Consider the following 109304-nt stretch of genomic DNA (forward strand, 5'->3'; position numbering starts at 1 on the left):
TCTTCCACGGCGGCGGGCTGCAGGACATCGCGGGCGCGCTGATCGTGGGCGCGTCCGTGGTGCTGGTCGAGTCCTTCGACACCAGCACGTTCTGGGACGTCATCGAGCGCACCGGCGCCACCTGCTGCACGCTTCTCGGCGTCATGGCGACCTTCCTGCTCAAGCAGCCACCCAGGCCGGGCGAGCGCGACACTACGCTCCGGCTGGTCTACCTGGTCCCGCTCACGGACAACGCGGGGGAGTTCGGCCGCCGCTTCGGCTGCGACATCCTCACGGTGTTCAACATGACCGAGGTGAGCGTGCCGCTCGTCTCCGAGCTCAACCCGGCCACGCCGGGCAGTTGCGGCAGGCCGCGGCCGGGCGTCCAGGTACGCGTGGTCGACGCCCACGACCAGGAGGTCCCGCAGGGGGAGATCGGCGAGCTCGTCATCCGCACCGACCTGCCCTGGGCGATGACCAGCGGCTACCTCGGCGCCCCCGAGGCGACGGCGGCGGCCTGGCGCAACGGCTGGTTTCACACCGGCGACGCCTTCCGCACGGACGAGCACGGCGACTACTTCTTCGTCGACCGGATCAAGGACGCGATCAGGCGGCGCGGGGAGAACATCTCCTCCAGCGAGGTCGAGGCGGAGATCCTGCGCCATCCGGCGGTCCGGGAGGCCGCGGCCGTCGCGGTGCCGAGCGGCGACGGCGAGGACGACGTGCTCGCGGCCGTGGCACCCGTCGACGGCGCGCGCCTCGACCCGCGCGACCTCCTGGAGTTTCTCCTGGAACGGCTCCCGCACTTCATGGTGCCCCGGTACGTGCGCGTGCTGGGCGAACTGCCCAAGACCCCCACCAGCAAGATCGAGAAGCGGCGCCTGCGCCGCGAGGGCGTCACGCCCGACACCTGGGACCGCGAGGCCGCCGGGCTGAAAGTCCGCCGCACCCGCCTCAAGCAAGTATGAACGATTATTCATGGAGACGCTTATGGATACCCCACTGCGCGACCGGGTCGCACTGATCACCGGCGGTGCCGGCGGGATCGGCGCCGCCACCGCGCGCAAGCTCGCCGGGCAGGGAGCCGCGGTCGTCGTCGCCGATCGGGACGCCGCGGGCGCGGATCGCGTGGCCGCCGACCTGCGCGGCGAAGGCCTCGACGTGCGCGCCGCCGCGATGGACCAGACCGACCCCGAGCAGGTCGAGCGGGTCTTCACCGAGACGGCGCGGGCTCACGGCAGGCTCGACATCTGCTTCGCCAACGCCGGATGGGGCCGCGTCGACGCCTTCCTCGATTTGCCGCTCGACACCTGGAACCGGCACGTCGCCGTCAACCTGACCGGCACCTTCCTGGTGTGCCAGACCGCCGCCCGGCACATGGTCGACGGCCGCCGCGGCGGATCGATCATCGTCAACTCCTCCAACGGCGCGGTCGCCCCCGCCGCCCTGTTCTCCGCCTACTGCGCCACCAAGGCCGCGCTCAACATGCTGGTCCAGGTCATGGCCGGCGAGCTCGGCGCCCACGGCGTGCGGGTCAACGCGGTGATGCCGGGGGTCACCTCCACCGCGATGACCAAGAACCTGCTGGATCAGGGCATGGACCGCATCATCGAGGCGCAGACGCCGCTCGGCCGGGTCGGCCGCCCGGAGGACGTGGCCGCCGCGGTGGCGTTCCTCGCCGGGGACGACAGCTCCTACGTCACCGGGACCGCTCAGCTCGTGGACGGCGGCGCCACCCACAACGTGCCGCGCTGGTTCAGCACCGACTACCGGCGCCGCGGGCGGACCGAATGGCGGCTGCGCCACCTGGAGACACCGATCACGGAAGGAGGCGGGGCATGACTCTGGCCGGCCGTACCGCATTGATCACGGGAGCGGCGCGCGGCATCGGCGCCGCCATCGCCACCCGGATGGCGGCGGACGGCGCGCACGTGGCGCTGTGCGACCTCGACGCCGAGGGCGCGCGGGCGACGCTCGCGCGGGTCGAGCGCGACGGCGGGAAGGGGATCGTCCAGGTGGCCGACGTCTCCGACGCCGACGCGGCCAGGGCCGTCGTCGCGCAGGCTGCCGAACGCCTCGGCGGCCTCGACATCCTGGTCAACAACGCCGCCACCGGCGCCCGCGCCAAGATCCGCGACTACACGCTGGAGGACTGGGACCGGGTGCTCGCGGTCAACCTGCGCGCCCCGTTCGTCCTCAGCCAGGCGGCGGTCGAGCACCTCGCGCGCTCGGGCGCGGGCGCGATCGTCAACATCTGCTCCGTGGCCGTGATCGGCTTCTTCGGGCAGATCGCCTACGACGCCTCGAAGGGCGGCCTGCTCTCGCTGACCAGGGCGCTCGCCGTCGAGCTGGGCCGCAGCGGCATCCGCGCCAACGCCGTCTGCCCCGGCTTCGTCGACACCGCGATGGCCGACCACGGCAACCTCAGGGAACTCGCGGCCAAACAGACGGCGACCCAGCCCATCGCCAGGTTGGGGCAGCCTGAGGAGATCGCGAACGCGGTCTGCTGGCTGGCCTCCGACGAGGCCCGCTACGTGACGGGCCAGGCCCTCTTTGTCGACGGCGGGTGGGTACGCGCCTAGTAGCGCGCCAGCACCATCCGGCAGGCCAGGTCGGCGTGGAGCCCGGCCAGTTCCTCGTCCTTGACCGCCGGAAACGGGCCGAAGAACTCGGTCGCCCGCAGGACCAGGTTGACGATCGCCGTGGCGGTGAGCTTCGTCGCGTCACCCCGCATGGCGGGCAGCTCGAAGACCCCCGAACGCACGCCGTGCTCCAGTGTGCGCTCTAGCCGGGTCCGCAGGCCGCGGCGGCGCTCGACGATGACCGCCCGCTGGGCCTCGGGCAGATGGACGTACTCGAACGTGGCGATCATGGCCGAGGCGCGGTGGCGGGCATGGAAGAGGGCCGAGGCGTACGCCAGCGCCCTCAGCTGGCTCTCCGGGTCGGCCGCCGCGGCGGCGACGGCGTCGTTGAGCATCCGCTCACCCTCGTCCGTGGCCCGGCTGACCAGTGTGAACAGGACTTCTTCCTTGGAGGGGAAGTGGTTGTAGAGCGCGGCGGGCGTCAGGCCGCTGGCCGCCGTGATGTCCCTGACGCTCGTGCCCTTGAAGCCCTGGGTGAAGAAAAGCTCCTCCGCGGCGGCCAGGATGCGCTCCGCCGGTGGGATCTTGGCGGGCTTCGCGACGGTGGCGCGCGAGCGAGGCGGCACGGACTCTCCTCGGATTCCTGGGTGACTTCTCCATCGTAGTGCATAAACGTTCATACAGGAGGCCTTCGCATGCCGACGCTACTCGTTCTGCTGGCCGGGGTACTGATCTACACGACGCTGGGCTCGGCCATCGTGCCCGGCCTCGTACGCTTCCAGGCCGATCTCGGCGCCTCGCCGTCCGCCGCCGCGTGGCTGTTCACCGGCTTCCTCCTCGCCGCCTCGATCGCGACCCCGGTCGCCGGGCGTCTGGGCGACATGTACGGCAAGCGGCGCGTGGTCACCTGGACCTTCGCCATCATGGCGGCCGGCGCCCTGGTGTCGGGACTGGCCCCCGGCCTGCCGTTGATGATCGCCGGTCAGCTCCTGCTGGGTGTGGGAGCCGGGATCTACCCGCTGGCGTACGGGCTGGCCCGCGAGGTTCTGCCGGCGCGCCCCGTCGGCGTCGCGATCGGCACGATCGGCGGCGTGGCCACCGCGGGCGGGCTCATCGGCTACCTGGTCGGCGGCGCCCTGGCCGACGCCTTCTCGCACCGCTGGCTGCTCGGCGCCGGGGCGGCGATGCTCGTCGCCACGGTGGCCGCACGGCTGGTCATCCCCGGCTCCGACCTCCGCCTCGGCGGCGCGCTCGACCTCGTCGGGGTCCTGTTGTTCGCCGCCTCGGTCGTGGCGCTGCTGCTGTCGGTCACCTACGCGGCCGACGACGGCTGGCTGTCCTGGCGCGTCACGCCGCTGCTCGTGTTCGCCGTGGCCGGAGCCGCCGGATGGATCCGGCACGAGTCCCGCCACCCGCGGCCGTTCGTCGACATGGCGCTGCTGCGCCGCCGGGTGGTGCTGGCGCCGTCGCTGATCGCCCTGGCGGTCGGCTTCTCCAGCGTGGTGGTCTTCGTCGTGGTTCCCCAGTTGGTGACGCTGCCCGTCGAGACGGGGTACGGCTTCGGCGGCACGACCGCCCAGGCCGGGCTGTACCTGCTGCCCACCGCGCTGGCCTTCCTTGTTGCCGGCCCGGCCGCCGGGGCGCTGGAGCGGGTCCTGCCGCCCCGGGCCGTGATCATCGCCGGCGCACTCGTGATGGCGCTGTCCGTCGCCGCGCTGGCCCTGTGGCACCGCGAGCCGTGGCAGCTCATGGCCATCAGCGCCGTCATGGGAGTCGGCTACGGCCTCGCGTTCACCGCCATGACCAGCCTGATCGTCCGGGCGGTCGCCCCGGGCGAGACCGGGGTGTCCACCGGCATCAGCACCCTGGCCAGGACGCTGGGAGAGACGCTGGGCAGCCAGGCCGGGCTGTCGATCCTGGCCGCCCGCCTCGACCCCGGGACCGGCGTGCCCGCCGAGGCGGGCTTCGGCCTGGCCTTCGTGCTCGGGGCCGGTGCGGCGGCGCTCGCTCTGGCCGGGGCGTTCGCCGTGCCCGGCCTGCCTGGAGGTCGCCCTCATCGCCGAGCACGGCGAGGCGGCCGCCCGCGCGGCCAGAGCCGGAACGCACCGATAGGCCACGGGACCACAGGCCGTCTGTGATCCCGTGTGTCAATAGCGAAGCCACCTGTTGCCCTGACGGCCGCGTGAGCCTGACCAGGAATGACGGGGAACACCCTGCCGGCCGCGAAGGGCCTGGCCAGCGACGACTTCGGCACCGGGGCACCGCTGTTGAACTGGGGAAGCGCTTATTGACACGGACAGCGCTCGAACACGACCCGGCTTCCTCACATCATCGGGCCGGGGGACGCAGGGCACGCGGTTGGCGAGCCGCCATCCCCGCCAAGCGCGTCCGGACGGGGGCTGAAGGTCGCCGCGGCCGCGCCCGCCCAGCGGCCGGAGCGTTTCGTAAAGGCCGTTGCCGGAGTCCGGTGGCTTGCGCTGGCATATGAAACGGCCGACGCCCAGATCGGTCTCGGCTCTGAGGGCTGCTCACCGCGCGACCACACATGAAACGGACCCAGGGACATTCGAAGGGACTCGCACCCGGCCACCATGGCGTGGCTCGGCACGAACGATCAGACTGGGAGAGCATGAGCACCGCCACGGGCCCCCAGCGCTTGTTCATGATCTAGCTAGCGCGCGGCAGTATCAGCCGGTCATGGGTCTCGGCCTGTACGCCCACCCCCACCTTCGAGATGGAGGATCCCCAAGGTGGCCACGTTGTATGAAGCGTCCCTCTATGCCGACGGCCGCTGGCAACATACGGCAGCTGAAGAGGAGCTCGACCAAGCCTGTGAGGCTCACCACGGCGACATAGGGGAATCTGCAGTTCAAGAAGTGGCTCACCATCGGCGAGTTCGACGACGCAGGCCCGCCGCCAATCTCTGTCACCGTCTACTGCCGCCACGCGACCGCACCCCACTTCTACCTGGACCTGGAAGGCTGCTGGACTGAGACGCTGCACGCGTTCGCCGAAGCACTGCCCGATGCCATGGATCTTCTCCCCCGTTGGGCTCCTATCGCCCAGGCCGCCTCCCTGACCGAACTGATCCGAGATCTGCGTGTCGGCAAGGTCAAAGGCCCAGACGATCTCCTGCAGCGGATCAAGCCGCCCCTCGACCGCTGACTTGCAGCTCTCTTCATGAGGTCCGGAACCATCAGACCGTCGCGACCCCATGCTGAGGTGTCTGACGGCAGGCGCGGTAGCCGTCAGACACCGGCACATCGGGTCTCTACCTGGGAAGGGGGACGGGCCAGGAGGAGCACGTTCTGGCGTCAGACGGGGCGCGGCCAGGAGGTCACGGAGGGCCAGGTGGCGACCGGGGGCGGGCTGGACATGTCCCCGGTCTTCCCGGATCGCCCCAGGATGTCAGGCCATCGCTTCCAATTCGGCCTCCAGTTGCACCGCGAGCCGGGTCCGCTCGCCTTCGTTCAGGACGCCGTCGCGCACGCGGCGCCGCGCCCATTTCGTCCAGCGCTGGCGCACCTCGACCGGCGCCATGTCGGCGGCCTCCGCCATGGCGGCCAGGCTCGCGCCAGCACCGGCGGCGGCGTGTACGGCGGCGCCGAACTCCCGGTTGCCGGCCCGGCCCAGCGCGGCCAGCAGCACCACGTCGCTCAGCGCGTCATCACCCAGGCGGGAGGCGGCCAGCTCACCGGCGTGCAGGTGCTCGACGTCGTCGGCGGCCGCCAGCCGCAGCACCCCGTCGTTCACGCCGGTGCTGGTGACGGGGCCGGTGATGGTGGCCAGGAAGGTGGCCAGCGCGTCCTGCAAGTCGGCGGCCGTGACGGCCAGCTGCCGGCGCTCGCCGTCGGCCAGATCGGCCTCGCCGAGTTGCGCGGTCAGCCGCCGTAGCTGGCTGGCGCAGCGAGTGCTGACGTCGAAGGCGGCGTCGACCAGGTCGCCGACCGCCGCATCCGCGTCGGCCACGGCGGTGTCGGGGTGATGCACGGTGGTCACAACCGTGAACGCTACGCCCGGCGCGGACTCCCCGCGGGGTGTTGGCGAGTCGGCGTGTCGCCGTACGGCAGCCACTCAAAGGGGTCGGCGCCGTGTCACTAGCGCTGCCGTACGCAGATCGGGCACGGACGTAGCGCTGACCTGCGGCGGAGGATGACACTGCGGCGCCGCCCGAGCCGTCGCCGGTGCCGAGTTCGCCATCGAAAGAAACGGGCTGACCTGCGATAGCGCTTATTGACGCGCAGGGGCCGTCCTCTTTGAGGATGACAGGTGCCGCTCACGCCCTACGCGGGGTCCTCGGGCAGCCAGTCCAAGCCGGGTAGCGGCAACGGGTCATCGGCGAGCAGGTCGGCCACGATCTCCACGGCGATCAGCTTTGGCTGCCTGTGGGCGTTGCCGTCAAGGCCCCTCTCACGTTTCGCCGTGGCCGTCGGGCTCGGCGCCGCGCCCGCCTCAGCGGCCGGAGCGTTTCGCAAGGCCGTTGCAGGAGTCCGGTGGCTTGCGCCGGCATATGAAACGGCCGACGCCCAGGTCGGCCTCGGCTCTGGCGGCTGTTCACAGTGCGACCACTCATGCAACACGCCCCCGGGCCGCCGGAACCCTGGCCGCGTTCTCATTTGTCCCGTCTCAAGCACCTTCTCTACGTGCTCACGGTTCAGGACAGGCCACCGTCCACGGCGATGCGCTGGCCGGTTACCCACCTTGCCGCATCGGACGCCAGAAAGGCGACGACGTCAGCGATGTCGTCCGGCTCCCCTACACGACCGAGCGGCGTCTGAGCTATGAGCGCTTCGACCTGATCCGGCGTCGCCGCGAAACCATCGGTGTCAGTCGGACCCGGCAGCACGCTGTTGACGGTGATGCCCCGTGGCCCGAGTTCGCGGGAGAAGGTGCGGACGAGGTGTTCGCCAGCCGCCTTGCTCGCTGCGTACAGAGCCTCACCGGGTGGGTTGAGGCGGGTGACAACTGAGGAGATGACCACGATGCGCCCGCCATCGCGCATTCGCCGCCCCGCTTCGCGCAGCGCGACGAAGGTGGCATGCGTATTCGGCGCGAAGACCCGCTGGTAGTCATCATCGGCGGCCTCGCTCAGCGGGCCGCGCGCGAACCCGCCGACGTTGTGCACCATCACGTCCAGCCTGCCGTACCGCTCGTCGGCCACATCGAACAGTGCCTGGAGCCGTTCCGGATCGGTCGCATCCGCCCGGACCATCGTGGCGTGCCCACCCTTTGCCTCGATCTCGGCAACGACCCGCCCTGCGGCCCTGCCGTCGTCTCGGTAACCCCCGACCACAGCCGTGCCGTCCGCGGCCAGCCGTAGCGCGACCGCCCGCCCGATCCCACGCGAGCTCCCAGTGACCACTGCCACACGCTTGACCACGATACTTCTCCTCACTAGTACATGCTCTTAACAGTTGAGGTAACGTACTAATAGTAGACTCTCGATCATGAGACTCGCACCTGAGGAACTCAGCCCCACCGAGGCGCTGCTCGAGCTGTGCTGCGTGGTCGAGGGAGTCCGGGCGAGGATCAGCCGCGCATTCGGCCTCACCCCCCAACAGGCCCAGCTCCTCACCGCGCTGGCCACCGGGCCGTTGTCCCACGGCGAGCTGGCCACTCGGATGCACTGTGACAAGGCCAATGTCACCGGCCTCGTCGACCGCCTGGAACGTCGCGAGCTCATTCGCCGCCGCCCCGATCCCAGCGACCGCCGCGTATCCCTGGTATCCCTCACCCACTGCGGGACGGAACTGGTCGAACGCTTCAAACAAGCCGTCGGTACGGCGATCGCCGTACCACTAACGTCGTTGACCCCCGCCGACCTCCACCACCTAGCCACCCTCGCCCAATCCACAGCCCAAACCCTGCGCCAGAGCTAGATGGTGTGTAGCCGGTCGGTGAACTACTGTCGCCCCGGCCCGTCTATGTCCGCGTCGGCGGCCGCCCGCTCCCACGCAGGATGAGAGGTGATCGCCGGTTCATCGCTGGCCGTGATGTTCCGCGGTTTGTGCACGTTGTCTCGTCTCACCGCGGGTGTGGCCCCCATGCGTGCTCTCGCGCGCGCGAGACGTGAGACATCGCGACACTGAGACGATCACCGGCCGTGACCAACGGCGGTGACGGCGCCAGCCCGGCGAACGTCACGACCTCCTGCGCAGGAGCTCCCTCAGGTGGGCGTGGCACCCACCCTGGCGTACCAGGAGGAGGTGTCCAACAGGGTCCGGCCCTGTTCCTCGCGGCGCCAGCCGGGCACCTGGCGGCCGGTCAGCCTGGTGACGGCGGCCGCCCGCTGGGCTTCAGTGGTGTCGCGGGCAGCGATCGTGCCGTGCCGCCCGTAACCGGGCACCCCGAGGGAGCTGTGCGGGCTCCGCCAGCCGTCCTCACGCAGCAGCTTCACGCGGGCATCGTCCCAGTCGCGGCCGAACGGCAAAGGGCTTCCGCCACAGGACCTGCGCGCCCACTGTCTTTCCATCTGCACGGCGTTGACACGCCACCACACCGGCGAGGACCAGGGAGCGGTCCCGGCGATCGCCGAGGAGTTCCCTGAGCTGCGCAAGGTGCTCTCCGACCTGCGCACTGACCATAACCAGCTGGACTGGCCTCGACGCTACGTCCTTGATCGCCTCGTGCTTCGGCGCGTGGTTCTCGCGGGACTCGCCCAGCAGCCGCAACGCGCGCTGGGCGAACCTCGGGCGGGAACTGACGTGGCATCGCTCCATCCTCCAGGAGAAGTCGGAACTCAATCCAGGACGGTTCACATGCACCGCCCCGTGAGGTGGTACGCGGACACAGGGTGCGGCGAGCGAATCCCGCGGTGTCGCCTGCGGTCAGCCGCGCCGGTGCCGAGGCAGCAGCATGCTGGCCACCGCGATGGCCAGGCCGAGCCCGGCCGCCATGAGGAAGACCAGGCCATACCCGGCGGCGAGGGCGTCGGCCGGGGAACTCCCGCCGGCCTCCGACGCGGCTCTGGCGCCGGCGGCCGTCGCGAGCACCGCCAGGCCGATCGACCCGCCCACCTGGCTGGCGGTTTGGGCCAAGCCGCCGATGATCCCCGCGTCGCCCTCAGGAACGTCGGCGGTCGCCGCGGCCATGAGAGTGGGGAAGGTCAGCCCGATGCCGACCGCGATGAGCAGCGTAGGCCCGAGCACGCTGGTGGCATAGCCGCTGCCGGCGTGAGCCAGGGAGAGCCAGCCGAAACCGCCCACGAAACAAGCACTGCCCGACAGCAACAGAGGCCGCACGCCGGTGCGCGGCAGCAGGGCGGCGGCCCACCGCGCGACCAGCATGAACATCACCGCCGCGGGTGTCTGCCCGAGCCCGGCTTGCAGCGCGCTGTAGCCGAGGACGTTCTGCAGGAAGAGCGAGGTGAAGTACCACATCGCGATGGCGATTCCGCCGAACAGCAGCAGCATGCCGCTGCCGACCGCCACCCCGCGGATCTTGAACAGCCGCAGTGGCACCATCGGCTGGGCGGCGAAGCGTGCCTCTACCACGATGAAGACGACGAGTAGGAGCAGGCCCGCCACGATCGGCCCGATGACCAGCCTGGACGACCAGCCGTGATCGGCGCTCTGCATGACCCCGTAGATCAGCGCGGCCAGCCCCGCCGTCCCGGTGAGGGCGCCCGTTAGGTCGAGCGATCCTCGCCGGCTGCCTCGCGTGCCGGCCAGCGACATCGTCGCCGCGACGATCAGCATCCCGCCGATGGGCGCGTTGATGAGGAAGACCCACCGCCATGACAGGCCGGTGGTGATGGCGCCGCCCGCGATCGCGCCGGCGAGCCCGCCCACACCGCCTGCGGCGGACCAGGCACCGAACGCCTTGGCGCGCGCGCCCGGCTCGGTGAAGGAGGTGTTGATCACGGCCAGTGTCGCCGGGGCCATCAGGGCGGCTCCGATGCCCTGCGCGAGGCGGGCGGCCACCAGGACCTCCGGAGCGGTTGCCAGGCCGCCGGCCAGGCTTGCGAGGGAGAACAGGCAGATCCCGGCGACCAGCATCCGGCGCGGACCGTACAGGTCGGCGGCACGGCCACCCAGCAGCATCAATCCGGCGAAGGTGAGCAGGTAGCCGTTCACCACCCAGGCCAGGCCGGTGGGTGTGAAGCCGAGGTCCTCGCGCACCGAGGGCAGGGCCACGTTCACGATGGACGAATCCAGGATCACCATGAACTGGCAGGCGCACGCCAGCGCCAGAACCAGCCAGGCGGGCCCGGTGCGCGGTCCGGCCCGCTGCGTCTCGATGTTGATTGTCTTTGACTTCCTCCCCGGCCAACCCGCCGCTCACGCGGGCCGGGAGGCCGTAGCGGCCAGGGCTTCGCGGGCGTTTCCGCCGTGCGCGCCGGCATCGCTGACGCGCCCGCTGCCCAGCAGCCGGATCGTGATCTGGGCCAGCCGCTGCCCCTGGTACCTGGCCGCTGCCAGCACCGCGGTGTCCGGGCCGTCGCCGGTCGGGCCGGTCACATGCGAGGTGCCATAAGGGTTGCCCCCGGCGGCGTACACGACCGGATCGGTGAACCCGGGCGGCACGATCAGGGCTCCCCAGTGGTAGAAGACGTTGCCCAGCGACAAGATCGTGGCCTCGCTGCCGCCGTGCCGGTTGAACGCCGAGGTGAAGGCCGTGACCGGCTTGTCGGCCAGTCCGCCTTCGTGCCACAAGCCGCCGGCCTGGTCGATGAACTGCTTGAGCTGCGCGGCAGGAGCGCCGAACCGCGTCGGCGTCCCGAACGCGAACGCATCGGCCCACGCCAGGTCATCGATCGAGGCCTCGGGGATCGACCCGGCGGCGTCGGCGTGCCGCCGCCACAGCGGGTTCTCATCGATCGCGCTGGCGGGCGCCAGTTCGGCGACCCGCCGCAGCCGCACCTCGGCCCCGGCCGAGGCGGCGCCCTCGGCGACGGCCTGCGCGAGCGCGTGCACGCTGCCTGTCGCGCTGTAGTAGATGACGGAGACCTTCACGGTCATGCCCGGCTCCTCAACGTCGAATAGGATTGATTATGCGCATAATAGTTATGCGCATAACTAATCCGTCAAGGGGAGCCCATGGACTTCGAGCACGCCGACGCCCTCAACCAAGCCATCCGCCTGTTGAGCCTGCGCCACCGGGCCAGGGCCGCATCACTGCTGGCCCCGCTCGGCCTGCACACCGGCCAGGAGGCGCTCCTGCTCGAACTCACCCGATCCGGTCCGATGATCGGCGCCCAGCTCAGCGATGCGCTTGGCATCGAACCGCCCAGCGTCACCCTCATGACCCGCAAACTCGAAGCCGGCGGCCACATCCGCCGCACCCCCGCCCCCTCCGACAAGCGCGCCAGCATCGTCGAACTCACCGACAGCGGCAAAGCTCTGGCCGAGCAGGTCAAGCAGCTGTGGTGCGCTCTGGCGGAGGAGACCGTGGCCGGCCTGCCCGCTGAAACGGTGGCCGGACTACCCGGCATCCTCAACACCTTGACCGACAACGTGGACACCAGGCGCCCCACCACCCACACGACCGCCGGCACGGTCTAGTCGCGCAATCGCGACCGGCCGGGCACGTCGATCGAGGCATGGCGTTGACCGGTGACTACGAACCGAGCGCGTCGGGATGGGTCCGCGAGCACGTCGAGCAGATCGTGCGCACCGGCACGACCGACGGCGTCACGATCAGTGGACTGCCCACCGTGCTGATGACCTACCGGGGTGCCAAAACCGGGAAGGTTCGCAAGACGCCGCTGATGCGTGTCGAGCACGCGGGGCGCTACGCGGCTGTCGCCTCCACGGGGGGCGAGCCGACCAACCCGCAGTGGTACGCCAGCCTGGTCGCCGAGCCGGTCATCGAGCTTCAGGACGGCGAGGTGGTCCGGGAGTACCGGGCGCGTGAGGTGTTCGGGGAAGAGAAGGCCCTCTGGTGGAGCCGGGCGGTGGACGCGTACCCGGACTACGCCGGCTACCAGCGCAAGACCGACCGCCAGATCCCGGTCTTCGTACTCGAACCGGTCCGCGGAGGCACACCAGCCGGTGACGGCACCGAGCGCTAGCGTTGCGAGCGTCGGCCGCATCCGCTTTGCCGGTGATCCGGTAGTGGCCGAACACGGTCCACTCGATGTCGTCGGTCAGGCACGAGAGGATCTGCTCGTGGTCGGAGGCGTTGAACCCGGCGATGTACCGCTCGACGACGCGCTTGTTCTCGGACATGGTCTCTCCTCGTGGTTCCCGGTCGTTCACGGAGGGGTCGGCGCCGGTCGGGGGTTCTCGACGTGCCCGCGCATCTTTCCGGTGAAAAGGGTCCGGGGGAGAAGCGCGGCGAGGGCGGCGGCCAGGAGGGGCAGGCCGGCGGCGACGGCCACGATCGCCGGCCAGGGTCTCGAACGCGACCCGCGCCGGGTCGTTCCACGAGGTGGACACGGACAACGGCCACACCAGCGACATCCCGGCGAGACCTCCGGCGAGCGCGCCGGTAACCGACGCCAGCGCCGCGCTCAGACCCGCGCGGAGGGCGCGGAACCACCGGAAGGCCGAGTCCTGCCGCAGGACCCGGGCGTGCCGCGCGTCCGCGGCCCTGCCGGAGCGGGCCCTCAGCGCGCAGACGAGGGCGGCGAGGAGCAACGCCCCGATGACCGGCGGCCAACCGGCCGGGGCCTGGAAGCCCCGCTCGACGTAGACCTCCGCGACCGCGTCGTCCAGCAGGTCGTCGAGGCGCTCGCGCTCCTGTTCCGTGACCCGGCGGACGGCGGGGTCGACGATCAGCGACTGCGGCTGGAGCCGGAAGCCGAGGTCCCGGACGATCTTCGAAGGGATGAAGATCGTCTGCGTGTTCGGGTCGGTGGTCCTGGCCGTGACCGCGGGGACGGTCTTGCCGGCGGACGGTTCGTCGGCGTCGCCGATCGTGTAGGACAGCAGCACCGAGTCCACCGGCACGCCGGCCGACGTGATCACCACGGCGGTGTTCTCGTCATAAGGCGTCGACTGATCACCCGTGAGATACCGCAGCAGCCTCGCGTCACCGACGATCTGCGGCCAGTGGTAACCCGTGTCTGGAATGCGGACGTCCGCGGCGTCCGCCGAGAAGTTCCAGAGCGTCTCCGGAGGGTGCACGATCTCGGCGATCGGCACCCCGGGCAACTCCCGCTGGACGGCTGCCCGAACGGCGCCCGCTTCGGTCTCCGACAAAGGCGGCCTGAACTCGGCGGCCGACCGGATCACGAGAGCGCCGGGGCGGGCCAGGGGGGCGTACGCGGCCCGGTCCTGCGTCGCCTCCCCGGCTGCCACGACCGTCAGCGCGACGCCGCAGGCCGTCGCCATCATCGCCAGCGTGATCGCGGGGGCCGAGCGGCCCCGGTGATGGGCCAGGTCGCGCACCGCCAGGCGGAAGGGCGGCGGCAGCCGTTCCCCATGGGGGCGGGAGAGCTGGAGCAGCCACGAGGGCAGCGGGCCGAGACCGGCGACGACCAGGCCCGCGCCCGCGAGGGTGAGCAGCAGCAGACCGAGGGACTCGATGGCGCCGCGACGCCCGTCGCCATGCGCCAGCCACGCGCCGAGCACCATCAACGCGGCCCCGGCCACCGACACGGACAGTCCCGCGACGACGAACCCCCACCTCATGGCCCCGTGGCGGCCGTCCGGAGCGGAGAGCGCGGCGGCGGACGCGGCGCAGGCCGCGGGGACCCCTGCGATCAGCACGAAGGTCAGGCCGACCAGCACGTTCGCCGCAAGATCGACAGACATGGCGAAAGGGTAGTGCCTCGGGCGTCCACCGTTACGATCTCCGGTGAAGCCACTCGGACACCCCCTGGAGTCAGGCATGTCACCCATCTCCCGGTTCGCCGCAATCTCTGCCGCCGTGCTCGGTCTGCTGTTCATCGCTCTGGAGACTTTCCGGCGTGGCCTCGCCGCCCTGGGGACGACGCCGGTCACCGTCCTGGAGGACTATGTCGCGGGCCTGCTGCTCATCGTCGCCGCGGCGGCGCTGTTCCGGTCCGCCCGCATGGGGTGGCCGTTGATGCTGGCGGCCGGCGCGTACGCCACCGGCATGATGACCTCCAGCCTGTGGGGACAGGTGGAGGCGCAGCTCAAGGGCGAGACGTGGGAGTCGCAGCAGGTCACGGTGATCGCCGTCAAGGCGTTCCTGTGGCTGCTGCCGCTGGTGCTGAGCCTGCTGTCGCTGCGGGAGCTGCGCGCTCCGGTCAGGTGAGGCGGGCCAGCCAGCGTCCGGCGACCGTCCAGCAGCGAGCGGAGGGGAAGCCCGCGCTCGCGGCCACCCGGGCGACGTCGGCGGCCGAGACCGTGGCCCAGGCGAACCATTCGCCGGTCAGCTCGCCGCGGCGCAGCCGTACCCGGTCGACGCGGCTCGGCTCCCGGGGCGGGGCGAGGTCGGCGAGGACCGCGCCGCCCGGCCGGACGAGCTCGCGGATGCGGCGCAGCAGGGCCTGGGGGTGGCCGCCGATGCCGATGTTGCCGTCGGCCAGCAGCGCGGTGGACCAGCGGCCGGTGCCGGGCAGGTCGTCGAAGACGTCGCGCAGCAGGGCGCGACCGCCCGCGCTGCGGGTCAGGCCGACGGCGCTCGGCGTGATGTCGATGCCGAGCGCGTAGCCGCCGCGCCTGGTCAGGGCCGCGGTCAGACGTCCCGGGCCGGAGCCGATGTCCAGGGTGGGGCCGCGGCACTGGCCGAGCAGCGCCTCGTCGGCGGCGTCCAGGCGGAACCACGGGCCGCTGTCGAGCGGGCGGGTCGTGCCGTCGAGGTGCTCGATGAGCGCGGGCGCGCCGGTGAGCGCCTCGGCGTACAGCTCTCCGATCATCGGCCCATCTCCCGCAGAAGCCCGGCGAAACGGGTGCGCGGCGCGTGGGCGGCGACGTGCGCGGCGTCGGCGGCGGTGTCGACGTCGGTGAGCTCCGGCAGATGATGTACGGCCAGGCCCGCCCGCTCCAGCCGGTCGAGCTGACGCTTGCCGGTCTCCGGATGGGACATGGGCACGCCCAGCAGCAGCGCGGGATCGGGCACGCGCAGGCCGAGCAGCCAGAAGCCGCCGTCGGCCGCCGGTCCGAAGACGGCGTCGTGGCAGGTCAGCGCCTCGCCCGCGGCGGCCAGCAGTTCCGGCGTGACCTGCGGCGTGTCCATGCCGATGAGCACGACCGGGTCGGGCCGCAGCCGGTGGGCGTCGGCGAAGGCCGCGGCCAGGCGTTCGTCGAGGCCGTCGCCGCGCTGCGCGATGATCGCGTACCCGGCGGGCAGCCAGCCGCCCGGCAGCCCGTCCAGCGCCAGCAGCCGCTGCGTGGCGGGGGCGGCGGCGACCGCGCGCAGGCTGTCGGCCAGCGCCGCCTCCGCCAGCGCCGCGGCCTGCCCGGGGCTGAACGGCGGCGTGAGCCTGGTCTTGACCCGGCCGGGCACGGGCTCCTTGGCGAGGACCACGATCTGGGCGCGTGGCTCCGCGGTACGGCTAAGCAGAACGATCAGTCCTTACGAGGAGGCGGCGGGCCGGCGCGACCAGCACGAGCGCAGCCAGCACGAGGGCGAGGTTGAGCGGGTAGTCCAGCGGCAGGATCGACGGGTTGTCGGGCCTGCGCCCGAGGGCGAGCACGGTCGGCAGCGTGGCCGCGGTCAGCAGGGCGGCCACGATGACGCTCGCCCGCCGGGCGGGCGGCCACCGGCCGACGACCGTTCCGGCCAGCAGCGCCGCGGGCATGAGCAGCGCGTCGTGCGCGAAGAGGATGGCGCCGAAGCACACGGCCCAGCCGATGACGATGCCGTCGCGGGTGAGCCCGGTGAGGCCGACGCCGATCAGCGCGACCCCCACCCCATAAGCCAGATATTTCATGACACGCGCACCTCGCTCACCCACTTCGTCTGCTGGACACCGGGACGGTTCGGCGCGATCAGGCGCACCGGGTAGCCGTGGTCGGGGTCGAGCGTGCGCGCGTTGAGCTTCAGGGCCAGCAGCGTCAGCGGGTCGTTCCAGTGCGGCGGGCGGACCTCGCTGCTGCGGTAGTAGCCCGCGCGCTCCAGCGACTCGACGGTGACGAGGGCGCCGGGTGCGGCCCCGGCGGCGGCCAGCAGGTCGCGCAGCCGTACGCCGGTCCACTCGCACTCGACGCTCCAGCCCTCCACGCACGCGATCGGCAGCCGGACGGTGTGCTGCGGCAGCCGCAGGAGGTCCGCGTAGCCGAGGAACAAAGGGGTGCGGACCGCCCCGGTGACGGTCAGCCGGTAGCCGCTCACGCGCTCGACGCCGGCCGCCGCGGCCGAGCGGTTGACCGGCACGCCCTGGGGTCCGGCGCGCGGGTCGCGGGGGGCCAGCACGGCCAGCCGTTCCAGCGGCGTGAGCGTCTCACCCGCGGTGACCAGGGCGGTCAGCCCGCAGGCGGCGGCCACCGTCCAGAGGAACCTGCGCCGGTCCTGGCTCTCCACCCGGGTCCAGGCGCCCTTGCGGATCTTCGCCCACTCGGTGGCCACGTGGATGACCAGCGCGCCGTAGACCAGGTAGGCGGTCCAGTAGTGCGCCTGAAGGAAGCCGAACGGCCACGGGTAGACGTAGGCGATGTTCAGCAGGCCGGTGACGAGCTGGAACAGCGCGCCGCCCACCAGGACCAGGACGAACAGCCGCTCGATGCCGTGCCCGGCCGAGCGCAGCGGCGGCCACTGCCACAGCTTCGGGTAGACCGCCCACAGCTTGGCCAGCAGCAGCGGCACCGTGGCGATGCCGCCGACGACGTGCAGCCCCTGGGTGACCCGGTAGAGGTTGACCGGGCGCGAGGGCCACAGCAGCCAGGCGGGCGGATGCTGCAGGAAGTGGCTGAACAGGCCGGTGGCGAAGGCCACGGTGAAGCTCACCCCGAGCCAGAGGCCGAGCTTGGCGGCCACCTGTTCCGAGCGCAGGGCACTGGTGAAGCGCGCGATCATCGCGCCACCTCCAGGTCACGGGATCGGCGGGCGGCGAGCACGGCCAGGGCGGCCGCGCCGTAGAAGAGCGTGGCGGGGACGGGGCCGGCCGCCGGGCCCAGGACGTAGGCGACGGCTCCGGCCAGGGCCACGCCCAGCCACTCCCACCGGCCGGCCATGGCGGCGAGCGCGACCACGAGCAGCGCGTACCAGGAGTAGCCGGGCGTGAACAACAGCAGCATCGAGCCGGTGACCAGCAGCGCGCCGTCGAACGGGCGGCCGGCGTCGCCGTACCGCAGGACGAGCAGGGCGAGGAGGACGAGCAGCGCGATCGCTGCGTACGGCGCCCAGCCGTCGGGCAGCACCAGCCGCAGGAGCAGGTAGCGGTTCCCGCCCCCGGCGGCGTCGTAGCGTTCCTCGGCGAGGTAGCCGGGCAGGTAGCCGGCGACCGAGCCCGCCGAGACCAGCACGTACGGCAGGTAGGCCAGGGCCACTACCAGCGCCGCGGGCAGCGCGACCGCCACGATCCGCCGCCAGGAGGGCCGTGCCAGCACGCCGGGCAGCACCGCCAGCGGCAGCAGCTTGGCGGCGATCGCCGCGCCGAGCAGCGCCCCGCGTGCCGGGCCCGCGGAGCTCGTGGACAGGGCGAGCACGACGAGCAGCACGGCCAGCATGTCCACGTGCGCGTTGTTGACCGCCTCGATCGGCACCGCCGGGCACCACGCCCAGCAGGCCGCCGCGCGCGGGTCGCGGCGGGCCAGCGGTAGCAGGACGGCCACTGCCATCACCCAGCCGCCGACCTGCAGCGCCTTGTGCCGGACGCCGTCCGGGGACAGCCAGTGGACCAGCAGGAAGTACCCCTGGGCGAGCGGCGGGTAGATGGTCGGCACCGTGGGCCTGTTGACGCGCGTGCACCCGCCGTCCGGCAGCGGTGACAGACCGGCCGCCCCGCACGTGGCGGGGAACAGCCACGCGTCGCGCAGCGGAGCGAGCGCCCGGTCGGCGGGCGGATGGTCGTAGGGCGCGATGCCCGCCGCCTGCACCCGGCCGTCCCAGGCGTAGCGGAAGGAGTCGGTGCTGCTGCTCGGCGGCGCCGACAGCCCGGTCGCCGCCAGCACGATCCCGCCCGCGACCACCAGCACGCCGAGCCGGCGCTCGGGCAGCCGCCTGGCCGCCCACAACGCGACGGCGAACAGCGCCCAGGCGGCCAGGTACCAGCCCAGGCGCGGCGGCCCGGCCACCGTCACGACCAGCACGGCGGCCAGGAGCACGAGCACCGCTCCGACCCTCATGGACGAAGCCTTTCACCGATGCTGCGCTCCGTTACCGCCCGCTCACCCGACGTTCGCGGGCCGTAAGAGTTCTTACGAAGCGCGAACGTCGCTTCAGTACGGCCGGCCCCCTGACTAGCGTCGATGACGTGAAGGTCATGGTCACCGGCTCGGCCGGGTTCATCGGGAGCCACGTCGCCGAGGCGCTGGAGGCGGACGGGCACGAGGTCGCCGGCCTGGATCTGGCGCGGGGCGACGACGTGCGCGACGACGCCGCGCTGGACCGCCTGCTGCCCGGAGTCGAGGCCGTCGTCCACCAGGCGGCCAAGGTCGGGCTCGGCGTGGACGTGGGCGATCTGCCCGGCTACGCCTCGGTCAACGTGTACGGCACCGCCGTCCTGCTGGCCGCGATGGCCAGGCACCGGGTGACCCGGCTGGTCCTGGCCTCCTCGATGGTCGTCTACGGCGAAGGCGCCTACGCCTGCCGCGAGCACGGCCCGGTCCGCCCCGGCCCGCGCGCCGTCCCCGACCTCGACCGGGGGCGCTTCGACCCGGTCTGCCCGCGCTGCGGCGCAGCCGTCCAGCACGCGGTCATCGCCGAGGACGCCCCGCCCGACCCCCGCAACGCCTACGCCACGAGCAAGCTCGCCCAGGAGCACCTGGCCGCCAACTGGGCCCGGGAGACCGGCGGCACCGTCGTGGCCCTGCGCTACCACAACGTCTACGGCCCCCGTATGCCCCGTGACACCCCCTACGCGGGCGTGGCCGCGATCTTCCGCTCGGAGCTCGAGGCGGGCAGGGCGCCGCGGGTCTTCGAGGACGGTGGCCAGCTCCGCGACTTCGTCCACGTGCGCGACGTGGCGCGGGCCAACCTCGCGGCCCTGCGCACGCCCCCGCTCCCGGGCACCCTGGCCGCCTACAACATCGCCAGCGGCGCCCCGCACACCGTCGGCCAGATGGCCGACGCGCTGTCCGGCGCCCGCGGCGGCCCGCCGCCGGCGATCACCGGCGGCTACCGGCTGGGCGACGTGCGCCACATCGTCGCCTCGCCCGCCAAGGCCGAGGCCGCGCTGGGCTTCCGCGCCGAGATCGGCTTCGAGGCCGGGATGAAGGAGTTCGCCTGGTCATGACCGTCGACGTGATCCTGCCCTGCCTCGACGAGGAGGCGGCGCTCGGCTGGGTGCTGGGGCGCATGCCGGACGGCTACCGTCCCATCGTCGTGGACAACGGCTCCACCGACCGCACCGCCCAGGTCGCCCGCGACCTCGGCGCGGAGGTGGTGAGCGAGCCCCGGCGCGGGTTCGGCGCCGCCTGCCACGCGGGGCTGCTCGCCGCCCGCGCCGACCTCGTCTGCTTCATGGACGCCGACGCCTCCCTCGACCCACGCCGGCTACCCGAGGTCGCCGCGCCGGTCGCCGAGGGACGGGCCGGCCTCGTCCTCGGGGCCAGGCGCCCTCGGGCCGCCGGGGCCTGGCCCTGGCACGCCCGGCTGGGCAACGCCGTGCTGGCCAGGGAACTGCGCCGCCGTACCGGGGCGGAGTTGTCGGACCTGGGGCCGATGCGGGCCGCGCGGCGGGTTCCCCTCGTGGACCTCGGGCTGGCCGACCGGCGCTTCGGCTATCCGCTGGAGATGGTCCTGCGGGCGGCGGCGGCCGGATGGCGGATCGCCGAGGTGGAGGTCGGCTACCTGCCGCGGGTCGGCCGCTCGAAGGTGACCGGCACGGTCCGCGGCACGATGCGCGCGATCTCCGACATGCGCCGCGTCATGGCCGCCCACCGCCCCTAGAGGTAGCGCAGCCACAGATAGGGCGTGACCAGGGCGATGGTGACCAGGGTGACGACCAGCCCGTACTTGGTGAACTGCCAGAAGCTGATCGGGGTGCCGTTGCGGGCGGCGATGCCGACGATCACGACGTTGGCCGCGGCGCCGACGGCCGTGGCGTTGCCGCCCAGGTCGGCGCCGAAGGCCAGCGCCCACCACAGCACCTGCGCCGTCTCGCCGCCGCCGTTGGCCTGGACCAGTCCCTCGACGATCGGGCTCATCGTGGCCACGTACGGGATGTTGTCCACGATCGCCGACAGCCCCGCCGAGGCCCACAGCAGCGTCATCGTCGTCAGCCCGAGCTGGCCCCGCGTGGCGTCGGCCGCGGCCTGGGAGATCTGCCCGATCACGCCGGTGTGCACGAGCGCGCCGACCATGACGAACAACCCGGCGAAGAACACCAGCGTCGGCCACTCCACCTCCGCGATGGCCTCCTCGGTGGTGACCTTGGTGGCCGCCACCAGGATGCCGGCGCCGAGCACCGCGACGACCGACGGCTCGTAGTGCAGCACCGGGTGCAGCACGAACGCCGCCATCACCAGTGCCAGCACCACGAGCGACTGCCACAGCAGGCGGCGGTCCTTGATGGCCTCCCGCTCGTTCAGCGTCATGATCGCGGCGGCCCGCTCCGGGTCGTAGCGGAAGTGCCGCCGGAACAGGAACTTGCACATGATCACGAAGGCGACCATCAGCAGGATCACCATCGGCGCCATGTGGACGAGGAAGTCGTTGAACGACAGCCCGGCCCGGCTGGCGATGATGATGTTCGGCGGATCGCCCACGAGCGTCGAGGCGCCGCCGATGTTGGAGGCCATCGCCTCGGCGATCAGGTACGGCACGACCGGCAGCGCCAGCCGTTCGCACACCAGGAAGGTCACCGGCGCGATCAGCAGCACCGTCGTGACGTTGTCCAGCAGCGCCGACGCCGACGCGGTGATCACCACCAGCAGCACCATCAGCCGGTACGGCCGGCCCTTGGCCCGCTTGGCCGCCCAGATCGCCAGGTACTCGAACACCCCGGTCTGCTTCAGCACCCCGACGATGATCATCATGCCGAGCAGCAGGAAGACGACGTTCCAGTCGATGCCCGTCGACTCGTCGAAGAACGCGGTGCCGGCGTCGGTGGCGTGGATCAGCAGCATGATCCCGGCCCCGCCCAGCGCCGCCGCGACCCGGTGCACCCTCTCGGTGGCGATCAGCGCGTACGCGCCGAGGAAGACGGCGACCGCCAGCCACGCGGTCACCGTCATGAAGCGAGCACCCGGTCGAGCAGCGCCTGCAGCGTGACCGCGCCGAGCAGCCGGTCGTCCTCGACGACCGCGACCAGCGGGCTGTGGGTCCTGGCCATGAGCGCCGCGAGTTCGAGGACGGTGGCGTCGGGGTCGGTGATGGGCAGTTCGCGTTCGGTCTTCGGCAGCGCCGCGCGGACCGTGCGGTCGGCCAGCGTCCGCAGGAACTCGTCGGCGTGGGCCTCGTCGATGACCCGCGCGAGCGCCGGATCGTCCTGGCAGTAGCCCGGCACGGCCAGCCGCAGCACCTGGGTGCCGGGCAGGATGCTGGCGGGCAGCCCGCGTTCGTCCACGACGATCAGCCCGGGCAGGTCCTGGTCGGCCAGCAGCCTGGCCGCCTCGATCACCGGGGTGTCCGGCGTGACGGTGGGAAAGTCGGCGAGCAGGTCACGCGCGCGCATCGGCGGGCCCCTTCCGGGTCGGCGAAGAAACCGCCGACCAGACTTCCCGGCACACCCGGGAACAACGTACCAACGACCGCCGCGCCTGTCATCGACGGTCAGCCGAGGGTGAAGCGGCCCCAGGCGACGAAGGCGGCCAGGGCCAGGTAGACCACGTTCCCGACGGACGGGAGGATCTCCCGCCGGCGCAGGTGGGTGATCATCGCGCCGATCATCAGCAGCACGACCCCGACCGCGGCGAGCGGCACCAGGATGGGCGCGATGCCGGTGACGGCGGGCAGGATCAGCCCGGCGGCCGCCAGGAGTTCGATGACCGCGACGGTCCTGAGGAAGCTCTGGCTGAAGCCGGCGGTCCACCCGGCGCCGCGTACCTTGGCCAGCTTCTCCTTGGGCACGACCAGCTTGCCGACGCCCGCGATGAGCAGGGCGGCGGTCAGCACTCCGGCGCTGATCCACAGGGCGAGGTTCATGACGGTGCTCCTTGCGCTAGATGCCGGTGGGCGGGGCATTCTTGGTGTACGCCTCGTTGTCGGCCCTCTAAGACAAAGGACCCCGGCGACCTGTGACACCGCGGAGGGGTTCGTGCCGGGAACGACCGAGGGGACCGGCGCGGGCTACCGGCCGCTGCTGTTCTCCATCGCCTACGGGATGACCGGTTCCGTGGGGGACGCCGAGGACCTCGTGCAGGAGGCGTTCCTCGGTCTGGCCAAGGCGCGCCACGCGGGCACCCCGATCACTGACGTGAAGGCGTACCTGACCACGGCGGTCACCCGCCGGGGGATCAACCACCTGGGCTCGGCGCGGGTGCGCAGGGAGAGGTCCGTGGGCGACCGGCTGCCCGAGCCCGTCGTGGTCCTGCCCGGGACGCCGGGACCGGCCGAGCACGCCGAACTGGCCGAGGCGCTGTCGATGGCCTTCCTCGTGCTGCTGGAGTCGCTGTCGCCGGTCGAGCGGGCGGTGTTCACGCTGCGCGAGGTCTTCGGGTACGGCTACGCCGACCTGTCCGGCATGATCGGCAAGAGCGAGGCCAACTGCCGTCAGATCTTCGCCCGCGCCCGGCAGCGCATCGCCGCGGAGGGGCCGCCGGGCGGCGCCTACTCCGTGGAACGCCGGGCCGAGGGCAGGGAGCTGGCCCGCAGGTTCTTCGCCGCCGCCGAGGGCGGCGACCTGGACGCGCTGCTCGGCCTGCTCGCGCCGGACGTGGTGCTCCACACCGACGGCGGCGGCCGGGCGAAGGCGCTGAGCGGGCCGGTGGAGGGGCGGACGCCCGTCGCGCGGCTGCTGCTCGGCGTCTGCCGCAGGGGCGCGGCGCTCGGCGTCACCCTGCGGTCGGCCCTGGTCAACGGCCGGCCGGGCGCCGTCATGTACGACGCGGACGGCGGCGTGCTCAGCGTGGTCGGGCTCGACCTCGACGACGGCGTGGTCCGGGCGGTCCGCGCGATGTCCGACCCGGCCAAGCTCGGCCATGTGGGTCAGGGCGTGGCGGTGGACGGGGTGTCGCCGTAGGACTCCAGCAGGCCCGACATGATCGCGGCGAACCGGTCGCGGTCCTTCGCGTTCAGTGAGCGCAGCAGGCGGGCCTGGTTGGCGAGGTGCTCGGGCAGCACCCGGTCGATGACCTCCAGGCCGAGCGGGGTCAGGCGGATCTTGACCGAGCGCCGGTCGGCGGTGTCGCGTACCCGGGTGACCAGGCCCTTGTCCCGCATCCTGTCCACGCGCAGGGTGATGGCGCCGGTGGTGACCAGGGAGACCTTGAGGAAGGTGCCTGCGGTCAGCTCGTACGGCTCGCCCGAGCGCCGCAGCGTGGACAGGACGTCGAACTCGCCGGGTTCGAGCCCGTGCTTGGCGAGCAGGTCCTTGATCTCCATGTCCCACATGCGGGAGATCCGCATGAGCCTGCCGACGACGCCGATGGGCGAGACGTCCAGGTCGGGACGTTCCCTGCGCCACTGCTCCAGCACCGCGTCCACCGCGTCGGCCATCTCGAACCTCCCAAATAGGTGAGCGCTCATCTACTTGACACTCACATAACCGCTCATTATCTTAGCGCTCATCTTATCAGTTATCGCTTTTCGTTCAGGGGTTGATCCACATGCCTTTCACCTCCGTCCGGGGTACCAAGGTGCACTACGAGGTCGACGGCGACGGGCCGGGACTGGCTCTGGTCCATGGCACCGGCGGCGACGCCGAGAAGGTCTTCGGCAACGTCGTGCCGTATTTCGCGGACACCCACCGGGTGATCCGCCCCAACTTCAGCGGCAGCGGGCTGACCGAGGACGACGGCTCCGAGCTGACCGTCGAGCTGATCGCCGAGCAGGTGGCCGCCGCCGTCGAGGCCGCGGCCGACGGCCCGGTGGACCTGCTGGGCTTCTCGCTCGGCGCCGTGGCCGCCGCGGCCGTGGCCGCGACCAGGCCGGAACTGGTGCGCGGGCTGGTGCTGGCCGGCGGCTGGGCGCACTCGACCGGCCCGCGCGACGCCTTCTACTTCGAGACCTGGCGCCGCCTGCTGGACACCGACCGCGACCTGTTCAAGCGCTTCTCCGCGCTGACCGGCTTCAGCGCCGCGACGCTGGACGCCTTCGGCCACGAGGGGCTCGCCGCCTCCCAGGCCGACGCGTGGCCGCCCGCCGGGATCGGCCGCCAGATCGACCTCGGGGCCCGCGTGGACATCAGGGACCTGCTGCCCGCAATCACCGCCCCCACGCTGGTCGTCGGGTTCGGCGGCGACGCCATGATCCCCATGGAGGGCTCGCGGCAGCTCCACCTGGGCATCGCCGGCAGCCGCCTGGCCGAGGTGCCGGGGGAGGGGCACATGGACTGGTTCGCCGACCCCGCCGGCCTGGCCGGCCTCACCCGCGCGTTCCTGTCCGAGCGGCGGTGAAGGCCGGCAGCGCGGCGGCGGTGCGCGCCGGGTCCTCCAGAAGCGGCGAGTGGCCGAGGCCGGGCAGCATCTCGCCGCCGGGTGGGCGCCGCCGGGTCTTGAACGAACGTTCCCTAGCATGGAGGCCGTGCGGACCTTCGTCCACGGCGCGGCCACCTGGGGGGTCGCGGTGCCCCGGCGGCCCCTGCGGGCGGCCGGCGTCGCCATGGCCGGGTTCCGGGTCCGCGACCTGGACACCCTGCGGATGGTCGCGCACCCGGCCGTGACGCTGCTGCTGGAGTTCGGAGGCGGCGCACCCGTCCTCGACTACACCGGCGGCAGGCAGGGCGGCAGCCTGGCCACCGGGCCCGGCTTCGGCGCCGGCGGCGCGGTCTGGGCGCGGGGCGAGAACGTCGAGTGCGTGCAGGTGCGGCTGTCCCCGCTGGTCGCCCGTGCGGTCCTGGGCGTCTCACCGGCCGAGCTGGACGGCGTCGCGGCGCCCCTGGGCGACCTGTGGGGCGGGCAGGCGCCGCTGATCCTCGAACGGCTGAGCGAGGTCCCCTCGTGGGAGGAGCGCTTCGCCCTGCTCGACACGCTGCTCGCCCGCCGGTGCGCGGCGGGCTCGCGGGTGGACCCCGAGGTGGCCTGGGCCTGGCGCCGGATCACCGGCGGGCGCGGCCTGGCCAGGGTCGACGGGCTGGCCGCCGAGGTCGGATGGAGCAGGAAACGCCTCTGGTCGCGCTTTCGCGCGCAGATCGGGCTGCCGCCCAAGCGCGCGGCCCGGCTGGTCCGCTTCGACCACGCCGCGCACCGCCTGGTCGCCGGTGACAGCGCCGCGGGGGTCGCCGCCGAGCTGGGCTACGCCGACCAGTCCCATCTGCACCGGGAGGTCATGGGCTTCGCCGGGACGACCCCGGCGGCCGTCGCGCAGGAGACGTTTCTCGCCGTCGACCATCTCGCCTGGCCCACGTGAATTTCGGAGAGAGCGCTCTCTTGACAGGCGGCTTACGGTGCCGGACAGTCACCAGTAAATTCAAGTGAGGTGACCGAATGGATCGCACCCCCCGTTCCAGAAGGCTGCTCGCCTTAGGCGCCGCCCTCGCCACCGTCGTCGCCATGCTGGCCCCCCTGACGGGAACCGCCACCGCCACCGCGACGGCCGCCCCGCCTCCCGGCCCCCTGGTCTGGTCCGACGAGTTCAACGCCGCCGCGGGCAGCGCCGTGGACGCGTCGAAGTGGCGCTTCGACGTCGGCGGCAGCGGCTGGGGCAACAACGAGCAGCAGTACTACACCAGCAGCACCCGCAACGCCGCCCACGACGGCGGCGGCAACCTCGTGATCACCGCCCGCAGGGAGAACCCCGCCAACTACCAGTGCCACTACGGCACCTGCCAGTACACCTCCGCCCGGCTGCTCACCGCCGCCACCTTCACCCGGGCCTACGGGCGCTTCGAGGCCCGCCTGAGGGTGCCGCGCGGCCAGGGCATCTGGCCGGCGTTCTGGATGCTGGGCAACGACATCGGCTCGGTCGGCTGGCCGGCCAGCGGCGAGATCGACATCATGGAGAACATCGGCCGCGAGCCCAGCACCGTCCACGGCACCATCCACGGCCCCGGCTACTCGGGCGCCGAGGGCATCGGCGGCGCGTACTCGATCAGCGGGGCCTTCGCCGACGCCTTCCACACCTTCGCCGTCGACTGGTCGCCGAACCTGATCATCTGGTACGTGGACGGCGTCGAGTACCAGCGCCGCACCCCAGCCGACCTGGGCGGCGACCGCTGGGTCTTCGACCACCCGTTCTTCATGATCATGAACGTGGCCGTCGGCGGGCACTGGCCCGGCTACCCCGACGCCACCACCACGTTCCCGCAGACCATGACCGTCGACTACGTCCGCGTGTACGCCCCGCCGGCGGGCGGCGGCGGCCGGATCACCGGCATCGGCGGCAAGTGCGCCGACGTGGCCGGCGCGAACCCCGCCAACGGCACGCCGGTGCAGCTCTGGGACTGCAACAACACGACCGCCCAGAACTGGACGTGGAACGGCGACGGATCGGTGCGGGCCCTGGGCAAGTGCATGGACGTCACCTCCGCCGGCACCGCCAACGGCACGCCGATCCAGCTCTACGACTGCAACGGCACCGGCGCCCAGCGCTGGACCTTCAACTCCGGCACGGGACAGATCGTCAACCCGCAGTCCGGCCGATGTCTCGACGCGACCGGGGCGAGTTCCGCCAACGGCACCCGGCTGCAGATCTGGGACTGCACCGGCGCCGCCAACCAGCGCTGGACCCGCGCCTGACATTATTCGATTATTGAGAACGCGCTCTCTCAATTGTCACGGCGACCTTTCCCCGGATTTCCCCGCGCTCGGCCGCGCGGTGCAGGTCCGCCAGTGACTCCAGCGGCCGGGCGCCCGCCTCGACGCCCACCACGCCCTTGTCGATCAGCGCCACCAGTTCCGCGAGCTGGCCCGGGTCGTTGCGGGCCACGAAGTGGACGGCACGCGGATGGTCGATCGGGTGGGTGATCGAGACGAACGCGCCGGCGAGCCCCGTCAGCGCGGGCGCCCCGGCCACCAGGTTGATCAGCAGGTCGTTGCCGCCGGGCAGGGGCGCCGCCGTGTAGTCGACGACCTCGTCGGCGCCCAGGGCGCGCACGGCGGCGGCGCTGCGCGGGCTCGCGGTCGCCACGACATAAGCGCCCGCGTGCTTGGCCAGTTGCACCGCGAACAGCCCGACCCCGCCGCCCGCCCCGTTGACGAGCACCCGGTCGCCCGGCCCGACGCGGCCGTGCTCGAAGACCGCCTGCCACGCGGTGAGCCCGGCCACGGGAACCACCGCCGCCCACGCCAGCGGGATCCGCTCCGGCGCCCTGACCAGCATGCTCGCCCGCGCGAGCGCGTACTCGGCCGCCGCCTCGCCGATCAGGCCGATCACCCGGTCGCCGGGGGCGAACTCGCCCGCCCCGGTGACGACGGTGCCCGCGACGTCCCAGCCGAGCGTGTGCGGCAGTGTGATGCCGAGCGTCTCCTCCAGCAACCCCATCCGCAGCCCGACCTCCGACGGGTTGAACGAGGTCGCCGCCACCCTGATGAGCACCTCGCCGGGTCCGGGCCGCGGCACCGGCACCTCGTCCAGCGAGATGGCCGAGGCGTCGCCGTACTCGTGGACGCGGGCGGCCCGCATCGTGCCCAGGAAGTCCGCGGCGTGCTCGCTCGCCCAGGTCGCGAACGTGCTCGCGGGCACGCCCGTGATCTCCTCCACGGTCCCGGTGGGCACGGGTCCCGGCGCGGCCAGGGCCCGCAGCATCCCGTCCACGGCCGGCTCGGGCCATCCCAGCGCGAGCATCCGCGCCCGGGCCTCATGCACGGGCTCCTCCTCCCAGCGCACCGGGCGCCCGATCGCCGCGCCGATCGCCCGCGCCTGCTCCCGCCGGGTGAGCGCCCGCGGGCCGGTCAGCATGTGGACCGCGCCCTGATGGCCGCCGTCGAGCAGCGCCCGTACCGCGACGGCGGCGATGTCGCGCTCGTGGACGGGTGAGGAGCTCGCGTCGCCGTACGGCTGCCGCACCACCCCCGCGCGCACCTGCTCGGCCCACCGGAGCGTGTTGGCCGAGAACGCGTGCGGGCGCAGCACCGTCCACTCCCGCGCGTACGTCGCGACCAGGCCCTCGATCTCCGCCTCGTACGGCCGCACGGCCGCCGAGGACAGGTACACCACGCGCCGCGCGCCGATCACTTCGAGCACCTCGCGCGCGCCCCGCGCCGAGGCGAACGGCCACAGCAGGAACACCGCGTCCACGCCGTCCAGCGCCGCCGCCAGCGCGACCGGGTCGGTCAGCTCTCGCGTCACGGCCCGCACCTCGGCGCCCGCGTCTCGCAGTTGTGTCACCAGGGGGCGGCCGACCGTACCGGTGGCCCCGCTGACCAGGACTCTTGTCATGACGTCCACGCTAGGACCCGTGGCGGAGGCGTCCAATGCGCCGACGTCCCCGATTGATACGCGATCATCTCGATGGCTAGACTGCCGCCATGGACGTCCTGAGCGACGTGATCGCCTCCATGCGCATCGGCGTGCCGCGCTCGGCGCGGGTCGAGTGGCCGGCTCCCTGGGGGCAGCGCTTCCCGTCGGCGCCCGGCTCGGCGGGCTTCCAGGTGATTCTGCAGGGTTCGTGCTGGGCGATCCCGCCGGACGGCGAGCCCATCCCGGTCGGGACCGGCGACGTGCTGTTCTTCCCCCACGGCCACGGCTACGCGCTGGCCGACTCGCCCGCCACCCCCGTCGCCGAGCCCGATTGCGACCCCTACGCCGAGGCCGAGCTGTTCGCCACCGCCGCCATGGACGGCGACGGCCCCGTCACGGTGACGCTCTGCGGCGGCTACCGGCTCGACTCCGGCCGGGCGCACCCGCTGCTCAGAGACCTGCCCGAGATGCTCCACCTGCCCGCCAGGCTGGGCCACAACACCGACCTGCGTGCCGCGGTGGAGCTGCTCGGCAAGGAGTTCGACCGTCCCAGGCCGGGCGTGGACCTGGTGGTGTCGGCGCTGCTGGACACCCTGCTGCTGTACATCCTGCGGGCGTGGTTCGACGTCTCGGCCGAGCACTGCGCGCCGGGCGGCTGGGTCGCGGCGCTGGCCGACCCCGCGATCGGCACCGCCCTGGACCGCATCCACCGCGATCCCGCCCACCCCTGGACCGTGGAGTCGCTCGGCCGCCACGCGGGCCTGTCCAGGGCGGCGTTCTCCCGCCGTTTCTCCGAGCTCGTCGGCCGGCCGCCGCTGACGTACCTGACCTGGTGGCGGATGGGCACCGCCGCGCGCATGCTGCGCGACTCCGACGCCGCGCTGGGCGAGCTGGCCACCGCCGTCGGCTACAGCTCGGAGTACGCCTTCTCCCACGCCTTCAAGCGCCAGTACGGCATGGCCCCCGGCAAGTACCGCCGCCTGGGCTGCCCGCCCGCCTCCGCCTGACCTGCCCGCCCGAGGCACCTCCCGCCCGAGGCACCTCCCACCCGAGCCATCTCCCACCCGAGCCATCTCCCACCCGAGCCATCTCCCACCCGAGCCACCTCCCACCCGAGGCTCCCGTCCGAGGCGGAGAACCGACCTACCTGTCCGAGGGGGAGAAGCGGGCGGCGATCATGGCGGCGTTGGACTCGGCCAGGCCCAGGGCCGCCTTGCGCAGCGGCAGGTCGTCGCGGGTGAGCGCGGCGACCAGGTCCCGCATGACGACGTCGATCTTGGCGAAGGCGGCCTCGGCTGTGGGGTCGATGTCGCCGAACAGCACCCACCACCACCAGGCGTTGGTCATCACGTTCGCCAGGAAGTCCGGCACGACCGGTATGCCACGGCCCAGCAGCACCGACTCCGCCTCCGGCAGCGTGGGCAGGTTCGCGCCCTCGACCACCAGCCCGGCCAGCACGCGGGTGGCCTCCCCGGGCCCCAGCACGTACGACATCGCCGCGGGCACCAGCAGGTCGGCGGGCACGTCCAGCCACTCCTCCCGCGAGCCCGTGCGGTCCTCGCGGCGCAGACAGGCCCGGTCCACGACGCCGTGCGGGTCGCGGGCGGCCAGCATGCGTTCGACGTCCAGGCCGGACGGGTTGCGCATGAGCCCGTCCCGGTCGGCGACCCCGACCACGCGCACCCCGGCCCGCGCCAGGTAGCGCGCCGCCGCCCCGCCGATCGAGCCGAAGCCCTGCACCACGGCCGTCTCCAGCCGCAGGCCGCGCGCCCCGGCCACCTCCAGGGCGGCCCTGGCCACGCCGTACCCGCCGACCAGGTCGGACAGCGGCACCCCCGCGACCGTCACCGCCATCGCGGCCCGCAGCCGCTCGCGCGCCCGCCGCGGCTCCTCCACCAGCGCGAACGCCGCCTCGACCGTCGAGGCCAGGCCGAGGGAGGCGGCGATCTCGTCCAGGGTCTCCTGGCGCAGGCCGAAGTCCTCGCCGGTGTTCCACTGGGCGCGGACCACGGGCAGGACCGCCGTCAGGAAGCGCTTCAGCACCCCGTGGGCCTGCGGGTCCAGCGGGTCGACGTCGATGCCGCCCTTGGCGCCGCCCAGCGGGACGTAGCGGTCGCCCGGGGTGTAGACGAGCGCCTCCTTGAGCGACATGCCGCGCGCCAGCCCGCGTACCTCCTCGAGCGTGCAGCCCTCGCGCAGCCGCAGACCGCCGCTGGCCACGCCGCGCACGAGGCTGTCGATGACGACGTACCCGCGCCGGCCGGTGACGGGGTCGGTCCAGGTGATCTCCAGCAGGCTCAAGGCGTCTCCTTCACGTGGATGAGCGTGGGCCGGTCGGCCGTGAGCGCCTCCTTGAGCGCCGCGGTCAGCGTCGTCTCGTCGTCGGCGCGCAGGCCGCGGGCGCCGAGCGCGCGGGCCAGCAGCGAGAAGTCGGGGGAGGGCAGGTCCACGGCCTGCCGCGGGTCGTCGCGGGCGGCCATCTCGGCGCGGATCTCGCCGTAGCCGCCGTTGTCGGCGACCACGACCGGCAGCGGCAGCCCGAGCTGCGCGGCGGCGGCCAGTTCGGCCACGGTGAACATCACCCCGCCGTCGCCCATCAGCGCCGCCACGGCCCGGCCCGGCAGGGCCACCGCCGCGCCGATGGCGGCGGGCAGACCGTAGCCGAGCGTGCCGTAGCCGGTCGGATGGAGCAGCCGCGCGCGCAGCCCGGTCAGCGCCCCGTAGTAGCAGACCATCGCGCTGTCCCCGGCCACGACCGCGTCGGGCCCGAGCCCGGCGTCGAGCGCGCGCACGATCCACTCCCACCGCGCGCCCTCCGCGCGGGCCTGACCGTCCTTGAGCGCGCGCCAGTGCGCCACCTCCTCCGGTACGGCGAAGCCCTCACCCAGCGCCCGGAGCAGCCGGTCGAGCGTGAGCGCGGCGTCCCCGGCCAGCGCGACGTCCGGCACGACGTTCGTCACGAGCTGGGCCGGATCCACGTCCACCCGCACCACCGCACCGCCGAACTCCAGCGGCCCGTTCCACAGATCCGACGGCGCCAGCTCGCACCCGGCCACCAGCACCACGTCGGCCCACGCCGCCAGCTCGCGCACGGCGGGCAGGTGCAGCCCCGCCCCGAGCGCCAGCGGATGCCCCTCGTCGAGCACGCCCTTGCCGTTGGCGCTGGTCACGACCGCCGCCCCCAGCCGCTCGGCCAGCCCGCGCAGCGATGCCGCCGCGCCCCGCGCGCCGCCGCCCGCGATCACCACCGGCCTGGCGGCCCCCGCGAGCAGCCGCACCGCCCGCGCCAGCTCCGCCTCGCCCGGCGCCCGCACCGACGGCCGGACCGGTGCCACGTCCGCGACCACCGCCCGCGCCTCCAGCAGGTCCAGCGGGAACTCCAGGTGCACGGGGCGTGGCCGTCCACCCGTCATCGCCGCGAACGCCGAGGCCACCGCGGACGGGATCTCCGCAACGGCGCCCACCCGGTGGCTGTAGGCGGCGACCGAGTCGAGGGCGCGGCTCTGGTCGCGGGTCTCGTGCAGGAACCCGCTGCCCGCCGCGTGCCCCGTCGGCATGCCGGGCGAGAGCAGCAGCACCGGCACCGAGTCGGAGTACGCCTGCCCGATCGCCGCCGCCGCGTTGAGCGTCGCCGGTCCCGAGGTCACCAGCGCCACCCCGGGCCGCCCGCTCGCCCGCGCGTACCCGTCGGCGGCGTACCCGGCGCCCTGCTCGTGCCTGGTCAGCACGTGCCGCACCCCGTAGGCGGGCAGGTGCCGGTAGATCTCCAGGTTGTGGGTGCCGGGGATGCCGAACACGGTGTCCACCCCGTGCGCGGCCAGCGCCCTGACCACGGCCTCGCCGCCCGAGCGGGCCGTCATCGCGGCACCACCAGCGCGTCCACGGCGAGCACGCCGTCCGGCCCCGCCCGCAGCGGGTTGATCTCGCACTCGGCGACGTGCTCCTGCTCGGCGATCACCCGCGACACCGCCGCCACCACCCGCGCCGCGGCCCGCTCGTCCACCGGCGGCGCGCCGCGCCAGCCGCGCAGCAGCGGGTAGGCGCGCAGCCCGCGCAGCATCGCCAGCGCCTCGTCCTCGTCCACCGGCGCCAGCGCGAGCACGACGTCCCCGTACAGCTCGCTCAGCGTGCCCCCGGCCCCGGCCATGACCACCGGGCCGAAGGACGGGTCGCGCCGCCCGCCCGCGATCAGCTCGACGACCCCGGCGCGCGTGTCCATCTCCTCCAGCACGTACTCGCCCGCGCCCAGCCGCGCCCGCATCCCGGCCAGCGCCCGCGCCACCGCGCGCCGGCCGCGCAGGCCCACGGCCACGCCGCCGGACTCGGTCTTGTGCGCCAGCCATCCCGCCTTCAGCACGTACGGCCCCGCCGCCAGCTCGGGCGGCAGGTCGTCCACGGCGACCGCCTTCGGGTACGGCACGCCGTACCCCTCGAACAGGGCCCGCGCCCCGAGATAGCCCGGAGCGAGCACGCGCGGCGCGGCGGACACCGCGGCCGGGAGCGCGACCGGGCGCAGGGCCAGCTCGGTGGCCAGCCCGAGCGAGGCCACGGCCTGGTCGACGGTCGCGTAGGTCGGCACCCCGCGCTCGCGCAGCGCCCGCACGGCGGCCGAGTCGCGGCGCATGCTGTGCACCACGACCGTGCGCCCGTGCGCGGCCACCAGCGAGCCGAGCGTGCCGGCCACCTCCAGCTCGCGCTCGCGCAGCGACGGCGCGTCGGCCCCGTAGGAACCGAAGTAGCCGGTGAGCAGCACGCTGTCCACCTCCCCGCCGTCCAGCAGCTCCGCGACCAGCTTCGCGTAGGTGGACAGGTCGCGCTCACCCGCCCCCGCCAGGTCGACGGGGTTGCGCACGGCCGCGCCCGGCGGCAGCAGCGCGGCCACGCGGGAAGCCGTGGCGCCGAGGGCGGGCACCGCGAGACCTTGCGCCGTGAGCAGGTCGGCGGCCAGCGCGCCCTGCCCGCCGCTGTCGCCGACGACCGCCACCCGCCGCCCGGCCGGCGCGGGCGCGCCGAGCAGGAGCTGGGCCAGGTCGACCGCCTGCGCGGGGGTGCGCGTGAGCACGGCGCCCGCGGCCCGGCAGGCGGCCTCGACCACGGCGGTGCCGGCGGTGAGCGAGCCGGTGTGCGAGCGCGCCGCCGCCCGCCCCGCCTCGCTGGCGCCGACGGTCAGCACGATCACCGGCCTGCCCCCCGCGCGCAGCGCCGCCAGCGTGCGCACCAGGGCCCGGCCGTCGCCGAAGCTCTCCAGGTAGAGCACGACCGCCCGGGTGGCGGCGTGCCCGGCCAGGTCGTCCAGGACCTCGACGGCGCTCACGTCGGCCTGGTTGCCGACCGAGACGAACCTGGACACCCCGATGCCCGCTTCCCCGGCCAGCCCGGCCAGTTCGAGCCCGAGCTGACCCGACTGCGAGACGATGCCGAGCGCGCCCGGCGAGAACGTGCCCCAGGCCAGCTCCAGCGCGGTGGTGGCGTCGTAGAGGCCCAGGCAGTTGGGGCCGATGAGGCGGGCGCCCGCGTGCCGTACCCGCCGGGCCAGCGCCGCCTCCTGCGCGGGCGGCAGGCCCGCGGTGATGCAGACGAAGCCCTTCACGCCCAGCTCCAGCGCCTCCTCCACGAGCGCGGGCAGCGCGGGCGCGGGCGCGCACAGCACGGCCAGCTCGGGCGGCTCCGGCAGCTCGCGCAGCGCGGGTACGGCCCGCACCCCGTCCACGACCGCGCCCGAGCGGCTGACCAGGTGCGCCTTGCGCCGGTGGGAGCCGCGCAGCGCCCCTCTGGCCAGCCAGTACCCCCACTTGGCCGGGTCGGCGGAGGCGCCGACGACGGCGACGGAGGCCGGGTCGGAGAAGACCCTCATCGGGCCAGCGACCGGGAGATGATGAGGCGCTGGATGTCGGAGGTGCCTTCCTCGATCTCCTCCAGCTTGGCGTCGCGCATCCACTTCTCCAGCAGGAACTCGCGCGAGTACCCCCAGCCGCCGTGGGTCTGCAGGGCGGCCCAGGTGCACCACATGGCGTTCTCCGAGGCGGTCAGCTTGGCGATGGCCGCCTCCTGCGCGCACGGCCGGCCGCTGTCGTGCACCCGCGCCGCCCGCCAGGTCAGCAGCCGGGAGGCGTCGACCTTGGCCGCCATGTCGGCCAGCCGGAAGGCGACCGCCTGGTGCCCGATGATCGGCACGCCGAACTGCTCGCGCTCCTTGGCGTAGTCGAGCGCGGCGTCCAGCGCGGCCCGCGACAGGCCCGTGCAGGCGGCCGCTATCAGGACGCGCGAGGCGTCGAAGGTGCGCATCAGGCCCTGGAAGCCCTGGCCCTCCTCGCCGAGGCGGTGCCCGGCGGGGACGCGCACGCCGTCCAGGAACACCTCGGCGCTGACGATCGCGCGCTGGCCCATCTTCGGCAGCGCGCGGCCGACGCGCAGGCCCGGCGTGTCACGCTCCACCACGAACGCGCTCACGCCGCGCGAGCGCGAACCCGGCGCGACCGTGGCGAACACGACGATCCAGCGGGCGTAGGGGGCGTTGGAGATCCACGTCTTCTGGCCGGTCAGCACGTAGTCCGAGCCGTCGCGCTCGGCCCTGGTCGTCAGCGCGGCGGCGTCGGAGCCGACGCCCGGCTCGGTCACCGCCAGCGCGGTCATGGGCGGGTCGTCGCCGGTCAGCGGGCGCAGCCAGCGGTCCTTCTGCTCCGGCGTGCCGAGCGCCTCGACCGGGCCGGCGAAGAAGCCGTTGGAGGTCAGCAGGTTGCCGATGCCGATGTCGCCGTAGCACAGCTCCTCGGTGACCAGGGCCTGGGTGACCAGGTCGGTGACGCCGCCCCCGCCGTACCGCGCGGGCAGCATGAACGAGGTCAGCCCGAGCTTGGCCGCCTTCGCCCACAGGTCCAGGGGCGACTCGTGGTCGGCGTCGTCGACCTCGCGGGCCCGCGGCCGGATCTCGCGCAGCGCGAAGTCGCGGGCCAGCGCCACGAAGTCGCGCTGGTCGCCGGTCAGCTCGAAGCCGTCGGTGCTCTCACGCATGGCTCTCCTCTGCGGGGACGTTGACGCCGTCGTGCTCGTTCCAGTGCGCGACGACCTCGTCGCCCGGCCGCGGCGGCTCCTCGGTCCGTACGGCGGTGCGGGCCACCAGGCGCTGCCCGCCGGGCCGTTCGACCTCGATGCGCAGCCCGCCGCCCACGTAGATCACCTCGCGCACCACGGCCCGCAGGCCGGGTCCGTCCGGCGCCCCGATCCGCAGGTGCTGCGGTCGCACCAGCAGCAGGCCGCCGCCCTCCTCCAGCAGGTTCGACTCGCCCAGGAACTCGGCCACGTACCGGGAGGCGGGCTTCTCATACAGCTCCCGCGGCGTGCCGACCTGCACGATCCGGCCTTCGCGCAGCAGCGCCACGCGGTCGGACATGGTCAGCGCCTCCTCCTGGTCGTGGGTGACGAAGACGAAGGTGATGCCGAGCTCGCGGTGCAGCCGCTTGATCTCCAGTTGCAACTGCTCGCGCAGCCGCTTGTCCAGCGCGCCGAGCGGCTCGTCCATGAGCAGCACCCGGGGCTGGAAGACGATCGCGCGGGCCAGCGCCACCCGCTGCTGCTGCCCGCCGGACAGGTGCGCGGGCCGCCGCTCGCCGAGCGCGCCCAGCTCGACCACCTCCAGCGCGTCCGAGACCCTGCGGCGCAGCTCCTCGCCCCTGACCCGGCGCCGGCGCAGCGGGAAGGCCACGTTTTCGAAGACGTTCATGTGCGGGAACAGCGCGTAGTGCTGGAAGACCATGCCGAGCTCGCGCCGGTGCGGCGGCACGCCGGTGATGTCGGCGCCGTCCACGAGCACCCGGCCCGAGGTCGGCTCGGTGAACCCGGCGACCACGTTCAGCAGCGTCGACTTGCCCGAGCCGCTGCTGCCCAGCAGCGTCATGAACTCGCCCGCCGCCACGTGCAGCGAGACCTCGTCCAGCGCGAGCGAGCCCGGATACCGCTTGGTCACGGCCCGCACGTCCACGGCGCCCGTCATGGCTTCCTCCGTCTCAAGAGCCCGGCCGTGGCGAACACGGCCAGGGTGACCAGCAGCAGCATGGTCGAGACCGCCGCCACCGTCGGGTCGATCTGCACGCGCACGCCCGACCACATTTGCACCGGCAGCGTCGTCAGGTCAGGCCCCGACAGGAACACCCCGGTCACCACCTCGTCGAAGGAGGTGACGAAGGCGAACACCGCCCCGCCGGCCAGACCCGGCGCGATGAGCGGCAGCGTCACCCTCACGAAGGTGCTGACCGGGCCCGCGCCCAGGCTCATCGCCGCCTGCTCCAGCCGCCGGTCGAAGGAGACCAGCGACGAGGAGACCGTGATCACCACGTACGGCACCGCCAGCGCCGTGTGCACGAGCACGAAGCCGAGCGTGGTCTGCGTGAGCCCGAGCTCCAGGAACGTCGCGTAGACCGCCAGCCCCACGATCACGTACGGCACCAGCACCGGCGCCATCACCAGCCCGGACACCAGGGCCCGCAGGCGGTATCGGCCGCGGACCATGCCGAGGGCGGCGGCCGTACCGAGGAGCAGGGACAGCAGCGTCACCAGGACGGCCACGCGCAGGCTCGCCAGCGCGCTGTCCAGCCAGACCGGGTCGGTGAAGAAGTTCTCGTACCAGCGCCCCGACCACTCCTTCGGCGGGAACTCCAGGAAGGAGCTGGCCGAGAACGAGGTGGGGATCACGATGAAGACCGGCAGCACCAGATAGACGGCGGTGAGCGCGGCCAGCGCCCACAGCGCCACGCGGCCGGGCCTCACGAGCCGCCGCCGACCATCTTGCGCAGGTCCACCAGCCGCGAGGCGAGCAGCAGCAGGGCCCCGGTCACCAGCAGCAGGACGACGGCCAGCGCGGAGGCGAACCCCCAGCGCAGCACGCCGGAGAGCTGCTGCACGATCAGCTCGCCGATCATCACGTCCTTCGGCCCGCCGAGCAGCGCGGGCGTGACGTAGAAGCCGAGCGTGGAGACGAACACCAGCAGCAGCGCGGCGGCCACGCCCGGCAGCGCGAGCGGCGCGTACACCCGCCAGAACGCGAAGACCGGCCTGGCGCCGAGCCCCTCCGCCGCCAGCAGCAGCCGCCGGTCGATGCCGCGCATCGTCGCGTACATCGGCAGCACCGCGAACGGCAGCATCACCTGGACCATGCCGATCGTGATGCCGGTGAGGTTGCGCAGCAGCGGCACCGGCTCGCCGGGGATGAGCGCGTTCACCACGCCGGTGTCGCGCAGCAGCAGCACCCACGCGAACGTGCGCACCAGCAGGCTCGTCCAGAACGGCACCAGCACCGCCGCCATCAGCACGCCCCGCCAGAACGGCCGCGCCACCGTCATCAGGTACGCGTAGGGGAAGCCGAGCAGCAACGTCACCAGCGTGACCAGCCCGGCGGTGGCGAAGGTGTTGCCCAGCACGTCCAGGTAGACCGGCGAGGCGAAGAACGCCGCGTAGTTGCCGAGGCCGGGCTCGGGGTCGGTGAGGCTGCGCGCCAGCACCGAGGCCAGCGGGTAGACGAAGACGACCAGCAGGAACGCCACCAGCGGCAGGACCAGCATCCCCCACCCGTCGCCGAACCTGCGCAGAGCGCTCACCCGGCCATCCACTCGTTGAACCGCTCGGTGACCTTGTCGTAGTTGGCGGCCCAGTAGGTGTAGTCGATGATCGCCGCCCGCTTGGCCGCGTTCGCCGGGTCGGTCGGCAGTTCCTTGCGCACCTCGGGGTTCACCAGCGGCAGTGCCTTGTCGTTGACCGGCGCGTACGCGGCCTGGTTGGCGTACTGGGCCTGGCCCTTGGTGTCGGCCAGGAAGTGGTTGAGCCACTGCATCGCCAGGTCGGCGCGCGGGTAGCCGGCCGGGATGACGACCTGGTCGTAGGACAGGAAGTGCTCGTTCCACTCGTTGGCCACCGGCTGGCCGTCCTTGGCGGCGGCGAAGATCCGGCCGTTCCACGCCTGGATGAGCGGGGTCTCGCCGCTGGAGACGAGCTGTTGCTGCTGCTCGCCGGTCTCGTAGAAGACGATGTCCTTCTTGATGGTGTCGAGCTTGCGGAAGGCGCGGTCGATGTCGAGCGGGTAGAGCTTGTCCTTCTGGACGCCGTCGGCCAGCAGGGCGGCCTCGAAGATGGCGCCGGTGGCGTACTTCCAGAAGCCGCGCTTGCCGGGGAACCTCGTGGTGTCGAAGAACTCGGCCCAGGTCTTCGGGTGGTTGGCGGCGGTGAACGCCTTGGTGTTGTAGGCGATGGTGAAGGCGTACTCGAGGACCGGGGCGGCGCAGTCGCCGACCAGTTCCGCCTTGACCGCCGAGGTGTCCACCTTGGTCTTGTCGAGCTTTACGGCCCAGCCGTTCTGGCAGGCGGTGACGGCGAAGTTGGGCTCGACCTCGACCGCGCCCCAGCTCACCTTCTTCGACTCCACCTGCGCCCGGAACTTGGCGTAGTCGGTGGGGGAGTCCTGCTTGACCGTGACGCCCTTGCTCCTGGCCCACGGCTCGACCCAGGCGGCGACGGACTTCTTCTGGTCGTCGCCGCCCCACATGACGACCGTGAGCTCCTTGGCGTCCGCTCCGCCTGCGCCACCGCCTGCGCCGCCACCGCACGCGGTGAGCGCCAGCAGGCAGGTCATCGCGGCCACCGTGGTCCGACGCGACATGCCGCCTCCATAATTGACTGGCGAGCCAGTTATTAATGGAGCACTGTGGCGCACGTCACGCGGGATGTCAACGGGCTCAGGTCTCCAGGTCGCGCAGGAACGCGTCGCAGACCTCGCTCATGCGCGCGACGGTCATGCTCCGCGAGCCCACCAGCACCTGGATCGCCAGGCCGTCGATCATGCCGATGAGCTGGTTGGCCAGCTCCACCGCGTCGCCCGCGCGCAGCATGCCCTGGGCCTGGCCGTCGCGGATGACCGCGGCCACGATGCGGCGCCACTCGCCGTAGACCCGCTCGTTGAGATCCTGGAGCTCCGGCTCCCGCAGGGCCTCGCTCCACAGCTCCATCCAGACCCGCCACGCCCGCACGGTCTCCGGGCTGTCGGGCAGGTACGAGCGGACGAACGCGCGCAGCCTCGCCCTCGGGTCCTCCCCGCTGTCGAAGATCGGGCGGCGGCGCTCGATCGAGCGGGTGAAGTTGTCGTCGAAGGCGGCGTGCACGACCTCGCGCTTGTTGGCGAAGTAGTAGTGCACGGTGCCGTTGCTCGTGCCCGCCCGCTCGGCCACGTCGGAGACGCGCAGCGCCCGCAGGCCCACCTCGGCGAGAACCTCGCAGGTGGCCCTGAGGATCTGGGCGCGGCGCTCGACCTCGACGCTGGGACGTGGCATGGGCTTCTCCTGGGAACGTGACGGCGGCCACCCGCCGTCGGGGCGCCTCCGCAAAGATAACTGGCCCGTTGGCCAGTTGTTCCCAGGCTCCGCCTCAGGGACGGGGGATGGAGACGGCGTTGTAGGTCGTGTCGGGGGTCGGCGGGGTGGTGAAGCGGGCGTTGGGCAGGTAGAGGCGCGACCCGTGGGCGGCCACGGTCGTCGGCACGTCGAACAGGGGGCTGCCCACGCGGCGCACGACTCGGCCCTCGGTGCCCGCCTCGTCCAGGTGCAGGACGGCCACGAGGTTGAGGCGGTTCTGCACCGCGTAGAGCGTCCGTCCGCGCAGCAGGAGGCCGTCGCCCTGGGGCAGGGACTCGGTGCCCAGGTCGATGCGGGAGGTGGCGCCGGATCCGTCGACGCGGAACAGGCCGCCGGTGTTCGACTGGACGATGATCAGCGCCTTTCCGTCGGGCGTCCGGGCTATGCCGTTGGCGTTGATGCCGGTGCCGTACACGATGTCGCCCGTGAGCGGGACGCGCTCGGCCGCGGCGGGCAGCCGCCCGCCGCGCAGCGGCAGCCGGTACAGGACCGGGTTGGTGGAGTCGGTGAACCAGGCGGCGTCGCGGGTCAGGACGACGTCGTTGACGAACGCGGGCGGGTCGCTCAGCCGGTAGGAGGCCAGGACGCGGCCGGTGCGGGTGTCCACGACCCGGGCGTCGCCCGCCACGCCGCCGGCCACGAACAGGCGGCCTCGGTCGTCGAGCTTCATCCCGACCGACGGGGTGCCGGGGCCTTCGCTGATGATCGCGCCGCGGCCGGTGCGCAGGTCGGCGCGGTAGATGGAACCGTTCGCCAGGGACCCGAAGTAGGCGAACGGGCCGGAGCCGATGGCGATCCCCTCGGGCCGGAACCCGTTGGGCAGCGGGATCGTCTCCGGCGGCCCGGCCGACGGTCCCGCACGGCCCGACGTCGCTCCGGCCTGGCCGGAGGTCGCTCCGGCGGGGCCGACGGTGGCGGCGGCCAGGACGAGCGTGGTGACCATCGCGCCGAGGAGCCTGATGGTTCGCAGCATCTGATGCCCTCTTTCCAATCGTCTCGGCACCCACGCTAGATCGCCGAGCGGCGTCCGCAAGGGCCTGGTGCGGGTGAGGAGAGGTCGGTGCTCACCGCCCGCCCGGCCTCGACCGGCGGCATCGCCAGGACCACCCGCTGCTGGCCGGCGGCCACCCGCACCCACCTGCCGCCGTAGCGGACTCGCAGAGGGTCCGAGCGTCCGAAACCGCAGCGCCGCGTGCCTCCCGGTCCGGCACCGTCGCGGACCCTTCGTCAGGAGGCGGCGTCCGGAGTCACACCCGCGTCATCGCCGACCGTTCCTGGGCGTCGAGGAGCTGGTCGCCGTGCTCCACCACCCAGCGGCCGAGGGCGTTCAGCGGGCCGTCGACCAGGCTCCGGCCGAGGTCCGTCAGCGCGTACTCGACCCGAGGCGGCGCCTCGGCGTGCGCCCGGCGGTCGATGAGCCCGCTGGCGAGCAGGCGGTGCAGCGCCTGCGTCAGCACCTTGTCCCTGATGCCGCCGATGGCCAGGCGCAGATCGCGCCGCCGCCTCGGCCCGGCGGCCAGCGCCGCCAGCACCACCGGATCCCACGTGTGGACGAACAGGTCGGTGGCCGCGCGGACGCGGCAGTCCGCGAGGAGCTCGTCTCGATCCATGTTCCTGACCCCCGTCCGTTACTCACCTTTCGGTGCGTATCGGACTTTCTATCGTGATCGGCAGAGGTTGCCCCGACGGGAGAGGAAACACGCGGATGCGCTTGGGAATTCTGGGCACGGGGACGCTGGCTGCGGCGCTCGGCGAGGGCTGGGCCCGCGCCGGGCACGACCTGGCCGTCGCGGGACGGTCGGCAGCCAAGGCGCGGGAGCTGGCGGCCCGGCTGGGCGGGGGAGTGCGGGCGCTTCCGCCCCGCGAGGCGGTCGCGGGCCGCGACGCCGTCCTGCTGGCGGTGTCCTGGCACGGCGCCGAGGACATGCTGCGCGCGGCCGGCGCGGACGGCGGCGCGCTGGAGGGGATCACGCTGATCGACCCGACCAACGCCGTCGAGCACGGCGTGGGCGTGCTGCTGGCCGGACCCGGCGAGTCGATGGCGACCCGGATCGCCGCGCTGGCGCCGGGCGCGCACGTCGTGAAGGCCTTCAACGTCTTCCCCTCCGAGCAGTGGACCGGCGGGACCCGGCCCGTCACCGTGGCGATGTGCGGCGACGACCCGCGCGCACTGGAGGTGACCGGCGCGCTGGTGCGCGACGTCGGCGCGGTCCCGGCCGTGCTGGGGCCGCTGGAGCGTGCCCGCCAGCTGGAGGAGGTCGCGGGCTTCGTCATCGGCCTGGCCTTCGCGGGCACGGATCCCGGCAGCGCCGTACCGGCTGGTGACATTCCGTAGTCGGTCGGGTGAGAACTGTGACGCCTGCTCTTGGTGATGCCCCTGCGCCGGGGGAGGCTGGCCCGTGGTGGGCCCTCATCGTCGAGGGCCCTGACCTGCGAAGGAGCACCATCCCCGATGACCAAGCTTCTCTGCGCCGCCCGCCGGGCCGCCGTGGCCGTGCTGGCCGTGATGATCGGCCTGGCGATCCTCGCCGTCCCCTCCGGCGCGAGCGCCGCCGCCGGGCCGCTGTGCGCGAAGACCGCCGCGCTGGCCGCCTCCCTGCCCGCCCCCGACAAGCAGTCGCAGTCCCGCGCGGCCGAAACCGCGTACTTCGAGATGACCGACATCACCCGCGAACGGTTCGTCATCAAGCTCACCGACCCCGCCAAGATCGCGCACGCCCGCAGGATCCTCAGCGGTGAGGAGACGCAGCGCGTGCACGTCATCGGCCGGATCATCAAGCGGACGGCGGACTACAACCCGCGCTGGAGCTTCCACTTCAACCCGGACACGATCGACTTCTTCGAGGTCGCCATCGAGGTGTGCGACTCCACGATCCCCTACACCGAGGACCACCTCGACGAGGCGTGCGGCCCCTTCCTGCCCGGCTGCGTCTGGTGCCCCTGGACCTCCAGGCTCACCCGCGAACTCGGGGCGCAGAGCGTCTGACCCTCCCATAGCCCGCACCCAGGGCGAAGGCCCGCCGCACACGGCTCCGCGACGAGGGCGGCACCGCGTGGGGCGGGCCCCCACGGAACGTTCCCGGCAAAGTGCCTCTTTTGATATCGCGATCTCTTCTCTAGCGTCGGCATATTGGCTGGCACATCTCCCGGAAGGGATCCCCGATGGCGCACCCCCCGGCCGCAGAGGCGGCCTTACCCCCCGACACCGGCCTGGCCCGCGAGGACTACGCGCTCGAACGTGTCCCCGCCACCGCCCGCTACGGCTGGATGACCATCGCCGTCCAGCGTTTCGGACTGCTCAGCGCCCTGTCGCAGTTCCTCCTCGGCGCCACCCTCGGCCTCGGCATGACGTTCTGGCAGGCGGTGCTGGCCGTCACGCTCGGCGCCGCCATCCTGGAGGTCGTCGCGATCGCGCTCGGCATCGCCGGGATGCGCGAGGGCCTGTCGACCAGTCTGCTGGCCCGCTGGGCCGGATTCGGCAGGTACGGCTCCGGCCTGGTCGGCCTGGTCATCGCCACCGCGCTGCTCGGCTGGTTCGGCGTCCAGACCGCCGTGCTGGCCCAGGGCGTCTCCGGCCTGCTCGGCGGCTCACCGGCCTGGATCTGGGCCATCGCCGGCGGCCTGGCGATCACCGCGATCGTGGTGCATGGCTTCGCCGGCATGGCCTGGACCGCGTGGATCACCGTCCCGGCGTTCCTGGCGCTGGCCGGCTGGGCGATCGCCGTCGAACTGGCCAAGCGTCCCCTCGGCGAGCTCATCGCCTCCGACCCCGCGGGCCCCGCGATGAGCCTGGCCCAGGGCGCCACCCTGGTCGCGGGCGGCTTCATCGTCGGCGCGGTCATCTCGCCGGACATGTGCCGCTTCAACCGCAACGCCGCCGACGTCGTCAAGCAGACCGTGCTCGGCATCTCCCTCGGCGAGTACGTGCTCGCGCTCGTCGGCGTCCTGCTGGCCCACGCCCTGCGTACCGGCGACGTGGTGACGATCGTCACCACCACCTCCGGCACGGTCGGCGTGCTGGTGCTGATCACCGCGACCGCGAAGGTCAACGACTGGAACCTGTACGCCGCCAGCCTGGGCGTCACCAACACCCTCTACACCGCCTTCGGCCTCAAGGCCGGCCGGGCGGCGGTCACCGTGGCGCTCGGCGTCGCCGGCACCGCGCTGGCCGCGCTCGGCATGGCCGACCACCTGGTGGGCTTCCTCATCCTGCTCGGCGTGGCGATCCCGCCGATCGCCGGGATCATGGTGGCCGAATACTACGTCGTGCGCACGTGGCGGGCCGCCCTGGACAGCTCCCGCGAGCAGGGCGCCCTGCCCGCCCGCTCACCCGGCTGGGCGCCCGCGGCCCTGGTCGTCTGGGTGGCGGCCGCCCTGATCGGCCACTACGTCACCTGGGGCATCCCCGCCCTCAACGCGCTGCTGGCCGCCTTCGTCCTGTACGCGCTGGCCGGCAAGGCCGGGCTGACCGGCGCCAACCGGGCACCGTCCGCGGACCCCGAGGCGCGTACCGCATGATCCGGGGCACCTACCGCACGAGCCGGGCAGCGCACCGCGTGATCCGGGGCACCTACCGCAATCCTCCCGCAGACAGGAGCACCGCACCGTGCGCATAGGCATCGACGTGGGCGGCACCCACACCGACGCCGTCCTGCTCGACCCGGCCATGAACGTCGTGGCCACGATCAAGACGGCGACCACCGCCGACGTGACCCAGGGCGTCGTCACGGCGCTGACCGACCTGCTGGACGGCCAGAACCTCGACCGCGGCGGGATCACCGCCGTCATGATCGGCACCACCCACTTCACCAACGCGCTCGTCACCCGCCGCCGCCTGGCCCGCACCGGCGTGGTCCGGCTCGCGCTGCCGGCCACCGCGGCGCTGCCGCCGACCTCCGACTGGCCGGCCGAGCTGGTCGCGGCCATCCGCCCGGCGGTGCACCTGTGCCACGGCGGTCACGAGGTCGACGGCCGTCCCATCTCCCCGCTGCGGCCGGACGAGCTCAAGCGGGTCGCCGCCGACCTCGCCGCCCGCGACATCACCACGGTGGCGATCAGCTCGGTGTTCTCGCCCGTCACCGCCGAGGCCGAGCTGACCGCCGCCGACATCCTGCGCGCGGAGCTGCCGCACCTGCGGGTCAGCCTCTCGCACCAGATCGGCCGCATCCGGCTGCTGGAACGGGAGTCGGCCACGATCGTCAACGCCTGCCTGCTCGACCTGGCCGACGAGATCGTCGACGCCTTCACCGGCGCGCTGGCCGCGGTCGGGGTGCGCGCCCCGCTGTTCCTGTCGCAGAACGACGGCACCCTGATGGACGCCGAGTACACCCGCAGCTACCCGGTGCGGACGTTCGCCAGCGGCCCCACCAACAGCATGCGCGGCGCCGCGTTCCTGGCCGACGTCACCGACGCCGCCGTGGTCGACATCGGCGGCACCACGGCCGACGTCGGCGTGCTGACCGGCGGCTACCCCCGCCAGGCCACCACGGACGTGGACATCGCGGGTGTGCGCACCAACTTCCGCATGCCCGACGTCGTCTCCGTCGGACTGGGCGGCGGCAGCCGCGTCACCCTCGACCCCGGCCTCCGGGTCGGCCCCGACTCGGTCGGCTACCGGCTGACCGAACAGGCCCTGGTCTTCGGCGGCGGCACGCTCACCGCCACCGACCTGGCCGTCGCGGCGGGCCTGGCCGATCTCGGCGACCCGGCGCTGGTCGGCCACCTCGACCCCGATCTCGTCCGCCGGGGCACGGCGTGGATGGCCGAACGCGTCGCCGGACTCGTCGACAGGATGCGGCTGAGCGCCGAACCGCTGCCCGTCGTCATCGTCGGCGGCGGCAGCATCCTCATGCCGCCGGACCTGCCCGGCGTGCCGGAGGTGCGCATCCCCGAGCACCACGGCGTCGCCAACGCCATCGGCGCCGCCATCGGGCAGATCGGCGGCGAGGTGGACCGCCTGTTCCTCACCGGCCCCCAGCTCACCCGCGCCGGCGTGCTGGAGCAGGCCCGCGCCGAGGCGGTCGAGCTCGCGGTCACGGCCGGGGCCGCCCCGGCCAGCGTCGAGGTCGTGCACGTCGACGAGATCCACGTCAACTACCTGCCGGGCAATGCCGTGCGCGTCATCGTGCGCGCCGTCGGCGACCTCGACCTCACCCGGAAGGAGACGCCCCAGTGGGCTACGACCTGACCCCGCAGGGACTGCACGACCTGGCGGAGGGCGCCGCCGTCCTGGGCACCGGCGGCGGTGGCGACCCCTACATCGGCCGCCTGCTGGTGGAGAAGGAGATGGCGGCCGGCCGTACCGTGCACGTCATCGGCGCGGAGGAACTGCCCGACGGCGCGCTCGTGCTGCCGTCGTCGATGATGGGCGCGCCGACCGTGTTCGTGGAGAAGCTCCCGTCCGGCGAGGGCAACGTGGCCGCGTTCCGCGCCCTGGAAGAGCATCTCGGGCGTACGGCTCACGCCGTCATGCCGACCGAGTGCGGCGGCCTCAACAGCATGATCCCGCTCATGCTCGCCGCCCAGCTCGGCCTGCCCGTCGTGGACGCCGACGGCATGGGCCGCGCCTTCCCCGAGCTGCAGATGCAGACCTTCGGCGTGCTCGGCGTGCCGGGCTCGCCCATGGCCATCGCCTCCGACCACGGCGACACCTGCATCATCAGCGCCGGTGACAACAAGCGCATGGAGCACCTCGCCCGTGCGCTGACCGTCCAGATGGGCGGCGCCTCCTACATCAGCGACTACCCGATGGAGACGGCCGACGTCGTGCGTACCTCCGTGCACGGGACGCTGACGCTGTGCCGGCGCATCGGCGAGACGCTGCGCGAGGCCCGCGCCACCCACTCCGACCCGTTCGACGCCCTCACCAAGATGCTCGCCGGCACGATCTACAGCCTCGGCGCCGTCCTGTTCCACGGCAAGGTCGTCGACGTCGAACGCCGCACCGTGGACGGCTTCGCCCGCGGCATCGCCAGGCTGGAGGCGAGCGGCGACCCCGGCGACGTGCTGGAGATCACCTTCCAGAACGAGCACCTGGTCGCCCGCCGCAACGGCACCATGGTCGCCATCGTCCCCGACCTGATCTGCACCCTCGACACCGAGTCCGGCGCGCCCGTCCCCACCGAGTCCCTCGCCTACGGCCAGCGCCTGACCGTCTACGGGATCTCCACGCCGCCGATCATGCGCAGCCCCGAGGCCCTGGCCTGCTTCGGCCCGGCGGGCTTCGGCCTGTCCGACGCCTACGTCCCGCTGGAGGACCTCGTCACCTGACGCTCAGCAAGATGACAAAGGGCGGTGTTATGGAAAAGTGGCTGGTGCCCGGCGGAAAACGGGATTCATATGCTGTGGCGGACCCGGAAACCTCCTGGGGAGGCACCGATGGCCGTCGCCAGAATCGCGTTGACCGCTTTCCTCGCCATGGGCCTGGGCGCCCACGGCACCGCGTTCACCCTGACCAGCAGCGCCTTCGCGCCCGGCGGGGTGATCCCGGCGGTGCACGAGTGCACCAGCGGCAGCCCCGGCCCGCAGAAGAAGAACGAGTCCCCGCCCCTGTCGTGGACCGGCGCGCCGGCCGCCGCCCGCAGTCACGCGATCGTCATGCGCGACCTCGACAACAACAATCTCATTCACTGGGTGATCTATGACATCCCGGCGGGCGTGACCTCGCTCCCGCAGAACGTGGCGCACGCCTACCGGCCGCCGGTCCCCGCGGGCGCCAGGCAGGTCTACTACCGGGGGAGCGCGAGCCTGTACGGCTACCAGGGCCCGTGCTCGCCCCGCACGGTCAACACCTACGAGTTCGTGGTGCACGCCCTCAACCGGGCCACGCTGACGGAGCTGACGTCGGCCTCGTCCACGCAGACCGCGGCGCGGGTCATCGCCAACGCGTCGCTGGGCTCGGCGCGGCTGTCCGGGGAGTCGTGAACGCTTCCCCGTGATTGCCCTATCCTTCCCTATGGTGCGCACGTATAGGGAAGGAGCCGCTGGTGGTGCCGATCGCGGCGGGTGAGATCGTCCTGCGGGACGAGGGGACGCGGAAGACCTGGACGGTGCGGGTGCCCGCGTTCGAGCTGGCCGCCCATCCGGTCACGCGGGAGGAGTACGGCTCGGCGGGCCGCGAGCCGGTGACCGACGTGTCGTGGCGGGAGGCGCTCGTGTTCTGCAACCGGCGCTCGGCCGAGGACGGGCTCGCGCCCTGCTACGCGCTCGGCGACGACCCCGACGCCCTCGACGTGACCTGCGACCCGGCCGCCGGCGGCTACCGGCTGCCGACCGAGGCGGAATGGGAGTACGCCTGCCGCGCCGGCTCCACCGGCGAGCGCTACGGCGACCTCGACGCCATCGCCTGGCACCGGGGCAACGCGGACGGGGCCGCGCACGCGGTGGCCACCAGGCGGCCGAACGCCTGGGGCCTGCACGACACCATCGGCAACGTGTGGGAGTGGTGCTGGGACCTGTTCGACCCGGCGGTCTACGGCCCGTACCGGGTGTTCAGGGGCGGCGGCTGGCAGGATCCGCCGCGGGGCTGCCGCGCCTCGGCCCGTCGTAAGTCGCACCCGTCGCTGCGCATCGACGACCTCGGCTTCCGCCTGGCCCGCACCCCGTGAACGCGGCTCAGCCGGGCGTACGCTGGTTGAGGTAGGGGTCGCGGCCCACCTCGGCGAACGACTCCACCACCCCGGGCCCCTCCAGCCGGAAGTCGCAGCCGTCGGGCGACTCGGGGTTCAGTACAGCGTTCCACTGCAGCAGCGCCTTGATGTTCGGCATCGACTTGAGCGCCTCGGGGATGCCGCGGAACCAGTCGGCCTTGGCGGCGGGCTTGCGCGGATCCACCTCGGTGCCGTACTCGCCGATGATGATCGGCTTGTCGTCGAACCCGTTGGCCTGGAACCAGTCGTAGGTCGGCCTGAGCGTCTCCTCGAAGCTCTTCCACGCCGCCCCGCGGCAGGTCGCGAAGTTGTACGGGTCGTAGCTGATCCAGTCCACGTACGCGTCGCCCGGATACAGGGCCTGCCACTGGTCCTTGTACTCCATGAACCCGGTCACCGCCCACACCCAGATCACGTTGGTGACGCCGAGCTTCTCGAAGCGGTCGTGGATGTGCCGGTAGGCGGCCACGTACTCCTTGGGGGTGCCGCTGGTGGTGCGCCGGTCCATCTCGCCGTCGAAGCCGATCATGACGGGCTTGCCGTACTTCTTGATGCGCTGGGCCTGCTTGTCGATGACGGAGGCGTCCAGGGTGCCGGAGGCGATGTCGCGCCACAGCAGGGTGCGCTCCGGGGTGCCCCAGATCTTGGCCTCCCAGCTCAGCAGCAGGAGGCGGTCGCGGCCCAGGGCGACCTCGTCCTCGCGCATGAAGGTGCCGTTGGGGCCGGTGGACATGTCGTGGTAGCTGAAGACGATGTCGAGCTTGCGGCCGAGCTGCGACTCCATGTCGCCGATCGCCTGGACGACGGGGGTGCGGTTGCCGGGCGGGGCGACGTACATGCCCCAGTACGCGCCACACGGCGGCACCAGCTTGTCGGTGGGGGCGCAGGTGGCGGCGGGAGAGGCGGGCGCGCTCGTGCCCGGTACGGCGGGGGCCGTCGTCGGGGCGGCGGCGGGGGGCGGGGTGGTGCTGCAGCTCGTGGCGAACAGGACCAGCAGGGCCATCCATCCGGCTCTCGCGAGGCCGCGCCGTCCGGCGGAAATAGGCGACAAGACCAGCCGCTCCTATTCATCGTAGTAGTTTATTGTTCAAGCAAATAGCAGGATCGCAGCCCCGTGAAGACGACTATAGGAGGGCGTCGTCCCGGCGTCACCTGCGGGTTTGCTGTGAATCTACGATGATCAACAGTCAGCGCTCGATGAGCGTGACCTCCAGGGAGTAGTGCGAGGCGCGGTAGACGTGCGAACCGTGCTCGACGGCGCGGCCCTGGTCGTCGTAGGTCGTGCGGACCATCGTCAGCAGCGGCGCGCCCCGCCGCTCGTCCAGGAGCTTGGCCTCGGCCGGGTTGGCCGCGCGTGCTCCTATGCGCTGGTTGGCCACCCGCATCCGCACGCCGGCGCCGCGCAGCAGCTCGTACAGGCCGCGGCCCTCCAGGTCGGCGGCGGTGAGCGTGGCGAGGCCCAGCGGCAGCCAGTTGTGCAGCACGGCCAGCGGCTCGCCGGAGGCGAAGCGCAGGCGCTCCAGGTACAGCACCTCGGCGCCGGCCTCGACGCCGAGGATGGGCGCGATCTCCTCGGCGACCGGCCGCGGCTCCAGGGCCAGGACCTGCGTGGCGGGCTCCTGCCCGGCCCTGCGCAGGTCGTCGTAGAGGCTGGTCAGCTCGACCGAGCGCTTGACCTGGCCGTGCACGACCTGGGTGCCGACGCCGCGCTTGCGCACCAGCAGGCCCTTGTCGACCAGGTACTGGATCGCCTGGCGGATCGTCGGGCGCGACAGGCCGAGCCGGTCGGCGAGCAGGATCTCGTTGTCCAGCCGCGATCCGGGCGCCAGGTCCCCGCGCCGGATGGCCTCGGCGATCTGCTCGGCCACCTGGAAATACAGGGGGACGGGGCTGGACCGGTCCAGATCGATCCCCAGATGTGCGGACATGCTGATCAGATTATCCGAGGTCAGAATGTCCTGACAAATAGCCGGGAAGCTCGCTCAGCGTGGCGATCCTCGCATGCCCCTCCGGGACCGTCCCCGCGCCCAGGCGGTCCAGCCACAGCGAGCGCATCCCCGCCCGCGCCGGGCCGGTGACGTCGTTGACGAGGTCGTCGCCGACGAGCAGGACCTCGCCGGGCTCCAGCCCCAGGCTCGCGGCGGCGGCCAGGTAGCCGGCCGGCTCGGGCTTGAAGTGCCCGCCGAGCACGTCCCCGCTCAGCACCGGCCCGATCTCGCCCAGCCCGATCGCCCGCATCTTGGCGGTCTGGACCGGGTTGCTGCCGTTCGTGAGCACGCCGAGCCGGTAGCCGCCGAGTCGCGCGAGCGCCTCGTGCACGTCGGGGTAGGCGCTCCAGCCCGCGCGGTAGTGGCGGGTGAAGGCGGCGAAGGCCGCGTCCGGATCCTGCGGTACGGCCAGCTCCAGCGCCAGGCAGATCCCGCGGATCCGGCGCCTGCGCTGCTCGGCCAGGTCGCACTGCCCGGCGTGCCAGGCGGCCAGGTGCACCGTCTCCAGTTCCTCCCACACCCGCGCCGCCCGCCCGTCCTGCCGCCGGTCCGGGCAGCGCTCGGCCACCCAGGCGGCGATCCCGGCGTCGGCGGCGGCGCGATGGTCCATCAGGGTGCCGTCGAGGTCGAAAAGGATGCCTTTGATCACCTGCCCATCCTCCCGCATCGGGCCAGAGCCTGACTTCTTGGGCAAACCATGAGAAACCGCTGGCCCGGGTCAGACCTACGCTGGATGAATCCGTACTCGGGGGAGGAACCATGAAGTTCATGGACGTCCATCACGGTATGCAGGGCATCACCGCCGACCAGCTCCGCGAGGCCCACGACGCCGACCTGGCCATCCAGTCGGAGGAGAAGGTCACCTTCGAGCAGGCCTGGGCGGATCCGGACTCGGGCCTGGTCTACTGCCTGTCGGACGCGCCGGACGCCGATGCCGTCCAGCGGATCCACCAGCGCGCCGGGCACCCGGCCGACGAGATCCACCCCGTGCCGCTGATGATCTGAAGGGGGCGAAGGAGCATGATCGAGGTCAAGAACGTCGACAAGCCCGACGAACGCCGGGACTTCCCGCGCGGCCACCTTGAGGTGTGCAACCTGAGCGGGCTCAGCTTCGGCATCGCGACCATGGAGCCCGGGTGGCGGTGGTCGGAGTCCGTCAAGCCGATCGCCGGCACCGAGCTGTGCGAGGTCCACCACAACGGCTACGTCGTCCAGGGCCGGCTGCGCCTGCGCATGGCCGACGGCACCGAGGCCGAGGTCGGGCCGGGCGACCTGTTCGTCTGCCCGCCCGGCCACGACGCCTGGGTGGTCGGCGAGGAACAGTTCGTCGTCTACGACTTCGCGGGCGGCGCCGCCCAGTACGCCAAGCGCGAGGACGGCTAGGAGCCTTTCCGCGCCAAGCGCGAGGACGGCTGGGAGGGGGTTCGCGCCAAGCAGGCGGCCGGTAGGGAGCAGGTCGCGCGCCGGGCCGCTGAAGGGCGGTGGGCACGTGTCTGGTGAGAGGTCGCGCCGGGCCGCGAGAGTGGTGCGGAAAGCAGGTCCCGCGCTGGGCGTGGGGGGTGGCCGGGCGCGGGCAGGCGCGGGCCTCGCCGTACGCGGGAATGGGGCCGCACACGGCACGAGGGGGGACGATGTTCATCCAGGTCATTCAGGGGCGGGTGAGCGACGCCGCGGCGATGCGCGCGGCGGCCGAGCGGTGGGTGCGCGAGCTCGCGCCCGGCGCGCCCGGCTGGCTCGGCACCACCGCCGGCGTCACCGACGACGGCACGCTGGTCCTGCTCGCCCGCTTCGCCTCGCGCGAGCGGGCGCAGCGCAACTCCGAGCGCCCGGAGCAGTCGGACTGGTGGCGGCAGACCGAGCGGCTGTTCACCGGCGAGGTCGCCTTCCACGACTGCGACCAGGTCGAGACCTACCTGGGCGCCGGGTCGGACGAGGCGGGGTTCGTGCAGGTCATCCAGGGCCGCGTGACGGATCTGGAACGGCTGCGCGCGATCATGGCCGACGCCGAGCAGGACCTGGCGCGCCTGCGCCCCGACCTGATCGGCGGGGTCGCCGCCGTCACCGGCGACGGCCTCTACACCGAGGCCGCCTACTTCACCGGCGAGGAGGAGGCGAGAGAAGGGGAGCGCCGTCCGATGCCGGCCGAGCTGGAGGCGGCGTTCAAGGAGTTCGCGGGGCTGTTCGAGAGTGGGCCGGTCTTCCACGACCTGCGCGACCCGTGGCTGCACTCGCCCTGAGTCAGCCCTTGGGCACCCAGCGCTCGCGCAGCTCGGGCGGCGTGGGCGGCGTGCCCGGCAGGGGCCGGGCGGCCGACGGCAGCCGGATCGCGTCGAGCACGAGCGCGAGGTAGCGGCGGCGCAGCTCGGCGGTGCGGGCCTCGTCGCCCAGCCGGACCGAGGCGAGCTGCTCGAACAGCAGGGCCACGTCGGAGTTGGTCACGTCGGGCCGCAGCGCGCCGGCCTCGCGGGCGCGGTCGGGCACCGCGTGGGAGAGCTCGCCGCCGCGCACCGACAGCTCGAACAGCTCGGGGGTGGGCTGGAAGGTGCCGGCCAGCGAGATCGTCAGCGAGTGCGTGTCGGCGTCGACCACCTCCTCCATAAACCGGGCGAAGGCCTCCCACGGGTCGAGGGCGGGGTCGAGGGCGCGTTCGCCGGCCTCGTTGTAGGCGCGCATGCCGTCGGCGCAGAGTTTCTGCAGCAGCGCGTCCTTGCTGGGGTAGCGCCGGTAGAGTGCGCTGATGCCCACACCGGCGCGCTCGGCCACGGCGGCGATCGGCGCGGAGGGGTTGGCGGTGAAGACCTCTTTCGCCGCCTGGAGGATCACCTCGTCGTTGCGTGCCGCCTGCTTCTTGCGGCCGCTCATCGGTGTGCTCGTCATCCTCCCATCATAGCATTGGAACGGAGAATTCCGTTCTATCTAACTAGGTCCTAATGTCACGACAAATTGTTGACAGTGGAGCGCGCTAGGACTAGAACCGGGGCAAGCCGTTGGTCTTGGAGGTTGAAGCCATGAAGCGAACCCGGATCGTGGTGGCCCTGCTCGGCGCCCTGGCGCTGGCGGGATGCTCCAGCGGAGGCGAGGCGGGCCAGAGCGCCGCGAACTCGCCGGCCGCCGAGGCCCCCGCGGCCACGGCCGGCGGCGCGGGCACGTACGCGGTGATCACCCACGCCGCCGCGGGCGACAAGTTCTGGGACGTGGTCAAGAAGGGCGCCGAGGCCGCGGGCAAGCAGTACGGCGCGAGCGTCACCTACCAGGGCGACGGCGACGCCGGCAAACAGTCACAGCTCATCGACCAGGCGGTCTCGCAGAAGGTCGACGGGATCGTGGTGTCCATGGCCAACCCGGACGCGCTGAAGGAGTCGATCGGCAAGGCGGTGGCCGCGAAGATCCCCGTGGTGACCATCAACTCCGGCGCCGAGTCCTCCAAGGCGTTCGGCGCCCTCACCCACGTCGGCCAGTCGGAGGACGTGGCCGGGCGCGGCGCGGGCGAGCAGTTGAAGACGGCCGGGGTGTCCAAGCTGCTGTGCGTGATCCACGAGGCCGGCAACGTCGGGCTGGAGCAGCGCTGCAAGGGCGCCGAGCAGAGCCTCGGCGGCACCGTCGAACGCCTGCAGGTCGACGTCAGCAACCTCGCCGACGTCACCTCCAAGGTGGCGGCCAAGCTGCAGTCCGACACCTCCGTCAACGGCGTCCTCACGCTCAACCCCGCCGTCGCCGTCGCCGCCCGCGACGCGATCAAGGACGCCGGCTCGCAGGCCAAGCTGGCCACCTTCGACCTGTCGCCCGACGTGATCGCCGCGATCAACGCCGGCGAGGTGCTGTTCGCCGTGGACCAGCAGCAGTACCTGCAGGGCTGGCTGCCGATCACCTTCCTCAAGCTCTACAAGGACAACCTCAACACCGTCGGCGGCGGGCTGCCGGTCAACACCGGCCCCGGCTTCGTCACCAAGGACAACGCGGCGCAGGTCGAGAAGCTGGCCGGCGAAGGCACCCGATGACGGCGGTCAACGCCGACGAGCGGCTGGCCGACGTCGGCCGGCTGCGGCGGCTGCTGATCCGGCCGGAGCTCGGCGCGGTCGTCGGCGCGATCATCGTCTTCGCGTTCTTCGCCGCGCAGTCGGCGGTCTTCCGCTCGCCCGCCGGGATCGCCAACTGGCTCGACCCGGCCGCCACCCTCGGCATCATGGCGGTCGCGATCGCGCTGCTGATGATCGGCGGCGAGTTCGACCTGTCGGCGGGCGTGCTGACCGGCACGACCGGGCTCATCCTGGTCACGCTGGCCACCGAGTACGGCGTCAACGTCTGGCTCGCCATGGTCATCAGCCTGGCGGTGGCGCTCGGCATCGGCTTCCTCAACGGGCTCGTGGTGACCCGCACCAAGCTGCCCAGCTTCATCGTGACGCTCGGCTCCTTCCTCATGCTCCAGGGCATCAACCTCGGCGTCACCAAGCTCATCACCGGCACCGTGCAGGTCAGCGGCCTGCGTACCGCCTCGGGCTTCGAGTCGGCCCGGGTGATCTTCGCCGGGACGATCCAGATCGGGCCGGCGCACTTCCGCGTGGCGATCCTGTGGTGGCTGGCGGCCACGGCGCTGGCCACGTGGGTGCTGATGCGTACCCGGGCCGGGAACTGGATCTTCGCGGCGGGCGGCAACGAGCAGGCCGCCCGCGCGGTCGGCGTGCCCGCCGCCCGCACGAAGATCGCGCTGTTCATGACGACGGCGTTCGCCGCGTGGCTGGTCGGCTCGATCATGGCGCTGCGCTACACGTCCGTGCAGGCCAACATCGGTATCGGGCAGGAGTTCATCTACATCATCGCCGCCGTCATCGGCGGCTGCCTGCTCACCGGCGGGTACGGCTCGGCCATCGGAGCCGCGATCGGCGCCGTCATCTTCGGCATGGCCGACAAGGGGATCGTGTTTCTCGGCTGGGACGCCGACTGGTTCAAGTTCTTCCTCGGCGCCATGCTGCTGCTGGCCACGCTCGCCAACCGCCTGGTACGGCGCTACGCGGAAGAGGTGAAACGGTGATCCTGGAGACCCGGTCCATCGGCAAGGCGTTCGGCTCGGTGCTGGCGCTGCGCGAGGTGTCGATGGGGGTGGCGGCCGGGCAGGTCACCTGCGTGCTCGGCGACAACGGCGCGGGCAAGTCGACGCTGATCAAGATCCTGTCGGGCGTGCACCGGCACGACTCCGGCGAACTGCTGCTGGACGGCGCCCAGGTCGGCTTCGCCAGCCCGCGCGAGGCGCTGGACCAGGGCATCGCCACCGTCTACCAGGACCTGGCGATGATCCCGCTCATGTCGGTGTGGCGCAACTTCTTCCTCGGCTCCGAGCCGCGCAAGAGCTTCGGCCGCTTCGACGTGGCCAAGGCCAGGCGGGTGGCCCGCGAGGAGCTGAACGCGATGGGCATCGACATCCGCGACGTCGACCAGCCGGTCGGCACGCTGTCGGGCGGCGAGCGGCAGTCGGTGGCGATCGCGCGGGCGGTCCACCTGGGCGCGCGCGTGCTCATCCTCGACGAGCCGACCTCGGCGCTGGGCGTCAAGCAGGCCGGCGTGGTGCTGCGCTACATCGCGCGGGCCCGCGACCGCGGCCTGGGCGTGGTGTTCATCACCCACAACCCGCACCACGCCTACCCGGTCGGCGACCGCTTCCTGCTGCTCAACCGCGGCACCAGCCTCGGGGAGTACGCCAAGGCCGACATCACGCGCGAACGCCTGACCTCGCTCATGGCCGGTGGCGCGGAGCTGGAGCAACTGGAGCACGAACTGCGCCGGGAGTGAGCGGCTCACTCCTGTTCGGGCAGGTCCCGGTCCAGGCGGGAGGTGGACAGGTCCGAGCCCCACAGCAGTTCCCTGCGTACGGCCCGCTCCGGGTCGCCGTGGTCGTGGACCGGCTGCGGCGGCTCGGGCGCGCTCTCGGCGTCGGCCACGCGGGTGGCCGCGGCGTGGTCGACGTCCTCCGGCGCCTCGCCCGCCCGGGCGGCCTTCTCCAGCGGCTCGGCTTCGTTCGCATCGCTCATAGGGCAACGGTAGGCCGAGGGGGTTCGGCGCCGGGACAACGGGGTGCCGGGAAGGCCGGGTTCAGCGCTGCCAGACGACGAGGTCCAGCGTGATGTAGTCGGCCGGGTCCCTGGCGCTGCCGGTCACCTTGACCAGGCCGATCGTGGACTGGGCGAAGACACACACGAGGCGGCCCTTCGCGGCGTCGACCTCGATGGAGCTCGTGTAGCGGGTGTTGTCCACGCAGGCCTGGAAGGTGCCTTGCTGGCCGGAGTCGAGCATGGCCATGCGTCCGGCGCAGATGTCGTAGTTGCAGTAGCGGAGGTCCGCGCCCCAGCCCTCCCTGGGATGCATCGGGTCGTCGGTGAAGCTGACCGAGAAGGACTGGGTGACGTCGATGCCCTTGTACTCGCCGAGCTGGGTGCCGGGTGGCTTGGAACCGGCCACGACCTCACCGGTGGCGCTGGGGGAGGGGGTGGTGGTCTCGGCGGGCGGGGTCGTGGCGCCGGTGGCGGCTGTGCCCGGGGTGCCCTGGCTGGCTGGGGCGGCGGTCTGGGTGAGCGTGACGGTGGCCGCCGCGGCGGCGGTCTCGCCCGTGCGGCCGCTGGGCTGCAGCATCAACGCGGTGGCGGTGACCGACGCGGCGGCCGTCAGCGCGACCGCGACCGCCGTGGTGACCAGCAGCGCCTTGAGCCGCACCCGGTGCGGCCCGCGCACCGGCGGCGGGCTCGGGGACTCGGCGTAGGCCGGCAGCGCCTGCCCGACGGAGGGCGGCAACCAGTCCACGCCGCCCGCGGCGGGCGCGACCGTGCTCCAGTCCCCGCCCCCGCCCGCCGCCCGCGCGTGTCCCTGACCGCCCGCGGCCCCTGCCTGGGTGTGTCCGGTTCCTGAGGAGGTGGCGGGGTTCTGGGCGTACGGGCGGAGCCGGTCGAGCAGGTCGCGGGGCGTGGGGCGCTGGGCCGGGTCCTTGGCCAGGCAGTGGGCGACCAGGTCGCGTACCTGGGGAGGGCAGCCGTCGAGCTGGGGTTCGTCGTGCACCACCCGGTACAGCACGGTGGCGTCGGGGCCTTCACCGAAGGCGGTACGGCCGGTGGCGGCGTAGTAGACCAGACCGCCCAGGGCGAAGACGTCGACGGCGGGCGTACTGGGGTGGCCGAGAGCCTGCTCGGGCGCCATGAAGACCGGCGTGCCGACCCGTACGCCGGTGCCGGTCAGCGGGGTGGCGTCGATGGCCTTGGCGATGCCGAAGTCGATGACGCGCGGCCCGTCGGCGGCCAGCAGCACGTTCGACGGCTTGAGGTCGCGGTGGATCACCCCGGCGGCATGGATGGCCTGCAGCGCCTCGGCCACGCCGCAGGCCAGGGTGAGCGCGGTGGCGGGCGGCAGCGGCCCGTGGGCGGCCACGACCCGGTCCAGGCCGGGCCCCGGCACGTACGCGGTGGCCAGCCAGGGACGCGGCGCGCCGGTGTCGGCGTCGATGACCGGGGCGGTGTAGAGGCTCTGCACCCGCAGGACCGCGGCCACCTCCTGCTGGAAGCGGCGGCGGAACTCGGCGTTGCCCGCGTACTCGGCGTGCACCACCTTGACGGCCAGCCGCCGCCCACTCTGGGTGGCGGCCAGGTAGACCTGACCCATGCCGCCGGATCCGAGCCGGGCGATGAGGCGGTAGCCGCCGATCTCGGCCGGGTCGCCGGGTTCGAGGGGGGTGAAGGGGGAGGCCACGACTGCGGATCTTACTGCCGGTGCTGACCCCCGGCCAGAGAAATCTACATTGTAAAGGCGTCCGCGTGGTACGCCCATGTGCTCTAACGTGACAAAGCACGCAAAACTCAACCAAGGAGCTGCATCGTGGCACGCGACGCCGTCTGGGCGGTCATCACCGGCATGTACGACGCCTACACCCGAGGCGACCGGGCGGGCATCGACCGCCGCCTGCACCCGGAGGCCACGATCTTCGACTCCGCCCACGCGCCGCTGATCACCACCCGCGACCAGCTCGACAAGGTCCGCGACGCCCGCCCCGACGAGGGCCCGGTCACGCTCACCGCCTACGACGAGGTCGTCGACGTGTGGGACCAGAGCGCGCTGGCCCGCTACACGCTGCGCGTCGCCTTCGAGGGCGGCGGGCAGGAGATCGTGCGCACGACCTCGGTCCTGCGCCGCGAGGGCGGTGAGTGGCTCATCGTGCACGTCCACGAGAACACGCTCTGACCTGCGGGTATGCTAGGGCTCCAGGGCAGGGTGCACACCGCCGGCCGTACCTGACGTGCGGCGCGCACACCGACGCGGCAAGGGGGCGTGCCTAAGGTGCGGCAAGACGTCGCGCCCCCTTCCGAGGAGCATCAATGACCGCTACCGACGCGCGAACGCTCCCCATCGGGGCGGCGTTCGACCGGATGCCGTTCACCCGCCGGCACGTGCTGATCGCGCTGGCGCTGTTCATCGCGTTCGTGATCGAGTCGTGGGAGCAGCTCGCGCTGATCTACGTGGCGGCCGACCTCGGGGCCGCGTTCGGCATCGACGAAGCGGGGATCGGCCTGGTGCTGTCGGCGGTGGCCTTCGGCATGATCCCCGGCGTGCTGGTCTGGGGGCCGGTCGCCGACCGCGTCGGCCGTAAGCCCGCCGCGTTCTGGTCGTTGCTGGCCTACGGCGTCATCGCCTTCGCCTCGGCCTTCGCCCCGAACCTGGCCACGCTGATCACGTTGCGGGTGGCCTCGGGCCTGGCGCTGGCCGGCGTCTACACCATCACCTTCCCCTACTTCCTGGAGCTGCTGCCCACCCGCCACCGGGGGCGCGCGGCGGTCTACCTGTCGATCGGCTGGCCGATCGGCATCCTGGCCGCGATCGGCGCCTCGCTCGCCTTCGGCCACCTGGGCTGGCACGTGGTCGTCATCGCCAGCGCGGTGGCGGGGCTGTGGGCGTTCGCGATCCGGGCGTGGGTGCCCGAGTCGCCGTACTGGCTGGCCGCGCGTGGCCGTCAGGACGAGGCGCGCGCGGTGCTGCGCCAGTTGTCCAGCCCCGACGCCGACGCCGAGTTCACCGTGGCGGCGCGGCGGCCGGGCAACCCGCTGGAGCTGTTCCGCGGGAAGCTGGCGAAGATCACGATCGTCATGCTGCTGCTGAACTTCGCCTTCAACTGGGGCTACTGGGGGCTGCAGACCTGGCTGCCGACGCTGCTGCAGGAGCGCGGGCTGACGCTTGACGCCTCGCTCGGGTTCGCGGCGCTGAGCGCGCTGATGATGATCCCGGGGTACGTGAGCGCCTCGCTGCTGACCGGCCGGTTCGGCCGCAAGAAGGTCTTCCTGGTGTACGTCGTGGCCGCCGCGCTGGGCGGGCTGTGGTTCGCGCTGGCCGACAGCACGTGGGAGCTGTACGCGGGCAACTTCGTGCTGTCGTTCTTCAGCCTCGGCGCGTGGGGCGTGTGGAACACCTGGAACGGCGAGTTCTACCCGACGGCGCTGCGCGGCACCGGCTACTCGTGGGCGACGGCCGCGCAGCTCGTGGCCACGACGGCGGCGCCGTCGGCGGTGGGGGCGCTGCTGGCCGGGGCGACCGGGTTCACCGCGACCATGCTGGTCATCAACGCGTTCATGGTGGTGACGGCGCTGCTGGCCGTACCGCTGCCGGAGACCGAAGGCCGCGAGCTGGAGTGATCGTCGGTCTCGCGCCCGGGACGGCCGCGACCACGGTCGCGGCCGTGCGCGACGGCGCGCTGGTGTCGTCGTGGCGGCTGCCGGCGGGGCCGGGGCCGTTCGACGGGCTGGGCAGGCTGGTGGGCGGGCTCGGGGCGCGGGCGGCGTGCGTGGCGCTGGACCTGGAGGAGTCGGAGCTCGCGCCGGTGGCGGCGATCCGGGTGGGCGGGCCGTGCCCGGAGGTGCTCGGGCCGCACCCGGCCCATCCCGGCGGGGCGGCGACGATCGTGCGGGGCGGGCACAGCCTGACCGGCCGGCCGCTGGCGGCTTTGGACGAGGCCGCGGTACGGCGCTTCGCCGCCGGGTGCGGGCTGAGCGACTTCGCGGTGACGGCGACCGGCTCGCCGGTGCTGGCCGACCACGAGCTGGCGGTGGCGGAGATCGTGGCCGCCGAGGTGCCGGGGGCGCGGATCACGCTGTCGTACGAGTTCGGCCGGGCCGGGCTGCGCGAGCGCGAGGAGGACGCGATGCTCAACGCCGCGCTGGGACCGGCGGCGCTGCGGGTCTCGCGGGAGGTGGGGCAGGCGCTGGGCGGGCTGCCGCTGTACTTCGCCAGGACCGGGTACGGCGTGGTGTCGGCGCACTATTTCCGCAGGTATCCGCTGATCTGCAGGTTCGGCGCGACGGCGAGCCTGGCGCGCGGCCTGGCGGTGCTCGGCGGTGACAGCGAGGAGGGGGCGGCGCGGGCGTTCGGGGCGGCGCTGGGGCAGCCGGTGGCCGAGGTGGAGCGGATCGTGCAGGCCAGGGGGCGGGCGGAGCTGGAGCGGGCGCTGCGTGACGCGCGTGACGAGGCGCTGACCCGGGTGGTGAGCGCGGGGGCGGCGCCCGGGTCGGCGTCGATCGCGACGCTGACGGTCAACCCGCTGTCGTACCTGCCGCACGGGCTGTACCGGGTGCGGGCCGCGGCGGGCGGGGCGACGCCGTGATCGGGGCGCAGGAGCTGGGGCGCTTCGCGGCGGGGTCGCGGCTGTTCGCGACGGGGGCGGCCGAGTCGTCCTACCGGCTGGTGCTGGACTGGGCGGGGTCGGTGATCGGGCGGGGCGTGCCGGTGGTGGCGGCCGAGGAGCTGGAGCCGCGCACGGTGTGCGTGGCGGTCTCGCTGGTGGGCTCGACGACGGCGCTGGGGGAGCAGTTGCCGGCCGGTGACGAGCCGGTGCGGGCGGTGCGGGCGCTGGAGCGGCGGCTGGGCGGCCGGGTGGGCGCGGTGGTGGCGCTGAACCTGGCGGCGGAGAACGCGCTGCTGCCGCTGGTGGCGGCGGCGCTGCTGGAGGTTCCGCTGGTCGACGGCGACGGCACCGGGCGGGTGTTTCCGCTGGTGGAGCAGACGACGTACACGCTGGGCGGGGTGAGCGCGACGCCGCTGGCGCTGGCCGGGGGCGGCGGGGAGCTGGTGGTGCTGGAGACGGCGCCGGACCGGGTGGAGGCGGTGGTGCGTCCGCTGGTGCTGGCGATGGGCGGGTGGGCGGTGGGGGCGTGCTATCCGATGAGCGCGGGGGAGCTGGCCGGGGTGATGGTGCCGGGGACCGTGGGGCGGCTGCTGGAGGCGGGGGCGCCGGGGGCGGATCGGGCGGTGGCGGCGCCGTACGGGATGCGGACGTTGTGCCGCGGCGTGATCGCCGCGGTGGAGGGGAGCAGCGGGCACGGCGCGGACCTGGAGCTGCCCTCGCTGCCGTCGAGCATCGTGGTCGAGGAGAGCGGCGGGCTGCGGCGGCTGGTGCGGCTGGAGGCGCACAACGAGATCGTGCTGGCGCTGGCCGACGGGGCGCCGGTGGCGATGGCGCCCGACCTGATCTGCCTGGTGTCGGCGGCCGATCAGCTCGTGGTGGACGTGGACAAGGCGGCGCCGGGCATGGAGGTGGAGGTCATGGTGGTGCGGGCGGCTCCGGTGTGGCACACCGAGCGGGGGCTTGAGCTGGGCGGGGTGCGGGCATTCGGAGTGCCGCTGTGAGGGCGCGGGGGTGGGAGTCGCCGGTGACGGTGGCCGAGCTGGTGGACGCGGGGCCGCTGGCGGGGGCGCACATGTACGGCAGCGGCGCCAACCCGGTGCATCAGGTGCGGATCGTGGACGAGCTGGGCGTGTTCGCCGACGTGGTGCCGCACACTGCTGTCGTCCTGATCGGGGCGGCGGCCTCGGGCGGGTGGGCGGTAGAGATGGCGATGCGGCGGGCGTGGGAGCAGGCGGCGGCGTGTGTGATCGCGCCGTCGAGCGCGCTGAGCTCGGGGTCGGGGGAGGTGCTGGCCGAACGGCTCGGGGTGACGCTGATCTTCGTGGACGGGGATCCGCTGGTGACGGCGGTGGAGGTGGCGTCGGCGGCCTCGCGGCCCGAGGCGGCGCGCACGCAGCTCGTGGCCCGCTGCGCCACCAGGATCGCGGAGGCGGGGGCGTCGGCGCGGCGGGTGCTGGGGGTGCTGAACGCGGAGCTGCCCGGCACGTCGGTGGCCTTCCTCGACCGGTACGGCACCCGCCTGGCGGGCCGGGCGGCCGCGTCGTCCGGCCAGGCTCCGCCTTCGTCGTCCGGCCAGACTGCGCCCGCCTCGTCGGCGCCGGGCGCACTCGCGTCGGGGCCGGGCGCGCTGGCGTCCGGTTCGGGCGGGGCTTCCGCGGGCTCCGGGGCCGGGCCGAGCGTCGCGGGTTCTGCGGGCGTGGCTTCTCCCGGGCCGGCTTCCGCGGGCTCCGGGGCGGGGTCCGGGGGTGGTGGGGAGCGGGTGCTCGTGGATCTGGAGTTGCCGGGCGGGCTGGGGAGTCTGGTGGCCTCGGGGGCGGTGCGCTCGCCGGGATGGCCGTCGGTGGTGCGGACCGTGCTGGGGCTGGCGGTGGCGCCGTTGAGCGCGTGGGCGGCGGGGGAGCGGCTGGTGGCGGGGCGGGAGTTCGCGGTGCAGGAGGCGCTGGCCGAACGGCTGCTGGAGATACCCGAGGCGCTGCTGGACACCCTGCCCGACCAGGCGCAGGACGAGCGGCAGGACGCCGAGGTACGCGAGACGCTGGCCAGGGCGGCGGCGATGGGGTGGGCGGTGCGGGGGCCGGTGAGCGGGTTCGTGGTCAGGCCGGTGGGCTGGCAGGCCGACCCGGCCGAGCACGCGATGGTCAGGCAACTGCTGGTGGGGGCCTTGGGCGCGGTTCCGGTGGTACGGCGGGGCGAGGGCTGGGCCGGTTGGGCGGAGCCGGATCCGGGGGCGCTGGCCGTACGGCTGCGCGAGTGCGCGCACCTGCTGCCGCGCCCGGTCGCGGCGGGGGCGGGGCGGCAGGTGGAGCGGCTCGGCGCGGTGGGGGAGTCGCTGCTGGGAGCCGAGGCGGCGGCATACACGGCGCGGGCCGGGGCGGTGGCGCGGGCGGACCGGATGGGGCCGGCGGAGTTGCTGGCGGCGCTGCCCGCGGGGGTGCTGCGGGCGCCGGCGGAGGTGGTGCTGGGGCCGTTGCGGGCGGCCGACAAGGACGGGAGCCTGCTGGCCACGCTGGCGGCGGTGCTGGACGGCGGCGGGGCGCTGCGCGCGGCCGAGCGGCTGGGGGTGCACCGCAACACGGTGACGACCCGGCTGGAGCGGATCCGGGTGGCGGGCTACGACCTGGAGGATCCGGCGACGCGCCTGGCCCTGCACCTGGCCGTGCACGTCAGCCGCTGATCCACACGCCCGGTGATCTACTTTGTAAAGGCGCGGAGATGGAACGGCATGCGGTACCAGCGTCCGTCCACCGCGGCCGAGTCGACGAGAACGATGGAACGCTCCACCAGCCGGGCGACGGCCTCGGCGGCGTCGCCGGCGCGGTGCCCGGCCAGGGCGCGTTCGGCCTCCTCCAGGCCGAACGGGGTCTCGAAGGCGGCCAGCCGTTCCCAGGCCAGCGCGTCGGAGGGCTGGCACTGGCGGTGGCTCCAGGCGGCGGCCGCGCGCATGCTGGCGTGGCGGGCCGGGTGCGCGGGGCCGGCGGGCAGGGAGTGGAAGGTGCCGTCGTCGAGCGTCTCGGCGAGCTTGCCGGAGTCCAGCAGGTGCTCGGCGGCGATCTCGATGGCCAGCGGCAGCCCTTCGAGCCGGGCCAGGACGCCGGGGTCGGCGCGCAGGCCGCCCGAGCGTACGTGGAAGAGGGTGGCGGCGTCGGGCTGCGGCAGGGGTCCGGCGGCGGTGACGTGCTCGCCGGGGATGCCCAGCACCTCGCGGCCGGTGACCAGGACGCGCAGGTGGGGCAGGCCGCGCAGGAGGCGTTCGACGAGGGCGACGCAGCGGTCGACGACGTGGTCGCAGGTGTCCAGGACGAGCAGGCGCGGCGGCCCGCCGTCGTCCCAGGGCAGGCGTTCGCCGCTGAGGATCGTCTCGTGGACGTTGGAGGGGTCGAGGTCGATGACGCGGGCGGCCGGGTCGTAGGCGGTGGCCACGGCGCGGGCCAGGGCGCTCTTGCCGACGCCGCCGGCGCCGGTGATGGTGACCAGGCGCTCCTTGCCGAGCAGGGTCAGGATCTTGTTCCGCTGTTGATCGCGCCCGACGAGGGCGTCGCCCGCACTCACGGGTTCGAGTGTTCTGGACGCGGGCGGTCTGGCGCCTCGGGCGGGCCTACCTATCCGCATACCTAAATCCGGGCGCGATCTTCTAGGTATACCCCCTTACGAATTGTCATCCGGCGCGTACGCTGAGGCAATCGAGGCGGATCCGGGAGGGTCGATGGCACCGGCGATGGACATGCGGCGCGGGGGGCTGCCCGTGCAGGTGACCGGGTTCGTCGGCCGGCCGAGAGAGCTGGCGATGGTGGCCAGGCTGCTGGACGAGGCGCGGCTGGTGACGCTGGTGGGGCCGGGCGGCGTGGGCAAGACGCGGATCGCGTTACAGAGCGCCCAGGAGGCGCGGGAACGGTTCGCCGACGGGGTGTGCCTGGTGGAGCTGTCGGCTCTGGTGGACGCGGGGTTGCTGGCGCACACGGTGGCGGGGGCGCTGGGGCTGCCCGAGCAGGACGCGCGGCCGGCGCTGGAGCATCTGGTGGACTGCCTGGCGGGGCGGCAGGTGCTGATCGTGCTGGACACGTGCGAGCATCTGGTCGAGGCGTGCGCGATGCTGGCGGAGGTGCTGCTGCGGGAGGCGCCGGCGGTGACGATCCTGGCCACGACGCGCCAGCCGCTGGACGTGGCGGGTGAGCACACGCTGGCGATCGCGCCGCTGCCGGTGCTGGAGCTGGGCTCGGGCGAGGACGCGGTGGCGTTGTTCGCGCAGCGGGCGGCGGCGGTGGTGCCGGGCTTTTCGGTGAACGAGGACAATCACGCCTCGGTGGCGGCGTTGTGCCGGCGGCTGGACGGGATCCCGCTGGCGATCGAGCTGGCGACGGTGCGGCTGCGGGCGATTCCGCTGGAGGGGTTGCTGGCGCGGCTGGAGGACCGGTTCAGCCTGCTGACGGCCCGGCGCAGCTCGTTGCCGCGGCATCAGACGCTGCGCACGACGATCACGTGGAGCCATGACCTGTGTGACGGTGACGAGCGGCTGTTGTGGGCGCGGTTGTCGGTGTTCTCGGGGTCGTTCGACCTGGCGGCGGCCGAGGCGGTGTGCCAGGACGAGCAGTTGCCGGTGGGGCGGGTGATCGAGCACCTGGTCGGGCTGGTGGACAAGTCGGTGCTGCTGCGGATGGAGGGCCGTCAGGACCGTTACCGGCTGCTGGACACGTTGCGGGAGTTCGGGTCCGAGCAGCTTGAGCTGATGGGGCAGCAGGAGCGGGTGCGGCGGCGGCATCTGGACTACTACCGGTCGATGGCCGAGCGGTTCTCGCGGCGGGCGTTCACCGGCGATCAGCTCGCGTTGTATCAGGAGCTGGACCGGGAGCGTGCGAACGTGCGCGCGGCGCTGGAGTTCGCGCTGGGTCAGGCGGGCGGGGAGCGGGCGGCGTTGCGGTTCGCGGTGTCGTTGTGGCCGTACTGGTTGTGCGGGGCGCGGCTGGCCGAGGGGCGGGTGTGGCTGGAGCGGGCGCTGGAGCGGGTTCCGGCGTGGGTGCCGGAACGGGCCGAGGGGCTGGGGCATCTGGGGTTCTTCGCGTTGCAGCAGGGGGCGCAGCGGGTGGCGTTGCCGTGGATCGAGGAGTCGCTGGCGATCGCCAAGGAGCTGGACGACGAGCGGTTGCGGGCGCTGGCGATCCAGCATCTGGCGGTGCACCGGTTGCTGAGCGGGCGGCCGGATGAGGGGTTTCCGCTGTTCGACGACGCGTGTGCGCGGTTGACGGCGTTGGGGGACCGTACGGGGCTGGCGATCGCGCTGATGGAGAAGGCGGCGCTGTACGCGTTGTCGGGTGAGGGGCAGACGGCGCTGGCGGTGACCGGCGAGGTGCTGGAGCTGCTGGGTGAGGGGTCGGGGGAGTGCTGGTTGCAGGGGTATGTGCTGTTCCTGCGGGCGCTGGCGCGCTGGACGCTGGGTGATCTGGCGGGGTCGGTGGGGGAGGCGCGGCTGGCGGTGCGGATGAAGTACGCGCTGGGTGATCATCTGGCGGTGGCCGACTGCCTGGAGCTGCTGGCGTGGCAGGCGGCCGAGCAGGAGCGGATGGTGCGGGCGTGCTGGCTGCTGGGTGCGGCGGATCGGGTGTGGCAGCAGTTCGCGGCGCCCCTGGCGGGGGCGCCGTTGTTGCTGCGTCATCACGATCGGGCGATCGCGCTGGTGTCGAAGAGCCTGGGCGGCGAGCGGTATGCGGCGATCTTCCGGCAGGGGGCGGGGTTGTCGCTGGGGGAGGCGGTGGAGCTGGCGGACATGGACGTGGACGCGATCCCGGTGCAGGCGCCGCGGCGGGCGGCGATGGAGCTGTTGTCGCCGCGTGAGCGTGAGGTGGCGGGGCTGGTGGAGGAGGGGCTGACGAACCGGGAGATCGCCGAGCGGCTGGTGATCTCGAAGCGGACGGCGGACGCGCACGTGGAGCACATCCTGGCCAAGCTGGGGGTGTCGTCGCGGGTGGAGATCGCGGAGCTGGTGGCGGCGGGCAGCGGTACGTGAGCCGGCGATTCGTCAGGCGGCTTTTCGTCAGGCGGCGGTTCGTCAGGCGGCTTTTCGTCAGGCGGTTTTTCGCGGGTGCGGGTGACGGGTGCGGGTGACGGGAGGGTGCGGGATGGACGTGGCGGTGGTGGCCGGCGAGGTGATGCCGTACGTGAGCGCGGCGGTCGGGGCGTACGGCGCGGCGGTGCTGGCCAAGACGCAGGAGGCGGCGGCGCAGTCGACGGTGGGGCTGGGCACGAGGATCCTGCAGCGGGTGTTCGGCCGGAGTGAGACCCCAGGTGCGGCCCCGGGCGACGGAACGGGTGACGGGACACCTGACGACGGGACGCCGGGTGCGGGGACCGGCGCCGGCTCTGACGCTGGGACGGACGCCGGGCGGCGGGCGGGGGTGGCGGCGATCGAGGAGCTGGCGGCGCATCCGGGGGACGCGGACTATGTGGCGGCGTTGCGGCTGGCGATCCGGCGGGTGCTGGAGGCCGAGCCGGAGCTGGCGCGGGAGATCCGGGCGATGGTGGGCGCGCCGGGGTCGGTGACGGCCTCGGGTGAGCGTTCGGTGGCGATCGGCGGGTCGAACGCGGGTCTGGTCGTGACGGGTGACGACGTGAAGGTCGAGTACCCCCGCTGAGCTGAGGGGAAGGCCGGGAATTTTCTTGTTGCGCCCTCCGAACCGTATGGTGTACGGTACAGCGTACCGAAACTTTGGAGGAGTACGCCTTGACCCTTATCCGGCCTTTCACCCTCGCCGTTCCCGCCGGTGACCTGGACGACCTGCGCGCGCGGCTCGACCGGGTGCGCTGGCCCGACGAGGTCCCCGGCCAGGACTGGCGCCTCGGGGTGCCGCTGGGCGAGCTGAAGGAGCTCGTCGCGTACTGGCGTACCGGCTATGACTGGCGCGCGGCCGAGGCGGAGATCAACGCCCACCCGCAGTTCACCACCGAGATCGACGGCCAGAACGTGCACTTCCTGCACGTGCGTGGCGCGCGCCCCGACGCGCTGCCGCTGCTCATCACCCACGGCTGGCCGAGCTCGCCGGTGGAGTATCTGGACGTCATCGCGCCGCTGGCGCGCGAGTTCCACCTGGTCATCCCGTCGCTGCCCGGCTACGGCCTGTCCGGGCCGACGCGGGAGATGGGCTGGGGCGCCACCCGCATCGCCCGCGCCTGGCTGGAGCTGATGTCGCGGCTGGGCTATGAGCGCTTCGGCGTGCAGGGCGGCGACTGGGGCACGTGGATCTCGCGGGAGACCGGCGTGCTGGCGCCCGAGCGGGTCGTGGGCATGCACGGCAACGGCCTGATCTGCTTCCCGCTCGGCCTGCCGGGCGAGCTGGAGGGCCTGAGCGAGATCGAGGCCGAGCGCATGGCCTTCCGGGAGGCGTACACGCACGAGCAGTACGGCTACAAGCTCATCCAGTCCACCCGCCCGCAGGCCTTCGCCTACGGCATGGCCGACTCCCCCGTGGCGCTGCTGGCCTGGTTCGCCAGCGTCTACCACGAGTGGAGCGACGGCGGCGTGGCGCGGGATCGGCTGCTGACCACGACCATGCTGTACTGGCTGACCAACACGGCGGGCTCGGCGGCCCGCTCGTTCGTCGAGACGCCCGACACCGAGCAGGACACCACGGTGGAGTGGGAGCTGAAGCCGGCCACGGTGCCGACGGCGATCTCGGTGTTCCCGCGCGACATCCTGCGCCCGATCCGCCGCTTCGCCGAGCGGGACAACAACGTGGTGGCGTGGGTCGAGCACGAGCGGGGCGGCACGTTCGCCGCGCTGGAGCAGCCGGGGGCGTTCGTGGACGACGTGCGGGAGTTCTTCACCTCGCTGCGGGCATGACGCACGGGCCGGGGCCCCGCGCTGTGCACCCCGCACAGCGCGGGGGTCCCGGCGCCGCATACGGTGCGGGGCATGACGTATCGAGTCGCGATGGACATCGGTGGCACCTTCACCGACGTCGTCTGCTACGACGAAGACGGCGGCGCCGTCGTGGCGGCCAAGGCCCCCTCCACCCCCGCCGACCTGGCCGAGGGCGTGTTCGACGCCCTCGGCCAGGTCGTGTCCGAGCCCGCGCGCATCTCCTTCTTCGTCCACGGCACCACGCAGGGGCTCAACGCCCTGCTGGAGCGCAAGGGCGCCCGGGTGCTGCTGCTGTCCTCCGCCGGCGCGGGCGACGTGTACCGGATCGCGCGCGGCAACCGCGAGCGCATGTTCGACCTGCGCTACCGCAAGCCGGTCCCGCTGGTGCCGGGCGCCGACGTGATGGAGGCGGCCGGCCGGCTGGACTGGCGCGGCGAGGAGCTGACGCCGCTGGATGAGCAGGCGGTACGGCGGGCCGCGCGCCGGGCCCGCGAGGAGGGCTTCGAGGCGGTGGCGGTGAGCCTGCTGTTCTCCTACGCCAACCCCGCCCACGAGGTCCGGGCGGGCGAGATCCTGCGCGAGGAGCTCGGCGAGGACGTGCTGGTGGTGCTGAGCCACGAGGTGGCGCGCGAGTGGCGCGAGTACGAGCGCACCTCCAGCGCCGTGCTGGAGGCCTACACCGGGCCGGTGGTGCGCCGGTATCTGGCCGGCATCCAGGAGCGGTTCGCCGGGCGCGGGCTGGGCGTGCCGGTGCACGTGATGCAGTCCTCGGGAGGGCTGGTCAACGCCGCGTACGCGATGCGCCGGCCGTTGCAGACGCTGCTGTCGGGGCCGGTGGGCGGCACGATGGGCGGGGTGGCGGCGGCGCGGCTGCTGGGTGAGGGCAACGCCATCTGCGTGGACATGGGCGGCACCTCCTTCGACGTGTCGCTGGTGGTGGGCGGGCGGCCCGACGTCAGCGCCGAGGCGCGCATCGAGGGTTATCCGGTGCTGATGCCGATCGTGAACCTGCACACGATCGGGGCGGGCGGCGGTTCGCTGGCCTACGCCGAGGCGGGGGCGTTGCGGGTGGGGCCGGAGTCGGCGGGAGCCGTACCGGGGCCCGCGTGTTACGGGCGGGGCGGGGCGCGGCCGACGGTGACCGACGCCAACCTGGTGCTGGGCCGGGTCGATCCCGACTGGTTCGCCGGCGGGCTGATGCGGCTGGACGCCGGGGCGGCGCAGCGCGCGATCGGGGCGCTGGCCGAGGAGCTCGGCATGCAGGCGCGGGCGCTGGCCGAGGGCGTGTGCGATGTGGCCAACGCCAAGATGGCGCAGGCGATCAGGACGCTGACGGTGGAGCACGGGGTGGAGCCGAGGGAGTTCACGCTGGTGGCCTTCGGCGGGGCCGGGGCGATGCACGCGGCGTTCATCGCGCGGGAGCTGGGCATCGGCGACGTGGTGGTGCCGCGTTTTCCGGGGGCGTTCTCGGCGTGGGGGATGCTGGAGGCCGACGTGCGCCGCGACCTCACCCAGCCGTTCTTCCGCCCGCAGGCCGAGGTGGACGGCGCGCGGATGGCGGCGCTGCTGGCCGATCTGCAGGCGCGGGCGCTGGGGGAGCTGGCCGGGCAGGGGGTGCCGGAGGGGCGGCGCCGGGTCGAGCACGCGGTCGACATGCGCTACGAGGGCCAGGACTACACGCTGACCATCCCGTTGCGGGATGCCGGTGAGCCTGCCGAGCCCGGTTTTCTGGCGGCGCTGGCGGCGCGTTACGCCGAGGCGCACACCGCGCGTTACGGCCATGCCACGCCGGAGGCGGCGGTGGAGCTGGTCATGGTGCGCAGCACCGGGTTCGGCAGCTTTCCCAAGAGCGCGGCCGCGCCGCGGGTGGCGGGGCGGGGGCGGGCGCCGGCCGTACGGGATGTGATCTTCGGCGGCGAGACGCACCGCACGCCGGTGCTGCGACGCGCGGACCTGGACGGCGAGCTGGAGGGGCCGGCGATCGTGGTCGAGGAGACCGCGACCACGGTCATCCCGCCCGGCTGCCGGGCCACCGTCGACGTCAACGGCTTCCTCCTGATCAAGGTGAACTCTCTGTGATCGATCCCGTCACGACCGAAATCATCCGGTGCGCGCTGCTGCAGGCGGCCGAGGACATGAACACCACCCTCATCCGCTCCTCCTACACCCCGGTCATCTACGAGGCCAAGGACTGCGCGGTCGCGCTGCTGGACGCCGAGCACCAGGTGCTGGGGCAGTCGTCGGGGCTGCCGATCTTCCTGGGCAACCTGGAGGTGTGCACGCGCGAGACCGAGCGCCGGTACGGGCGGCAGGTGTGGCGCGAGGGCGATGTGTGGATGCTCAACGACTCCTACGTCGGCGGCACGCACCTCAACGACGTCACCGTCTACGGGCCGATCTTCGTCGGCGGGGAGCTGGCCGGGTTCGCCGCCTCGCGGGCGCACTGGCTGGATGTGGGCTCCAAGGACCCGGGCGGCTCCATGGACTCGACCTCGATCTTCCAGGAGGGGCTGCGGCTGGGCCCGGTGAAGATCTACGAGGGCGGTCAGCCGTGCCGGGACCTGCACGAGGTCATCGCCCGCAACGTGCGCTTCCCGCACGCGACGCTCGGCGACATGCGCGCCCAGGTCGCCTGCGCGATGACCGGCCAGCGGCGCCTGGCCGAGATCGTCGCCCGCTGGGGCATGGAGACGGTGAAGGCCGCGCGGGAGGAGATCTTCGCCCAGACCGAGCGGCTGGAGCGGCAGGCGATCGCCGCCATCCCCGACGGCGTCTACACCGCCGGCGGTTTTCTGGACAACGACGGCATCACGCTGGATCGTCCGCTGCCGGTCAACGTGCGCGTGAGCGTCGAGGGCGAGCGGATCGAGGTCGATCTGAGCGACTGTGCCGACCAGGCGGGCGGCCCGGTCAACTGCGGGGCGGCGCAGGCGGTGGCGGCGGTGCGGGTGGCCTACAAGCTGCTGGTCAGCGGTGAGGTGCCGCTGAACGGCGGCTCGTTCCGGCCGCTGGAGGTGGTGACGCGGCCGGGCAGCATGCTGGCCGCGCGCTCGCCGGCCGCCTGCCAGTACTACTACTCCCATCTGGGCCTGCTCATCGACCTGGTGGTCAAGGCGCTGGCGCCGGTGCTGCCGGAGCGGGCCGCGGCCGCCTCCTACGGCGACTCGCTCATCGTGCAGTTCACCGGGACCGACCCGCGCACGGGCAAGATGTACGTCTCGCAGGAGGCGACGGTGGGCGGCTGGGGCGCGTGGGAGGGCGGCGACGGCGAGTCCGCGCTGATCAACAACGTCAACGGGTCGCTGCGGGACATGCCGATCGAGGTGCTGGAGACGCTGTTCCCGGTGCGCGTCACCCGCTACGCGATCCGCCCGGGCACGGGGGGCGCGGGCCGGTGGCGGGGCGGCGACGGCGTGGTGCGCGAGTACGAGTTTCTGGGCGACACCTCGCTGTCGCTGTGGTTCGAGCGGTCGGTGACGCCGGCGTGGGGCCTTGAGGGCGGCGCGGCGGGCGCGCCGCCGCGCGTGCTCCTCAATCCGGGTACGGCCGGCGAGCGGGCCATGCTGAAGGTCAACGCGCTGCCGGTGGTGGCCGGTGACGTGCTGCGCTGCGAGTCGGGCGGTGGCGGCGGCTATGGTCCCCCAACAGATTGATCTACTTTGTAAAGGCGCTAGGTTGGGGAAATGCCCCACTCCTACCTCACCCTCGACACCCTCATCGAGCACGAGAGCGAGGTACGGCGTTCGCGCTTCGTCTGCGCGGCCGCCCCGGCCGGGAGCGTGGAGCAGGCGCAGGCGTTCATCGCCGAGCGGCGGCGCCTGCACCCCTCGGCCACCCACAACTGCTCCGCCTACGTGATCGGCCAGAGCGTGCAGAAGGGCGACGACGACGGCGAGCCGGGCGGGACGGCGGGCACGCCGATGGTGCAGGCGCTGGCCGGGCGGGGTTTCAGCGACGTGGTGGCGGTGGTGACGCGCTACTTCGGCGGGGTGCTGCTCGGGGCGGGCGGTCTGGTGCGCGCCTACGGCTCGGCGGTGACCGAGACGCTGGACCGTGCCGAGCCGGTGCGGATGGTGCCGGCCAGGCTGATGCGGGTGTCGGTGGCCCACGATCAGGCGGGCCGGGTGGAGAACGGCCTGCGGGCGTCGCGGTTCGCGGTGCGTGAGGTGGCCTATGGGGCGTCGGTGGTGTTCTCGGTGGCGGTCGGCGCCGATGAGGTGGCGGCGTTGCAGGCGTGGGTGGCGACGCTGACGGCGGGGCGGGCGCTGGTGGAGGCGGGCGAGGCCATCCACGTCCGGGGCTGAATATTGGGGTGAGCTTTGGGGGCGGGTCAGGCAGAGTTGACGAATGATGTCCGATTTCGTGCCTGGTCTTGAGTTGTCCCGCGCCTTCTATGGCGAGGTCGTGGCTCCGCTGGTGGGGGCCGTGCCGCACAGTGCGGCGCTCATCGGTCCCGGGTCTGAGGTGCTGGCGTTCGACACCGAGCGTTCGGCTGATCATGACTGGGGGCCGAGGGTGCTGGTGTTCGTGGCGGGCGGGGATGTGGCGGCGGTGCGGGCCGCGGTGGCGGCGGGGCTGCCGGAGCGCTTCGGCGGGTATCCGACGGTGTTCGGGTATCGGGGGCGTTCGCGGCCTGGGGTGCGGGTGTGTGAGCTGGGGGCCTGGCTGGAGGGGGTGCTGGGGTTCGATCCGCGGGGCGGGGTGTCGTTGCTGGACTGGTTGTCGCTGCCGTGGCAGAGCCTGGCGGAGGTGACGGGCGGCGAGGTCTTCCACGATGGGCTGGGGGAGCTGGGGGCGGTCCGGGAGGCGCTGAGCTGGTATCCGCGTGATGTGTGGCGGTATGTGCTGGCGTGTCAGTGGATGCGGATCGCGCAGGAGGAGCCGATTCCGGGGCGGTGCGGCGAGGTGGGCGACGAGCTGGGGTCGGCGGTGGTGGGGGCGGGGCTGGTGCGTGAGGTGATGCGGCTGGCGTTGTTGCTGCGGCGGCGCTATCCGCCGTATGCGAAGTGGCTGGGTAGTGCGCTGGCTCGGGTGCCGGGGTCGGCGGAGCTGGGTGAGGCGCTGGCGGTGGCGGTGGGCGGGCGTTCATGGCGGGAGCGGGAGGAGGGGCTGGCGCGGGCGTATGGGCGGGTGGCGGCGTTGCAGAACCGGATGGCGCTGGCCGAGCCGTTGGATGCGCGGGTGCGAGGGTTTCACGACCGGCCGTTCTTGGTGATCGGCGGGGAGAGGTTCGCGCGGGCGTTGCTGGCGGCGGTGTCGGATCCGCAGGTGGCGGCGTTGCCGGTGGTGGGGTGTGTGGATCAGGTGTCGGAGGGGGTGGAGGTGGTGCGGCGGCCGCGGGTGGCGCGGGCGGTTACGGAGGCGGCGTTGCGGGCGGCGTGAGGGGGAGCATGAGCTGGGTGAGCTGCTGGTCGGGTGGGGTGGTGGCGGGGTCGGTGAGGTAGACCTCGCGCAGCGGGCCGGTGGGGTGGTGGCCGTGTTCCGCGCACCAGGTGAGGAGGGTGTGGGCGGTGAGGGGGATCTGGTCGTAGGGGCCGGTATGGGTGGTGGTGGCGAAGGTGCCGCCGGGCAGGTGGGTGTGGTGGAGTCCGGGGGTGGTGGGGGGTGGGGTGTCCGGGGTGGTGGTGAGGGTGGCGGTGATGTGGAGGGGGTCGTCGAGGTCGAGGGGGAACAGGCCGGTGAGCTGGGGTGGCCGCTGGGTGGGGGCGGCGGACAGGAGGCGGGCGATGGCGGTGGAGGTGGCGCGGGGGATGTCGTGGGGGCCGGTGGCGGGTTCGCGGGTGAGCAGGACGGTCTGGGTGGGCTGGGTGGTGAGGTGGACGGGGGTGTCGGGCAGGCCGTGGGTGATGAGGTGGTGGAGGGAGGCGAGGGTGCGGCGGCGGCGGTCGAGTTCGGTTTCGAGGTCGTGGCGGACGCGGTCGAGGGCGTGGGGGGTGCCGTTCAGGACGTCGGCGATGGTGGCGAGGGGGACGTCGAGGGAGCGCAGCAGGCCGATGGTGAGGGCCTGGCGGGCTTGGGCGGGGTGGTAGTGGCGGTAGCCGGTGTCGGGGTCGACGTGGGCGGGGGTGAGCAAGCCGCGTTCGTCGTAGTGGCGGAGTTGTTTGATGCTGAGGCGGGTCAGGCGGGCGAACTGGCCGATCGGCATGAGGTCTGCGTCCACGTGCTCCAGGATGGTCCATCGGCGGGTGGGGTCGGTCCTTGGCTTCGTGCGTCGTGCGATGAGTTTTCCCTGGGTGGAGGGTCTGTCTGGTGGGCGGGGGTGTTCGCGTAGCCGTACAGGAGGTTCAGGGATGACGGGTTTCGTCGAGACCGCGCAGGGTGTGCGTATCGCCTACGACCGGGAGGGCAGCGGGCCCGCGGTGATTCTGGTGGGTGGGGCGGGGCAGTTTCGTGCGGTCGATCCGGGGACGCGGGCGCTGACGAGCGAGCTGGCTAGGCGTGGGTACGACGTGGTGCACTACGACCGGCCGGGGCGGGGGGACAGCGGGGGCGAGGCGCCGTTCACGCTGGAGGGTGAGGTGGCGGCGGTGCGGGCGCTGGTGGAGATGGTCGGGGGGCGGGCGTCGCTGTTCGGCAGTTCTTCGGGTGGGGCGATCGCGCTGGCCGCGGCGGTGGCGGTTGCCGGGGTGGAGCGGTTGTTGTTGTGGGAGGTGCCGCTGGGCGCTGAGGAGGGGGAGGACGGGGCGGCGTTTCTGGCGGAGATCGATGCGCTGGCGGCGTCGGGGGATCGGGAGGCGACGTTGCGGCGGTTCATGGCGGGGATGCCGCCGGAGTGGTTCGAGGGGATGCGGAACGGGCCGGCGTGGCCGATGTTCGAGCGGATGGCGCCGAGTGTGCGGGCGGATGCGGAGGCGCTGGCGTGGACGCAGTCGGCGCCGCGGCGGCGGTTGTGGGCTCGGGTCGAGGTGCCGGTGGTGGTGTTGCTGGGGGCGGGGGCTTTTCCGTTCTTCGCCGAGGCGGCGGATTCGATGGTGGCGTCGCTGGGGCGGGCGGAGCGGGCGGAGGTGCCGGGTGCGGGGCATGGGTGGGAGCCTGCCGATCTGGCGAAGGCTCTGGCGTCTCATCTCAGTCCGTGAGGGCGCGGCGGCCTTCACTCGGTGGAGGGCGGGGAGGGCCGGGTGTCGGTCCAGCCGGACTCCAGGATCGTGGTGAGCTGGTCTGCCTTGTGAGGTATGCGGGTGATTTCGTAGGTGAGGACCTGGGAGGTGCCGGGGTCGATGATGAGCCGGCCCTGGGTGGGCTGGCCCTGCTGGATGGGGAAGGTCACGGCGATGCCCGGCCGTCCCTGCGGGTCGGTGGCCGCGCCTTCGACCTGTACGGCGGGCAGGGTCGCGAGCGCCTGGTAGGCGGCGCTGCGCACCTGTGGGGAGGCGGGCAGTTCGTACAGGAGTGATGCCAGGGTGCGTGGCAGGCCGTCCTGTGCCGGTCCGGCGAGATCCCGGTCGCTGCCGATCGCCTCAGTGGCCCGTTTCTTCAGTGCTTCGGGGTCGGCGGGCAGTGCCTCGATCTGTTTGATGGTCAGGGGCAGGGCGCTCCAGTGGAGCTTGCGTTCTCCTTTGAGCCGGGTGAGTGTGCCCTGGCCGGGTGTGGTGGAGTGGAGGCCGCCGTCCTTGCCCATCGGCCATTGGGCCGGGGAGCCGTCGCGGCGCCAGGCCTCCAGGTCGAGGGGGCGGGCGGCCAGTTGCCTGTGGCCGATCCAGATGCGGCCGTTCTTGGCCACCCAGGTCTCGGTGAGGTGGGAGGTTCGCAGGCGGTAGGTGGTGGTGCCGTAGGGTCCCGCGGTGCCTGTGTAGAGCTGCTTTAGGCGCCAGTACGCGCCTTCGGGGGCGGTTCGGGCTGTGGCGGCGGCGGCCAGGAGGATCGAGGTGGTGTCGCCGGGTGTGGGGGTGGGCGTGGCGGTGAGGGTGATCTGGCCGAGAAGGAGCGCCGCCGCCGCGGCCGCGATGAGTGCGATGGCGCGGGCCGGCCGTGTCAGGGGCCGGGTCGCGCGGTGCGGGCGTGTCTGGGGGGTCATGATCGCCGTGCGTAGTTCGCACCCGGCGGGCCACTCCGTACAGCCACAACAGTGCCTGCTCGCCCTCGGGCACGTCGCCGATGCGCCGCCAGGCGGTGAGGAAGGTCTCGGAGATGACGTCGGGGGATTCGGTACGGCGTGCGGCGTACTGGTGGATCGCCGGCTAGTAGGTGTCGTAGATCGCTTCGAAGCGATCTCGGTGGGTCACAGGGTCTCCTTGCCGAGGGGTGCCGGGCATCTGGTTGATGTCCGGCACAGCTCGGAGTGTGACGTTCGGGGCGCGGGAAGATGATCCGTTGTCGGGGACGGTTCGGAGGGACGCTCCGAAGTTACCCGCTGGTAGTAATACTTTGTTACTTGATTTGGTAATGGAGTGTTACTAGCGTGGGCGTCGTGATGAGGAAGAGCGCGAACGCTCCGCTGCTGAGACTGCTCAACGCCCAGACGGTCTTCGACGTGATCCGCAGAGAACGTCCGATCTCACGGGCGGAGGTGGCCCGCCTGACCGGGATGGCCAAGCCCACCGTCTCGAACGTGCTGAGCGATCTGCTGCAGGCCGGGCTGGTGCGCGAGAGCGCCGATGGTGTGGCCCGGCAGCGGGGCAACACGTTCGAGCCCGTGCCCGAGGCCGCCTACGTGCTCGGTGTGGACGTCGGGGCCCGGTTTCTGCGGGCGGCGCTGGCGGATCTGAGCGGGACGGTGCACGCGCGCGGCGCCGTACCGCATGGGGGCGACACCGCGCAGTTGCCCGACCTGGCCCTGGGCCTGCGCAACCGGCTGCTGGAGGAGGCGGGTGTCGTTCTGCCCGCTCTGGAGGCGACGGTGATCGGCGTGCCCGGCATCATCAACCCCGAGGACGGCAAGATCTGGCGGCTGAACCCGGAGCGGACCGAGACCTATCCGATCGTGGCCGCGATGGAGCGCTCGCTGGGTCACCCGGCGGTGGTGGAGAACGACATCAACCTGGCCGCCATCGGTGAGCAGTGGCGGGGGCTGGCGGCCGGGGTGGACGACTTCGTGTTCCTGTCGATCGGGACCGGTGTCGGCATGGGTCTGGTCCTGCGGGGCCGGCTGCACCGCGGCCACCGGGGCGCGGCCGGCGAGGTCGACCTGCCCGGCGACGCCGCCAGCGCCGCCGAGCACGCCATGCTCACCTACGCCGCCGAGCACCACGGGCTGCGCGACACCAGCCCGGAGGAGATCTTCGCCCGTGCCGCCGCGGGCGATCCCGCGGCCATCGCGGTGCGCTCCGAGCAGGCCCGGCGCATCGCCGCCTACATCAGGCCGATCGCCCGCATCACCGACGTCGAGCTCGTCGTCCTGGGCGGCGGCATCGGCATCCACTGCCAGGAACTCCTGGAGGAGGTGCGGACGGAACTGGAGCGGTGCGTGCACTACCCGCCACGGCTGGAGATCTCCGCGCTCGGTGACACCCCTGTGCTGGTCGGTGCGCTCGCGCTGGGCATCCAGGACTGCGCTAGCCGGCTGGTCGCCAGCCGGCTGCGGGGCGAGAACGAGGAGGCGCCTGCGGCCGACCAGCTCGGTTAGATTCGCGGCGCGGCTGGGGCCGCCCGGTTTCACCTTCCCGCCAGGGCGGCAGCGCGCCGCCCTCGCCCGGGTCGTGAGCGTCCGCTGCTCCCCGGGCCCCATCACCGTACCGATTTCGGGGGATGGTCTGCCGTCGCGCCCATGCGCGCGGCCTGCTTCTGGAGGAAGAACAATCATGAAATCCCGCATCGTGTTGGCGTGCGTGGCCGTTTCGGCAGCCTCCGCGTGCGGCGCCTCGCCGACCTCGGGCTCCGCTCCGACGGCCACGGCGGACAAGCCCGCCTCGATCACCGTCTGGCTGCAGCCGGAGGCCCAGGACACCTGGCCCGAGGCCCTCAAAGCGGCCAACGACACCTTCACCGCCAAGACCGGCGTACAGGTGAAGGTGGAGACCCAGCAGTGGGGAGACCATCTGACCAAGCTCGACACCGCCCTGGCCGGCGACAGCCCGCCCGATGTGGTGGAACTCGGCAACACCGAGATGGCCCGCTACATGGCCGCGGGCGCCTTCGCCGACCTGACGGGTGACAAGAGCCGCTTCGAGAACTCCGCCACCTGGGTGCGGAGCCTGACCGACTCGGCCACCTTTGAGGGCAGGCTGTACGGCGTGCCGTACTACGGCGGCAGCCGGGCGGTGATCTACAACAAGGAGCTATTCGAGAAGGCCGGCGTCACCGAGACCCCCCAGACCATCGACGAGCTCATCGCCGCGGGCGAGAAGCTGATGGCGGCCAACCGCGGCAACCCCAACTTCTCCGCCTTCTACCTGCCAGGCCGCTACAGCTGGGCAGGGCCGGGCTCGTTCGTCGAGGGGTTCGGCGGCAAGGTCGCCGTCCAGGAGGGTGGCAAGTGGCGCGGCACGCTCAGCTCGCCGCAGGCCGTCGCCGGACTCACCAAGTTCAAGGAGCTGGCCGGCAAGCTGTCGCGCGCCGACAAGCGGGGCGACGATTCCAAGCAGGACCAGACCTTCGCCCAGGGCAACGCCGCCATGCTGCTCGGCCTGGGCCGCGAGGTCTCGCGCATCCTGGACCCCGCCCAAGGCGGCAACCCCGAGCTGAAGGGCAAGATCGGCGCCTTCCCGCTGCCCGGCCCGGCGGCGGGCACCCCGATGCCGGCCTTCATCGGCGGCTCCGATCTGGCCGTGCCGGCCAAGAGCAAGCACCGGGACCTGGCCCTGCAGTGGGTCGCGGCCTTCACGGGGACGTCGGCGCAGACGGCCATCGCCGGCAAGAGCCTGGTCCCCAACACCACCACCCTCATCGGCGAGGTGCCCGAGGAGGCGCGCCCGTTCGCCGAGGCGGCCAAGGCGAGCTGGTTCGTCCCGGTCACCGACAACTGGGGGCTGGTGGAGAAGAAGGGCACCCTCACCAACATGATCGTCGACATCCTCACCGGCAAGGCGGACGTGGCGAGCGCGGCCGGGAAGGCCGACGAGGAGCTCACCGCCACCCTGAACGCGGCGTCCTGATGCAGGTCGACACCGTGGCGCGCGCCGAACCCGGACACTCCCGGGTACGGCGGGCACGCCCCCGCAGGCCACGGCGCGCACTGCCCTACCTCCTGCTCGCCCCCGCGCTGGTGGTCATGGCGCTGATCCTCGGCTATCCGCTGGTCAAGCTGGTGCTGGTCTCCTTCCAGCAGTACGGCCTGCGCCAGCTGCTGACCGGCCAGGCCCGCTGGATCGGCCTGGACAACTACACCAGGGTCCTGACCGACCCCTTCTTCTGGACCGTCACCGCCAGGACCGTCGTCTTCACCGCGGTCAACGTCGTGGCGACGATGATCCTGAGCCTGCTGATCGCCCGGCTCATGCTCCACCTCGGCCGGCGCGCCAAGACGATCCTGACCAGCAGCCTGGTCTTCGTCTGGGCCACCCCCGGCATCGTCGCCATCGCCGTGTGGCAGTGGATGGTCGACTACGACTTCGGCGTGCTCAACCACGTGCTCGGACTCGGCCACCACAACTGGTTCGAGGACCCGGTCCAGGGCCTCGGCGTGGTCTCCGCGCTGGTGGTCTGGGGCGCCCTGCCCTTCGCCGTGATCACCCTGCACGCCGCGCTCGTCCAGGTGCCGCGGGAACTGACCGAGGCCGCCCTGATCGACGGCGCCACGAACCGGCAGGTCTTCCTGCACGTAACCTTCCCGATCATCCGGCCGATCTTCGCACTGGTCACCATCCTGGAGATCATCTGGGACTTCCAGATCTTCAACCAGATCTGGGTGCTCAACGGCGCCTCACCCTCCGAGGACTACTACACCCTCGGCATCTACTCCTACCTGCAGTCCTTCGGCGCCAGCAGCTACGGCACCGGCGCCGCCATCGCGGTGATCATGGTGCTCCTGCTCCTGGTAGCCGGATTCGGCTACACGCGGCGCATGGTCCGCTCCGGGGAGGTCTCATGAAGCGCCACCTGGCGACCGCGGCCGCCCTGGCCATCGCGGCGGTGATGTTCTTCCCGATCTACTGGATGATCGCCACCGCCTTCAAGACCGGCCCCGACATCCTGTCGCTGACCCCACAGTGGCTCCCGCTGCGCCCCACCCTCGACAACTTCGCCGCCGCGATCGAGCGGTCCCACTTCCTCGACGCCGTCCGCAGCAGCCTGATCCTGGTGCTCGCCACCGTGCTCATCTCCCTGGCCGTGGCCTTCCTCGCCGCGGTCGCCGTCGCCCGCTTCGCCTTCCGCGGCCGGCGGACGTTCCTGCTGACCCTGCTTGTGGTGCAGATGATCCCGGTCACCGCGATGATCATCCCGCTGTATCTGCTCCTCGACGGCCTCGGCCAGACCGACACGCTGACCGGGGTGATCGTCACCTACCTCACGTTCGTGCTGCCGTTCGCCATCTGGACGCTGCGCGGTTTCATCGTCAACATTCCTTCCGAGCTGGAAGAGGCGGCCCTGGTCGACGGCTGCACCCGCCTGGGGGCGTTCGTCCGCATCGTGCTGCCGTTGGTCGCCCCCGGGCTGGTGGCCACCTCGATCTTCGCCTTCGTGCAGGCCTGGAACGAGTACCTGCTGGCCTACGTGCTGCTGTCCAGCCCCGAGAACCGGACGCTGACGGTGTGGCTGGCCTCCTTCACCACCCGCAACGGCACCGCGTGGGGGCCGCTGATGGCCGCCTCCACGCTGACGGCCCTGCCCGTCGTCATCTTCTTCGTCGCGGTGCACCGCAAGGTCACCTCCGGACTCACCGCGGGAGCGGTCAAAGGATGAACCTTCACCACCTGGCCGACGCCTGCCTGCTGCCCGGATTCGCCGGCCACGACGCCCCCGACTGGGTGCGCGCCCGCCTCGCCGAGGGACTCGGCGGCGTGGTGCTTTACCACGGCAACGTGCGCGACCGCGCCCAGCTCACCCGCCTCACCGCCGGCCTGCGCGCCGCCAACCCGGACGTTCTGATCGCCATCGACGAGGAAGGCGGCGACGTCACCCGCCTCGACCTGGCCGACGGCAGCCCCTGGCCGGGCAGCCTGGCCCTGGGCGTCATCGACGACACCGGCCTGACCGCCGAGGTCGCCCGCCACCTCGGCGCCGACCTCGCCGCCGCTGGCGTCAACTGGAACTTCGCCCCCGTCGCCGATGTCAACACCAGCGCCGACAACCCCGCCATCGCCGCCCGCGCCTTTGGCGACGACCCGGCCACCGTGGCCAGGCACACCGCCGCCTTCGTCACCGGGCTGCAGGAACAACGGGTCGCGGCCTGCGCCAAGCACTTTCCCGGGCACGGCGGCACCACCGTCGACTCCCACCTGGACCTACCCGTCGACGGTGAGGGGCGCGACTACTGGCAGACCGTCGCGCTGCCCGCGTTCCGTGCGGCCATCGCCGCCGGCACGGCCAGCGTCATGACCGCCCACCTTGTCGTACCCGCCTACGACGAGGCACCCGCGACGCTCAGCCGCACGCTCATCACCGACGTCCTGCGCGGCGAACTCACCTACGACGGCGTGGTCGTCTCCGACTCCCTCGAGATGCGGGCCGTCTACGACCACTACGGCATCGTCGAGGCGGGCGTGCGAGCCATCGCCGCCGGGGTCGACGCCCTGTGCCTCGGCGCACGCAACGGCGAAAGCCGTACCGAGCGGCTGCGAGAAGCCCTGGTACAGGCCGTACGGCAGGGCCGGCTGCCCGAGGAGCGGCTGGCCGAAGCCGCCGGCCGGGTGCGGCGCCTGGCCGCCTGGGCCCGCCCGGTCGACGGGCTCGCCCCGGACCGGGAGATCGGGCTGGCCGCCGCCCGGCGCGCACTCCGGATCCACGGCGCGGTACGGCTCAGCGGACCGCCCCTGGTGCTGGAGTTCGAACCCGCCATCACCGACGCGATCGGCGAGACCGGCTGGGGCCTGAGCGCCATCCTGCGAGACCGGCTGCCCGGCACCCAGGCGGTCAAGATCACACCGGACGGTCCCGTCCCGGCGCCCGGCTACGGCCACCCAGTGGTCGTAGTGGTGCGCGACGCGCACCGCCACCCCTGGATGGCCGCAGCGATGGGCGACCTGCTGGCCGCCCACCCCGATGCCGTCGTCGTGGAAATGGGCGTGCCGCACCACCGCCCGGCCGCCCGCGGCTACCTGGCCACCCACGGAGCCTCCCGCGCCTGCGCACTGGCCGCGGTCGAGGTCCTGCTCGGAACCATCGGAGGGAACAGCTCATGATCGGCCGCATCTTGACCGCTCTGGCCCTGACCTGCACCGCGTTAACCGCCCCGGCGGCGGCGCGGGAACATGCCCTGCCGACCGCCCAGGCGGTTGGCAAGGACTCTTCGCTCGTCCCGGCGGGCACCAAGGCTCCGCAGGTCATCCCGGCGATGCGGGAGTGGCAGGATGGGCCGGGCCGCTACCGGTCCGGCCCGCAGTCGCGGGTGCTGGCGCCCACGGCGCTCCGCCGTACCGCTGAGGTGTTCGCCGAGGACCTGGCCGCGGCCACCGGACGGCGGGTCCCGGTGGCCGAACCGGGCCGGGCCCGGCCCGGCGACATCCTCCTGCGGCTGGGCGGCGAACAGCGGGGATACCGCCTGCACGCGGCAGCCGTCCTGACCATCAGCGGCGCCACCGACGGCGACGTCTTCCACGGCACCCGCAGCGCGCTGCAACTCCTGCGGCAGTCGACCGTGATCCCCGGCGGGACCGCGCGCGACTGGGCCGAGGCCGGCGAGCGCACCGTCATGCTCGACGTGGGCCGCAAGTACTACTCGCTGCGCTGGTTACGCGACCACATCCGCGAGCTGGCCTACCTGAAGTACACCACCCTGCAGCTCCACCTGTCCGACGACCAGGGCTTCCGGATCGAGAGCACCCGCCACCCCGAGGTCGTCTCGGCCGAGCACTACACCAAGGCCGAGATCACCGCCCTGATCGACTTCGCCGCCCGGCGCCACATCACGATCATCCCCGAGATCAGCATGCCCGGCCACATGACGCAGATCCTCGCCGCCCACCCCGGCCTGCGGCTGCCCGGCAAGCCAGGCGCGCTGGACCTGTCACAGGAGGCCGCCTGGACCCTGGCCAGGGAGCTGATCGAGGAATACCTGCCGCTCTTCCCCGGGCAGGGGTGGCACCTGGGCGCCGACGAATGGCTGTCCGAACGCGAGATCGGCGGCTTCCCGCAGCTGGAGGCCGCCGCCAAGGCCAGATACGGCCCCCAGGCGCGCGCCCGCGACCTGCTCTACGGCTTCGTCAACACCGCGGGCCACCTCGTACGCGCCTCAGGTAAACGACTGCGGATCTGGAACGACCAGCTCGTCGACGGCTACCACGTCCAGGTCGACCCGGCGGTGGAGATCTCCCACTGGTACGGCGCGGCCACCCCCACCCCGCAGGCGCTGCGCGAGCGCGGGCACCGGGTCGTCAACGCCAACTGGGAACGGCTCTACCACATCCTCGGCATCAGTCACCCCGACCCCGCCGACGTGTACGAGCGCTTCCGGCCCACGGACTTCGCCGGCGGGCACTCCGCCCAGGCCGACGGCGTGCAGCTCAGCGTCTGGGCCGACATCCCGCCCAACCTCGAAGACGAGAACCAGGTGGCCTGGGGCCTGCTCCGGCCGCTGCGCTCGCTGGCCCAAACCGCCTGGGGCAGCACACCGGCAACCGCCCGCTACGACGACTTCGCCCCGCTGATCGAGCTGATCGGCCGCGCTCCCGGCGTCACCACCCCGCTGCGCGTCATCGGCCCCGTCCCCTCCGCCAGCCTGGCCGCGGCACCCGGCCACTCCCTCGACAACCTCCTCGACGGCCGTCCCGGCACCACCTTCCAGAGCCTGCGCCCGGCCAGGCGCGGCGAGGAGATCCGCCTCGACCTCGGCACGGTCCGGCAGCTCGGCTCGCTCGACCTGGTCCTGTCCAGCCGGATCCACGCCGACCTGGAGACCTCATCCGACGGACGGCAGTGGAGCGCGGCCGGCCCGGTGACCGGTCCCGGCGAAATCCACGCCCAGCTCCCCACCGGCACCAGCGGGCGATACGTCCGCCTGCGCCTGACCCGGCCCGCCCCGCCCCTGCGCATCGGCGAGTTCGGGATCACCACCGTCGCCTCAAGCGCGGGAGCACTCAGCTCCTCCCTGCCCGCCCACGACACCCACGGCCTGCACCTGGCCGCCGACGGCGACCCGGCCACCTACTTCTGGGGCGGGCGCGGCATCCGGCCGGGCGACTACCTGACGCTGGACCTCGGCGCCGTCAAGGCGCCCGGCCGGATCGAGGTGCTGATGGCCGACCCCGTCGCCCACCCCGGCGACTACCTCAAGCAAGGCATCCTGGAGAGCTCGGCGGACGGGCTCACCTGGACGACCCTCGGCACCTACCGCGACCAGCCCGAGATCCGGGCCGGCGCCACCACCCCGGCCCGCTACGTCCGCCTGCGCGCCACCGCCGCGCAGCCCGAGTGGGCCATCGTCCGCGAATTCACCGCATCCTGACCCCGACCGGGAGAACCCATGCCCCGCACCCCCCGCATCCTGACGGCGTTACTGCTCGCCGCCGGCATCCTCACCCTCACCCAGCAACCCGCCGCCGCGGCCGCGCCGCCCCGGACCATCCCGGCGCCCCAGCAGTGGAGCGCCGCCTCCGGCACCTACACCCCCACCGCGGCCACCAGAGTCGTCTACGGCACCGGCTCGCTCCGCACCACCGCCGAGCAGCTCGCCGCCGACCTGTACTCGCTGACCGGGCTGAACCCGCCCGTCGTCTCCGGGACAGCCGCCGACGGCGACATCGCCCTGGAGTCCGGCAGCCACGGCGCCGAGGGCTACCGCATGACCATCGGCGCCCGCCTCACCATCGCCGGCGACGGACCCGGCGTCTTCTACGGCACCCAGACCCTCCTGCAGATGGTGCGCCAGCAGCGCACCCTGCCCCGGGGCGTCGTCACCGACGCCCCCCGCTACCGCGACCGCGGCTTCATGGTCGACGTCGCCCGCCAGTTCTACTCCGTGAGCTGGCTGCGCGCCCGCATCCGCGAATTGGCCTACCTCAAGTACAACCAGCTCCACCTGCACCTGAGCGACAACGAGGGCTTCCGCCTGCAAAGCCAGCGCCACCCCGGCATCGTCTCGGCCCAGCACTACACCAAACAGCAGATCACCGACCTGGTCGCCTACGCCGCCCGCCACCACATCACCATTGTCCCCGAGATCGACCTGCCCGGACACGCCCAGCAGATCACCACCGGCCGGCCCGGCCTGGCGCTCAGGCCCGCCCCCGGATGGATCTCCCTCGACCTGTCGCAGCAGGCCGCCTGGGACCTGGCCGACGACCTCATCGAGGAATACCTGCCGCTGTTCCCCGGCAAGATCTGGCACCTGGGCGCCGACGAATGGCTGTCCAACGCGCAGCTCGCCCAGTACCCGGCCCTCGCCGGCGCCGCCCGCGAACGCACCGGCCACGCCGGAGCCACCGGCCGCGACCTGCAGTACGCCTTCATCAACCACATCAACGGCAAGGTCCGCGCCGCCGGCAAGACGCTGCGGATCTGGAACGACCAGCTCGTCGAGAACACCCTGGTCAAGGTCGAGCCCACCGTCCAGATCGAGCACTGGTGGGGCGCCGACGACCCCACCCCGCAGGAGTTCACCGACCGCGGCCACACCCTGATCAACGCCAACTGGAACCGGCTCTACTACATCGTCGGCCACGGCCGGCCCAACCCGGCGACCCTCTACGAGTCCTTCGCCGTCAACCAGTTCGCCCTCGGCGAGGGCGACACCACCATCGGCGCCGCCAACCCGCGCCAGGGCGGCGCCGAACTCAGCCTGTGGGGCGAGCCGGGACTCCACGAACCCGAGAACTCCATCGCCACTAACCTCCGTCCCACCTTCCGCGCCTTCGCCCAGCAGACCTGGGGCTCGCCCAAACCCGTCAGCGCCTACACGGCCTTCACCTCGATCATCGAAGCCGTCGGCGACGCCCCCTCCGGCGCCCCGCCCTCCGGCACCGTCACGGCCGCCAGCTCGATGGGCGCCTACCAGTCCTACGGCGTCGCCAACATGATCGACGCGAACCCCTCCACCCTCTACTGGAGTGACCAGGCCGCGACCGCGGGCGCCTGGGTAGGCGTGGACCTGGGCGCCGCCCAGCCGATCAGCCGCGTCACCGTGCGCATGGCCGACACCGCCCACCCGAGCGACTACCTCCAGCAGGCGAGCCTGGAAGTCTCGGCCGACGGCACCTCCTGGGCGCCGCTGGGGTCGTGCACCGGACAGCGCGAGATCAACCTCACCACGCAGCGCACCGCCCGCCTCGTCCGCCTGCGCGCCACCGCCTCCCAGGCCGAGTGGGTGATCGTCCGCGAGTTCACCGTCTCCTGAACCGGAACCGGCCGCGGGGGCACTGGTGGCAGGGCCCACCGCGGCCGGCACCGCCGAAGCCCGTGTCCGGTCAGACTCCACCACCAGAACATGCCGCTTGCGTTATATAACCCGAGGCGTATACTCGGAGGGTGTTCGACGTTCTCGCGGAACCGGTCAGGAGGCAGATCCTCGATCTGCTGCGCGAGCGGCCCCGTCTGGTCGGGGAGCTGGCCGAGCGGACCGGCCTGAGCCAGCCCGGCGCCTCCAAGCACCTGCGCGTGCTGCGCGAGGCGGGCCTGGTCACCGTCCGCAAGGACGCCCAGCGCCGCTGGTATGAGCTGCGCGCGCAGCCGCTGGCCGAGATCGACGCCTGGCTGGCCCCTTACCGCGGCCTGTGGACGGCGCGCCTGGACGCGCTCGAAGCCCACCTGGAAACCATGGAGGACCGTGATGCACGACCACCTGAGCAGTGACGGCGCCCGCACCAGCCTGCACATGCAACGCCGCCTGCCCCACCCGCCGGAACGCGTGTGGCGCGCCCTGACCGAGCCGGACGAGCTGCGCCACTGGTTCCCCGGCCGGATGAGCATCGACGGCGACCGCATCGTCTACGACTTCGGCCCCGAGGGCCGCGTGCTGGCCTTCGACCCGCCGCGCCTGTTCGCCCACACCTGGGGCGCCGACGAGCTGCGCTGGGAGATCCGCCCCGACGGTGAGGCGAGCGTTCTGACGCTGACGCACACGTTCGGCGACCGCTTTGGCGCGGCCAGCTACGCCGCCGGGTGGCACACGTGCGTGCGGGCGATGGCCGCCGTGCTGGACGGGCGGCCGGTGGCCGGCGAGCGGGACAGTGCCCGCCTGCATGAGGAGTTCGTCGCGCTGCTCGGCCTCGACGGCGCGCAGGCGGACGGGCCGGGCGTGCGTTACGAGCGGCAGCTCACCCGCTCCGCCGCCCAGACCTGGGGGTGGCTGTCGGGTGAGCAGGCCCGGGTGGGTGCGCCGCCGCCGCCGGCGTTCGTGCCGCCGGGGGTGGTGGCGGGCGCGGTGGTCGCGCTGGAGAGCGGCAAGCTCGTGCGCTACGGCGCCGCCGGCGGCACCATCGGCTGGGAACTGGCCGAGGGCACCGGCCAGGGCCCCCGCCTCATCGTCACCGACACCGCGCAGGCGGCTCCGGCGTCCGCCTGGCGCACCCACATCGAAGCCCTGTCGGCCGACCTGACCGATCTGCCGCCCGAGCAAACGCCCGCCCGGTAATCGCCCACGGCTTGTGGCCGGGCGCCGTTGCGGCGCCCGGCCCGTCCGACGTGAGAAGCGATCCCCCCGACCTGCGCGCGCCGGCGTCGGCGGGTGGCGTGGGGACGGCTTACCGTAACGGAAAAGCGACCGCGACCAAACCACGGACAGCAATCAGCTGACAGAGAGCGTTTCGTTGTCAGGGGAGCGCAGCGGCCCGGCGGCCACCAGCGCGGCGCCCGCCACCAGCACCAGCGCCGTCCACGGCAGCACCCCCGCCCCCGCCGACTCCAGCAGCACCCCGCCCGCCAGCGACCCCGCCGCGATCCCCGCGTTGTACACGGTGGTCTGCAGGGCGGTGGCGACGTCGGCGTCGGCGGCGCCGGTGCGGTCGATGAGGGCGCTCTGCAGCAGCGTCGGCACCCCGCCGAAGGCCAGCCCCCACACCGCCGCAGCCCCCAGCACGATCCCCGGCCACGTCCCCGCGCCCCCGAGCGCCGCCATCGCCGCACCCACCCCCGCCAGCGCCGCCAGCAGCGCCGCGCGCGGCCGCCGGTCGACGAGCGTGCCCGTCAGCCACACCCCCGCCACCGTCGCCGCCCCGAACACCAGCAGCACCACCCCCGCCGCCACCCCTGCCCGCCCGGCCAGCGGCACGAGGTAGGTGTAGACGGCCTGGTGCCCCAGCAGCACGACGAACGTGACCGACAGCCAGCCCCGCACCCCGGCCCTCGCCGTCACCGCTCGCAACGGCAGCCGCCGCGCCGCCGCCTGGCCCGCCACCGGCGGCACCACGCGCGCGACCACCAGCGCCAGCAGCGCCGCGACCGCGGCCAGCACCCCGAAGCAGGCCCGCCAGTGCGTGGCCGCCGCCAGCGCGCTCCCGGCCGGCAGCCCCGCGCACAAGGCCAGCGTGATGCCCGCCGAGACGATCGCGATGGCCCGCCCGCGCCGCCCGGCCGGGACGAGCTGGGCCGCGTACCCGACGAGCATCGCCCACAGGGTGCCGCCCGCCACCCCGGCCGCCAGCCGCAGCGCGAACGTCAGCGGATACCACGTCGACAGCGCCGTCGCGGCGTTGAGGACGGCGAAGCAGGCCAGCACCGCGACCAGCACCGGCCGGCGCGGCAGCGAGCGCAGCGCCGCGGTGACGGGAATCGCCGACAGGAACGAGGTCAGCGCGTACCCGGTGACCAGGAAGCCCGCCTGGCCGGGCGAGACCGCGAGGTCGCGGCTGAGCTGGGGCAGCAGCCCGGCGGGCAGGAGTTCGGTGAGGACGGCGGTGAAGGCCGCGCACGACAGCGCCGCCAGCGCCCCCGCCGGAAGCCGGGTGGTCGACATGCGGCTATCGTGAAACCCTCACATCAGTGTGAAGGCAAGCGCGGGGGTACGGCATGCGGATCGGCGAGCTGTCGCGCCGCACCGGGGTGGCCGCCCGGATGCTGCGCTACTACGAGGAGCAGGGCCTGCTGGAGCCCGAACGGGCCGGCAACGGCTACCGCCTCTACCCGGATGCCGCCGTCTACCGGGTGCAGCAGATCCGGGGCCTGCTCGACTCCGGCCTCACCACGGAGATCATCCGCCGGATCCTGCCGTTCCTGGACGCCGGTGACATCCACCTGCACCCGCAGTGCCTGACGCCGGAGCTGGCGAGCCTGCTGCAGGCCGAGGCCGAGCGCATCACCGCCCGCATCGACTGCCTGGCCCGCAACCGCGACGCCCTGCTGCGCTACCTGTCGGCCGTGCGCGGCTGAGCGTCTGCATCCAGATCCGCGACCAGTACCTGACCTAGACGAACTCCTCGACCGCTTCCAGGCCCTGCCGGCGGCCGCCTTCCCGAACGTCCGGCGGTAGGCGGGCGAACTCACCCCCGGCACCGGGCACCAGCGCTTCGGCTTCGCCCTGGCGTTGCTCCTCGACAACCTCACCCCCATAAAACCGCTGGCCCCGCGCCACCCGCAGTGGTTACGGTCGGCCGGATGCGGATGATATGGCTGTGCGGGCCGTCGGGTGTGGGCAAGACGGCGACCGGGTTCGAGGTGTTCACCCGGCTGGGCCGCGACGGGGTTCCGGCGGCGTACGTGGACACCGACCAGATCAGCCTGATCCAGCCGCCGCCCGCCTCCACCCACCGGGTGCGGGCGGCCGGGCTGGCGGCGCTGCGGCCGGTGTTCGAGGCGGCGGGCGCGCGATGGCTGGTGGTCTCCGGCTACGCCGACACCGCCACGGACGTGCGCGCCTACGCCCCCGTCCTGGCCGCGGACGCCCTTCAGGTACGGCTGCGCGCGGGGGAGCGGGAACTACGCCGCCGCTACCTGGGCCGGGGCTGGCTGCCGGACCTGGTGGAGGACGCGCTGGCCGAGGCGCGCAGCCTGGAGACCTCCGGCGTGGGCGGCCTGGTGCTCGACACCGACGGACTGAGCGTCGCCGAGGCCGCCGAAGAGGTACTGCGCCTGGCCCAGGACCCGGCCACCTGGCCCGGCCCCGCACCACAGCCCAGGCCGGCACCGGCAGCGGCGGGCGGGGGCGAGGTGCTGTGGCTGTGCGGCGCGCGCGGATCAGGCGTCTCCACCGCCGGGTATGAGGTCTTCCGCCAGATGGTCCGCTCCGGCCCGCGCACCGCCTACGTCGACCTGCGCCAGATCGGCTTCCTGCACCCCGGCGCCGGCCAGGACGTCACCGCCGAGACGCTGGCCGCCCTGTGGTCCGTGCACCGCGCCGCCGGAGCCGAACGCCTCGTCGTCGCCGCCGGCCCCACCACCCCGCGGCTTCACGCGCGGGCGCTGCCCGGCAGCGCGATCACCGTCTGCCGCCTGGACGCCACCCCCGCCACCCTCACCGAACGCCTGCGCCTGCGCGCCCAGGGCCAGGGCCCGGCGATCCCCGGCGACGACATGGTGGGCCGTGACCCGCACACGGTGGCCGAGCAGGCCGCCCGCCAGGCCGAGCACCTCCAGCGCGGCGGCGTGGGCGACCTGCACACCGTCACCGACGGCCGCACGCCGCAGCAGGTGGCCGCCGACATCCTGGCCCGGATACCCTGACAGGAAAATATTGAAGTGCATGGCAAAAAGAGAGTGTGGTTAGATTTTCGACCGTGAGCCCAGGACTGCGTGAACGCAAAAGGGAACAGACCCGCCGCCACCTCACCCAGGTGGCCATGGCGCTGTTCGTCGAGCGCGGCTTCGACGCGGTCACCGTCGCCGAGGTGGCCGAAGCGGCCGAGGTCGCGGTCAACACCGTCTACAACCACTTCCCGGCCAAGGAGGATCTCGTCCTGCCGCCGCGCGAGGCCTCGCCGCGCCGCCTGGCCGCGATCGTGGCCGCCCGCCCCGCCGGGGTGAGCGCCGCCCGCGCCGTCCTCGACCACCTGCGCGAGGAGGTACGGCGCCGCGAACCGGCCGTCGGCCTGAGCGAGGGCTTCGCCCCGGTGTTCCTCATGATGCGCGCCGCCCCCACCCTCACCGCCCGCCTGGAGGAGCTGGGCCGCCAGATGAGCGCGGAGCTGGCCGCCGAGCTGGAACGCGAACACCCCGCCGACCCGCTCGGCGCCCGGATCGCCGCCTGGCAGCTCGGCGCGCTGCACGCCCTGGTCTACACCGAGATCGGCGCCCGCGTGGCCGCCGGGCAGCCGCCCGAGCGCATCGCCGCCGGCGTTCTGGCCCTGCTGGAGGCCGCCGAGCGCACGCTGGGCGGGCCACTGCTCGGCTATGCCGTACGAAAGGATGATCCGTCATGTTCCGTGTGACCGTGCGAGGCAGCTTCGGCCCGCTCGACGAGCGGGCCAGGACCGCGGTCGAGGCCGCGGCCGGGCCCGCCTACACCCCCGAGGGGACCTTCACCCACGACGCCACCATGGCCGCCTTCACCTTCCGCTGCCAGATCGCGGCAGCGGACGGCGACGGCGAGGCCGAGGCGGAACTGGCCGCGCTGGAGGCGCTGGCCGCGCACGGCCACCCCCACCGGGTGCTGAAGGTCGCCGTCACCGACCTGCGCGAGGTCAAGATCCGGCGGCGGTGAGCGGGCGCGCCCGGCGCAGCCCCGCATACTCCACAACCGCATACACCGCGACCACCGCGGCCCCCACCAGCATGAACGCCACCCCCAGCGCGGTCAGCGGCAGCAGCGGCGAGGCCACCAGCGCCAGCATCGCCACCGCCGACAGCGCGTTGCCCGCCACCGCCATCCCCGCCAGCCGCGCGGGGATGGCCGGATAGCCCGCGATCAGCCCGAGCGCCGCCGCGCCGCCCAGCATCGCCACCCCGAACGGCACCGCCCACGCCACCGGCAGCCCCAGCGGCCCGCTGAGCGGTCCCGCCAGCGCCAGCAGGACCACCCCGAACACCGCCGTGCTCCACCCGTCGACCCGCAGCACCACCCGCAACAGGTCCTGTCCCGCTCCGCGCACCCCGCACTCCCTTGCGATCCGGGCCCCGCACACCCGGGGCCGCCCACCGCCGAGGCTGCCACCGGGCAGGTCATGAGCTCAATGACCTGTCAGGTCATGTCCGGGCGCTGGCTATCCTCCAGCCCATGAACGACTCACACGCCGGAGCCCTGCTGCGCCGCTGGCGGCGCCGGCGCAAGGTCAGCCAGCTCGAACTGTCGCTGCTGGCCGACACCTCCGCCCGCCACCTGTCCTACGTCGAGACCGGCCGCTCACGCCCCAGCCGCACCATGGTGCTGCGCCTGGCCGAGGCGCTGGAGGTGCCGCTGCGCGAGCGCAACACGCTGCTGGTGGCCGCCGGCTACGCGCCCGCCTACCGCGACAGCGGCCTGCAGGAGCAGGGCGGCGCCGCCGTCACCGCCATGCTGGAGACAATGCTGACGGCGCACGAGCCGTACCCGGCGGTCGTGGTCGACCGGCTGTGGAACGTGGTGCGCGCCAACACCGCCCTGGGCGTCCTCATGAACGGCGTCGCCCCCGCCCTGGCCGCCGAAACGCCGAACGTCTTCCGCCTGACCCTGCACCCGGACGGGCTGGCGAGCCGCCTGGTCAACTACGGGCAGGTGCGGGCCCTGTTCCTGCGCCGGCTGCGCCGCCAGGCCGACGCCGGCGATCCGGCACTGCGCGCGCTGCTGCACGAGGTCAGCCGCTACCCGGCGCCCGAGAACCACCACGAACACGAAGAGGAGGAGATGGCCGCCGGGCCGATCCAGGTGCCGCTGCGGGTGCGCACGCCGGTGGGGGAGCTGTCGATGTTCAGCACCATGGCGACCTTCGGCTCCCCGGCCGACGTGACGCTCTCGGAGCTGGCGATCGAGCTGTTCTACCCACTGGACGACTTCACCGCCACCACCCTGCGCCACCTGTCCGCGCAAGCCCTTTAGGGTACGGCGGCGCCGTGTAACCTCCGAACCGCCGCGCGGGAACGCATACCATGCAAGATCACGTCAAAGCCTGCATGAGATCCCTTCACGTGCTCCTGGCGGCCGCCCTCATCGCCGCGGGCGCCGGATGCGGCCGCGACACGGCGGCCGCCGGCACGCTGCTGCTGCCCGAGCGGCCAGGAGAACTCCACCTGGAGCAGATCGTCACCTCCAAGGCCGCCCAGGACCCCATCACCGTCTACGCCGACGACCAGACGCCCGGCGGCAGGACACTGGCCGTCCTGGTGACCGACTCGGAGGACTGGGAACCACCCCTCGACTGGCAACCGCCCCACACGGGAAAACCCATCAAACTGGACAGGCACGAGGCCACCCTCGGCGGATCGGGACAGCACCGCTGGATCACCTGGCCGATCAGGACCAGCCAGGACTTCGAGTCGTACGCCGTGCTCGGCCACAACCTGACCGAAGCCGAACTGACCACCGCGGCCAACGGCGTGGCAGCAGACCCCCGCCGGCCCAGGATCGAGGCCACCCACCTGCCAGCCGGCCTCGGCCTCGTCGCGAACGGCTCGCTGCCCCTCAGCGGCTGGAACACCCAACTCGGCGGCACGGAGCACGTCTGGACCAACCGGCAGGCCCGCGCCAGAGTCTCCGTCAGCCAGCTCCCGGGAGACGCCGCCCTGGAGGTCCTGGCCGGCGCCACGGTCAGGGGAGAGCCCCGCGACATCCGCGGCACCACCGGCCTGGCCGGCGGCGACCTGCTGACCAGCGGATCACTCAGCCTCGACTGGGTCCACCAGGACCGGACCCTCATGATCCCCAAAGTGCGCCTCTGGCGGGAGAACGGCACGATCGTCAAAGTGTCGGCGCTGGGACTGACCGACCCCGCGCTCGACGCGTTCACAGCGTCCCTGCGCCCCGCCACCCCCGAAGCCGTCGAGCAGGCACGCCAGCGCATCCTCGACCACCCGCCCCACCTGCTGTTCCCGCCCGCCGACGGCGAGAACCGCCCCCTGCGCCTGGTCACCCACGGCAGGAACGCCGAACGCGCCTGGGCCGTGAGCGCCGGCCTCGAAGACCGCACCTTCACCTACGCGCTGCGCGTCCTGTCCCGCCACGCCCCCATCGTGGACGGCGGCGGCGGGAGCCTCGACTGGAACCCGGACTACGCCAAGGCGCCGATGACGATCATGCACGACGTCCAGGACCTCGGCCTGCCCAGCGACAGCATCCTCATCGGCTTCGCCGCCACCGGAGTACGCACGGTCCGCATCCGCTACGCCGACGGCACCACGGCGGACCTTCCCCTCGGCCCCGAAGGCGGGCCGGGCGGCGTCCGCTGGTTCTCCACCGAGGTGACATCCCGCCCGTTCACCCTCACCGCCGAAACCCATGACGGCACGACCACCGACACCGTCCGCCGCATCCCCTGACCGGCCCGGCCACCGGTCACCGGAGGGGGAAACCGGCGCCGCCGAGGCCGCCGCCTGGCCCATCGCGCGGCCGCCGGGCGCTTGGCGGGCCGAGTCACGGCCTGCGGGGGTACGGCCCCGCCCTACCTCTGACCGCCACGCCGGCCCCCCAGCCGCACCCTCCGCGGCCGGGCGGGCCCGCTACAGCGCGGTGAGGATGACCGGCGGGCCGGCCACCGCGACCGAGTGCTCAGCGTGGGCCGCACGCGAGCCCATCGCCGCGATCTCCGACGGCGTCTTGATCACCACCATGGCGATAACTATACCGGTATTGTTATCGCCCTGTAGACTGCGTGCCATGGTGCGCCCACCCCTGACCCCCGAAGAACGCCTGCGCGGCGAGCACCTCGGCCTGCTGCTGCGCCAGGCCAGGGGGCCACGCAGCATCGCCGAGGTCGCCGCCGCCGCCGGCATGTCCGCCGAGACCCTGCGCAAGATCGAGACCGGCCGGATCGCCACCCCCGCCTTCTTCACCATCGCCTCCCTGGCCACCGTCCTCGGCATCTCCCTGGACGCCCTCGCCCCGCCTCACCCCGGCGACTTGGGGGAGCGCAGCAGCGGATGGGCCCGCATGGCCACCTCCAGCTCACCCGGCAGCTCATCACGGTAACGGCCCAGCGTCGACAGATCGCTGTGCCCGAGCACCCGCCGCACCGCGTCCATGTCGACCGCGTCGGCCAGCAGATGCGTGGCCGTCGTGTGCCTTAGCCCGTGCGGCGTCACCGAGCGCCGCCGCTCCGGATCCACCCGCGCCTGCACCCGGTCGATCACCGCCTGCACGTCACCGCGCGCCAGCCGCCGCCCCCGCCACGACAGCAGCAACGCCTTGTCCGGCGGCCCGCCCCCACGCTCGCCCGTCAAGTACGCCTCCAGCGCCGCCGCCACATCCGCCGGCAACGGCACATCCCGCGTACGCCCGCCCTTGCCGAAGATCCGCCAATACCGCACCCCGTCATTGGTGTAGAAATCCTCCACGTTGGCCCGCACCAGCTCCGACACCCGAGGCCCCACCGCCGCCAGCAACAGCACGATCAGCCCGTCGCGCAACGGCAGCCGCTGATCACGCCGCCCCCGCCGCCCCTCCTCCTGGGCGTCCGGCTCGCGCGCCGCGCCGATCAGCCCCTGCGCCTGCTCCCGCGTCAGCGCCCGCCGCTCGGCCCGCAGCCCGCCCCGCTCCCGCGCGCTGACCGTCACCGCCGCCATCGGATTGATCTGCACCCACCCGGCCAGCGTCGCGTGCTTGAACAACGCCGAGATCGACCGGCGAAAGCGCGCCTGCGAAGAAGCGCTCTGCAACGAACCGGGGGAGCCCTGCCGGTCGGGGGAGCGGCGCCCGTCCGGCTTGCGGGCGAAGGCCAGCAGCACCGCGTCGACGTCCTCACCCGTCAGGTCGTCCAGCACCGCATCCTCGCCCGCCAGCGCCACCAGCGTCGCCACATCCCGCGCGTAGACCTCCGCCGTGGCCGGCGACAGCGCCCCCGTCACCGTCTTGGCCCGCACCAGCTCCACATAACGGTCCACCGCCTCCGCCACCGTCAACCGGTTGAGCTCCGCCGGCCGCACCCGTCCACCTCCGCCCCGTAGGCAACGCCACCATGGAAAGATCCACAGCCGACGGTAGCGACCGCCACCGACAAAATCGATCAGCCCACCCTCCGGGAGCCGACCCGCCACGACCGGCCGCAGCGACTGCGCGCACCACTGCGCGAACCCGGTCGCTCGCCCCGCCTCCGGCCGCCGTCCTGCCCGGACACCTGACCGCCATGACGCTCGCCGCCGTGGGGCAGACGGTCTGCCTGGTCCCGGCCACACCGCCCCTCAGCGCCGTCGCCCACGCCAGGGGAGCGCACCTGCTGGACATCCCGCTGCCACCCCTGACGATCGTCATGGCCTGGCACCCCCGCCACACCGCCGACGGCACCGACCAGTGGCTACGCGCCGCCGTACACCACACCCCGCGCGGGCCCCTACGGAAGGACCACCTTCTCGTAGACCTCCAGCTCCCGCACCTCACACGTGAGCTGCACCCGCACCCCCTCCACCGGCCGCACATACCGCCCGAGCAGCTCCACCGTCAGCTGCGCCAGCCGCCGCCGCACATCCTCACCACGCCCCGGCAAGATCGCCACCGCCGCGTGCACCATCGCCTCCCGCGCCTCACCCGCGGCGATCACCCCGTCGTCGATCCGGTAGAAACGCGACTTGAACGCCTCCACCCGCCCCCCGGCCACCCGCGCGCCCGCCTCGTGCAACGCCAGCGCGAACCCGCGCCGATCGAAGACCTCACCCACCACGGCCGAATACTCCACCGTCACCTGCGGCACCCCGCACACTCCCTCAGATGTCGCGAAACGTCTCGATCTGCGCCCCGACCGCGTTCAACCGCTCCGCCAGCTCCTCATACCCCCGGTTGATCACATACACGTTCCGCAGCACCGACGTGCCCTCGGCCCCCAGCATCGCCAGCAGCACCACCACCGCCGGACGCAACGCCGGCGGGCACATCATCTCCGCCGCCCGCCACCGCGTCGGCCCCTCCACCAGCACCCGATGCGGATCCAGCAGCTTCACCGACGCCCCCAGCCGCGTCAGCTCCGTCAGATAGATCGCCCGGTTGTCATACACCCAGTCGTGAATGAGCGTCGACCCCTGCGCCACCGCCGCGATCGCCGCGAAAAACGGCACATTGTCGATGTTCAGCCCCGGAAACGGCATCGGATGGATCTTGTCGATGGGGGAGACCAGCTTCGACGGCCGCACCGTCAGATCCACCAGCCGCGTCCGCCCGTTCGCCGCCGCGTACTCCCCGCCCCGATCATGATCGAGGCCCATCTCCTCCAGCACCGCCAGCTCGATCTCCAGGAACTCCACCGGAACCCGCCGGATCGTCAGCTCCGACGACGTCACCACCGCCGCCGCCAGCAGGCTCATCGCCTCCACCGGATCCTCACTGGGGGAGTAGTCCACATCCCGCTCGATCACCGGCACCCCGTGCACCGTCAGCGTCGTCGTCCCGATGCCCTCGACCTTCACCCCCAGCTCCTCCAGGAAGAAGCACAGGTCCTGCACCATGTAGTTCGACGACGCGTTACGGATCACCGTCACCCCGTCATGCCGCGCCGCCGCCATCAGCGCGTTCTCCGTCACCGTGTCCCCGCGCTCGGTCAGCACGATCGCCCGCTTCGGCGACACCCCGCCATCCACCTGCGCGTGATAGAACCCGCCCGTCGCCGTGATGTCCAGCCCGAAATGCCGCAACGCCGACATGTGAGGCTGCACCGTCCGCGTCCCCAGATCACACCCGCCCGCATACGGAATCCGGAACCGCCCCGTCCGATGCATCAACGGCCCCAAAAACATGATCACACTCCGGGTACGGCGCGCCGCCTCCGTATCCATCGCCTCCAGCTCCAGCCGAGCCGGCGGCACGATCTCCAGATCACCACCCCCGTTGACCCACCGCGCCCGCACCCCGATCGACGCCAGCACCTCCAAGATCCGATAGACCTCCTCGATCCGCGCCACCTTCCGCAAGATCGTCCGCCCCGAGTTCAGCAACGACGCGCACAACAACGCCACACACGCGTTCTTCGACGTCTTCACATCGATGCTGCCCGACAGCCGCCGCCCCCCGACCACCCGCAGATGCATCGGCCCCGCATACCCCAGCGACACGATCTCACTGTCCAACGCCTCACCGATCCGCGCGATCATCTCAAGACTGATGTTCTGATTACCCCGCTCAATCCGGTTCACCGCACTCTGACTCGTCGCCAGCGCATCCGCCAGCTGCAACTGCGTCCAACCACGATGCTGACGCGCATCCCGGATAAGCCGCCCAATCCGCGCAAGATAGTCATCCGCCATAGCGCCACAACCTATCTCACATATGAGATCCCCCCACCCCCCACCCATCCCGATGCACCGCCAAATGCCCCGGCGTCGCCTCCGCCCGCACCTTCCGCACAAACGCCGACCGCGCCGCCCCGAAACCCCGCCGATCATCGAACATGTCCCGGCTCATCTCCGCCAACTCCTCCACCCGATACGCATCCAACGGCTTACGCCGCTCATCAGCCACCCGAGCCTCCGCCTTCGCCGCCACCAAAGCCTCCCACTCACCCCCCGACGCCAACCCCTCCGCGAACTCCAGCACCGACCGCTCGAACTCCAGCCGCCCCCCACCCAGCACCCGATCAGCCAACCCCAGCTCCACCGCCTCCACCGCACCCACCGGCAACGCCCCCTCCGTCAACCGCCCCGCAGCAGCCACCCCCACCCGCCGCGCCAGCACATACGTCCAGAACTCACTGCCGTACAACCCCATCGTCCGATAGTGCGGATTCAGCACCACCCCCTCCCGCACCAGCACCCGATCCGCACCCAGCGCCATCATCACCCCGCCCGCGCCCGCATTACCCCCCACCGACGCCACCACCACCTGCCTACGACACTCGATGATCTCCCGGCACACCCCGTTGATCGCATTGATGTTCGTCCACGCCTCCAACTCCGGATGCGCCGCCGCCTCGATCACATTCAGATGAATCCCATTCGAGAACACCTCCCCGCCCCGCACCACCAGCACCCGCGTATCCTGCTCACCCGCATACCGCAACGCCGCCGCCAGCCGCCGACACTGATCCGACGACATCGCCCCGTTGTAGAAGTCGAAACTCACCACCCCCACCCCCGCACTGCGCTCATACGTGATCTCCGTATAACCCGCACGCTCCTCCAGATGACCCACCCGATCACCCAGCACCATCACCGCCGGCAACTTCACCCCATCGGCACGATCCAGCCGCAGATGCCCCACCCACACCGTCCCATCACCCGTATGCACCAGCACCGCACCCTCACGCCGCGCCGCCACCGAACCCGGCCGCCCCACCAGCGCCGGACCCCGATACACGTCGAACACCCGCACCGCCAGCCCGCACAACTCCGCACGACCACCCGGCGCCCCATCCGCCGCCCGCACCCGCCGCACGATCGCCTCCGTCGGCTCCGACCACGACACCACCCGATCCGCATGCCGCATCGCCGGACGCAACCGCCCCACCACCTCAGGCCGCCCATAATCCAACGGCACCGGCACGAACCCCGCGTCTCCCGCCTTCTCCACCACCTCCATCACCAGCTCCACCGCCGCATCCGCCACCGGCCCGTTGTACAAAGCCGACTTACGCGGCGCCTCCACCGGCAACGCAAACATCCGATATCCCCAGATCGGACCCGCGTCCATCTCCTCCACCGCCTGCAACGCCGTCACACCCCACTCCGCCTGCGCCTCCGCGATCGCCCAATCCAGCGACGACGGACCCCGATCCCCAGGCGGACCCGGATGAATGATCACCACCCGGAACCGCTGCCACAACAGCCCCGGCACCTTCTCCTTCAAAAACGGACAGATCACCAAATCCGGCTTCGCCAGCTCCGCCGCCTCGAGCATCACCCGCTCCGACACCGCCAGCTCCACGCTCACGTCATGACCGGCCCGCCGCAACTCCAGCCACGCACGCTGGGTCAAACCATTGAAGGACGAGCAAAGCAGCAGGATGCGCAACGGAAACAGCCTCCGGACGATCGCGGCGAACGACGACACCCCGCCAGACAGCGGGGGAGCGGACGGGCGGGGGACACCCTCAGGTGGCCGCACCCGGGCAGCAGACCTCACCGGTTTCGGCAGCCCCAAATGACCCGTACATGCCACAAGATGTTGACACGTACCGGCACTCCGCGCTGACAATTCACGCAAAATCACCAACTATCCGGTACGGCGCAGCCCAGGGGAGTGGCACCCCGCGGACCCCACACCCAGCGGTAAAGCACATCGAAAGGCCCCTCCGCCACGATGGGCCCACCCACACGGAAGGCCGACGCCATGCCCCCACGCGTTCCGCTCCTGCTCGCCACCCTCGCCGCCGCGGCCCTGCTCACCACCCAGCCCGCCCTGGCCGCGGCCCCCGCCGCCACCGTGCCCTTCGCCGCCGACTCCGGCGACCCGTGCGAACGCGGCTCGACCGCGGGCACCCTGGAATGGGTCACCGGCCCGGTCATCCGGCCCACGGTCAAGGTGAGCGGAACCCTGTCCGACGACCCCGACTTCTCCGCCTGCGCGCCCGACGCCATGCACAGCCGGGCCGCCTTCACCGCCTACCACGGCACCGACAGGGTGGCCGGCGGCCAGGTCAAGGCGGACGACGCCACCGTCCCGGTCGAACTGGCGCTGTCGGACGCGACGGGCGTGCGCACGATCGACCGCGTCGTGGTGCAGGTGTGCCGCTTCAGCAACAGCCCGGTCGGCATCAGTTACTGCGGCTCGCCCAAGGAGTACAAGGCCCCGTGACGGCCGCTTTCCCAAGCCATGAGCTATACCGGACAGAATTCACCTTCTGTCCGGTATAGCTAGTTTTGTGGTGATTTAGAGGCGGCGGACGAAGCGTGAGGCGGCGCGATGGCTCATGCCCGTTTCGCCGCGCACCAGGAAGACCGCCTCCTGAATCTGTCCGAGCGCCTTCATCTCCAGCGCCTGGTCGACCAGGTCGGCGCTGGGGGCGGGACGATTGCGGGGACGGCGGGTGAGCCGGGCGGCCAGCACGATGAGCCAGATGGCACCAGCCGTCACGACGCCGGTGAGCGCGATGAGGGCCGTAGTAGACATGGCCAGCGTGTTCCCGCGTGGGGCGAGATCATGCGTGCGGTGTTCGCGGAAGTTGCGCGGATTCGCCGCTGTGGCCGCTTGTGCAGCCCCTGAGCTGATCATCCGCGTTTGCTCGATAATGTACATTATGTCAAGTTAACGAGATCTTGGCCCTCCTCCCGGCGTGCCGCCCTTGCGCCCGTCGGCCGCGGATCGTCCGCCCGGCAGCGTTCTGGAGGTCGTTGGTGTCGGGTCCGGGCTTTCGGGCTGTGAGACGCGCGTCCGGCCGGGCTTGGGGGTCGGCGAGCTGCCGACCGTCGTGGGGCCGCTGCTCCTGTGGCGCGCCCCGGCCGGTGGGCTCTTGTGGGCGGAATCTCGTGGTTGTCCCCCGCGTCGGGCGCCTGTCCCCGCGTTGTGCGGGTGGTTGTGACGCTTGGTGTCGGGCGGTGGGTGCGGGGGGTGTGCCGGTGGTGAGCGTGTGGGTAATGCGGTGTGGCGGGTGAGTTGGGCTCCGCTCCCCCGGTGGTGGCCGGACGCGGACGGCTGTCATCCCATTTCTTTGCGTGGCTGCCATATTCCTGTGTGAATATCCGGAAAGTGATTGCCCGTGAAGCGTTAAAGCGGTTGACCGCAATCCGGATAATCGTGGCAGGCCCCTGGTGGCCTGGGGTTTCGGGGGTTGACGGTGGAAATTTGCACTATCTCACGTGCTGGTCGGTAATTGACATGGGTGGGCCGGTGGCGTGATGATCCATCGGTGGGCGAGGCCGTAAAAGATGGCCTTGTTGGGACATTCACGGAAATGTCCATTGTGAGCTCCGAGCCCGGTGGGGGCGCTGGGGGGTGGTCCCCCGGTCTCGGTCGCCGCATGCCCGCGCCGCTCCGGTGCGCGGGCATGCGGCCTTACTCCCTGTGGCGGGGCTTCCTGTGGCCGGCTCCTTGTGGCTGGGCTTGCCGGCGAGTGGCTGGGGGGCGCTCCCCCGGCGGTGGCGGTGTTGACGGGAAATCTTGACGAGTCGTCGAAATGCCGCCTTGGATGGTTTTGGTGCGCTTACTCTGGATATCTGGTACGCGTCCGGAAGGGGACCCGCATGGGGAACGAAGTGTTGTGCCAGGTGTGTCAGGGGGTGCTGCCGGCGTCGGGTCGTGACTCGTATACGGCGGCGCGTGGGCGGTTGATCGTGTCGAACGGGTATTGCCAGGGTGGGTGCGCGGAGCGTGCCGAGCCGGCGGTGCGGGCGGTTCGGGTGGGCGGTGCGCCGTCTCCGGTGGCTCCGGCTGTTCCGGTGGCTGCTCCCCCGGTGTCTGGTCCTGGTGTGGCCGCTCCCCCGGTGGCGCGCGTTCGGGGTTAGGTTTCGTGCCAGTAGTCCCTGGTGGTGGTGGCGCGGCCTTCGTTGTCGAAGGTGATGAAGACGCAGCCGGCCAGGGTGTGGTCGCCGTCGGTGACGTGGTATTCGATGGCGGCGTTGTCGCCGTCCACGAGGGGTGTGGCGAAGTGGGCGCGGGGTGCGCGTTCTTCGGCGAATGAGCGGTGGATGTAGGCGGCGATCTCTGCTTTTCCGCGGTGGGGTGGGCGGAAGGGCATGGAGGTGTGGACGGCGTCGTCGGCGTACAGGGTGAGGATGGCCTCGGCGTCGTGGTGGGTCCAGCCGTGTTGCCAGGTGTCGGCGAAGTGCTGGGCGGCGGCGCGGGTGTCGGGCATGGGGTGATGGTAGGGGTTGTCTGCGTGCCTGGCGGGGGTCAGGGGCGGGTGGCGAGGACGCAGACGGCGGGCGGGGTGAGGTCGAGGGTGTGCGTGCGGATGTGGGTGTAGCCGGCGTCGTGCAGGTGCTGGGTGATGTCGCGGGCGGCCTGGGCTGAGGTGTGTTCGTCGGCGCCTGGGGTGCGGGGCTGGCTGGTGATGGCGATGCGGCCGCCGGGTTTGAGCAGGTCGCGGAGTTCGGTCAGGCGCTGGGTGGGGTGGGGCCAGAAGCCGAGGGTGTTGACGGTGAGGATGGCGTCGAGGGGCTGCTGGAATGCGGGCAGGTGGTCGACGGTGGCCCGCTGGAGGGTGACGCGGTGGGCGCGGATGGCGGCGGCGTTGCGGCGGGTGGCGTGGCGGAGCATGACGGCGGAGTGGTCGATGCCGTGGATGTGGCCGTGGGGGGCGTGGCGGCTGAGGTGGGCGATGGCCAGGCCGGGTCCGAAGCCGATTTCGAGGATGTGGTCGGTGGGCTGGACGTCGAGGAGGGTGACGCTCCAGTGGTTGCGGCGGCGGTTGGAGCCGCGGTGGGCCATGATCCAGCCGGCGAGGTGTCCTGCGGTGCCGTGGGGGCGGTGGAACTGGCCGATGAGGGCGGTGCGGATGCGGTGTTTCATGGGGCCAGTCAAGGTGTTCAAGGAGGCTTGAGGTCAAGTGGCTGATTTGAGTATCGGTGAGGTGGCTGCGCGGACGGGGGTGGCGGCGTCGGCGTTGCGGTATTACGAGGAGTTGGGGTTGATCGCGGCGCCGGTGCGGGTTGGGGGGCGGCGGCGGTATCCGGAGTCGGTGGTGGGGGTGGTGGGGCGGATTCTGGTGTTTCGGGATGCGGGGTTCTCGTTGCGGGAGGTGGCGCTGGTGCTGGGGGTGGGGGCGCCGGTGGATGTGCGGTGGCGGCGGCTGGCGGAGGGGAAGGTCGTGGAGTTGGAGGAGCGGATCGCGAGGGCGCGGGCGGCGCGGGAGGCGTTGGTGCACGGGTTGCGGTGTCCGCGTGCGGATTTTTCGGAGTGTGAGCGGTTCGCGGGGGTGGTGGCGGCGCGGCTGGCGGGTGAGCCGCTGGGGCGGGCGCACGTGCACTAGAGGGGGGCGGGTGGGTCTGACATCCGGTGGTGGTGTTTCGTCGTAGGGGGTGACGGTGGTGGCTACCGAGGGGGATGTCGTGGGTGGTTCGGTGGATCCCGGCCTGGGCGGGGTGATGGGTGAGCGCCGGCATCTGATCAATCTGGCGTATCGGCTGCTGGGGTCGCTGGCTGATGCCGAGGATGTGGTGCAGGAGACGTATGTGCGCTGGTATGCGCTGTCGCGTGAGCAGCAGGAGGCGATCGAGTCGGCGGGGGCGTGGCTGACGCGGGTGGCGGGTCGGATCTGCCTGGATGTGCTGGGTTCTGCGCGGGTGCGGCGGGAGCGGTATGTGGGTGAGTGGCTTCCTGAGCCGTTGCCGGATCGGGGTGAGTGGGGTGAGGGGCGGCTGGGTGGGGCGGTGGTGGATCCGGCGGATCGGGTGACGCTGGATGAGTCGCTGAACATGGCGTTCTTGGTGGTGCTGGAGTCGATGACGCCGGCTGAGCGGGTGGCGTTCGTGTTGCATGACGTGTTCCGCTATTCGTTCGCCGAGGTGGGCGAGATCGTGGGGCGGAGTGCGGCGGCGTGTCGTCAGCTCGCCTCGTCGGCGCGGCGGCGGGTGCGGGCGGCGCGGGTGGCGGCGGTGCCGGTGGCGCGGCAGGCGCGGGTGGTGCGGGAGTTTCGGCGGGCGTGGGAGGCGCAGGACATCGAGGCGTTGGTGGGGTTGCTGGCGCCGGAGGCGAGTGCGGTGGGTGATGGTGGCGGGGTGGTGAGCGCGGCGTTGCGGCCGGTGGTGGGTGCGCGGGCGATCGCGTCGTACGTCGTGGAGATCGCGCGGCAGGTTCCGGAGTTGGTGGTCGTGGAGCGGGTGGTGAACGGTCGGCCGGGGCTGGTGGCGCTGCGCGATGGGGTGACGGTGGTGGTGATGGCGTTCGAGGTGGACGGGGATCGGGTGTGGCGGATCTGGGGGGTGCGTAATCCGGAGAAGTTGCGTTCGTGGGCGGGGGTGAGTCAGGGGTAGGGGTGGATGGCGGTGACGGCGGTGGCGGGGAGCGGGCCGTACAGGTGGGGGAAGCCGTTTTCTTCGCGGATGTCGAGGCCGGTGGGGTCGATGTGCAGGACGAGCAGGGGTTCGGTGACGTCGGCGTAGAAGGTGGCGGCGACCTGGTCGAGTTGGGTGCGGTTGTGGCTGCAGTGGATGTAGCCGACCTCGTGGAGGGTTTTGCCGAGGGTGGAGGTCTGGTAGCCGCCGGGTCCGGTGGCGTGCCAGTCGGTGGCGAGGGCGAGGTGGAGGATCATGTGAGGGCTTCCAGGGCGCGGTCGGCGTCGGCGAGGGTGTTGTAGGCGTGGAAGGACAGGCGGGCGCGGCCGGCGCGGGTGGCGGCGGTGATGCCTGCGGCGGTGAGGCGTTGGGGGTCTGCCTGCAGGGACAGGATGGGGGTGTCGCCTGGGGGTAGGCCGAGTCCGGTGCGGACGTGGTTGGCGAGGGTGAGGTTGTGGGTGTGGATGGCGTCGATGCCGAGGGTGGTGAGGAGTTCGAGGGCGGGGGCGGCGCCGACGTAGCAGAACCAGGCTGGGGACAGGTCGAAGGCGCGGGCGTCGTCGGCGAGGCGGGGTGGCATGCCGTAGAAGGCGGTGTCGGGGTCGGGGGCGCTGTACCAGTTGGCGGCGATGGGGCGCATGCGGCGGCGCAGGCGGGGTGACAGGTAGCCGAAGGCGGCGCCGCGGGGGGCCATGAGCCATTTGTAGGCGGCGCAGACGAGGGCGTCGATGCCGTCCAGGGTGATGGGCAGCCAGCCGCAGGCTTGGCTGGCGTCGGCGATGACGAGGGTGTCGTGGGTGCGGGCGGCGTGGAGGATGTCGGTGAGGGGGGCGAGTTCGCCGGTGGCCGATTGGACGAGGCTGAAGGCGACGGCGGTGGTGTCGGGGGTGATGTGGTCGGCGAGGTGGGCGGCGGGGGCGGTGTGGACGTCGGCGGCCATGGCCCAGGGGAAGACGTTGCTGGTGAATTCGATGTCGGGGACCAGGACGCGGGCGCGGGGTGGCAGGGCGGTGGCGATGGCGGAGTTGATCTGGGAGGCGGTGGAGCTGATGGTGATGTCGGTGGGGGGTGCGCCGATGAGGTGGGCGAAGGCGGTGCGGGCGCGGGTGACGCTGGTGTCCCAGGGTTTCCAGTCGCTGCTGCCGTGGCGCCATTGGTCCAGGACGGTCTGGAGTTCGGTGTAGGCGGTGCGGGGTGGCAGGCCGTAACTGGCGGTGTTGAGCCAGCCGGGGCGGGCGTCCCAGTGGGTGTGCCAGGTCATCGGTGGTGCCATTCGCGGGCGAGCAGGGCGTAGACGAGTTCGCTGGCCCATTGGCCTTTGACGTATTCGTTGTCGATGAGGTGGGCTTCGCGGCGCATGCCGAGTTTTTCCAGGACGCGGGCGGAGGCGTGGTTGCGGGCGTCGAGGCGGCCGACGATGCGGTGCAGGCCGAGGTCGTCGAAGCCGAGGGCGAGCAGGGGGCGGGTGGCTTCGGCGGCGTAGCCGTGGCCGTGGAAGCGGGGGTGCAGGACGTAGCCGATTTCGCCTTGGCGGTGTTGTTTGCTGGTCCAGATGAGGACGCAGTTGCCGGCGAGTTCGCCGGTGTCGGTGAGGGTGATGGCGATGTCGAGGGCTTCGCCTTCGTCGTGCAGGGTGGTGCGGGCGATCTTCTTGTCGAGGAAGGCGCGGGTGGTGTCGAGGTCGCGGGGTTCCCAGTAGAGGTAGCGGGCGACGTCGGGCAGGGATTCGTAGGCGTGCAGGTCGTGGAGGTCGTCGGGGGTGAAGGGGCGCAGGGTCAGGCGTGGGGTGGTGATCGGGTAGGTGGGTGTGAGCACGGGGGCAGTGTAGGCATCGGTCATTCGGGGCGCGAGGCGTTTTCGATGGCGAGTCGCAGGAGGGTGCGCAGGTCGTCGAGGGGGCGTTGTTCGACGACGTGTTCGAGCCAGAGGGCGCAGACGGTGGTGTGGAGGAGGCGGGCGCGGGGGTGGTCGGGGGGTAGTCGGAGGTGGTCGGCGGTGACGGCGAGGCAGCCGTCGCTCCAGCGGCGGGCGATGGTCTGGAGGGCGGGGTCGCGGCCGGCGTGGACGTACAGTTCCCACAGGCCGAGCTGGTGGAGGCGGTCGGCGGTGGCGAGGTCGTCGGCGAGGCCGGTGATGCCGTGGTGGCGCAGGTGGGTGAGTTCGCGCTCGACGAGGTGGGTGAAGGCTTCGGCGAGGAGTTGGTCGCGGGAGGCGAAGTAGTAGGTGGTGGCGGCCAAGGGCAGGTGGGCGCGGTGGGCGACGGCGCGGTGGGTGAGGGCGGCGAAGCCGCCGTCGGTGAGCAGGTCGACGGCGGCGTTGAGCAGGGCGGTGCGGCGCTGGGTGGCGCGGGCCTGGGGTTTTTTGGTCAATGGGTGCCTGCGAGGTTGAGGACGATGACGCCGGCGATGATGAGGACGATACCGCCGATCTTGAGGGGGGACAGGTTCTCGCCCATGAAGGCGAAGCCGATGATGGCGATGGCGGCGGTGCCGGCGCCGGACCAGACGGCGTAGGCGGTGCCCATGTCCATCTGGAGTTGGAGGGCTTTGCCGAGCAGGGCGAAGGAGGTGGTGTAGCCGGCGACGACGAGGGCGCTCCAGCCGAGGTGGGTGAAGCCGTTGGCGAGTTTGAGGGCGGAGGTGGCCGCGATCTCGCTGGCGATGGCGAGGGCGAGCAGGAGCCAGGCCATGGGGGTGGAACCTTCCCAAAAAGTGGTACGTCTGTACCAGTTTAGATGCGGCGGATTCGCTTGCCAACGCAGTCGAATACGTGTTCCACTTGGGCTCGTGGAGTGGGACGCGCTTTCGTTGGTCGAGGCCGGCGAGCATAGGCCGCTGATCGAGCGGCGTGCGGTGCTGCGCGGCGGCTTCTACGAGATGCAGGCGCGCACCATGAT

111 protein-coding genes (2 of these 111 running past the window's edge) are annotated in these 109304 nt (G+C 72.5%); 61 read left to right on the forward strand and 50 right to left on the reverse strand.

What is annotated here, in order from left to right:
• The 3 genes in view from ACIBEJ_RS05210 to ACIBEJ_RS05220 are tightly spaced (at most 22 nt apart) and all read left to right on the forward strand, a layout consistent with a single transcriptional unit that may run on beyond the window.
• Positions 1-947, forward strand: partial view of an AMP-binding protein gene (locus ACIBEJ_RS05210; protein WP_397181323.1) — the 3' portion only. 625 nt of this gene lie to the left of the window's left edge; the window shows 947 of its 1572 coding nt (coding positions 626-1572); its start codon lies beyond the left edge, outside the window; it ends in the stop codon at positions 945-947.
• Between the two features lie 22 nt (positions 948-969).
• Complete coding sequence (locus tag ACIBEJ_RS05215; RefSeq protein ID WP_397181324.1) at positions 970-1821, forward strand: SDR family NAD(P)-dependent oxidoreductase; 852 nt, start codon at positions 970-972, stop codon at positions 1819-1821.
• On the forward strand, positions 1818-2561 hold the full coding sequence (locus ACIBEJ_RS05220; protein WP_397181325.1) for an SDR family NAD(P)-dependent oxidoreductase: 744 nt from the start codon (positions 1818-1820) through the stop codon (positions 2559-2561). The genes ACIBEJ_RS05215 and ACIBEJ_RS05220 overlap by 4 nt, the downstream gene beginning before the upstream one ends.
• On the opposite strand, the gene ACIBEJ_RS05225 is transcribed toward ACIBEJ_RS05220, so the two are convergent.
• Positions 2558-3187, reverse strand: coding sequence for a TetR/AcrR family transcriptional regulator (locus ACIBEJ_RS05225; protein WP_397181326.1), 630 nt, complete (start codon positions 3185-3187; stop codon positions 2558-2560). The genes ACIBEJ_RS05220 and ACIBEJ_RS05225 overlap by 4 nt on opposite strands.
• 69 nt (positions 3188-3256) lie before the next feature.
• On the opposite strand from ACIBEJ_RS05225, the gene ACIBEJ_RS05230 reads away from it, so the two are divergent.
• Positions 3257-4699: an MFS transporter gene (locus tag ACIBEJ_RS05230; protein ID WP_397181327.1), complete on the forward strand. Its 1443-nt coding sequence runs from the start codon at positions 3257-3259 to the stop codon at positions 4697-4699.
• A 1270-nt stretch (positions 4700-5969) separates the two neighbouring features.
• Here the strand turns inward: ACIBEJ_RS05230 and ACIBEJ_RS05235 are convergent.
• Both ACIBEJ_RS05235 and ACIBEJ_RS05240 read right to left on the reverse strand, forming a co-directional pair.
• A complete protein-coding gene (locus ACIBEJ_RS05235; protein WP_397181328.1) occupies positions 5970-6560 on the reverse strand; it encodes a hypothetical protein in 591 nt (196 codons plus the stop codon).
• Positions 6561-7215: 655 nt separating this feature from the next.
• Positions 7216-7941, reverse strand: a complete 726-nt coding sequence (locus ACIBEJ_RS05240; protein WP_397181329.1) for an SDR family oxidoreductase — start codon at positions 7939-7941, stop codon at positions 7216-7218.
• A gap of 67 nt (positions 7942-8008) precedes the next feature.
• Between ACIBEJ_RS05240 and ACIBEJ_RS05245 the strand changes: the two genes are divergently transcribed.
• Positions 8009-8440: a MarR family transcriptional regulator gene (locus tag ACIBEJ_RS05245; RefSeq protein ID WP_397181330.1), complete on the forward strand. Its 432-nt coding sequence runs from the start codon at positions 8009-8011 to the stop codon at positions 8438-8440.
• Between the two features lie 287 nt (positions 8441-8727).
• Here ACIBEJ_RS05245 and ACIBEJ_RS05250 read toward each other — a convergent pair whose 3' ends face one another.
• From ACIBEJ_RS05250 to wrbA, 3 genes are all read right to left on the reverse strand, one after another.
• Positions 8728-8958 carry a hypothetical protein gene (locus tag ACIBEJ_RS05250; protein WP_397181332.1) on the reverse strand — a complete coding sequence of 77 codons (231 nt, stop codon included), beginning with the start codon at positions 8956-8958 and terminating at the stop codon, positions 8728-8730.
• A 430-nt stretch (positions 8959-9388) separates the two neighbouring features.
• Positions 9389-10807, reverse strand: coding sequence for an MFS transporter (locus ACIBEJ_RS05255; RefSeq protein WP_397181995.1), 1419 nt, complete (start codon positions 10805-10807; stop codon positions 9389-9391).
• A 33-nt stretch (positions 10808-10840) separates the two neighbouring features.
• Positions 10841-11521: an NAD(P)H:quinone oxidoreductase gene (gene wrbA, locus ACIBEJ_RS05260; RefSeq protein ID WP_397181333.1), complete on the reverse strand. Its 681-nt coding sequence runs from the start codon at positions 11519-11521 to the stop codon at positions 10841-10843.
• Positions 11522-11599: 78 nt separating this feature from the next.
• On the opposite strand from wrbA, the gene ACIBEJ_RS05265 reads away from it, so the two are divergent.
• From ACIBEJ_RS05265 to ACIBEJ_RS05275, 3 genes are all read left to right on the forward strand, one after another.
• The gene (locus ACIBEJ_RS05265) at positions 11600-12064 is read left to right on the forward strand and encodes a MarR family winged helix-turn-helix transcriptional regulator (RefSeq protein ID WP_397181334.1); all 465 of its coding nucleotides are present in this window, start codon (positions 11600-11602) and stop codon (positions 12062-12064) included.
• 38 nt (positions 12065-12102) lie between these two features.
• Complete coding sequence (locus ACIBEJ_RS05270; protein ID WP_397181335.1) at positions 12103-12573, forward strand: nitroreductase family deazaflavin-dependent oxidoreductase; 471 nt, start codon at positions 12103-12105, stop codon at positions 12571-12573.
• A gap of 1763 nt (positions 12574-14336) precedes the next feature.
• On the forward strand, positions 14337-14726 hold the full coding sequence (locus ACIBEJ_RS05275; protein ID WP_397181336.1) for a hypothetical protein: 390 nt from the start codon (positions 14337-14339) through the stop codon (positions 14724-14726).
• Here ACIBEJ_RS05275 and ACIBEJ_RS05280 read toward each other — a convergent pair.
• Genes ACIBEJ_RS05280 through ACIBEJ_RS05300 form a run of 5 tightly spaced genes read right to left on the reverse strand, consistent with a single transcriptional unit; the run spans position 14719 to position 18700 of the window.
• Positions 14719-15330, reverse strand: coding sequence for a class I SAM-dependent methyltransferase (locus ACIBEJ_RS05280; protein ID WP_397181337.1), 612 nt, complete (start codon positions 15328-15330; stop codon positions 14719-14721). The two genes, ACIBEJ_RS05275 and ACIBEJ_RS05280, sit on opposite strands and share 8 nt — an antisense overlap.
• Positions 15327-15941 carry a TIGR04282 family arsenosugar biosynthesis glycosyltransferase gene (locus ACIBEJ_RS05285; protein ID WP_397181338.1) on the reverse strand — a complete coding sequence of 205 codons (615 nt, stop codon included), beginning with the start codon at positions 15939-15941 and terminating at the stop codon, positions 15327-15329. Before ACIBEJ_RS05285 ends, ACIBEJ_RS05280 begins: the two co-directional genes overlap by 4 nt.
• A 28-nt stretch (positions 15942-15969) precedes the next feature.
• Positions 15970-16347 carry a hypothetical protein gene (locus tag ACIBEJ_RS05290; protein ID WP_397181339.1) on the reverse strand — a complete coding sequence of 126 codons (378 nt, stop codon included), beginning with the start codon at positions 16345-16347 and terminating at the stop codon, positions 15970-15972.
• Positions 16344-17429, reverse strand: a complete 1086-nt coding sequence (locus tag ACIBEJ_RS05295; protein ID WP_397181340.1) for a molybdopterin-dependent oxidoreductase — start codon at positions 17427-17429, stop codon at positions 16344-16346. The genes ACIBEJ_RS05290 and ACIBEJ_RS05295 overlap by 4 nt, the downstream gene beginning before the upstream one ends.
• Complete coding sequence (locus tag ACIBEJ_RS05300; protein WP_397181341.1) at positions 17426-18700, reverse strand: glycosyltransferase 87 family protein; 1275 nt, start codon at positions 18698-18700, stop codon at positions 17426-17428. The genes ACIBEJ_RS05295 and ACIBEJ_RS05300 overlap by 4 nt, the downstream gene beginning before the upstream one ends.
• Before the next feature lie 128 nt (positions 18701-18828).
• On the opposite strand from ACIBEJ_RS05300, the gene ACIBEJ_RS05305 reads away from it, so the two are divergent.
• The gene (locus tag ACIBEJ_RS05305) at positions 18829-19809 is read left to right on the forward strand and encodes an NAD-dependent epimerase/dehydratase family protein (RefSeq protein WP_397181342.1); all 981 of its coding nucleotides are present in this window, start codon (positions 18829-18831) and stop codon (positions 19807-19809) included.
• Entirely contained in the window at positions 19806-20465 is a 660-nt protein-coding gene (locus ACIBEJ_RS05310; RefSeq protein WP_397181343.1) for a glycosyltransferase family 2 protein, read from the forward strand. Before ACIBEJ_RS05305 ends, ACIBEJ_RS05310 begins: the two co-directional genes overlap by 4 nt.
• Here the strand turns inward: ACIBEJ_RS05310 and ACIBEJ_RS05315 are convergent.
• The 3 genes from ACIBEJ_RS05315 to ACIBEJ_RS05325 all read right to left on the reverse strand — a co-directional run bounded on the left by ACIBEJ_RS05315 (position 20462) and on the right by ACIBEJ_RS05325 (position 22661).
• Positions 20462-21751, reverse strand: coding sequence for an ArsB/NhaD family transporter (locus tag ACIBEJ_RS05315; protein WP_397181344.1), 1290 nt, complete (start codon positions 21749-21751; stop codon positions 20462-20464). The genes ACIBEJ_RS05310 and ACIBEJ_RS05315 overlap by 4 nt on opposite strands.
• Positions 21748-22191, reverse strand: coding sequence for a CBS domain-containing protein (locus ACIBEJ_RS05320; protein WP_397181345.1), 444 nt, complete (start codon positions 22189-22191; stop codon positions 21748-21750). Before ACIBEJ_RS05320 ends, ACIBEJ_RS05315 begins: the two co-directional genes overlap by 4 nt.
• A 98-nt stretch (positions 22192-22289) precedes the next feature.
• Complete coding sequence (locus ACIBEJ_RS05325) at positions 22290-22661, reverse strand: DoxX family protein (protein ID WP_397181346.1); 372 nt, start codon at positions 22659-22661, stop codon at positions 22290-22292.
• A 112-nt stretch (positions 22662-22773) separates the two neighbouring features.
• Here ACIBEJ_RS05325 and ACIBEJ_RS05330 point away from each other — a divergent pair, with 112 nt between their 5' ends.
• Positions 22774-23697, forward strand: a complete 924-nt coding sequence (locus tag ACIBEJ_RS05330) for a sigma-70 family RNA polymerase sigma factor (protein WP_397181347.1) — start codon at positions 22774-22776, stop codon at positions 23695-23697.
• Here ACIBEJ_RS05330 and ACIBEJ_RS05335 read toward each other — a convergent pair.
• Positions 23664-24203 carry a MarR family winged helix-turn-helix transcriptional regulator gene (locus tag ACIBEJ_RS05335; protein WP_397181348.1) on the reverse strand — a complete coding sequence of 180 codons (540 nt, stop codon included), beginning with the start codon at positions 24201-24203 and terminating at the stop codon, positions 23664-23666. The genes ACIBEJ_RS05330 and ACIBEJ_RS05335 overlap by 34 nt on opposite strands.
• An 80-nt stretch (positions 24204-24283) precedes the next feature.
• Here ACIBEJ_RS05335 and ACIBEJ_RS05340 point away from each other — a divergent pair, with 80 nt between their 5' ends.
• The 3 genes from ACIBEJ_RS05340 (at position 24284) to ACIBEJ_RS05350 (ending at position 27352) form a co-directional block, all read left to right on the forward strand.
• Positions 24284-25072: an alpha/beta fold hydrolase gene (locus ACIBEJ_RS05340; RefSeq protein ID WP_397181349.1), complete on the forward strand. Its 789-nt coding sequence runs from the start codon at positions 24284-24286 to the stop codon at positions 25070-25072.
• A gap of 118 nt (positions 25073-25190) precedes the next feature.
• Positions 25191-26024 (forward strand): helix-turn-helix domain-containing protein, encoded by an 834-nt coding sequence (locus ACIBEJ_RS05345; RefSeq protein WP_397181350.1) that lies wholly within the window; start codon positions 25191-25193, stop codon positions 26022-26024.
• A gap of 77 nt (positions 26025-26101) precedes the next feature.
• Positions 26102-27352, forward strand: coding sequence for a ricin-type beta-trefoil lectin domain protein (locus ACIBEJ_RS05350; RefSeq protein ID WP_397181351.1), 1251 nt, complete (start codon positions 26102-26104; stop codon positions 27350-27352).
• A 10-nt stretch (positions 27353-27362) separates the two neighbouring features.
• Here ACIBEJ_RS05350 and ACIBEJ_RS05355 read toward each other — a convergent pair whose 3' ends face one another.
• Positions 27363-28994, reverse strand: a complete 1632-nt coding sequence (locus ACIBEJ_RS05355) for an alcohol dehydrogenase catalytic domain-containing protein (protein ID WP_397181352.1) — start codon at positions 28992-28994, stop codon at positions 27363-27365.
• 89 nt (positions 28995-29083) lie between these two features.
• Here ACIBEJ_RS05355 and ACIBEJ_RS05360 point away from each other — a divergent pair, with 89 nt between their 5' ends.
• A complete protein-coding gene (locus ACIBEJ_RS05360) occupies positions 29084-30022 on the forward strand; it encodes an AraC family transcriptional regulator (protein ID WP_397181353.1) in 939 nt (312 codons plus the stop codon).
• Positions 30023-30158: 136 nt separating this feature from the next.
• Here ACIBEJ_RS05360 and ACIBEJ_RS05365 read toward each other — a convergent pair whose 3' ends face one another.
• From ACIBEJ_RS05365 to ACIBEJ_RS05415, 11 genes are all read right to left on the reverse strand, one after another.
• Positions 30159-31316, reverse strand: a complete 1158-nt coding sequence (locus ACIBEJ_RS05365) for a Glu/Leu/Phe/Val dehydrogenase dimerization domain-containing protein (protein ID WP_397181354.1) — start codon at positions 31314-31316, stop codon at positions 30159-30161.
• Positions 31313-32875 (reverse strand): thiamine pyrophosphate-binding protein, encoded by a 1563-nt coding sequence (locus ACIBEJ_RS05370; RefSeq protein ID WP_397181355.1) that lies wholly within the window; start codon positions 32873-32875, stop codon positions 31313-31315. The genes ACIBEJ_RS05365 and ACIBEJ_RS05370 overlap by 4 nt, the downstream gene beginning before the upstream one ends.
• Positions 32872-34869 carry an acetate--CoA ligase family protein gene (locus tag ACIBEJ_RS05375; protein ID WP_397181356.1) on the reverse strand — a complete coding sequence of 666 codons (1998 nt, stop codon included), beginning with the start codon at positions 34867-34869 and terminating at the stop codon, positions 32872-32874. Before ACIBEJ_RS05375 ends, ACIBEJ_RS05370 begins: the two co-directional genes overlap by 4 nt.
• Positions 34866-36026, reverse strand: a complete 1161-nt coding sequence (locus ACIBEJ_RS05380) for an acyl-CoA dehydrogenase family protein (protein WP_397181357.1) — start codon at positions 36024-36026, stop codon at positions 34866-34868. Before ACIBEJ_RS05380 ends, ACIBEJ_RS05375 begins: the two co-directional genes overlap by 4 nt.
• On the reverse strand, positions 36019-37005 hold the full coding sequence (locus ACIBEJ_RS05385) for an ABC transporter ATP-binding protein (RefSeq protein WP_397181358.1): 987 nt from the start codon (positions 37003-37005) through the stop codon (positions 36019-36021). The genes ACIBEJ_RS05380 and ACIBEJ_RS05385 overlap by 8 nt, the downstream gene beginning before the upstream one ends.
• Positions 37002-37778 (reverse strand): ABC transporter permease, encoded by a 777-nt coding sequence (locus ACIBEJ_RS05390; protein ID WP_397181359.1) that lies wholly within the window; start codon positions 37776-37778, stop codon positions 37002-37004. Before ACIBEJ_RS05390 ends, ACIBEJ_RS05385 begins: the two co-directional genes overlap by 4 nt.
• Complete coding sequence (locus tag ACIBEJ_RS05395) at positions 37775-38605, reverse strand: ABC transporter permease (protein ID WP_397181360.1); 831 nt, start codon at positions 38603-38605, stop codon at positions 37775-37777. The genes ACIBEJ_RS05390 and ACIBEJ_RS05395 overlap by 4 nt, the downstream gene beginning before the upstream one ends.
• Positions 38602-39660, reverse strand: a complete 1059-nt coding sequence (locus tag ACIBEJ_RS05400; protein WP_397181361.1) for an ABC transporter substrate-binding protein — start codon at positions 39658-39660, stop codon at positions 38602-38604. Before ACIBEJ_RS05400 ends, ACIBEJ_RS05395 begins: the two co-directional genes overlap by 4 nt.
• A gap of 76 nt (positions 39661-39736) precedes the next feature.
• On the reverse strand, positions 39737-40327 hold the full coding sequence (locus ACIBEJ_RS05405) for a TetR/AcrR family transcriptional regulator (RefSeq protein ID WP_397181362.1): 591 nt from the start codon (positions 40325-40327) through the stop codon (positions 39737-39739).
• 94 nt (positions 40328-40421) lie between these two features.
• Positions 40422-41381: an SMP-30/gluconolactonase/LRE family protein gene (locus ACIBEJ_RS05410; protein ID WP_397181363.1), complete on the reverse strand. Its 960-nt coding sequence runs from the start codon at positions 41379-41381 to the stop codon at positions 40422-40424.
• Positions 41382-41655: 274 nt separating this feature from the next.
• Positions 41656-42018: a winged helix-turn-helix transcriptional regulator gene (locus tag ACIBEJ_RS05415; RefSeq protein WP_397181364.1), complete on the reverse strand. Its 363-nt coding sequence runs from the start codon at positions 42016-42018 to the stop codon at positions 41656-41658.
• A 95-nt stretch (positions 42019-42113) separates the two neighbouring features.
• On the opposite strand from ACIBEJ_RS05415, the gene ACIBEJ_RS05420 reads away from it, so the two are divergent.
• The 7 genes from ACIBEJ_RS05420 (at position 42114) to ACIBEJ_RS05450 (ending at position 49014) form a co-directional block, all read left to right on the forward strand.
• The gene (locus ACIBEJ_RS05420; RefSeq protein WP_397181365.1) at positions 42114-42743 is read left to right on the forward strand and encodes an NADPH-dependent F420 reductase; all 630 of its coding nucleotides are present in this window, start codon (positions 42114-42116) and stop codon (positions 42741-42743) included.
• A gap of 117 nt (positions 42744-42860) precedes the next feature.
• Complete coding sequence (locus ACIBEJ_RS05425) at positions 42861-43394, forward strand: calmodulin-binding protein (protein ID WP_397181366.1); 534 nt, start codon at positions 42861-42863, stop codon at positions 43392-43394.
• Between the two features lie 176 nt (positions 43395-43570).
• Entirely contained in the window at positions 43571-44926 is a 1356-nt protein-coding gene (locus tag ACIBEJ_RS05430) for a purine-cytosine permease family protein (protein WP_397181367.1), read from the forward strand.
• 88 nt (positions 44927-45014) lie between these two features.
• Positions 45015-46595 carry a hydantoinase/oxoprolinase N-terminal domain-containing protein gene (locus ACIBEJ_RS05435; protein WP_397181368.1) on the forward strand — a complete coding sequence of 527 codons (1581 nt, stop codon included), beginning with the start codon at positions 45015-45017 and terminating at the stop codon, positions 46593-46595.
• The gene (locus tag ACIBEJ_RS05440) at positions 46580-47677 is read left to right on the forward strand and encodes a DUF917 domain-containing protein (RefSeq protein ID WP_397181369.1); all 1098 of its coding nucleotides are present in this window, start codon (positions 46580-46582) and stop codon (positions 47675-47677) included. Before ACIBEJ_RS05435 ends, ACIBEJ_RS05440 begins: the two co-directional genes overlap by 16 nt.
• A 108-nt stretch (positions 47678-47785) precedes the next feature.
• The gene (locus tag ACIBEJ_RS05445; RefSeq protein ID WP_397181370.1) at positions 47786-48331 is read left to right on the forward strand and encodes a YbhB/YbcL family Raf kinase inhibitor-like protein; all 546 of its coding nucleotides are present in this window, start codon (positions 47786-47788) and stop codon (positions 48329-48331) included.
• A gap of 62 nt (positions 48332-48393) precedes the next feature.
• On the forward strand, positions 48394-49014 hold the full coding sequence (locus ACIBEJ_RS05450) for a formylglycine-generating enzyme family protein (RefSeq protein WP_397181371.1): 621 nt from the start codon (positions 48394-48396) through the stop codon (positions 49012-49014).
• A 7-nt stretch (positions 49015-49021) separates the two neighbouring features.
• Here the strand turns inward: ACIBEJ_RS05450 and ACIBEJ_RS05455 are convergent, their stop codons facing one another.
• The 3 genes from ACIBEJ_RS05455 to ACIBEJ_RS05465 all read right to left on the reverse strand — a co-directional run bounded on the left by ACIBEJ_RS05455 (position 49022) and on the right by ACIBEJ_RS05465 (position 51693).
• Entirely contained in the window at positions 49022-50059 is a 1038-nt protein-coding gene (locus tag ACIBEJ_RS05455) for a glycoside hydrolase family 26 protein (RefSeq protein ID WP_397181372.1), read from the reverse strand.
• 184 nt (positions 50060-50243) lie between these two features.
• Positions 50244-50984: a GntR family transcriptional regulator gene (locus ACIBEJ_RS05460; protein WP_397181373.1), complete on the reverse strand. Its 741-nt coding sequence runs from the start codon at positions 50982-50984 to the stop codon at positions 50244-50246.
• Positions 50985-50994: 10 nt separating this feature from the next.
• Positions 50995-51693 carry an HAD family hydrolase gene (locus ACIBEJ_RS05465; protein WP_397181374.1) on the reverse strand — a complete coding sequence of 233 codons (699 nt, stop codon included), beginning with the start codon at positions 51691-51693 and terminating at the stop codon, positions 50995-50997.
• Positions 51694-51803: 110 nt separating this feature from the next.
• On the opposite strand from ACIBEJ_RS05465, the gene ACIBEJ_RS05470 reads away from it, so the two are divergent.
• The 3 genes from ACIBEJ_RS05470 (at position 51804) to ACIBEJ_RS05480 (ending at position 53281) form a co-directional block, all read left to right on the forward strand.
• Positions 51804-52049 carry an SCO4226 family nickel-binding protein gene (locus ACIBEJ_RS05470; RefSeq protein WP_397181375.1) on the forward strand — a complete coding sequence of 82 codons (246 nt, stop codon included), beginning with the start codon at positions 51804-51806 and terminating at the stop codon, positions 52047-52049.
• Between the two features lie 15 nt (positions 52050-52064).
• Entirely contained in the window at positions 52065-52427 is a 363-nt protein-coding gene (locus ACIBEJ_RS05475) for a cupin domain-containing protein (RefSeq protein WP_397181376.1), read from the forward strand.
• A 248-nt stretch (positions 52428-52675) separates the two neighbouring features.
• Positions 52676-53281, forward strand: a complete 606-nt coding sequence (locus ACIBEJ_RS05480; RefSeq protein ID WP_397181377.1) for a hypothetical protein — start codon at positions 52676-52678, stop codon at positions 53279-53281.
• Position 53282: 1 nt separating this feature from the next.
• On the opposite strand, the gene ACIBEJ_RS05485 is transcribed toward ACIBEJ_RS05480, so the two are convergent.
• Positions 53283-53921, reverse strand: a complete 639-nt coding sequence (locus ACIBEJ_RS05485; RefSeq protein WP_397181378.1) for a TetR/AcrR family transcriptional regulator — start codon at positions 53919-53921, stop codon at positions 53283-53285.
• A gap of 131 nt (positions 53922-54052) precedes the next feature.
• Between ACIBEJ_RS05485 and ACIBEJ_RS05490 the strand changes: the two genes are divergently transcribed.
• Genes ACIBEJ_RS05490 through ACIBEJ_RS05500 form a run of 3 tightly spaced genes read left to right on the forward strand, consistent with a single transcriptional unit; the run spans position 54053 to position 56828 of the window.
• Positions 54053-55042, forward strand: coding sequence for a sugar ABC transporter substrate-binding protein (locus tag ACIBEJ_RS05490; protein WP_397181379.1), 990 nt, complete (start codon positions 54053-54055; stop codon positions 55040-55042).
• Entirely contained in the window at positions 55039-56073 is a 1035-nt protein-coding gene (locus tag ACIBEJ_RS05495; protein WP_397181380.1) for an ABC transporter permease, read from the forward strand. The genes ACIBEJ_RS05490 and ACIBEJ_RS05495 overlap by 4 nt, the downstream gene beginning before the upstream one ends.
• On the forward strand, positions 56070-56828 hold the full coding sequence (locus ACIBEJ_RS05500; protein WP_397181381.1) for an ATP-binding cassette domain-containing protein: 759 nt from the start codon (positions 56070-56072) through the stop codon (positions 56826-56828). Before ACIBEJ_RS05495 ends, ACIBEJ_RS05500 begins: the two co-directional genes overlap by 4 nt.
• Before the next feature lie 5 nt (positions 56829-56833).
• Here the strand turns inward: ACIBEJ_RS05500 and ACIBEJ_RS05505 are convergent, their stop codons facing one another.
• Both ACIBEJ_RS05505 and ACIBEJ_RS05510 read right to left on the reverse strand, forming a co-directional pair.
• Complete coding sequence (locus tag ACIBEJ_RS05505) at positions 56834-57067, reverse strand: hypothetical protein (RefSeq protein ID WP_397181382.1); 234 nt, start codon at positions 57065-57067, stop codon at positions 56834-56836.
• A gap of 61 nt (positions 57068-57128) precedes the next feature.
• Positions 57129-58769 carry a serine/threonine-protein kinase gene (locus ACIBEJ_RS05510; protein ID WP_397181383.1) on the reverse strand — a complete coding sequence of 547 codons (1641 nt, stop codon included), beginning with the start codon at positions 58767-58769 and terminating at the stop codon, positions 57129-57131.
• Between the two features lie 126 nt (positions 58770-58895).
• Here ACIBEJ_RS05510 and ACIBEJ_RS05515 point away from each other — a divergent pair, with 126 nt between their 5' ends.
• The 5 genes from ACIBEJ_RS05515 (at position 58896) to ACIBEJ_RS05535 (ending at position 64360) form a co-directional block, all read left to right on the forward strand.
• The gene (locus ACIBEJ_RS05515; RefSeq protein ID WP_397181384.1) at positions 58896-59258 is read left to right on the forward strand and encodes a DUF4440 domain-containing protein; all 363 of its coding nucleotides are present in this window, start codon (positions 58896-58898) and stop codon (positions 59256-59258) included.
• Between the two features lie 134 nt (positions 59259-59392).
• On the forward strand, positions 59393-60700 hold the full coding sequence (locus tag ACIBEJ_RS05520) for an MFS transporter (RefSeq protein WP_397181385.1): 1308 nt from the start codon (positions 59393-59395) through the stop codon (positions 60698-60700).
• Positions 60697-61665: a hypothetical protein gene (locus ACIBEJ_RS05525; RefSeq protein ID WP_397181386.1), complete on the forward strand. Its 969-nt coding sequence runs from the start codon at positions 60697-60699 to the stop codon at positions 61663-61665. The genes ACIBEJ_RS05520 and ACIBEJ_RS05525 overlap by 4 nt, the downstream gene beginning before the upstream one ends.
• Positions 61662-62687 (forward strand): DUF917 domain-containing protein, encoded by a 1026-nt coding sequence (locus ACIBEJ_RS05530; protein WP_397181387.1) that lies wholly within the window; start codon positions 61662-61664, stop codon positions 62685-62687. Before ACIBEJ_RS05525 ends, ACIBEJ_RS05530 begins: the two co-directional genes overlap by 4 nt.
• Before the next feature lie 23 nt (positions 62688-62710).
• A complete protein-coding gene (locus ACIBEJ_RS05535) occupies positions 62711-64360 on the forward strand; it encodes a PucR family transcriptional regulator (RefSeq protein ID WP_397181388.1) in 1650 nt (549 codons plus the stop codon).
• Between the two features lie 17 nt (positions 64361-64377).
• Here ACIBEJ_RS05535 and ACIBEJ_RS05540 read toward each other — a convergent pair whose 3' ends face one another.
• Positions 64378-65235 carry an AAA family ATPase gene (locus ACIBEJ_RS05540; protein WP_397181389.1) on the reverse strand — a complete coding sequence of 286 codons (858 nt, stop codon included), beginning with the start codon at positions 65233-65235 and terminating at the stop codon, positions 64378-64380.
• 154 nt (positions 65236-65389) lie between these two features.
• Here ACIBEJ_RS05540 and ACIBEJ_RS05545 point away from each other — a divergent pair, with 154 nt between their 5' ends.
• The 7 genes from ACIBEJ_RS05545 to ACIBEJ_RS05575 all read left to right on the forward strand — a co-directional run bounded on the left by ACIBEJ_RS05545 (position 65390) and on the right by ACIBEJ_RS05575 (position 74917).
• A complete protein-coding gene (locus ACIBEJ_RS05545) occupies positions 65390-67684 on the forward strand; it encodes an ATP-binding protein (protein ID WP_397181390.1) in 2295 nt (764 codons plus the stop codon).
• Positions 67685-67796: 112 nt separating this feature from the next.
• Positions 67797-68309: a hypothetical protein gene (locus ACIBEJ_RS05550; RefSeq protein ID WP_397181391.1), complete on the forward strand. Its 513-nt coding sequence runs from the start codon at positions 67797-67799 to the stop codon at positions 68307-68309.
• Positions 68310-68398: 89 nt separating this feature from the next.
• Positions 68399-69514 carry an epoxide hydrolase family protein gene (locus tag ACIBEJ_RS05555; protein ID WP_397181392.1) on the forward strand — a complete coding sequence of 372 codons (1116 nt, stop codon included), beginning with the start codon at positions 68399-68401 and terminating at the stop codon, positions 69512-69514.
• A gap of 72 nt (positions 69515-69586) precedes the next feature.
• Positions 69587-71614: a hydantoinase/oxoprolinase family protein gene (locus ACIBEJ_RS05560; protein ID WP_397181393.1), complete on the forward strand. Its 2028-nt coding sequence runs from the start codon at positions 69587-69589 to the stop codon at positions 71612-71614.
• Entirely contained in the window at positions 71611-73188 is a 1578-nt protein-coding gene (locus ACIBEJ_RS05565; protein WP_397181394.1) for a hydantoinase B/oxoprolinase family protein, read from the forward strand. Before ACIBEJ_RS05560 ends, ACIBEJ_RS05565 begins: the two co-directional genes overlap by 4 nt.
• A 30-nt stretch (positions 73189-73218) precedes the next feature.
• Positions 73219-73839 (forward strand): YigZ family protein, encoded by a 621-nt coding sequence (locus ACIBEJ_RS05570; RefSeq protein ID WP_397181395.1) that lies wholly within the window; start codon positions 73219-73221, stop codon positions 73837-73839.
• Positions 73840-73882: 43 nt separating this feature from the next.
• Positions 73883-74917, forward strand: coding sequence for a DUF4037 domain-containing protein (locus tag ACIBEJ_RS05575; RefSeq protein WP_397181396.1), 1035 nt, complete (start codon positions 73883-73885; stop codon positions 74915-74917).
• Here ACIBEJ_RS05575 and ACIBEJ_RS05580 read toward each other — a convergent pair.
• Positions 74889-75695: a MerR family transcriptional regulator gene (locus ACIBEJ_RS05580; protein ID WP_397181397.1), complete on the reverse strand. Its 807-nt coding sequence runs from the start codon at positions 75693-75695 to the stop codon at positions 74889-74891. The genes ACIBEJ_RS05575 and ACIBEJ_RS05580 overlap by 29 nt on opposite strands.
• Positions 75696-75825: 130 nt before the next feature.
• On the opposite strand from ACIBEJ_RS05580, the gene ACIBEJ_RS05585 reads away from it, so the two are divergent.
• The gene (locus ACIBEJ_RS05585) at positions 75826-76611 is read left to right on the forward strand and encodes an alpha/beta fold hydrolase (protein WP_397181398.1); all 786 of its coding nucleotides are present in this window, start codon (positions 75826-75828) and stop codon (positions 76609-76611) included.
• Between the two features lie 14 nt (positions 76612-76625).
• Here the strand turns inward: ACIBEJ_RS05585 and ACIBEJ_RS05590 are convergent, their stop codons facing one another.
• A complete protein-coding gene (locus ACIBEJ_RS05590; protein WP_397181399.1) occupies positions 76626-77549 on the reverse strand; it encodes a CU044_5270 family protein in 924 nt (307 codons plus the stop codon).
• Positions 77550-77945: 396 nt separating this feature from the next.
• Between ACIBEJ_RS05590 and ACIBEJ_RS05595 the strand changes: the two genes are divergently transcribed.
• The 9 genes from ACIBEJ_RS05595 (at position 77946) to ACIBEJ_RS05635 (ending at position 89135) form a co-directional block, all read left to right on the forward strand.
• Positions 77946-79097, forward strand: a complete 1152-nt coding sequence (locus ACIBEJ_RS05595; RefSeq protein ID WP_397181996.1) for an ROK family transcriptional regulator — start codon at positions 77946-77948, stop codon at positions 79095-79097.
• Positions 79098-79272: 175 nt separating this feature from the next.
• Positions 79273-80565 carry an extracellular solute-binding protein gene (locus ACIBEJ_RS05600; protein WP_397181400.1) on the forward strand — a complete coding sequence of 431 codons (1293 nt, stop codon included), beginning with the start codon at positions 79273-79275 and terminating at the stop codon, positions 80563-80565.
• Positions 80565-81500 carry a carbohydrate ABC transporter permease gene (locus tag ACIBEJ_RS05605; RefSeq protein ID WP_397181401.1) on the forward strand — a complete coding sequence of 312 codons (936 nt, stop codon included), beginning with the start codon at positions 80565-80567 and terminating at the stop codon, positions 81498-81500. The genes ACIBEJ_RS05600 and ACIBEJ_RS05605 overlap by 1 nt, the downstream gene beginning before the upstream one ends.
• On the forward strand, positions 81497-82312 hold the full coding sequence (locus ACIBEJ_RS05610; RefSeq protein WP_397181402.1) for a carbohydrate ABC transporter permease: 816 nt from the start codon (positions 81497-81499) through the stop codon (positions 82310-82312). The genes ACIBEJ_RS05605 and ACIBEJ_RS05610 overlap by 4 nt, the downstream gene beginning before the upstream one ends.
• Positions 82309-83751 (forward strand): glycoside hydrolase family 3 protein, encoded by a 1443-nt coding sequence (locus ACIBEJ_RS05615; RefSeq protein ID WP_397181403.1) that lies wholly within the window; start codon positions 82309-82311, stop codon positions 83749-83751. The genes ACIBEJ_RS05610 and ACIBEJ_RS05615 overlap by 4 nt, the downstream gene beginning before the upstream one ends.
• Positions 83748-86012 (forward strand): family 20 glycosylhydrolase, encoded by a 2265-nt coding sequence (locus tag ACIBEJ_RS05620; protein WP_397181404.1) that lies wholly within the window; start codon positions 83748-83750, stop codon positions 86010-86012. Before ACIBEJ_RS05615 ends, ACIBEJ_RS05620 begins: the two co-directional genes overlap by 4 nt.
• Positions 86013-86030: 18 nt before the next feature.
• Positions 86031-87899, forward strand: coding sequence for a family 20 glycosylhydrolase (locus tag ACIBEJ_RS05625; protein WP_397181405.1), 1869 nt, complete (start codon positions 86031-86033; stop codon positions 87897-87899).
• 131 nt (positions 87900-88030) lie between these two features.
• Positions 88031-88354 (forward strand): ArsR/SmtB family transcription factor, encoded by a 324-nt coding sequence (locus tag ACIBEJ_RS05630; protein WP_397181406.1) that lies wholly within the window; start codon positions 88031-88033, stop codon positions 88352-88354.
• A complete protein-coding gene (locus ACIBEJ_RS05635; protein ID WP_397181407.1) occupies positions 88332-89135 on the forward strand; it encodes an SRPBCC family protein in 804 nt (267 codons plus the stop codon). Before ACIBEJ_RS05630 ends, ACIBEJ_RS05635 begins: the two co-directional genes overlap by 23 nt.
• Positions 89136-89288: 153 nt before the next feature.
• Here ACIBEJ_RS05635 and ACIBEJ_RS05640 read toward each other — a convergent pair whose 3' ends face one another.
• A complete protein-coding gene (locus ACIBEJ_RS05640; protein WP_397181408.1) occupies positions 89289-90455 on the reverse strand; it encodes an MFS transporter in 1167 nt (388 codons plus the stop codon).
• 53 nt (positions 90456-90508) lie between these two features.
• Here ACIBEJ_RS05640 and ACIBEJ_RS05645 point away from each other — a divergent pair, with 53 nt between their 5' ends.
• The 4 genes from ACIBEJ_RS05645 to ACIBEJ_RS05660 all read left to right on the forward strand — a co-directional run bounded on the left by ACIBEJ_RS05645 (position 90509) and on the right by ACIBEJ_RS05660 (position 93134).
• Positions 90509-90868 (forward strand): MerR family transcriptional regulator, encoded by a 360-nt coding sequence (locus tag ACIBEJ_RS05645; RefSeq protein WP_397181409.1) that lies wholly within the window; start codon positions 90509-90511, stop codon positions 90866-90868.
• A gap of 225 nt (positions 90869-91093) precedes the next feature.
• The gene (locus tag ACIBEJ_RS05650) at positions 91094-92158 is read left to right on the forward strand and encodes a hypothetical protein (protein ID WP_397181410.1); all 1065 of its coding nucleotides are present in this window, start codon (positions 91094-91096) and stop codon (positions 92156-92158) included.
• Positions 92159-92211: 53 nt separating this feature from the next.
• The gene (locus ACIBEJ_RS05655) at positions 92212-92862 is read left to right on the forward strand and encodes a TetR/AcrR family transcriptional regulator (RefSeq protein ID WP_397181411.1); all 651 of its coding nucleotides are present in this window, start codon (positions 92212-92214) and stop codon (positions 92860-92862) included.
• Positions 92850-93134, forward strand: coding sequence for a DUF6204 family protein (locus ACIBEJ_RS05660; RefSeq protein ID WP_397181412.1), 285 nt, complete (start codon positions 92850-92852; stop codon positions 93132-93134). Before ACIBEJ_RS05655 ends, ACIBEJ_RS05660 begins: the two co-directional genes overlap by 13 nt.
• Here the strand turns inward: ACIBEJ_RS05660 and ACIBEJ_RS05665 are convergent.
• The gene (locus ACIBEJ_RS05665; protein ID WP_397181413.1) at positions 93115-93522 is read right to left on the reverse strand and encodes a hypothetical protein; all 408 of its coding nucleotides are present in this window, start codon (positions 93520-93522) and stop codon (positions 93115-93117) included. The two genes, ACIBEJ_RS05660 and ACIBEJ_RS05665, sit on opposite strands and share 20 nt — an antisense overlap.
• A gap of 125 nt (positions 93523-93647) precedes the next feature.
• Here ACIBEJ_RS05665 and ACIBEJ_RS05670 point away from each other — a divergent pair, with 125 nt between their 5' ends.
• From ACIBEJ_RS05670 to ACIBEJ_RS05680, 3 genes are all read left to right on the forward strand, one after another.
• Positions 93648-94445 carry a helix-turn-helix domain-containing protein gene (locus ACIBEJ_RS05670; RefSeq protein WP_397181414.1) on the forward strand — a complete coding sequence of 266 codons (798 nt, stop codon included), beginning with the start codon at positions 93648-93650 and terminating at the stop codon, positions 94443-94445.
• 74 nt (positions 94446-94519) lie between these two features.
• Positions 94520-95881 carry a hypothetical protein gene (locus ACIBEJ_RS05675; RefSeq protein ID WP_397181415.1) on the forward strand — a complete coding sequence of 454 codons (1362 nt, stop codon included), beginning with the start codon at positions 94520-94522 and terminating at the stop codon, positions 95879-95881.
• A gap of 337 nt (positions 95882-96218) precedes the next feature.
• Complete coding sequence (locus ACIBEJ_RS05680) at positions 96219-96530, forward strand: helix-turn-helix domain-containing protein (RefSeq protein WP_397181416.1); 312 nt, start codon at positions 96219-96221, stop codon at positions 96528-96530.
• Here ACIBEJ_RS05680 and ACIBEJ_RS05685 read toward each other — a convergent pair.
• From ACIBEJ_RS05685 to ACIBEJ_RS05700, 4 genes are all read right to left on the reverse strand, one after another.
• Positions 96449-97483, reverse strand: a complete 1035-nt coding sequence (locus ACIBEJ_RS05685) for a tyrosine-type recombinase/integrase (protein WP_397181417.1) — start codon at positions 97481-97483, stop codon at positions 96449-96451. The two genes, ACIBEJ_RS05680 and ACIBEJ_RS05685, sit on opposite strands and share 82 nt — an antisense overlap.
• 404 nt (positions 97484-97887) lie before the next feature.
• Positions 97888-98235: a 5-carboxymethyl-2-hydroxymuconate Delta-isomerase gene (locus ACIBEJ_RS05690; RefSeq protein WP_397181418.1), complete on the reverse strand. Its 348-nt coding sequence runs from the start codon at positions 98233-98235 to the stop codon at positions 97888-97890.
• A 22-nt stretch (positions 98236-98257) separates the two neighbouring features.
• Positions 98258-99787, reverse strand: coding sequence for a helix-turn-helix domain-containing protein (locus ACIBEJ_RS05695; RefSeq protein ID WP_397181419.1), 1530 nt, complete (start codon positions 99785-99787; stop codon positions 98258-98260).
• A 16-nt stretch (positions 99788-99803) separates the two neighbouring features.
• Positions 99804-101489 carry an enoyl-CoA hydratase-related protein gene (locus ACIBEJ_RS05700; protein ID WP_397181420.1) on the reverse strand — a complete coding sequence of 562 codons (1686 nt, stop codon included), beginning with the start codon at positions 101487-101489 and terminating at the stop codon, positions 99804-99806.
• A gap of 318 nt (positions 101490-101807) precedes the next feature.
• Between ACIBEJ_RS05700 and ACIBEJ_RS05705 the strand changes: the two genes are divergently transcribed.
• On the forward strand, positions 101808-102272 hold the full coding sequence (locus ACIBEJ_RS05705) for a hypothetical protein (RefSeq protein WP_397181421.1): 465 nt from the start codon (positions 101808-101810) through the stop codon (positions 102270-102272).
• Between the two features lie 75 nt (positions 102273-102347).
• On the opposite strand, the gene ACIBEJ_RS05710 is transcribed toward ACIBEJ_RS05705, so the two are convergent.
• From ACIBEJ_RS05710 to ACIBEJ_RS05720, 3 genes are all read right to left on the reverse strand, one after another.
• The gene (locus ACIBEJ_RS05710) at positions 102348-102713 is read right to left on the reverse strand and encodes a hypothetical protein (protein WP_397181422.1); all 366 of its coding nucleotides are present in this window, start codon (positions 102711-102713) and stop codon (positions 102348-102350) included.
• 1201 nt (positions 102714-103914) lie between these two features.
• Positions 103915-104268: a nuclear transport factor 2 family protein gene (locus ACIBEJ_RS05715; protein ID WP_397181423.1), complete on the reverse strand. Its 354-nt coding sequence runs from the start codon at positions 104266-104268 to the stop codon at positions 103915-103917.
• A 38-nt stretch (positions 104269-104306) separates the two neighbouring features.
• Positions 104307-104924, reverse strand: a complete 618-nt coding sequence (locus ACIBEJ_RS05720; protein WP_397181424.1) for a class I SAM-dependent methyltransferase — start codon at positions 104922-104924, stop codon at positions 104307-104309.
• 61 nt (positions 104925-104985) lie between these two features.
• On the opposite strand from ACIBEJ_RS05720, the gene ACIBEJ_RS05725 reads away from it, so the two are divergent.
• Complete coding sequence (locus ACIBEJ_RS05725; RefSeq protein WP_397181425.1) at positions 104986-105384, forward strand: MerR family transcriptional regulator; 399 nt, start codon at positions 104986-104988, stop codon at positions 105382-105384.
• A 91-nt stretch (positions 105385-105475) separates the two neighbouring features.
• Complete coding sequence (gene sigJ / locus ACIBEJ_RS05730) at positions 105476-106387, forward strand: RNA polymerase sigma factor SigJ (protein ID WP_397181426.1); 912 nt, start codon at positions 105476-105478, stop codon at positions 106385-106387.
• On the opposite strand, the gene ACIBEJ_RS05735 is transcribed toward sigJ, so the two are convergent.
• The 5 genes from ACIBEJ_RS05735 to ACIBEJ_RS05755 are packed head-to-tail and all read right to left on the reverse strand — an operon-like array spanning position 106378 to position 109097.
• Positions 106378-106665, reverse strand: a complete 288-nt coding sequence (locus ACIBEJ_RS05735; RefSeq protein ID WP_397181427.1) for a DUF952 domain-containing protein — start codon at positions 106663-106665, stop codon at positions 106378-106380. The two genes, sigJ and ACIBEJ_RS05735, sit on opposite strands and share 10 nt — an antisense overlap.
• The gene (locus ACIBEJ_RS05740) at positions 106662-107669 is read right to left on the reverse strand and encodes an aminotransferase class V-fold PLP-dependent enzyme (protein WP_397181428.1); all 1008 of its coding nucleotides are present in this window, start codon (positions 107667-107669) and stop codon (positions 106662-106664) included. Before ACIBEJ_RS05740 ends, ACIBEJ_RS05735 begins: the two co-directional genes overlap by 4 nt.
• Positions 107666-108223 (reverse strand): GNAT family N-acetyltransferase, encoded by a 558-nt coding sequence (locus ACIBEJ_RS05745; protein ID WP_397181429.1) that lies wholly within the window; start codon positions 108221-108223, stop codon positions 107666-107668. Before ACIBEJ_RS05745 ends, ACIBEJ_RS05740 begins: the two co-directional genes overlap by 4 nt.
• A gap of 20 nt (positions 108224-108243) precedes the next feature.
• Positions 108244-108777, reverse strand: coding sequence for a TetR/AcrR family transcriptional regulator (locus ACIBEJ_RS05750; RefSeq protein ID WP_397181430.1), 534 nt, complete (start codon positions 108775-108777; stop codon positions 108244-108246).
• Complete coding sequence (locus ACIBEJ_RS05755; RefSeq protein ID WP_397181431.1) at positions 108774-109097, reverse strand: DMT family transporter; 324 nt, start codon at positions 109095-109097, stop codon at positions 108774-108776. Before ACIBEJ_RS05755 ends, ACIBEJ_RS05750 begins: the two co-directional genes overlap by 4 nt.
• A gap of 97 nt (positions 109098-109194) precedes the next feature.
• Between ACIBEJ_RS05755 and ACIBEJ_RS05760 the strand changes: the two genes are divergently transcribed.
• Positions 109195-109304, forward strand: the beginning of a protein-coding gene (locus tag ACIBEJ_RS05760; protein ID WP_397181432.1) for a radical SAM protein. Its footprint extends 847 nt past the window's final position; 110 of the gene's 957 nt are visible here — the first part of the coding sequence; its start codon is at positions 109195-109197; its stop codon lies beyond the right edge, outside the window.

The sequence above is a fragment of the Nonomuraea sp. NPDC050790 genome (assembly GCF_044456745.1).
Classification (GTDB): domain Bacteria; phylum Actinomycetota; class Actinomycetes; order Streptosporangiales; family Streptosporangiaceae; genus Nonomuraea.

Bases quoted from the DNA above. Each gene is read 5' to 3' on its own strand.
- ACIBEJ_RS05215 (WP_397181324.1), top strand. From the start codon at position 970: ATGGATACCCCACTGCGCGACCGGGTCGCACTGATCACCGGCGGTGCC.
- ACIBEJ_RS05220 (WP_397181325.1), top strand. From the start codon at position 1,818: ATGACTCTGGCCGGCCGTACCGCATTGATCACGGGAGCGGCGCGCGGC.
- ACIBEJ_RS05230 (WP_397181327.1), top strand. From the start codon at position 3,257: ATGCCGACGCTACTCGTTCTGCTGGCCGGGGTACTGATCTACACGACG.
- ACIBEJ_RS05245 (WP_397181330.1), top strand. From the start codon at position 8,009: ATGAGACTCGCACCTGAGGAACTCAGCCCCACCGAGGCGCTGCTCGAG.
- wrbA (WP_397181333.1), bottom strand. From the start codon at position 11,521: ATGACCGTGAAGGTCTCCGTCATCTACTACAGCGCGACAGGCAGCGTG.
- ACIBEJ_RS05265 (WP_397181334.1), top strand. From the start codon at position 11,600: ATGGACTTCGAGCACGCCGACGCCCTCAACCAAGCCATCCGCCTGTTG.
- ACIBEJ_RS05270 (WP_397181335.1), top strand. From the start codon at position 12,103: ATGGCGTTGACCGGTGACTACGAACCGAGCGCGTCGGGATGGGTCCGC.
- ACIBEJ_RS05275 (WP_397181336.1), top strand. From the start codon at position 14,337: ATGTCACCCATCTCCCGGTTCGCCGCAATCTCTGCCGCCGTGCTCGGT.
- ACIBEJ_RS05280 (WP_397181337.1), bottom strand. From the start codon at position 15,330: ATGATCGGAGAGCTGTACGCCGAGGCGCTCACCGGCGCGCCCGCGCTC.
- ACIBEJ_RS05290 (WP_397181339.1), bottom strand. From the start codon at position 16,347: ATGAAATATCTGGCTTATGGGGTGGGGGTCGCGCTGATCGGCGTCGGC.
- ACIBEJ_RS05295 (WP_397181340.1), bottom strand. From the start codon at position 17,429: ATGATCGCGCGCTTCACCAGTGCCCTGCGCTCGGAACAGGTGGCCGCC.
- ACIBEJ_RS05300 (WP_397181341.1), bottom strand. From the start codon at position 18,700: ATGAGGGTCGGAGCGGTGCTCGTGCTCCTGGCCGCCGTGCTGGTCGTG.
- ACIBEJ_RS05310 (WP_397181343.1), top strand. From the start codon at position 19,806: ATGACCGTCGACGTGATCCTGCCCTGCCTCGACGAGGAGGCGGCGCTC.
- ACIBEJ_RS05315 (WP_397181344.1), bottom strand. From the start codon at position 21,751: ATGACGGTGACCGCGTGGCTGGCGGTCGCCGTCTTCCTCGGCGCGTAC.
- ACIBEJ_RS05320 (WP_397181345.1), bottom strand. From the start codon at position 22,191: ATGCGCGCGCGTGACCTGCTCGCCGACTTTCCCACCGTCACGCCGGAC.
- ACIBEJ_RS05325 (WP_397181346.1), bottom strand. From the start codon at position 22,661: ATGAACCTCGCCCTGTGGATCAGCGCCGGAGTGCTGACCGCCGCCCTG.
- ACIBEJ_RS05335 (WP_397181348.1), bottom strand. From the start codon at position 24,203: ATGAGCGCTCACCTATTTGGGAGGTTCGAGATGGCCGACGCGGTGGAC.
- ACIBEJ_RS05340 (WP_397181349.1), top strand. From the start codon at position 24,284: ATGCCTTTCACCTCCGTCCGGGGTACCAAGGTGCACTACGAGGTCGAC.
- ACIBEJ_RS05345 (WP_397181350.1), top strand. From the start codon at position 25,191: ATGGAGGCCGTGCGGACCTTCGTCCACGGCGCGGCCACCTGGGGGGTC.
- ACIBEJ_RS05350 (WP_397181351.1), top strand. From the start codon at position 26,102: ATGGATCGCACCCCCCGTTCCAGAAGGCTGCTCGCCTTAGGCGCCGCC.
- ACIBEJ_RS05355 (WP_397181352.1), bottom strand. From the start codon at position 28,994: ATGACAAGAGTCCTGGTCAGCGGGGCCACCGGTACGGTCGGCCGCCCC.
- ACIBEJ_RS05360 (WP_397181353.1), top strand. From the start codon at position 29,084: ATGGACGTCCTGAGCGACGTGATCGCCTCCATGCGCATCGGCGTGCCG.
- ACIBEJ_RS05370 (WP_397181355.1), bottom strand. From the start codon at position 32,875: ATGACGGCCCGCTCGGGCGGCGAGGCCGTGGTCAGGGCGCTGGCCGCG.
- ACIBEJ_RS05375 (WP_397181356.1), bottom strand. From the start codon at position 34,869: ATGAGGGTCTTCTCCGACCCGGCCTCCGTCGCCGTCGTCGGCGCCTCC.
- ACIBEJ_RS05380 (WP_397181357.1), bottom strand. From the start codon at position 36,026: ATGCGTGAGAGCACCGACGGCTTCGAGCTGACCGGCGACCAGCGCGAC.
- ACIBEJ_RS05385 (WP_397181358.1), bottom strand. From the start codon at position 37,005: ATGACGGGCGCCGTGGACGTGCGGGCCGTGACCAAGCGGTATCCGGGC.
- ACIBEJ_RS05400 (WP_397181361.1), bottom strand. From the start codon at position 39,660: ATGTCGCGTCGGACCACGGTGGCCGCGATGACCTGCCTGCTGGCGCTC.
- ACIBEJ_RS05405 (WP_397181362.1), bottom strand. From the start codon at position 40,327: ATGCCACGTCCCAGCGTCGAGGTCGAGCGCCGCGCCCAGATCCTCAGG.
- ACIBEJ_RS05410 (WP_397181363.1), bottom strand. From the start codon at position 41,381: ATGCTGCGAACCATCAGGCTCCTCGGCGCGATGGTCACCACGCTCGTC.
- ACIBEJ_RS05415 (WP_397181364.1), bottom strand. From the start codon at position 42,018: ATGGATCGAGACGAGCTCCTCGCGGACTGCCGCGTCCGCGCGGCCACC.
- ACIBEJ_RS05420 (WP_397181365.1), top strand. From the start codon at position 42,114: ATGCGCTTGGGAATTCTGGGCACGGGGACGCTGGCTGCGGCGCTCGGC.
- ACIBEJ_RS05425 (WP_397181366.1), top strand. From the start codon at position 42,861: ATGACCAAGCTTCTCTGCGCCGCCCGCCGGGCCGCCGTGGCCGTGCTG.
- ACIBEJ_RS05430 (WP_397181367.1), top strand. From the start codon at position 43,571: ATGGCGCACCCCCCGGCCGCAGAGGCGGCCTTACCCCCCGACACCGGC.
- ACIBEJ_RS05445 (WP_397181370.1), top strand. From the start codon at position 47,786: ATGGCCGTCGCCAGAATCGCGTTGACCGCTTTCCTCGCCATGGGCCTG.
- ACIBEJ_RS05455 (WP_397181372.1), bottom strand. From the start codon at position 50,059: ATGGCCCTGCTGGTCCTGTTCGCCACGAGCTGCAGCACCACCCCGCCC.
- ACIBEJ_RS05460 (WP_397181373.1), bottom strand. From the start codon at position 50,984: ATGTCCGCACATCTGGGGATCGATCTGGACCGGTCCAGCCCCGTCCCC.
- ACIBEJ_RS05470 (WP_397181375.1), top strand. From the start codon at position 51,804: ATGAAGTTCATGGACGTCCATCACGGTATGCAGGGCATCACCGCCGAC.
- ACIBEJ_RS05475 (WP_397181376.1), top strand. From the start codon at position 52,065: ATGATCGAGGTCAAGAACGTCGACAAGCCCGACGAACGCCGGGACTTC.
- ACIBEJ_RS05480 (WP_397181377.1), top strand. From the start codon at position 52,676: ATGTTCATCCAGGTCATTCAGGGGCGGGTGAGCGACGCCGCGGCGATG.
- ACIBEJ_RS05485 (WP_397181378.1), bottom strand. From the start codon at position 53,921: ATGACGAGCACACCGATGAGCGGCCGCAAGAAGCAGGCGGCACGCAAC.
- ACIBEJ_RS05490 (WP_397181379.1), top strand. From the start codon at position 54,053: ATGAAGCGAACCCGGATCGTGGTGGCCCTGCTCGGCGCCCTGGCGCTG.
- ACIBEJ_RS05495 (WP_397181380.1), top strand. From the start codon at position 55,039: ATGACGGCGGTCAACGCCGACGAGCGGCTGGCCGACGTCGGCCGGCTG.
- ACIBEJ_RS05505 (WP_397181382.1), bottom strand. From the start codon at position 57,067: ATGAGCGATGCGAACGAAGCCGAGCCGCTGGAGAAGGCCGCCCGGGCG.
- ACIBEJ_RS05520 (WP_397181385.1), top strand. From the start codon at position 59,393: ATGACCGCTACCGACGCGCGAACGCTCCCCATCGGGGCGGCGTTCGAC.
- ACIBEJ_RS05545 (WP_397181390.1), top strand. From the start codon at position 65,390: ATGGCACCGGCGATGGACATGCGGCGCGGGGGGCTGCCCGTGCAGGTG.
- ACIBEJ_RS05550 (WP_397181391.1), top strand. From the start codon at position 67,797: ATGGACGTGGCGGTGGTGGCCGGCGAGGTGATGCCGTACGTGAGCGCG.
- ACIBEJ_RS05560 (WP_397181393.1), top strand. From the start codon at position 69,587: ATGACGTATCGAGTCGCGATGGACATCGGTGGCACCTTCACCGACGTC.
- ACIBEJ_RS05570 (WP_397181395.1), top strand. From the start codon at position 73,219: ATGCCCCACTCCTACCTCACCCTCGACACCCTCATCGAGCACGAGAGC.
- ACIBEJ_RS05575 (WP_397181396.1), top strand. From the start codon at position 73,883: ATGATGTCCGATTTCGTGCCTGGTCTTGAGTTGTCCCGCGCCTTCTAT.
- ACIBEJ_RS05585 (WP_397181398.1), top strand. From the start codon at position 75,826: ATGACGGGTTTCGTCGAGACCGCGCAGGGTGTGCGTATCGCCTACGAC.
- ACIBEJ_RS05590 (WP_397181399.1), bottom strand. From the start codon at position 77,549: ATGACCCCCCAGACACGCCCGCACCGCGCGACCCGGCCCCTGACACGG.
- ACIBEJ_RS05595 (WP_397181996.1), top strand. From the start codon at position 77,946: ATGAGGAAGAGCGCGAACGCTCCGCTGCTGAGACTGCTCAACGCCCAG.
- ACIBEJ_RS05600 (WP_397181400.1), top strand. From the start codon at position 79,273: ATGAAATCCCGCATCGTGTTGGCGTGCGTGGCCGTTTCGGCAGCCTCC.
- ACIBEJ_RS05605 (WP_397181401.1), top strand. From the start codon at position 80,565: ATGCAGGTCGACACCGTGGCGCGCGCCGAACCCGGACACTCCCGGGTA.
- ACIBEJ_RS05610 (WP_397181402.1), top strand. From the start codon at position 81,497: ATGAAGCGCCACCTGGCGACCGCGGCCGCCCTGGCCATCGCGGCGGTG.
- ACIBEJ_RS05615 (WP_397181403.1), top strand. From the start codon at position 82,309: ATGAACCTTCACCACCTGGCCGACGCCTGCCTGCTGCCCGGATTCGCC.
- ACIBEJ_RS05620 (WP_397181404.1), top strand. From the start codon at position 83,748: ATGATCGGCCGCATCTTGACCGCTCTGGCCCTGACCTGCACCGCGTTA.
- ACIBEJ_RS05625 (WP_397181405.1), top strand. From the start codon at position 86,031: ATGCCCCGCACCCCCCGCATCCTGACGGCGTTACTGCTCGCCGCCGGC.
- ACIBEJ_RS05635 (WP_397181407.1), top strand. From the start codon at position 88,332: ATGCACGACCACCTGAGCAGTGACGGCGCCCGCACCAGCCTGCACATG.
- ACIBEJ_RS05640 (WP_397181408.1), bottom strand. From the start codon at position 90,455: ATGTCGACCACCCGGCTTCCGGCGGGGGCGCTGGCGGCGCTGTCGTGC.
- ACIBEJ_RS05645 (WP_397181409.1), top strand. From the start codon at position 90,509: ATGCGGATCGGCGAGCTGTCGCGCCGCACCGGGGTGGCCGCCCGGATG.
- ACIBEJ_RS05650 (WP_397181410.1), top strand. From the start codon at position 91,094: ATGCGGATGATATGGCTGTGCGGGCCGTCGGGTGTGGGCAAGACGGCG.
- ACIBEJ_RS05660 (WP_397181412.1), top strand. From the start codon at position 92,850: ATGTTCCGTGTGACCGTGCGAGGCAGCTTCGGCCCGCTCGACGAGCGG.
- ACIBEJ_RS05670 (WP_397181414.1), top strand. From the start codon at position 93,648: ATGAACGACTCACACGCCGGAGCCCTGCTGCGCCGCTGGCGGCGCCGG.
- ACIBEJ_RS05675 (WP_397181415.1), top strand. From the start codon at position 94,520: ATGAGATCCCTTCACGTGCTCCTGGCGGCCGCCCTCATCGCCGCGGGC.
- ACIBEJ_RS05680 (WP_397181416.1), top strand. From the start codon at position 96,219: ATGGTGCGCCCACCCCTGACCCCCGAAGAACGCCTGCGCGGCGAGCAC.
- ACIBEJ_RS05695 (WP_397181419.1), bottom strand. From the start codon at position 99,787: ATGGCGGATGACTATCTTGCGCGGATTGGGCGGCTTATCCGGGATGCG.
- ACIBEJ_RS05705 (WP_397181421.1), top strand. From the start codon at position 101,808: ATGCCCCCACGCGTTCCGCTCCTGCTCGCCACCCTCGCCGCCGCGGCC.
- ACIBEJ_RS05710 (WP_397181422.1), bottom strand. From the start codon at position 102,713: ATGTACATTATCGAGCAAACGCGGATGATCAGCTCAGGGGCTGCACAA.
- ACIBEJ_RS05715 (WP_397181423.1), bottom strand. From the start codon at position 104,268: ATGCCCGACACCCGCGCCGCCGCCCAGCACTTCGCCGACACCTGGCAA.
- ACIBEJ_RS05720 (WP_397181424.1), bottom strand. From the start codon at position 104,924: ATGAAACACCGCATCCGCACCGCCCTCATCGGCCAGTTCCACCGCCCC.
- ACIBEJ_RS05735 (WP_397181427.1), bottom strand. From the start codon at position 106,665: ATGATCCTCCACCTCGCCCTCGCCACCGACTGGCACGCCACCGGACCC.
- ACIBEJ_RS05740 (WP_397181428.1), bottom strand. From the start codon at position 107,669: ATGACCTGGCACACCCACTGGGACGCCCGCCCCGGCTGGCTCAACACC.
- ACIBEJ_RS05755 (WP_397181431.1), bottom strand. From the start codon at position 109,097: ATGGCCTGGCTCCTGCTCGCCCTCGCCATCGCCAGCGAGATCGCGGCC.